We start from the raw sequence: 113,486 nt of genomic DNA, 5'->3' as shown, positions 1-113,486 counted from the left end.
GCCGCAGCGGCGCGGGCGGCAGCGGCTTGGCGTTCCTTCGCTTCTTTGCTGATCTCACTCCCTGACTCTCGTAAGGCAGAACCATGCGACACCTTTACAACATTCTGGGCGCCGATGGCGCCATCCTGAACACCGTGGTGGCCGACGATGCGTTTGTCACCGAACACCATGCGGGGCGCTTCGAGTTGCTCGGGCCCGCACCCGATGACCCGGTGGTGGCTGTGCCCCGGCATGTGGCGGTGGGCAGCTTCTTCGATCGCTTCGGCCCCGCCAAATGGGCCATCCTGGCCGACCCGAGCCCTGCGGTGCAGGCCCTGGTCAAGGACTGCTCGGTGCGGGGCTTCATTGATCTTGACCGTGCTGACCTTCCCGCGGCTCTTGCCCTGCTGGTGCAAGCAGGCCACGCGGTCGACGTGGAGAAGATCCTGGGTGCCCCGGTGCAAGCAGGGGAGCGGCCATGAACCAAAAGGCGTCTCAACGGGTGTACCTCCTCATGCTGCTGCCCGTGGTGGCCCTGGCGCCATTGGCGGCCCTGGTGCGTTACCTCTGGGCCGTGGCCACGAACCCGGGCCGGGCCTGGGGCATTGCGCGGGCATTTGATCGGGTGTTCAACGTCGCGGCCAATGGCGATGAGCGCGAGACCGTGAGCAGCCGGGCGGCCCGGGCACGGGATGAGGGCAGGGCGTGGGGCTGCGTGCTGTGCCGGCTGCTGGACCGGCTCGATGCGGGCCACTGCGACCAGGCCAAGGGGGTGTGATGCTGGACGAGCAAACCTTACCTGCACCGGTCGCTTCCCCAGCCACCGAAGCCGAGCGCCTGGCAGCCGTCGAGGCCGAGCTCCAAACCATCCGCGTTCGCCTGGCCACCGGGGACGAGACCATGGCCAGCCTTCGGGCTGACCTGGCGGAGAACACCAGCGCCACGATCCGCACCGAGTCCAACACCGCCGAAATCGTGGAGTTCTTCGGGGCCATGAAGGGCGCCTTCAAGGTGCTGAACTGGATCGGCGCCCTGGCCAAGCCCATCACCGCGCTGGTGGCGCTCGCTGCCGTCACCTGGGGCGCCTTCCTGACCATCAAAACAGGGGCTCCTCCCAAATGAACGACCTTCTCAAGAAACGCCTGATCCAAGCCGCCAGTGGCGGCGCCATTGCCCTGGCTGGTGTGCTGGCCACCTGGTACGAGGGCCGCCGCTTCACGCCGTACCGCGACCCGGTGGGCATCCTGACGGTGTGCGAGGGCATCACGGGCAAGGACGTGGTGCTGGGCAAGACCTACACGCCGGCCGAGTGCGACGCGCTGCGCGACAAGCACCTGCGCATCGCAGATGCTGCCGTGTCCCGCCAGATCCGGGTGCCGCTCACGCCCTGGCAGCGGGCCGCCCTGATTGACTTCACCTACAACCTGGGCGAAGAGGCGCTCGCCGGGTCGACCCTGGCTCGCCTCTTCAATGCGGGGCAGGCCCAGGCCGGGTGCGAGCAGCTCTCGCGTTGGGTCAAGGCCCGGGTGCAGGGCGAGTTGGTGACCCTGCGCGGCCTGGTGGACCGGCGCGGGGCGGAGCTGGAGGTGTGCCTCGGCCAACTGCAGGAGGTCGCCCATGCTCGATAGCGTCAAAAGGGCCTCTCTGCAGGTCCTGGTGCTTGCGTTGGCCAGCACTGCGGCTGTTCAAACCTGGCGCCTTCGTGGGGCGCAGCTCGAGGTGGCTGAGGCTCGGACCCAGCAAGCCACCCAGCAGGCTGAAAACGAACGCCTGGCCCGTGTGGCCTCAGAAACCAACCGTCAACTGGAGCGGCAATACCGTGATCAAGTCTCTGAAATCGAAACCCGGGCCCAGGCCGATCTGGCGCAGTCCCGCGTGGCTGTGGACCGTGCCCGTGATGCTGGCCAGCGGCTGCAGCGCGAGCTTGCCGCCTACGTCGAGCGTCAGCGTGCCAGCGCCTCAGCGGCCGCCGCTGCCGGCCAGTGCCAGGCAGACGCAAGCCCCGCCGTCGATTTGCTTGCCGAGCTGTTCAGACGCGCTGATGAAAGAGCGGGAGAGCTGGCGGCAGTGGCTGATGAAGCCCGAGTGAGGGGGCTGGCCTGTGAGGCCGCATATGACATGCTGAATTCCCCTGGAGGATAGCCCTTGACGGCGCTCGCCTTTTTCTGAGCTCCAGAAGTACAAATCGGGCGAATGTTGTGGGAAGACCAGAACCGAGGGCGTGATAGCTTCACCTAGGCAGGTCGACAGCCAGTGTCTCGTAGTAGTTGTTGGCTAGTTCGATGTGATCACCGGGATAAACCGTCATGCCCTCTAAATACCCCAATTGAGTGGGATGTCGCCAAGTTAAATTCACTGTACGTCGATTGACAGATCCCAAGGCCCCACTGGTAACAGTCAGGGTGGCGGGCACATCTTGTTTCACGGTCGTATTGATGACCAGTACATAGCCGGGCCCTGTTGCTGCCTTACGAAACGCCACTGTAGCGGGAAATGCTTCAGCCATGGCGTTTGAAACGGTACCGAACGAAATTGCCGCGATGGCGGCAGTCAAGAAAGCTCTCTTCATTGTCTTGATACATCCAAGATACGGAGCTCAAACCATACCAGGATGCGATACCGATGCGGTGCTGTTTGTCGATGTTTTTTCCTCTCCCATGCCTTTGGAGAAGGGTTGAGAGTCTGTCAACATCGTATGCATGTCACCTGACTGACGGTTGACCCAAAGATTGCTTGCGCCTTCTGTGGTAGGTGGTCAGAACTCGGCCGAGAACGATTTGAATCTGGCGGAAAAGAAGCCCAGGATCAGTCCGACAACCTTGACGGTAGATAGCGACGATTGCGGTCGCTCCACTGCGCACACTCAAGCCACGCCGTCCCTGTGTCATCGAGGGCTACTGGGTGATTTTTATTGCCTTCAGTTTTGTTGCTGCCTTTTCTATCCTCTTTTTTTTGCGCCTCTTACCCTCTTGAATCATCTGACTCTCACCATAACGTCCATTGATTATGTAGTATGTTTCCGTGAGGGATCGATATTCTGAGAGGAAGGAATCGAAAGCGGCGTGCAGCTCTTTGGCCCACTCCAGTCTTTCTCCATCGTCTGAGAAGAAGCGGGTGATGGCGTCGTTATCATTTTTAAGGTGAAAGGTGTCGTTACGCAGTTTTCGTAAGTCGTCGGCATGCCGCTTTACTAACTTCCCTATTTTTCCGCACTTAGTAGTTAGTTCATGGAATATTGTGGGTCGCTTGTGTTTAAGAAGAAGCCAGATATTAATAGTTTCAAATCCTTCAATTGTTGTGTTTAAATAGCTGAGCCAAGAAAGGAGGTAAACCCTAAACTTGAGTGAATTAGAACTATTGAGTTCACCATTTTTTGTCCAGAGAGCATCAATTGATCTGTAGTGATCGAGCATTAGGTCTGCTGATGTAAAACATTGCGAGGACAGCATCTGTATGCTGTCATGGTTCCAATGGGGTAAGCCACAACCTGTTGTCAAGGTGGCTGCCACTTTTGAACCCAGTAGTTTCACTGAGTCAACTACGTGGCAGAAGGTGGGCGTTGACGCAACAAGCGTACCTTTCTCGAGAGCATTCAAAAAGCATTCGGCGAGAGCTTGCTTTGTTTCGAATCCATAAGATTTCAATCTTTTTTGTGAAAAGTCCCATAGCCGCCATTCATCGATTCCGTCAATCTCACCTCTTTTGCCAAAATCAAAATCTACCTCGCCTTCTGGTAGGTAAATTCGACAACCGAATCCATGTTTAAAGTATCTGATGCCATCTTTCAACTCTCCATGAGCAGGAATTTTGAGCTCAAGCCATTCGGTGTTGCTGGATGGTATCTCTATTCCAGACTTCGACATCTGAAGGACGGAGAAATTGACTGCTGCTTGATAATCTGAAATCAGCTGCGCAAGTTGACTGTTCATTGTTGCTGGCTTTTTTGGGTAGGCGACGGCTTGGAGGTGAGGTGAATGGCGATGTCAAAAGATTCTAGGATCATTTGGGTGGGCCTGTGAAGAATTATCGTAAATTCATCGGGGGTGGCCTGTGATTTTAATATTTGAATTATGATATCGAGGGTTATGCTGAAAATGATGTTCTGGTTTGTGTGATTGCATGCGCTAGCATTTGAAATTTTGATCCCGACGTTCCAGTGCGTACATGCAGTTGCAACCATCGGTATAGGCATATGTTGCTTGTGAATTGGAGTTGAACTGCTGTTGGCGGAGGTTGCACTCATGCTTACGGGGACCTGCTTTTGAATGTGGTACCTTCTGGTGAGTGCGCCCAACTACTGGTAGGGGTTGGCATGAACGAGTCGATCGTTTCGATTCCTTTAGAACTGGTCGGGAATTTAACAAAGGGGAAAGCAATTGGTATTGCCTGATGTGGCACGAGTGGTGCTGGAAGATGCTTTGCGGTTGTTTGATGCCAATCTGCGGCCATTGCCTCAGTGGAGCGGCTGGGAATCTAGTGCAAGTCAAAAGTTTGCTCTTGTGCATCTCGGGCTTCGGTACCCGCCGAAGAAAATCATCTCGATGGCGACCAGTGTACCGGTAGGCAGTTTTTCGGGGGGGCGCCAATCAAACGAATACCTCAAGGCTCGCGGCTTCGAAGTTGTGGCTATTGAGCATGCGGTAGTTGGTCCGCTGGAGGCCCCAAGATTTGTAGTCGGAAGGGTCTATGACCGCCTACCTGACATCAACGTGCCATATGGTGGCAGTCGTCAGAGTGGCATTTCTCCGTCTAGTCGAACGCCGGCAATATTCTTGTTCACTGGCGACTCGGGTGAGCAGTACGGCTATCGCGATGCGTTTGATGCCGACGGCGTGTTCTCCTACACCGGCGAAGGGCAGGTCGGTGATATGCAAATCACTAAAGGCAACCTCTCGATCACCAATCATGCCCGGGATGGTCGCGCGCTGCATGTGTTTGAGTCCCTCGGGAAGGGTAAGGGGCAGAAATACGTCGGAGAATTCACCTACGTGAACCACAACTTTCAACGTGGCCTAGATCGAGAGGGGAACGATCGACGGACCATCGTGTTCCATTTGGTCCCGGTAGGTAGGGAGATCGATGAAGTGCCACTTGATGTAGTCGACGAAATTCCCTTGAGTTCACCGATGCCGGATCTAACGGACGCCCGGAAGCGAGCTCTATCGGCGTTTGGTGCCAATGAGGGAGGTGGTGGCAAAGAGGCAAAGAAGAAGCTGTATGTTCGCAGCAGAGCTGTTCGTGACTATGTCCTGCTCCGCTCGCGCGGCGAGTGTGAGTCCTGTCACGAACCTGCGCCATTCAAGCGCGTCGATGGCTGCCCTTACCTTGAGCCGCACCATACGACGCGCGTTTCTGATGGGGGGCTGGACCATCCCCGGTTTGTTGGTGCGATCTGTCCGACCTGCCATCGAGAGATTCACCATGGCCTCGATGGCAACCGACGCAACGCCGAGTTGACGGAGTACTTGGCCGAGATCGAGCCCCTCAATTGAGGCCCTAGGGTATTCATGGGGCAACTCGGTCGAGCCATTTCCAGCCAGCGTACCTGTCCCCGGCTTGTCTCAAATGGGTATATCGCTTCAAGCTGCTCCACGACCGATGCCCCGACACACTCGCTACCCGAGGAATGGTCCAGCCCATCTCAAACAGCCTGCTGACTCCCTCATGTCGCAGATCATGAAAATGCAGATCCTCAATTCCGAGCAGGGCGCAAGCCCGGGTGAATGAGGCGCTGACCGATTCGGCGTTGTAAGGCCAGATGACGCCATCGGTCTTGGGTTGCAGCTCGATCAATTTCAAGGCCTCGGGTGTGAGGGTGACGCGCACGTCATTGCCGATCTTCTCTCCGGGGTTCTTCATGTCTCGCACGATGATTTCCAAGTTGGCCCGATCAAGGTCCTTGCCCTGCAGGCGGGTGATCTCCTCCTGGCGCCGGGTGCTGAAGATTGCGAAGGGGATCAGCCGGGTCATGGGGATGATGTCCTTGCGCTTCAACTCGGCGGCTTGGTAGTGGGTCATCAATCGGTCGAGTTCGTCGAGGGTAGGGCGGCGGGTGCGTTGTCTTGACCTTCCGGTCACTCCCAGCTTGGTGAGTACGGTGCGAGCGTCATCAATGGCCTGCTTTTCCAGGGGGTAGCCCCAGGCCGGCTTGGCCACGCTTATGACGGCGGCCAGGTGGGAGAGGTAGTTGCCGCGGGTTGAGGGCTGGGCCTCGATCGACTGGGCGAATCTGACCAGTTCCTGGCTGGTGATCTCGGAGCATCGCAGTTCGCCAATTGGGGCATTGCGGATAGTGCGTAGCACCTGATCCTTTGTCTTGCCATGGGGCCGCAGGGTGTCGGCGCAGTATTGGTCGATCACATCCTTAAGCATCGGGTCGCTGGGCTTGACGAGTGCCCCAGGTACCGCCAGCTCGGTTTCACGCTTCTTCAGCCAAGCTTGAGCTGCAGGTTTGCGGTCAAAGGTCTGGGCCTCGGTGTAGATGACCTTGCCGCCGTCTTTCAGCCGGATCTGGGCTGTGTGACCCACCGAACCGTCTTTTCTCTTGCGTGAGACAATTGAGCCCATTGTCAGTGCTACATGAAGTTTTTGTAGCACTAAATGTAGCACTGGCAGCCCAAAAAGACCCCAAAAACAGGTAATTCAACGTGAATCAGACAGGCACCCCAGGTGACGTTTTCAGAGGAGAACAGCCCTCCCACAGCATGCACCGGCTGAGTGTCGCGCCGATGATGGATTGGACCGACCGCCATTGCCGTGTCCTGCACCGCCTGATCACCCGCCACACCTTGCTCTACACCGAGATGGTGACCACGGGCGCCTTGATCCATGGCGATGTGGCGCGGCATCTGCGCTACCACGCTGAAGAGCACCCGGTGGCCTTGCAGTTGGGCGGCAGTGAGCCGGCGGATCTGGCGCACTGTGCCCGCTTGGGCGAGCAGTGGGGCTATGACGAGATCAACCTGAACTGCGGTTGCCCCAGCGAGCGGGTGCAGCGCGGGGCTTTTGGGGCCTGTTTGATGGCCGAGGCCGGTCTGGTGGCTGATGGAGTGAAGGCCATGCTGGATGCTGTGCAGCGTGTGCCGGTCACGGTCAAGCACCGCATCGGCATTGACCGCATCGAAAGCTATGAGTTTGTGCGCGACTTTGTAGGCACAGTGAGCGAGGCGGGGTGCAAGGTGTTCATCGTGCATGCGCGCAACGCCTGGTTGAAGGGGCTGAGCCCCAAAGAGAACCGCGAGATTCCGCCGCTGCGCTATGAGATGGTCTACCGGCTGAAGCAGGAGTTTCCGGGCCTGACGATTGCGGTCAATGGGGGCATCACGCTCAACGAGCAGGTGCAGGCCCATCTGGAGCAGGTGGACGGTGTGATGGTGGGGCGTGAGGCCTACCACAACCCCTGGGTGATGGCCGATTGGGACGAGCGCTTTTGGGGGGCCGAGCCCAACGCGCAGACCCGCGAAGATGTGGAGCGCCTGATGTGCGACCACATGGCGCGCGAGCAGGCCGAGCACGGCACGCCGTGGCACACCATGGCCCGGCACATGCTGGGCCTGCGCAATGGCCTGCCGGGGGCGCGGCGCTGGCGCCAGGTCTGGAGCGACCACCGTCTGCGCGTCCACACGCCCCATGAGGTGATGGCGTTGGCTCACGCGGGCGCCGAGGCGGCCAGCCCGGTCTGATCCGGGTCCTGTCAAATCAAAGGATCGACCCCGTCTAGAGGGGGGAGTGGCCCGGCCCTGGCGCAAGGGGCGGGCGGCCGCATCAGGCCACGTCAGGCTGCGGCTTCGAGCCCGTTGCTGAAGTGGGCGCGCATGCGCTGGGCGGCGGCATGGCCGTCGCGGCCCGTGATGGCGGCGGTGATGTCGCGGTGCTCTTGCAGTGATTCGGCAATGCGGCCGCGCTTGAGCAGCGAGTTGTGGCGGTTCAGCTTCATGACCTTGCGCAGGTCGGTCACCATCTGCAGGCGCCAGCGGTTGTCTGCGATCTCCAGGATGCGCAGGTGGATGCGCTCGTTGAGCTGAAAGAAGCGCTCGCGGTCGTCCGCGGCTTTTTCAAGTTCGTCGTGCAGGGCCTGGATCTCTTGCATCTGGGCGGGCGTGGCGTGGTCGGCCACCTCGCCGGCCGCATCGCTTTCGAGCAGGCTCAGCAGGTGGTAGACGTCGCGCAGGTCTTTTTCATTCACCTCGGTCACATAGGCGCCACGGCGCACCTTCATGGTCACCAGGCCTTCGGCGGCCAGCACCTTGATGGCCTCGCGCAGCGGCGTGCGGCTGATGCCGAATTCTTGCGCGATCTTCAGCTCGTCGATCCAGCTGCCGGGTTCGAGCTCGCGCTGGAAGATGCGCTGGCGAAGGAGCTCGGCCACTTCTTCGTACAGGGCTTTGGGCGTGAGGGTGAGGGCGGACATGGCGCAGATTGTAAGGTGCGTGGAATATTTTGAATCAATAATTATGAATGATGTAAACTGCTGGATTAAGCAGGGATACCCTGAGCCAACACCCCAAGCCCCTTCGGAGAAGCTTTCGTCATGAGTGATTCCCAGTCTGCCAAGCCGTCCCACCCTGAATTTGCCGCCAGCTCGCTGGAAGCCTGGGCCAAGGCTGCCGCCAAGTCGGCCCCCGGGGGTGACGTGAATGCCTTGAACTGGATGACGCCCGACGGTATCAGTGTGAAGCCGTTGTACACGGCGGCCGACACGGCCGACCTGCCGTACGCCAACACCTTGCCGGGTTTTGAGCCTTTCCTGCGCGGCCCGCAGGCCACGATGTACGCGGTGCGCCCCTGGACGATCCGCCAGTACGCTGGCTTTTCGACCGCCGAAGAGTCGAACGCCTTCTACCGCAAGGCCTTGGCCGCTGGCGGCCAAGGCGTGTCCGTGGCCTTTGACCTGGCCACCCACCGCGGCTACGACAGCGATCACCCCCGTGTCACGGGCGACGTGGGCAAGGCCGGCGTGGCGATCGATTCGGTCGAGGACATGAAGATCCTGTTCGACCAGATCCCGCTCGACAAGGTGTCGGTCTCCATGACCATGAACGGCGCCGTGCTGCCGGTGCTGGCCGGCTATGTGGTGGCTGCCGAAGAGCAGGGCGTGAGCCAGGACAAGCTGTCCGGAACCATTCAGAACGACATTCTGAAAGAGTTCATGGTGCGCAACACCTACATCTACCCGCCGCAGCCGTCGATGAAGATCATCGGCGACATCATCGAGTACACGGCCCAGAACATGCCGAAGTTCAACTCGATCAGCATCTCGGGCTACCACATGCAAGAGGCCGGTGCCAACCAGGCGCTGGAGTTGGCCTTCACCCTGGCCGACGGCAAGGAGTATGTGAAGACCGCCATCGCCAAGGGCATGGATGTGGACGGGTTTGCCGGCCGCCTGAGCTTCTTCTGGGCCATCGGCATGAACTTCTACCTCGAAGTGGCCAAGATGCGGGCGGCCCGCCTGCTGTGGTGCCGCATCATGAAGGGCTTTGACGCCAAGAACCCCAAGAGCCTGATGCTGCGCACCCACTGCCAGACCTCGGGCTGGTCGCTGACCGAGCAAGACCCCTACAACAACGTGGTGCGCACCACCATCGAGGCCATGGCCGCGGTGTTTGGCGGCACGCAAAGCCTGCACACCAACAGCTTTGACGAGGCGATTGCACTGCCCACCGAGTTCAGCGCCCGCATTGCGCGCAACACCCAGCTGATCATCCAGGAAGAAACCCACATCACCAACGTGATCGACCCCTGGGCCGGCAGCTACATGATGGAAAAGCTGACCCAGGACATGGCCGATGCCGCCTGGAAGATCATCGAAGAGGTCGAGGCCATGGGCGGCATGACCAAGGCCGTGGACAGCGGCTGGGCCAAGCTCAAGATCGAGGCGGCCGCCGCCGAGAAGCAGGCCCGCATCGATTCGGGCAAAGATGTGATCGTGGGCGTCAACAAGTACAAGCTCAAGACCGAAGACGCGATCGACATCCTGGAGGTGGACAACGTCAAGGTGCGTGACGGCCAGATCGAGCGCCTCAAGCAGATCCGCGCCACCCGCGACAGTGCGGCCGTGCAGGCTGCGCTGGACGCCCTGACGGCCGCGGCCGAAAGCGGCAACGGCAACCTGCTGGAGCTGGCCATCCAGGCCATCCGCCTGCGCGCCACGGTGGGTGAGGTGTCGGATGCGCTCGAAAAGATCTACGGCCGCCACCGTGCCGACACGCAGAAGGTGACCGGCGTCTACGCCGCCGCCTACGACTCGGCCGAAGGCTGGGACAAGCTCAAGAGCGAGATCGCCGCCTTTGCCGACGAGCAGGGTCGCCGCCCGCGCGTGATGATCGCCAAGCTGGGCCAGGACGGCCACGACCGCGGCGCCAAGGTGGTGGCCACGGCCTTTGCCGACCTGGGCTTTGACGTGGACATGGGCCCGCTGTTCCAGACCCCCGAAGAATGCGCCCGCCAGGCCATCGAAAACGACGTGCACGCCGTGGGCGTGTCCACCCTGGCCGCCGGCCACAAGACGCTGGTGCCGGCCATCATCCAGTCGCTCAAGGACCAGGGCGCCGACGACATCATCGTGTTCGTGGGCGGCGTGATCCCCAAGCAGGATTACGACTTCTTGTACGAGGCCGGTGTCAAGGGCGTGTATGGCCCGGGCACCCCCATCCCGGCCAGCGCCAAGGACGTGCTGGAGCAGATCCGCAAGGCACAGCAGGGCTGAAGCGCATGAGCCATGTCGCAGTTCGCATGGACCCGGCGCTGGAGCGCGAGGTCGATGAAGCGGCCCGCAGACTGGGCCTGTCGAAGTCGCAGTACATCGTGATGGCCGTCGAGCGCTCGCTGGGGCGCCGACCGGCCCACCCGGTGCGGCACCAGGCCGCGGATGCCTTGGCCTCCCTGCGCCTGAGCGCGCAGCGTGGCGTCAAGCTCGGTGCCGAGGGTTCGCCGCTGCAGAAGAAGCTGCAAGCCCTGCTGCGCGCCCGCCTGTTGACCGACAGCGCCCAGGGCACGCCCCGGCCTGCCGACCCCGGTGCGGCCCAGGACTGAGCCCTTTGTGGCTGCCCGCGTTTGAAGCGCCCCTTTTTCACCTTTGACCCCCACCATGCAGACCCCTTTGCTTGAAGGCATCCTGAGCGGCTCCCCTGCGGTGCAGCGGCGTGCCATGGCCAAGGCCATCACGCTGCTGGAATCCACCCGGGCCGACCACCGGGCCCAGGCCGATGAGTTGCTGACGGCCATGCTGCCGCACACCGGGCGCTCGTTTCGCCTGGGCATCAGCGGCGTGCCCGGCGTGGGCAAAAGCACGTTCATCGAGGCGCTGGGCCTGTACCTGATCGGCCAGGGCCACCGCGTGGCCGTGCTGGCGGTCGACCCCTCCAGCACCGTCTCGGGCGGCTCCATCCTGGGTGACAAGACCCGCATGGAGCACCTGTCGGTGCACGAGCGCGCCTACATCCGCCCCAGCCCCAGCAGCGGCACCCTGGGCGGCGTGGCCGAAAAAACCCGCGAGGCCATGCTGGTGTGCGAGGCGGCCGGCTATGACGTGGTCATCGTCGAGACCGTGGGCGTGGGCCAGAGCGAGATCGCCGTGGCCGGCATGACCGACATGTTCGTGCTGATGCAACTGCCCAATGCCGGCGACGACCTGCAGGCCATCAAGAAAGGCGTGATGGAGATCGCCGACCTGGTGGTCATCAACAAGGCCGACATCGACGTGCATGCGGCCACCCGGGCCCAGGCCCAGATCACCTCATCGCTGCGCCTGCTGGGCCTGCACGGCAACCCCGAGCACGCCCACCATGACGAGGCCTTGTGGCACCCGCAGGTGGTGCAGCTCAGTGCCTTGCTGGGGCAGGGCGTGGATGCCTTCTGGGCCGCGGTGAGCGAGTTCCGCCGCTTGCAGGGTGCCAATGGGCGCCTGCAGTCGCGCCGCCAGAGCCAGTCGCTGGCCTGGATGTGGGAGCGCATCGACGCCGGCCTCAAGCAGGCCTTCCGTGCCCACCCGCAGGTGCAGGCTCTGCTGCCCCGCTTCACCGACGAGGTGGCCCAGGGGCTGTTGCCCGCCTCCACCGCGGCGCGTCAACTGCTGGCGGCCAGCCGCCACAGTGGCTGAGCCCCTGCAGGCTTTCCAGTTCAACTGATCCAACCGATCCAACCCCCTCATTTCCAGAATCCATCCGGAGCAAAGAGAGAAGACACCATGCAAGACATCCTGGCGCAACTCGAAAGCAAGCGCGCAGCCGCCCGACTCGGCGGCGGGCAAAAGCGCATCGACTCGCAACATGCCAAAGGCAAGCTGACCGCGCGCGAGCGCATCGAGCTGCTGCTGGACGAGGGCACGTTTGAAGAGTGGGACATGTTTGTCGAACACCGCTGCGCCGATTTCGGCATGGCCGACAACAAGATCCCGGGTGACGGCGTGGTCACGGGCTACGGCATGATCAATGGCCGCCTGGTCTTCGTCTTCAGCCAGGACTTCACAGTCTTCGGCGGTGCCTTGTCCGAGGCCCATGCCGAGAAGATCTGCAAGATCATGGACCAGGCCATGAAGGTGGGTGCCCCGGTGATCGGCCTCAACGACTCGGGTGGTGCGCGCATTCAAGAGGGTGTGGCCTCGCTGGGCGGCTATGCCGACGTGTTCCAGAAGAACGTGCTGGCCAGCGGCGTGATCCCGCAGATCAGCATGATCATGGGCCCCTCGGCCGGTGGCGCGGTGTATTCGCCCGCCATGACCGATTTCATCTTCATGGTGAAAGACAGCTCGTACATGTTCGTGACCGGCCCCGAAGTGGTGAAGACCGTGACCCACGAAGAGGTGACGGCCGAAGAGCTGGGCGGTGCCGTGACCCACACCACCAAGAGCGGTGTGGCCGACATGGCCTTCGAGAACGATGTGGAGGCCCTGCTGATGCTGCGCCGCCTCTACAACTACCTGCCGCTGAACAACCGTGAGAAAGCCCCCGTGCGCAAGAGCGGCGACCCGGTGGACCGCCAGGACAAGAGCCTGGACACCCTGGTGCCCGACAACCCGAACAAGCCCTATGACATGAAGGAGCTGATCGTCAAGACCGTGGACGATGGCGACTTCTTCGAACTGCAGCCCGAGTACGCCAAGAACATCATCATCGGCTTTGCCCGCATGGATGGGCAGACCGTGGGCATCGTGGCCAACCAGCCCCTGGTGCTGGCCGGCTGCCTGGACATCAAGAGCTCGATCAAGGCCGCGCGCTTTGTGCGCTTCTGCGACGCCTTCAACATCCCGGTGGTGACCTTTGTCGACGTACCCGGCTTCATGCCCGGCACCAGCCAGGAGTACGGCGGCATCATCAAGCACGGCGCCAAGCTGCTGTACGCGTACGCCGAGTGCACCGTGCCCAAGATCACCGTGATCACCCGCAAGGCCTATGGCGGCGCTTACGACGTGATGGCCTCCAAGCACCTGCGTGGCGACGTCAACTTTGCCTGGCCGAATGCCGAGATCGCCGTGATGGGCGCCAAGGGCGCGGTGGAGATCATCTTCCGCGAAGACAAGGGCGACCCGGTCAAGCTGGCCGCCAAAGAGGCCGAGTACAAAGCCCGTTTCGCCAACCCCTTTGTGGCAGGTGCCCGTGGCTTCATCGATGACGTGATCCTGCCCTCCGAGACCCGCAAGCGCATCTGCCGTTCGCTGGTCATGCTGAAGGACAAGAAGCTTGAGAACCCGTGGCGCAAGCACGGGAACATCCCGCTCTGATCACCGCCACGACGAAGAAGGAATCCGAACATGTTTAAAAAAATCCTGATTGCGAACCGGGGCGAAAACGGTTGCGCAGCAAACGTTTCTGCAAATTGCTTGACGCACGCAGTGCGTGCAGGCGAATTCACCACGAAGGGAGCTGCCCGTGTTTAAGAAAATCCTCATTGCCAATCGTGGTGAAATCGCCTGCCGTGTGATTGCCACCGCCAAGAAGATGGGCATCGCCACCGTGGCGGTGTACTCCGAAGCCGACAAGGAAGCCCGCCACGTGGCGCTGGCCGACGAGGCCGTGCTGCTGGGCCCGGCGCCCAGCCGCGAGAGCTACCTGGTGGCCGACAAGATCATTGCCACAGCCAAGGCCACGGGCGCCGAGGCCATCCACCCCGGCTACGGCTTTCTGAGCGAGAACGAGGCCTTTGCCAAGCGCGTGGAAGACGAGGGCATGGCCTTCATCGGCCCGCGCCATTTCTCGATCGCCGCCATGGGCGACAAGATCGCCTCCAAGAAGCTGGCCAATGAGGCCAAGGTCAACACCATCCCGGGCTACAACGACGCCATCAGCGGCCCCGAGCAGGCGGTTGAGATCGCCAAGGGCATCGGCTACCCCGTCATGATCAAGGCCTCGGCCGGTGGGGGGGGCAAGGGCTTGCGCGTGGCCTTCAATGACAAGGAAGCCTTTGAGGGCTTTGCCAGCTGCCAGAACGAAGCCCGCAACAGCTTTGGCGATGACCGCGTGTTCATCGAGAAGTTTGTCGAAGAGCCGCGCCACATCGAAATCCAGGTGCTGGGCGACTCGCACGGCAACGTGATCTATCTGAACGAGCGCGAGTGCTCCATCCAGCGCCGGCACCAGAAGGTGATCGAAGAGGCCCCGAGCCCCTTCATCAGCGACGAAACCCGCAAGGCCATGGGCGAGCAGGCCGTGGCCCTGGCCAAGGCCGTGAAGTACCAGAGCGCGGGCACGGTCGAGTTCGTGGTGGGCAAAGACCAGAGCTTCTACTTCCTCGAGATGAATACCCGCCTCCAGGTGGAGCACCCGGTGACCGAGTGCATCACCGGGCTGGACCTGGTGGAGCTGATGATCCGCGTGGCCGCCGGCGAGAAGCTGCCCCTGACCCAGGCCGAGGTGAAGCGCGACGGCTGGGCCATCGAGTGCCGCATCAACGCCGAAGACCCGTTCCGCAACTTCCTGCCCTCCACGGGCCGCCTGGTGCGCTTCCAGACCCCGCCGGAGACCATGTTCCAGAGCAACACCGACAAGCTGTTCGGCGTGCGCGTGGATACCGGGGTGACCGATGGTGGCGAGATCCCGATGTTCTATGACTCGATGATCGCCAAGCTCATCGTGCATGGGCGCGACCGCAACGACGCGATCGCCAAGATGCGTGAAGCCCTGAACGGCTTTGTGATCCGCGGCATCAGCAGCAACATCCCCTTCCAGGCCGCCTTGCTGGCGCACCCGAAATTCGTGTCGGGCGACTTCAACACCGGCTTCATCGCCGAGAACTACGGCAAGGGTTTCTTCGCCGAAGACGTGCCGCACAGCGACCCGGCCTTCCTGGTGGCCCTGGCCGCCTTCCAGAACCGCCGCTACCGCCAGCGCGCCTCGGGCATCACCGGGCAGATGGAAGGCCATGGCGCCAAGCTGGGTGAAGACTTCGTGGTGGTGGTGCTGGACAAGGCCGGCCAGCACGTGCACTACCCCGTGCAGGTGACCGAACTGGATGCGCTGACCAGCACCGTGAACGTGGACGGCAAGGGCTACCAGTTCAGCAGCGGTGCCCGTCTGGGCGCGATCCGCATCGAGGGCCTGGTGAACGGTGCCGCCTTCACCGCCCAGGTGGAGCGCGGTTCGGGCAAGAACCCGCTGGCGCTGCGTGTGTCGCACAACGGCACCCAGATCGAAGCCCTGGTGCTGTCGCCGCGTTCGGCCGAGCTGCACAAGCTGATGCCTTACAAGGCGCCGCCCGATCTGAGCAAGTTCCTGCTCTCGCCCATGCCCGGCTTGCTGGTGGATGTGGCCGTGCAGCCCGGCCAGACCGTGCAGGCCGGTGAGAAGCTGGCGGTGATCGAGGCCATGAAGATGGAGAACATCCTGTTTGCCACGCAAGACGGCGTGGTGGGCAAGATTGCGGCCACCAAGGGCGAGTCGCTGGCGGTGGACCAGATCATTCTTGAGTTTGTCTGAGCGGAGGCTTGAGCCATGAACCGACCCTTCAAAGTGCTGGGCATCCAGCAGATCGCCATCGGCGGGCCTGACAAGACCCGGCTGCAAAAGCTCTGGGTGGACATGCTGGGCCTGACCCTGACCGGCACCTTCAAGAGCGAGCGCGAGAACGTGGATGAAGACATCTGCGCCATCGGCGAGGGGCCGTTCAAGGTCGAGGTCGACCTGATGCAGCCCATGGACCCGGACAAGAAGCCGGCCGTTCATGCCACACCGCTGAACCACGTGGGCTTGTGGATCGATGACCTGCCGGCGGCGGTGGATTGGTTGAGCGCCCAAGGCGTGCGCTTTGCCCCCGGCGGTATCCGTCGCGGCGCGGCCGGCTTCGACATCACCTTTTTGCACCCCAAGGGCAACGAGGAGTTTCCGATCTCGGGCGAGGGCGTGCTGATCGAACTGGTGCAGGCCCCGCAGGAGGTGGTGAAGGCCTTTGCAGCGCTGGCGGCATCACCCTCGGTCTGATCGCGCGTAGCGCCTGCAGGCGCAGAGTTCAAAAGCCATCCACCTGCGTGGGTGGCTTTTTTTTACACCGAAGCAGCACCTCAGATTCCATAGAAACAGATTTAATTGATAAAAAAACACTTGAATTTCATTTGAGATCGCAATTTAATCACTGAACGCGGGTTTGTCCTGAGAGTTTGGCTCAGGTTCTGTCAGTTTGGACACAGGCTCGCATTACAAAATCCGACCATCTAAAAAGTGACAGCACACCAAGGGGACACATTGCAATGAGAACGCTTTCTTTCTGGGGACCCGGTGTGGCCTTGATGTCGCGCATGCGCCTGCCGGCCAAGTTGCTGTTGCTCTCCGCCATGCTGCTGGTGCCCTTGTTGCTGGTGTGCGTGCAGTTGTTGCAGCGCTTTCATGACGATATCCAGTTCATTCAGGGGGAGCAGGCCGGTGTTCAGGTGCTGGCGCCTGTGGTGCGACTGGTGACTTTGACGCAGACCCACCGGGGGCAGATGAACATCCTGCTGTCGGGCAATGCGTCGGTCACCCCTGCGTTGGAGCAGACGGCCGAACGTTTGAAGCAGGCCATGGCCGAGGTGCATGCCGCCGTGCAAAGCCAGGGTGCCTTGAACATGAACAGCACCTGGAGCCGCATCCAGCCTCGTCTTGAGCGACTGCCTCAGTTGCGCCAAGGTGCCGCAGCGGCGAGCTTTGCGGAGCATTCGGCGGTGATCGACGACTTGCGCCGCATGGCCTATGAGACGGCCGAACACTCCGGCCTGCTGTTTGACCCCGACCCGGTGACCTACCTGCTGATCGACATGAGCGTGTCGCGCGTCATCCCCTGGACAGAGCGACTGGGTCTGGTTCGCGGCAGCGGTGCGGGCCTGCTGACCCAGGCACAGCCCTCTGCGCTGAGCATCGGGCGCATGCACATGATGCTGGACAACCTGGGAGGGGAGCTGCGGGATGTCGAGTTTGCCCTGCAGACCCTGCAACGGCGCCAGGCTGATCTGGGCCCGGTGGGCGAAACGCTGGCCAGCAGCAATGATTTTGCACGCCTGGCCCGGCAGGCTTTCCCGGCCTCGGGTGAACTGAGCGAGCCACGCCTGCAGGCCAGCGATTTCTTTGCCAGTGGTACCAAGGCCATTGGTGACGCCCAGGCCCTGGGCAACAAGGTCTTGGGCACCATTGGCAGCCTGCTCCAGGATCGCGTGAGTACCCTGACCCTGCAGCGCAACACGGCGCTTGGGGTCACGGTGCTCGGCATTGCCTTGTTGTTGTACCTGCTGGTGTCGTTCTACCGCAGCTTTGTGCTGAGTTTCCGCGCCATGATCGATGTGATGCACCACTTGGCCGAGGGCAATCTGCAGGTCAAGCTGGCCGTGCAGGGGCGCGATGAGTTGGGTGAGCTGGCCCAGTTGATGCGGGCCATGTCGCAGACCCTGTCGGGCATGGTGGCCGATGTGCGCAGCAACTCGGCCCTGGTGTCCCATGCCGGCGGCAGCCTGGCGGTCAGCAGCAAGGACTTGTCGGACCGCACCGAGCAGCAGGCCGCCAACCTCGAACAGACGGCGGCCAGCGTCGAAGAGCTGGCCAGCACGGTGGAGCACAACGCGGGCATTGCCCAGCAGGCCAACGCCCGCGCGGCGCAGGTGCGTGACGATGCCGAGTCGGGGGCCTCGGCCATGTCGCGTGCCGTGGCCTCTGTCGAGGGCATGCAGCAAAGCGCCCACAAGATGAGCGAGATCATCGGTGTGATCGACAGCCTGGCCTTTCAGACCAACATCCTGGCGCTCAATGCGGCCGTGGAGGCGGCTCGGGCGGGTGAGCAAGGTCGCGGCTTTGCCGTGGTGGCGGCCGAGGTGCGGTCGCTGGCCCAACGCTCGGCCGCTTCGGCGCGCGAGATCCGGCAATTGATCAGTGCGTCGTCCGAGCAGGTGGAGGGCAGTGTTTCGCTCATTCGCGCCGCGGGCGCCAGCATCGGCAACATCACCGAAGGCATTCGCTCGGTGGCCAGCAGCATGGCCGAAATCTCGGCCCTGAGTACCGAACAAAGTGCCAGCCTGAGCGAGATCACCCTGGCCATTCAGCAACTGGACCAGATCACCCAGCGCAATGCCCAGATGGTGGAGTCCTCGGTGCAGGAGACCTCTTTGCTGGAGCACCGGGCTGCCACCTTGTCGGCCTCGGTGGCCTCTTTCGCCCTGCAGCAGGGCACTGCCGAAGAGGCCGAGGCCTTGGTGCAGCGTGCTGTGCAGTTGGGGCAGGGGATGTCGGTGGATCAACTGATGCGCCAGATCACCGATCCGGCCCAGCCCTTCCATGACCGTGACATGTACGTGTTTGTGCTGGACGAGGCGGGGGCCTACCGGGCCTTTGGCGGCAATCCGGCCAAGGTGGGTAGCAACGTGAAAGACATCCCGGGCATCCAGGGCGAAGTGCTGCTCAACAACATCATCGACCGGGCGCGGGCGGCGCCGGGTTGGGTCGAGTACGACATCACCAACCCCGCCACAGGGCGCATGCAGACCAAGATGTCTTTTGTGCAGGCTTTGCCGCAGCCCGGGCTTTACATCGGGTGCGGGGTCTACAAATCACTGGCCGCTGCCTGAGCCTGCGGGCTCAGTGGCGAAGGGGGCTCATTCTTCGCCGCTGCTGCCTGGGTTGCGGCGGGCGCGCGCCTTTTGCAAGGCGGCTTCGATCAGCGCGCGTTTGCGTTCCAGCTGCGTGGGGTCGCTCAGGCGCGAGTGGGCACTGATGTCCTGGAGCTTGGCCTGGGCTTCGGCCTGCAGGCGGGCATCGTTCTCGGCTTTTTCGCGGGCCTGCCGGGTTTGATGCTGGCGGTACCGTTGCAGGGCGACTTGCGCCTCGGCCTCTGACCAGGCGGCCCAGCCGGTGCGTTCGCCGCTGACCACCTCGAGCTCGATGCAGTCCACCGGGCAGACCGGAATGCACAGTTCACACCCGGTGCACCAGGGCTCGATCACGGTGTGCATCTGCTTGTTGCTGCCCAGGATGGCGTCGGTGGGGCAGGCCTTCAGGCACAGGGTGCAGCCTATGCACCAGGCCTCGTCGATGAAGGCGACGGTGCGCGGCCCCTCGGTGCCGTGTTCGGCGCTCAGGGGCAACATCGGCCGGGCCGTGATGGCGGCAAGCCGGGCCACGCCTTCAGCACCGCCGGGCGGGCATTGGTTGATGCCCGCCTCACCTTGCGCCACAGCGGTGGCATAGGCCTCGCAATCAGGGTAGCCGCAGCGGGTGCACTGGGTCTGGGGCAGCGCCGCATGTAGGCGCGAGATCAGATCCTGCACCGTGCAATCAACCCTTGGCAGAAGGCCCGCGTGCGGCCTTGCTGGACGACGGCTTGGCGCTGCCACCGGTCGTTTTGGCACGCGCCGTGGGTTTGGCGCTGGCTTCTGCCACAGCCTTGGCGGGCGTGCTGACCTTGGCCGGCGCACTGACCACAACCGCTTTGCTGACCGGCTGCGCGGCGGCCGTTGCGGCGCTTTGGTGGTCGAGGATGAAACGCTTCACGGTGGGGTACACCACCTCGCGCCAGCGGCGGCCACTGAAGATGCCGTAGTGGCCCGCGCCCTTGGCTTCCAGGTGCTTGCGGTGGGTGGATTCGATGCCGCTGCACAGGTCGTGGGCGGCGGCGGTCTGGCCCGAGCCCGAAATATCGTCCAGCTCGCCTTCGACGGTCAGCAGAGCGGTGTTGCGGATGTCTTGCGGACGCACGCGTTCAACCACACCCTGTTCATTGCGCACATCCCAGGTGCCCTTGACCAGCTTGAAGTCCTGGAAGACGGTCTGGATGGTTTCCAGGTAGTAATCGGCATCCATGTCGAGCACGGCGTTGTACTCGTCATAGAACTTGCGGTGGGCTTCGACGCTGGCGTCGTCGCCCTTGATCAGGTCCTTGAAGTAGTCGTAATGGCTGGTGGCGTGGCGGTCGGGGTTCATGGCCACAAAACCCGTGTGCTGCAAAAAGCCCGGGTAGACGCGTCGGCCAGCCCCTGGGAAGTTGTGCGGCACGCGGTAGATCACATTGTTCTCGAACCACTCAAAGCTCTTGTTGGTGGCGAGGTTGTTCACCGAGGTGGGCGACTTGCTGGCATCGATGGGGCCACCCATCATGGTCATCGACAGCGGGATCTGTTCCTTGCGCGAGGCCATCAGCGACACGGCGGCCAGCACGGGCACGGTGGGTTGGCACACGCTGATCACATGGCAGTTGCCATAGGTGGTCTGCAGGTGGCGGATGAACTCCTGCACGTAGTTGATGTAATCGTCGAGGTGGAATTCACCTTCGCTCAGGGGCACCAGGCGGGCGTTCTTCCAGTCGGTGATGTAGACCTTGTGGTCTTTGAGCATGGTGCGCACGGTGTCGCGCAGCAAGGTGGCGTAGTGGCCCGACAAAGGCGCCACGATCAGCACCACGGGCTGGCCCTTGAGCTTGGTCAGGGTGGCCGGGTCGTCCGAGAAGCGCTTGAAGCGGCGCAGTTCGCAAAACGGCTTGTCGATCTCGACGCGCTCATGGATGGCCACACCCACGCCATCCACATCCACGGTGGTGATGCCGAACACCGGCTTTTCGTAGTCTTTGCCCAGGCGGAACAGCAGGTCGTAGCCTGCAGACACGCGCTGGGCCATGGGGGCCTGGCTCAAGGGCGACAGCGGGTTGCTGTAGAGCTTGGAGGCAGCCTGGGCGAAATCGGCAAACGGCTCCATCAAGGAGCGTTGGGTTTCATAGAGCTGATAAAGCATGGGGCGACCTGAGATCGTTATGTTGCACTGCAGCAAATATACCAGCGATCGGGTAGTCTTGTCTGGAGTGAAAACACCAATATTGCGTCAAATTTCTCTGTAGGGAACTGTTCTGTTGGTCTCGAATCTGCTCCAGATGAACTGCCCATTGAGCGCGCCATGAAGCGCAGAACCTGTTTGTCGGCCTTTGCTGGCCTGAGCGCCTCGGCGCCCTTGTTGTCATGGTCGGCCGCGGCTTCGGCATGGTCGGCCCTGCCCGCGACGCCCCGGATGCCCGTGCTCTTTCTAGGCCACGGCAGCCCCATGAACGCCTTGGGCGACAACGCCTACAGCCGTGCCTGGGCTCAGCTGGGGGCGGAGTTCGGGCGCCGTTACCCGAAGCCGAACTTGATCCTATGCATCTCGGCCCATTGGCTGACCGATGGCTTTTGGCTGACCGCCATGAGCCGGCCACGCACGATCCACGACTTCGGTGGCTTTCCGCAGGCCTTGTTCGATCAGCAGTATCCGGCGCCCGGTGCTCCCGCCTTGGCCAAGGTGCTGCGCGATGGAATTTTGACACCGGAGTTGCAACTTGATCCGGATCGTTGGGGCTTTGACCATGGCACCTGGTCCGTTCTCAAATCCATGTTTCCGCGGGCGGACATCCCGGTCATTCAATTGAGCATGGACTACGGGCGTCCCGCATCCGAGCACTTTGCCTTGGGTCGGCAACTGAGTGCCTTGCGTGAGCGTGGCGTGTTGATCGTGGGCAGCGGCAACGTGGTGCACAACCTGCGTGCCACCCGACGCGATGCGCCGGCCACCCAGGCTTACGATTGGGCGCGTGAGTTCGATGCCTGGGTGCAGGGCCATCTGCAGCGCGGCGAACTGGATGCCTTGGTTGACTTCCAGGGGCAGGGAGAGGTGGCCCGTCTCGCGCATCCCACCCATGAGCATTACCTGCCATTGCTGTATGCCGCAGGGGCGGCCAAGCGCAGCGAGATGCCGCGTGTGTTCAATGCCGATTTCCAATCGGCTTCGATTTCGATGCGCTCGGTCGTCTGGGGCTGATTCAGCCAAGAAAAAACCGCCCGAAGGCGGTTTTTTAGAAGGGGCAGGGGCTTGGCGGAGAGCTCGGCCCCTGCAGATTCAGCGTCTTCAGATCACCTTGGCAATCGCCTGGCAGACGTAGTCGATGTTCTTGCTGTTGAGCGCTGCCACGCACATGCGGCCGGTGTCGGTGCCGTACACACCGAATTCGCTGCGCAGGCGCACCATCTGGTCCTTGTTCAGGCCGGAGTAGCTGAACATGCCGATCTGGGTGGTGATGAAGCTCATGTCTTGCTGTACACCGGCGGCCTTCAGGCCGTCCACCAGCTTTTGGCGCATGGCCTTGATGCGAACACGCATCTCGCCCAGTTCCTTTTCCCACAGGGCGCGCAGTTCAGGGTTGCCCAGCACGGCAGCCACCACAGCACCGCCGTGGATGGGCGGGTTGGAGTAGTTGGTGCGGATCACGATCTTCAGCTGCGACAACACGCGCGAGGCCTCTTCCTTGTCGGAGCACAGCACCGACAGGGCGCCCACGCGCTCGCCGTACAGGCTGAAGCTCTTGGAGAACGAGGTGGAGACGAAGAAGCTCAGGCCGGCGGCCACGAACTTGCCGATCACAGCGCCGTCTTCGGCAATGCCGTGACCGAAGCCTTGGTAGGCCATGTCCAGGAAGGGGGTCAGGTTCTTGGCCTTGACAACGGCAATCACCTGGTCCCATTGGGCGGCGGTGATGTCGTAACCCGTGGGGTTGTGGCAGCAGGCGTGCAGCACCACGATGGTGCCGGGGGCGGCGGCGTTCAGCGAAGCCAGCATGCCTTCAAAGTTCACGCCACGCTTTTCAGCGTCGTAGTAGGCGTAGCTCTCGACCGTGAAGCCGGCGTTGGTGAACAGCGCGCGGTGGTTCTCCCAGCTCGGGTCGGAGATCAGCACCTTGGCATCGGGGCTGACCTTCTTCAGGAAGTCGGCGCCGATCTTCAGGCCGCCGGTGCCGCCAATGCCTTGCACGGTGGCCACGCGGCCCGAGGTGACGGGCTCGCTGTCGGCGCCGAACACCAGGCTCTTCACGGCGGCGTCGTAGGCTGCGATGCCGTCGATGGGCAGGTAGCCGCGCGCTGCCGGCTTTTCCATCATGGCCTTTTCAGCCGCTTGCACGCATTGCAGCAGGGGCAGCTTGCCGTTGTCATCGAAATAGACGCCCACGCCGAGGTTGACCTTGTTGGGGTTGGTGTCGGCTGCGAATTGCTCGTTGAGGCCCAGGATCGGATCGCGAGGAGCCATCTCGACGGCAGTGAAGAGAGACATGAAAGAAGTCCTTGAAGGTTGTCAGTAGCGTCAATCGGCCGCCTCGGTTAGGCTGGCGGATTGGTTTGAATTTTAGCCGCAGGCCGCCACCTGGGTTGTCCAGGGCGGCTTGGCAGCTGTCACGACGGCCTTTTCCACTTTTCAAGCATGCCCATGTCTGAACCCACCGAAGTTGATCATCCCGATACCGCGCCGGCACACCAGGGCGAGTTTGTGTCTTTCCCCGGCTCGCCCTTTGAGCTGTTCCAGCCCTACCCGCCAGCGGGTGATCAGCCCACCGCCATCAACCAGTTGGTTGATGGCGTGCTAGACGGCGAGGTGTTCCAGACCTTGCTGGGGGTCACAGGGTCGGGCAAGACCTTCACGATGGCCAATGTGATCGCTCGCCTGGGGCGGCCGGCCATCGTGTTTGCGCCCAACAAAACCCTGGCGGCGCAGTTGTACAGCGAGTTCCGCGAATTCTTTCCGAAGAACGCGGTGGAGTACTTCGTCAGCTACTACGACTACTACCAGCCTGAGGCCTATGTGCCGCAGCGCGACCTGTTCATCGAAAAAGACTCGGCCATCAACGAGCACATCGAGCAGATGCGGCTGTCGTGTACCAAAAGCATCATCGAGCGGCGTGATGTGGTGATCGTGGCCACGGTGTCGGCCATCTACGGCATCGGCGAGCCTGAGAGCTACCACCGCATGGTGATGACGCTGCGTGTGGGCGACAAACTCGGCCAGCGTGACATCATTGCGCAGCTGATCCGCATGCAGTACCAGCGCAACGAGATGGAGTTCTCGCGCGGCAAGTTCCGTGTGCGGGGCGACACCATCGACATCTTTCCGGCCGAGCACAGCGAGTTGGCGATCCGCATCGAGTTGTTTGATGACGAGATCGAGACACTGCAGTTGTTCGACCCCTTGACGGGACGCATTCGGCAGAAGATCCCGCGTTTCACTGTCTACCCGTCCAGCCACTATGTGACCCCGCGGGATCGGGTGCTGGCCGCGGTGGAGACCATCAAGGAAGAACTCTCCAGCCGCCTCAAGGAGCTGGTGGGCATGGGCAAGCTGGTCGAAGCTCAGCGGCTGGAGCAGCGCACTCGTTTCGACTTGGAAATGCTCAGCGAGGTGGGGCATTGCAAGGGCATCGAGAACTACACCCGGCATCTGTCGGGCGCCGCGCCGGGCGAGCCGCCTTCCACACTGACGGACTACCTGCCCAAGGACGCCATCATGTTCCTGGACGAAAGCCACGTGCTGATCGGCCAGTTGGGCGGCATGTACAACGGCGACCGGGCACGCAAGACCACGTTGGTCGAATACGGTTTTCGCCTGCCCTCGGCGCTGGACAACCGGCCCCTGAAGTTCGAGGAATTCGAAAAGCGCATGCGCCAGATCATCTTCGTGTCGGCCACCCCGGCCAACTACGAGATCGAGCATGCCGGCCAGGTGGTGGAGCAGGTGGTGCGCCCCACGGGCCTGGTCGACCCCGTGGTCGAGGTGCGCCCTGCCACCCATCAGGTGGACGATGTGTTGCAGGAGATCCGCATCCGGGTCGAGAAGAACGAGCGGGTGCTGATCACCACCCTCACCAAGCGCATGGCCGAGCAGTTGACCGATTACCTGTCGGACAACGGCGTCAAGGTGCGCTACCTACACAGTGATGTGGACACCGTTGAGCGTGTCGAGATCCTGCGGGATCTGCGCCTGGGCGTGTTCGATGTGCTGGTGGGCATCAACCTGCTGCGCGAGGGGCTGGACATCCCGGAAGTGTCTCTGGTGGCCATTCTGGATGCCGACAAGGAAGGCTTCCTGCGTGCCGAACGCTCGCTGATCCAGACCATCGGCCGTGCCGCTCGCAATCTGAATGGGCGCGCCATCCTGTATGCCGACCGCATCACAGAGTCCATGCGCAAAGCCATGGGCGAGACCGAACGCCGGCGCCTCAAGCAGATCGCCTACAACGAAGCGCACGGCATCACACCGCGAAGCATTGTCAAGCAGGTCAAAGACCTGATTGACGGCGTTTACAGCGAAAAAAGCGGGCGTGAAGCCGAGAAGCTGGAACAGTCTGCCTTGCAAAAAGCCCGCGTCGAAGAGATGGGCGAGAAGGATATTGCGCGCGAAATCAAGCGCCTCGAGAAGGAAATGCTGGAACACGCCCGCAACCTCGAGTTCGAGAAGGCGGCCCAGGCGCGAGACCAGTTGGCATTGCTGCGGGAGAGGGCTTTCGGGGCGGCAGGCTCAGACAACGTGGTCGTTCTGCCTTTGCGAAAGTAGTCAGGAACTCTGTGGGGGCAAGCCCGTTCAAACATCGAGTCTGCCCTTTGCCTGGGCGTAAGAAACCGGTGGTCAGGAGCCCGATTTGTTTGTACTATTGACCCAATTGATTGAATTGTGACTGATCGGTATTTTTACCTGACTGTTTAATTTGGCCTTAGTGATATACTTGACGCAAACAGTCAAGAACCCAGAACGATGAAGGGCCGGCCCCAAGAGCCGGATAACGGGGTGAGGACGGAGCCTGCGGCATACCCTGCCACGAGGTATTTGAAACAAGACCAAGCCTGACGAAGGAGCTTGATATGCGTCTCACAACCAAAGGCCGCTTTGCGGTAACCGCGATGATCGACCTGGCATTGCGCCAGAACAATGGCCCGGTCACCCTGGCCGCCATCAGCCAGCGTCAGCAGATTTCGCTGTCCTACCTTGAGCAGTTGTTTGGCAAGCTGCGCCGGCATGAACTGGTCGAGTCCACCCGTGGGCCGGGCGGTGGTTACACCCTGGGTCGCAAGGCGGCCGACATCACGGTGGCCGATATCATTGTGTCGGTGGATGAACCCATTGATGCCACCCAGTGTGGCGGCAAGGAAAACTGCCTGGGTGAAGCCGGCCGTTGCATGACCCACGAACTGTGGTCGGCCCTCAACCAGCGCATGGTCGAATTTCTGGATTCGGTCACGCTGCAAAAGCTGGTCGAAGAACAGATTGCCAAGGGCGTTCAGGTCGAAGACAAGCCTGTGTTGCGCCGTGCGATTTCGAGCACCCCCGTGGTCAAGCCGATCCGTGTCAACGCACCGAATTCGGTGTTCGCCCTGGGCAACGCCTTCGCCAAGTCGTGATGTTTTGAACGCTGGCACGCCCCACGGGCGTTGCCGGTCTACCCGATTGCTGTTGCGTTTCAGCAAGCCAGTTTTGATTGAGCCAGCCATGGACATGACCCCTCATTTCCCCATTTACCTCGATTACGGTGCCACCACGCCCGTCGACCCGCGCGTCGTTGACGCCATGATCCCCTGGTTGCGTGAACATTTCGGTAATGCAGCCTCCCGCAGCCATGCCTGGGGTTGGGAAGCTGAAGAAGCGATTGAAAAAGCCCGTGGTCAGGTCGCCGACCTGATCGGTGCCGATCCGCGTGAAATCGTCTGGACCAGTGGCGCCACCGAATCCATCAACCTGGCCCTCAAGGGTGCGGCCCAGTTCTACAAGGGCAAGGGCAAGCACCTGATCACCCTGAAGACCGAGCACAAAGCGGTGCTCGACACCATGCGCGAGCTGGAGCGCCAGGGCTTTGATGTGACCTACATGGACGTCCAGGAAGACGGCTTGCTCGATCTGGAAGCCCTCAAGGCGGCGATTCGCCCCGACACCATCCTGATCAGCGTGCTGTTCGTCAACAACGAGATCGGTGTCATCCAGGACATCCCCGCGATTGGCGCCCTGTGCCGTGAAAAAGGCATCCTGCTGCACGTGGACGCGGCGCAGGCCACCGGCCGGGTCGAGATTGACATGAACCAGTTGCCCATCGACCTGATGAGCATGACGGCCCACAAGACCTACGGCCCCAAGGGCGTGGGTGCCTTGTATGTGCGCCGCAAGCCCCGGGTTCGCCTGGAAGCCCAGATCCATGGCGGTGGCCACGAGCGCGGCATGCGTTCGGGCACCTTGCCCACGCACCAGATCGTGGGCATGGGCGAGGCCTTCCGGATTGCCAAGGCCGAGATGGCTGAAGGCAACGCCAAGGCCTATGCCTTGCAACAGCGCCTGCTCAACGGTTTGAAGGACATCGAACAGGTGTTCATCAATGGCAGCCTCGAGCGCCGCGTGCCGCAGAACCTGAACATGAGCTTCAACTTCGTGGAAGGCGAGTCGCTGATCATGGGCATCAAGGGCCTGGCCGTGTCGTCGGGCTCGGCCTGCACGTCGGCCAGCCTGGAGCCCAGCTACGTGCTGCGCGCCCTGGGCCGCAGCGATGAACTCGCGCACAGCAGCCTGCGCATGACCATCGGCCGTTTCACGACCGAAGAAGAAATCGATTACGCCATCGGCACCATCCGCGAAAACGTCAACCGCCTGCGCGAGCTCAGCCCGCTGTGGGAGATGTACAAGGACGGCGTCGATCTGAGCACCATCCAATGGGCTGCGCACTGAGCGCACACCCAACCAAGAACTGAGGACCTGGCCATGGCTTATTCTGAAAAAGTGGTAGACCACTACGAGAACCCGCGTAACGTGGGCTCTTTTGACAAGGGTGACGAATCGGTGGGCACCGGCATGGTGGGCGCACCGGCTTGCGGCGACGTGATGAAGCTGCAGATCAAGGTGAACCCGCAGACCGGCGTGATCGAAGATGCACGCTTCAAGACCTATGGCTGCGGCTCGGCCATTGCATCGAGCTCGCTGGTGACCGAGTGGGTCAAGGGCAAGACGCTCGATGAAGCGGCTGCGCTCAAGAACAGCCAGATCGCCGAAGAGCTGGCCCTGCCGCCCGTGAAGATCCACTGCTCCATCCTGGCTGAAGACGCCATCAAGGCCGCAGTGAACGACTACCGACAAAAGCACACGCAGTAAACCATGGCTGTGACCCTGACTGAAGCGGCCGCCCGGCATGTGAGCCGATACCTGTCCCGACGGGGCAAGGGCATCGGCGTGCGACTGGGCGTCAAGACCACTGGCTGCTCTGGCCTGGCCTACAAGCTGGAGTACGTCGACGACCTGGCCCCTGAAGACATCGTCTTCGAAGGCCATGGTGTCAAGGTGCTGATCGACCCCAAGAGCCTGGCCTACATTGACGGCACCGAGCTCGACTTTGTCCGCGAGGGCCTGAACGAAGGTTTCCGCTTCAACAACCCCAACGAGCGCGATCGTTGCGGCTGCGGCGAAAGCTTCCGGGTCTGACACCGGCCTGTGCCGGCCGGCATTGGCCGGCCTCTTGCTTGATGAAACCGCCTTCACCTGCGTGCTGGCGGTTTTTTTACTGAATGCCATGAACCTGCAATCCAATGATTTCGAGCTGTTCGGCGTGCCCGAGCGCTTTGCCCAGGACCGCGCTGCGCTCGATCAGCGCTGGAAAGACCTGCAGCGCGAGGCCCACCCTGACCGTTTTGCCGCACAAGGCGGCGCGGCTCAACGGGTGGCCATGCAATGGTCGGTGCGCATCAACGAGGCCTACCAGCGCCTGAAAGACCCTTTGCGCCGGGCCGCCTACCTGTGCGAACTGCGCGGTGCGCCCATCGAGGCAGAGAACAACACCGCCATGCCTGCGGCCTTCCTGATGCAGCAGATGGAGTGGCGTGAAGCGCTCGATGATGCGACCAGCGCCGCTGCCCTGAATGGACTGGACGCCGAAGTGAGGGCCGCCCGGGCCCAGGCCATCGAGGCCTGCCGGCGCCTGCTGGACGACGAACAGCAGTTCGCCGCAGCAGCCCAACAGGTCAGAGCCCTCATGTTCATTGCGCGATTTGAGCGCGACATTGAGTCCCGGCTGGATCAACTGGGACAATAAGCGTTTGTCGCATTTGTGGCGTTTGCCACATCCCCCGAACCCGAAAAGAATTCCATGGCGCTTCTCCAGATTTCCGAGCCCGGTCAGTCCCCCGATCCCCACCAGCGTCGCATTGCCGTGGGCATCGACCTGGGCACCACCCATTCGCTGGTGGCTGCCATGCGCAATGGCGTGGCTGAATGCCTGCCCGATGAGCAGGGCCGGGTGATCCTGCCTTCGGCCGTGCGCTACCTGGAGGGCGGTGGGCGCCAGATCGGTTTTGACGCGCTGCCGGCCCAGTCCACCGACCCCCAGAACACCATCGTTTCGGTGAAGCGTTTCATGGGGCGGGGCCTGAACGACCTCAAGGACGTGTCGCGCCTGCCGTACCGCTTTGTGGGCGAGCCGGAGCAGGGCATGGTCAGCCTGCAGACGGTGGCCGGCGTCAAGTCGCCGGTTGAGATCAGTGCCGAGATTTTGGCCACGCTGCGCTACCGGGCCGAAGACAGCTTCAACGACGACCTGTACGGCGCGGTCATCACCGTGCCCGCCTATTTCGACGACGCCCAACGCCAGGCCACCAAGGATGCAGCCCAGCTCGCCGGTATCAAGCTGCTGCGCCTGATCAACGAGCCCACCGCTGCCGCCATCGCCTATGGGCTGGACAACGCCAGCGAAGGCATTTACGCGGTGTACGACCTGGGCGGCGGCACGTTCGATATCTCCATCCTGCGTCTGACCCGGGGTGTGTTCGAAGTGATTGCCACGGGGGGCGATTCGGCCCTGGGCGGTGATGACTACGACCAGGCCTTGGCCGCCTGGGTGCTGGCCCAGACGGGCGTCCAGGCTGCCGATGCGCACGACCTGGCCCGCTTGCGGGTGGCTGCCCGGGCCTGCAAGGAAGCCCTCACGGATGCCGAGACGGTTGATTTCGTGGCCGATCTGAGCACCGGCCCCTTGCGCCACCCGGTGCGCCGCGGCGATTTTCACGCCGCCACCGAGGCCCTGACCGCCCGCACCCTGAGCGCGGTGCGCAAGGCCTTGCGCGATGCGCAACTCGAGCGTGACGAAGTGCAGGGTGTGGTCATGGTCGGGGGCTCCACACGCATGCCTCAGGTGCAGCAGGCCGTGCACGATTACTTTGGCAAGGCCCCGCTCAACAACCTCAACCCCGACGAGGTCGTGGCCCTGGGGGCCGCCATCCAGGCCAATCAACTGGCCGGTAACGATCAGACCGGCGACCTGTTATTGCTGGATGTGATCCCGCTGTCGCTGGGCTTGGAGACCATGGGCGGTCTGGTGGAGCGCATCGTGCCGCGCAACCAGACCATCCCCACCGCCATGGCGCAAGACTTCACCACCTATCAGGACGGCCAGACCGCCCTGGCCTTGCACGTGGTGCAGGGCGAGCGCGACCTGGTGGCCGACTGCCGCAGCCTGGCGCGCTTTGAGTTGCGTGGCATTCCGCCCATGGCCGCAGGTGCCGCGCGCATCCGGGTCACCTTCACCGTGGATGCGGATGGCCTGCTGCAAGTGGCTGCGCGCGAGATGATCAGCGGTGTGGAGGCAGCCATCGAAGTCAAGCCCTCGTACGGCCTGTCGGACGACCAGATTGCCCGCATGCTGCAAGACAGCTTCAGCACCGCCCAGCAAGACATGCAGGCCCGTGCGCTGGCCGAAGCCCGACTCGAAGCTGACCGCATGGTGCTGGCCACGCGCAGCGCCCTGAAGGCCGATGGCGACCTGTTGTCAGATGCCGAACGCGCCACCCTGGACACCCTGATCGACGCCGCCTTGGCGGCCAAGTCGCTCGATGAGGCCAAGTCCATCGAAGCCGCCACCGAAGCGCTGGCCAAGGGCACCGAAGCCTTTGCTGCCAGCCGCATGAATCGCGGCATCCAGCAGGCTTTGGCCGGCCGCCAGGTCGACTCGCTCTGACACTCGAATCTGACGCCCCCATCCAAGGCCAACCCCCTTACCGATCCATTGCCATGCCCGTCATCAAAATCCTGCCTCACCCCGAGTACTGCCCCGAGGGCACCGAAATCAAAGTGGCCACCGGCACCAACATCTGTGAGGCGCTGCTCGACAACCACATCAACATCGAGCACGCCTGCGACATGAGCTGTGCCTGCACCACCTGCCACGTGATCGTGCGCGAAGGCTTCAACTCGCTCAACGAGCCTGAGGAAACCGAAGAAGACCTGCTCGATCGCGCCTGGGGGCTGGAGCCGCAGTCACGCCTGAGCTGCCAAGCCATCGTGGCCCGCGACAACCTCACGATCGAGATTCCCAAGTACACGATCAACCACGCCAAAGAGAACCACTGATGTCGCGCCAGATCGTCTTTGACACCGAGACCACCGGCCTGTCTGCCGAGAACGGCGACCGGGTGATCGAAATCGGCTGCGTCGAGCTCGTCAACCGCAAGCTGACCGGCCGCAACCTGCATTACTACCTGAACCCAGAGCGCGACAGCCATGAAGATGCTTTGCGCATCCACGGGCTGACCACCGAGTTCCTGCGCGACAAGCCCAAGTTCGTGGCCGTGGTCGATGAGTTCCTGGACTACATCCAGGGCGCCGAGTTGATCATCCACAACGCGCCCTTCGACGTCGGCTTTCTCAACAAAGAGTTGGAGCTGCTGGGCCGCCCCCCGTTGAAGAGCTACGTCTCGGGCATTCTCGACACCCTGGCTCTCGCCAAGGAGATGTATCCCGGCAAGCGCAATTCGCTGAATGGCTTGTGCGAACGTCTGGGTGTCGACAACACGGGCCGCACACTGCACGGCGCCTTGCTGGATGCCGAGTTGCTGGCCGATGTCTATGTGTACATGACGCGAGGCCAGGATGCCTTGCTGATCGATGCCGGCTCCGAGGAAGAGACCCAGACCCAGGTGGTCGCTTTCGACCTGAGCGGCATCGAGCTGCCGGTGCTGGAGGCCAGCGAGCAAGAGCTGGCCGCGCACGCCGATGTCATGACCCAGCTCGATAAATCGAGTGGCGGCAAAACAATTTGGCGAACTTTCGAAAACAGCTAAAAAACTGTGCCATAATAGAGTTCTTGACGCAGTGAAGCACTAAACGATAAGTAAAGCGCAACACGATAAGCGGCAAGGGCGATTAGCTCAGCGGTAGAGCACTGCATTCACACTGCAGGGGTCACATGTTCGATCCATGTATCGCCCACCAAAATTGCTGATGGCATGCCGATGCCCTCAGCGCAAAAACCCCGAAAGTCTAAACGACTTCTCGGGGTTTTTTGTTTTCTGCCCCATTTTCCTGCACGGGCGCTGCATTGGGGTTGTGCCGGGCTGTTGCCCTTTGTCAGGCCACCTATCATCTACTTGCCGCCACTTGGCAGCACACAGTCTTCCGGTGTGCTTGGTCGCCAGGAGATTGTTTTCACTTGTTTGGGCCTGGGCCCATGTCATGGAACGGTGCAATGGCTCACGAAGAAGCTTGGATGTTCGATGCCGATGCAGCCATGGATTTGTTGCGTGCGGACCTGGCAAAGCGCCATTTGCAACGCCTGGCCTGGCTGGTGGCCTGCAGCGCGCTGCTGATGGGCCTGAGCCAGTGGATCGCACAGGTACCCCCATCGTCGGGCATGCCGGGCCTGATCGCCGCGCTGATCGGTTCAGCCGCGACCCTGCTGTGTCTGCGCCGTGCCGCGTGGCGCGCGGCCGCCTGGTGTCTGTGGCTCGGTGTCATGGCCTGGGTGAGTTGTTCCGCGGCATTCACGGCACTGGACCGTTCTCTGCTGGCGGGTGCCTACATCTTGATCGGTGCCCTCAGTGGATGGATGCTGGGTCGGCGCACCATGTTGCTGTCGATGTTGCTCTCGCTGGGTGCCATGCTGGCGCTCGAGTTGCAAGGCATGGGTTCTTTTGCGGAATTGCCGGTGCTCGCCTTGCAACGCACCGTGGCGGGTTGGGTGCTGGCATTTGGCTTGAGCGCCTACCTGTTCTATCAGGTGTTTCGCGATGGTGAGCAGCAATTGATCGGGCTGGCCCTGGCTCGGCAGCGCTATGAGGCCCGCAGCCGCCATTTCGAGAACATCGCCGAGCATGTGCCCTCCATGCTCTCGCATTGGGGCCAGGACAGGCGTTGTCTCTGGGTCAACCAACGCTATGCCCGTGCCCTGGGCATGGACTTGGCGCAATTGGTGGGGCGCAGCATCGAAGACCTTTGGGACGAGTCCATCAACACCACCATGCGGCCCTTGATTGACCGCGTCTTGCAGGGCGAAGAGGTGCGTGAAGAGATTCCGATGCGCTGGGGTGGGGGGCAGCACAGGATGATCCTGTTGCACTTGGTCCCCGAGCGCGCCGTTGCAACCTGGCAGGCCGTATCCAGTGCAGACGAGGGTCAGCAGCAGGGTGAGGTGATTGGCTGGTTTGGGCAGATGCGCGATGTCACTCGCCAGCATCAACAGGCCCAGTTGATGCGTGAGAGCCGTCAGCGCTGGCGTCTGGCGGTCGAAGTCGCAGGCCTGATCTACTGGGAGCTTGACCGCGCCACCGACCTGGTGCGTTGGGGGGGTGACGACGATGAAGATGCACCCGCCCGCCCGTCCTCCAGCCCCTTGGCCAGCCTGGTATCGCCCTGGAGCTGGTCGGATTTTTCACGTCAGTTCATCCACCCTGACGACCGCGATGGGGTTGCACTGGCGGTGCAAGAGGCTTGGCGCAGCGGGCTATTGAATACCCAGTACCGGCTTCTCGCGCCAACGGGTGAACTCCAGTGGGCCCTGGTCAGGGCCCAGGTGTCGCATGACCGCGGCGGAGAGCGCATGGTCGGGGTGTGGCAGAACGTCACAGCCGCTGAACTGGCTCGAGAAGCCCTGGTCCTCAGCGAAACCCGCTTGCAGGCTTTGCTGGACAACACCCCATCCGTGGCGGTGCAGCAATACGACTTGCAAGGGCGGGTGCTCTATTGGAACAATGCCTCCGAGCAGCTGTTTGGCATTGCCAGTGCACAGGCCCTGGGCCAGACCCTGCCGGCGCTGGTGCCGGGTTGGGCCGATGACAGTTCTGCTGGCCGCGCCCAATGGCAGCAGGCCTTTGAGCAACTGTGTCGCGAGGGCCCGGCGCAAAGTTTTGAGTTGGGCATCAACACCCCGGTGGGCGAGCCTCGCTGGCAGTTGTGTTCCCTGTTTCGCCTGCCAGAGTTCGATGGGCAGGTGCGCCTGGTGTGCATGGGCATCGACATCACCGAGCGTCACCGGGCCGAAGAAGCCTTGCGTGCGCTGCAGCAAGGTTTCGAGTCGGCCTTCTACGGCAGCCCCACACCGGCACGCATCTTCTCCACCCACGATTTCGGGCACACGCTGGCCTGCAATGATGCCTTGTGCCGGCTGGTGGGGCACACCCGCGAACAATTGCTCAACCACAACATCCGCGATCTGAACCTGCATGCCGACACCCAGGCGCGGGATCGCCTGCTGCAGCGCCTGCAGAGTGACGGGCGCATCGAAGGCATGGAGATGGATCTGCGCCACCCTTCCGGCGAGATCCGCACGGTGTTGACCTACATGCTGCCGGTGTCCTGGCAGGGGCAGGCCGCGTGGCAAAGCCAGTTGGTGGACATCACCGAGCGCAAGCGGGTCGAGGAGGAGTTGCGCAACAGCCGGCGCCTGTTGGAGCGCGTGGTTGACGCCATACCCATGGGTATCTTCGTCAAGGACACCGCGTCCAATTACCTGCTGGTCAACCAGTGGATGGCCAGCTTCATGGGGGCTACCAAGCAGCAATTGCTGCAGCACACCAACGCATTGCCGGTGGGCGAACGGGTCCGCAGCAAATCACTCGACGACGATGAATGGGTCTACAAGAACCGACAGACCCTGGTGCAGCCTGAGGCCAAACTGACCGGCCCCGATGGCAGCCTGGTGCCGTTTCACAGCGTTAAGATTCCGCTCTTTGATGAGGCTGGTGAACTCACCGGCCTGCTGGGCGTCAACCGAAGCATCGTGGAAGAGAAGAGGGCCCAGGCCACCTTGCAGGCCAGCGAGCGGCGCCTGGCCCTGTTGTTCCAGGATTCCCCGGCTGCCCTGGCCGTGATCGGCGACGATGGCCTCTACTACGACGTCAACCGCAGCTGGTTGCGCTTGTTCGGTTACGCGCCTGAAGAGGTGTTGGGTCATGGCTCCAACGAGTTCGGCCTGTTTGCCTCAGCCCTTGACCGTGATCGCCTGTACGAAACCCTGCGCCGCGACGGCGCCGTCGACGAACTGGAGATCGCGCTCAGGCGCTCCGATGGCGCGGTGCTCGACTGTGTGGCTTCAGGCCGCACCCTGGATCTGGAAGGCCAGCGCAGCTATTTGTTCGGCATCGTGGACATCAGCGACCAACGACGCGCCCGCCAGCAGATGGAGCAGATGAACCACATGCTGGAGGCTGCGGTGGCACAACGCACCCAGGCCCTCACCCAAGCCAACCATGAACTCACCGAGGCCATGGCGTCGCTGCACAGCACCCAGGACGAACTGCTGCGCTCAGAAAAACACGCGGCCCTGGGGCGCATGGTGGCGGGCGTGGCCCACGAACTCAACACCCCCATCGGCAACAGCGTGCTGGTGGCCACCACGCTGCGCTCCGAGGTGGAGCAGTTCGGGCGCGTGGCCAGCCAGGGCCTCACCCGCAGCGGGCTCGCCTTGCACGTCAGCCAGACTGCTGAGGCTGTGTCCATGCTGCTCAAGAACCTCAGCCGCGCCGCCGATCTGATCTCCACCTTCAAACAGGTGGCGGCCGATCAGACCAGCCTGCAGCGGCGCGATTTCATGCTCGACGAAGTGGTGCGCGAAATCCTGCAGATGCACCAGCCCACGCTGCGCCGCGGCAGCCTGCAGGTGGTGGCACAGGTGCCTGAGGGTTTGCACTTCGACAGCTACCCTGGGCCCTTGGGCCAGGTGCTGCTCAATCTGCTCAGCAACGCCCTTGAGCACGCCTATGAAGACCTGCCACCGGGGCAGGTGCTGATCAGTGCGTGGGGCTTGTCGCAGGGCCGGGTGCGGCTGGAGGTGCGTGACCAGGGGCGGGGCATGTCGGCCGACACCCTGCGGCGCATCTTCGATCCGTTTTACACCACCCGCCTGGGGCGCGGCGGCACCGGCCTGGGCCTGTCCATTTGCCAGACCCTGGTCACCCGCGTGCTGGGGGGAAGCATCTCGGTGCAGAGCGAGCCAGGGCAGGGCACCTGCTTCAGCATCGAGCTGCCGTTGGAGGCACCGGTGGTCGGCACACCGGGGCTGGTGGATCTGCCTGAGCCCACCCCGCCGGCCGGCGACCTCAGGGCAGGTCTTTGACCTCGCGGCTGATCAGGCCAAAAAAGCGGTCGTAGAAGGTGGGGGCCAGGATCGTCTCAGAACCCACTTTCACCATCGAGTCCTGGGTGGACGACAGCGGCAGCGATATGGAGCCGATGGCACTCACCCCCACGCTGGTGGCCGAACTGCTTTTCTTCACGGCATAGCGGTCCTGCTGCGCCGTCACGTAGGCCGTGGCGATGTTCTTGTCGCGCCCATCGGGCACACACACGATGGTGAACGTGATCTCCAGGTGGGTGTCCCCATCGGGCTGAAAGCTTTTCTGCCCATTGATGCTGGCGGGCTTGGCCTGGGTGATCACATAGCCCTGGCTCAGCAAGGCCCGGCGGGCGGCTTCGCAGGTGGTTTCCGGGCTGGCGTCGAACAGGCGCGAAAAATTCTCGTTCGGCTGGAACTGCTCGGCCTGGTAGGCCGAGTGGCCCGGTGCGGGCTTGCTGCTCAACAGACTGCAGCCCGACAAGGTCAGCAGCAGAACCAGGGGCAGGGCGGCCCGGCGGGCCAGATGCACAGACGGCAACGAAAACAGGGTCATGGGAACGGTGAAGCCGACGGGTTGTGGAGGGCTGAGCCCCATCCTGCATTATTGCGCCATCTCACCGTCCGTCCGCCTTGCGGGCGCCAATCCCGGCACCCGCCCACTGGCGTTCACGCAGGCTTGACGCCAATGTGGTACAGGCCCCAGGGGCACTTGGCAAAGCCTTCGTTCAAAGGCTTGCCCTTGAGCGAGGGGATGTGTTCCGGGTCGTACACCGCCCACTGGGGGCCCAGGCCGCCCAGGCCCATGGGTTTGCCGTCCAGGTGGGTGGCCACGATCATCTGGCGGTCGCGGATCTCGGCCACCGTCAACGTCACGTTGTAGCCATCCACGGCCCGCAACTCGATCGGGCGCGTGGGCTGCAGCGTCACGCCAGCCGCTTCCAGCACCGTGGTCAGCAGTGGGCCGCTCAGTTCGTGGGGCTTGCTGTCGTATTCCAGCTTGGGTCGGATGCTGATCGCAGGCAGCTTGGCCAGGCTGCTGGCCGTGAAGGTGGTGGCCTGTTTGAACTCGATCCCTTGCTTGGCCATCATCTGGTCGAGCGCGTGGTCCAGCGCACCGCGGTTGGGCTTGCCCACCGCGCCGGTCACCGTCAGCAGCACAGGCTCTGCACTGGCCGCCGGCTGGGTCTGGGCCCGGGCCGGTGCGTTCAGGGTGCTCAGGGCCAAGCCGGTCAGGCCGGCCAGGGTCATGAAGTCTCTTTTTTCCATGGTGTTCTCCACTCCCGATGGGGGCGCGCCATTTTGCCTGCCGTTCGTGTCGGCTTCAACGTGATGGGGGCTCAGGGGCCTCCATCGCCCTCTCGCGCAAACACGGTGTGCCGCTTCTGGGCACGTTCATACAGCCGCGCAATGTTGCCGCACACCAGATCGCACAACTGGTAGACCGATTCATCCGCGATGCGGTAGTACACGCTGGTGCCGCGGGCCTCACGGCTGACCAGGCCGTGCTTGGTCAGGTGGCTCAGGTGGCGCGAGATGTTGGCCGGCGTGAAGCCGCAGGCCTGGGCCAGATCGCCCACATTGCGCTCGCCATCGCGCAGCAGGTTCAGCAGTTGCAGCCGGGTCGGTTCCGACAGCACCTGAAAGTAGGCGGCCACCTCTTCCAGGGCCTCTTGCGGCATGTTTTCCATCGTCTGCACTTCCATGGCTAGCGGCCGGCCATGGTGGCCAGCTTTACGGCTTTGAATGGTATCACTTGCTTATTTAACTGAATAGCTAAATAATGAATTAAGCAAATAGCGATATCTCTCTGTCGAAAGCCTTTGTCCATGAAACTCCAACCCCTTGCCACCTTGGCGCTCTCCCTGGGCATGGTTGCCAGCCTTCCGCTTTGGGCTGCCGCTCCCGCCAATTTGCGGTCGGCTCCGGTGACGGTGGTGACCGGCGCAGCGCAGGGCCTCGCTCTGGACGCGGTGGTCGAGGCCGGGCGGCAGACCGTGATCGCGGCCCAGGTTCAGGGCGCCATCGTGGCCCTGCCGGTGAAAGCAGGTGACACAGTCAAGGCCGGGCAGTTGTTGATGCGTCTGGATGCGCGGGCGGCCCAATCAGGGGTTGACGTGAGCCAGGCCCAACTGGAGGCGGCCCGGGCCCTGGCGGCCCAGGCCCAGCGCGAACACCAGCGTCAGCAGGCCTTGTTCGAGCAGCAGTACGTCAGCCAGGCCGCGCTGGAGCGCAGCTTGGCGGCCTTGCAGACGGCCCAGGCCCAGGTGCGCGCCACGGCCGCGCAAACCACGGCCGCGCACACCCAGTCGGGCTACTACAGCGTGAGTGCGCCGTATGCGGGGGTGATCAGCGAGCTGCCCGTGTCCCTGGGCGATCTGGCCTCGCCCGGGCGGCCCTTGCTCACCCTGTTCGACCCGGCTTCGCTGCGCCTCAGCGTCCAGGTGCCCGAATCGCAGGCCTCCCAGCAGGGGCAGGTCCGCGTGCAGGTGGACGGCCTGCCGGCCTTCGTGGCGCCGCAGGGGCAGTGGCTGCCCGCCGTCGACCCCGTCAGCCATACCCGCACGCTGCGCCTGACGCTGCCCGCCGACGTGTCTGCGGCACTGGCCCCGGGCCGCTTTGCCCGGGTGTGGCTGCCAGGGCGCGTGCTCAGTGGTGCACCCGCCAGGCTGTTGGTGCCGCAAGCCGCCGTGTTGCGGCGGGCCGAGTTGCAGGCGGTGTATGTCATGGCGGCCGAGGGCCGCCCGGTGCTGCGCCAGGTGCGCCTGGGCGAAACCCGCGGCGATCAGGTGGAGGTGCTGACCGGCCTGCGCGAGGGCGAGTCCGTGGTCCTCGACCCCCAGGCTGCTGCTGCCCAGGTGCGCTGACATGAACCGCCCCACCCACGACACCCCCCGCCTGGGTCTGGCAGGCCGCACCGCCGCGCTGTTCCAGAGCGCCCAGATCACGCCCCTGCTGGCCCTGGTGGCGCTGCTGCTGGGCTTGTTCGCCGTGCTTGTCACCCCGCGTGAGGAAGAGCCCCAGATCAACGTCACCATGGCCAATGTGCTGATTCCCTTCCCGGGTGCCAGCGTGGCCGATGTCGAGCAGATGGTGGCCACGCCGGCTGAGCAGGTGCTGGCCCAGATGGCGGGCACCGAGCATGTCACCTCGGTGTCGCGCCCCGGCCTGGCCGTGGTCACGGTGCAGTTCAAGGTGGGCGTGTCGCGCACCGAGGCCCTGGTGCGCCTGCACGACACCGTGCGCAGCCACAGCGACTGGCTGCCCCCGGGCCTGGGCGTGCTCGAACCCCTGATCAAACCCAAGGGCATCGATGATGTGCCCATCGTCAGCCTGACCTTGTACAGCCCCGACCCCGCCATCGGCGCCTACGACCTCGAGCGCGTGGCCCACAGCCTGGAGCTGGAGCTCAAGCGCGTGCCCGGCACGCGCGAGGTGCGCACCGTGGGCGGCCCGGGGCATGCCGTGCAGGTGCAGCTGGATGGGGCCCGCCTGGCCGCCCTGGGCGTCACCGTGGACGACCTGCGCCGCGCCCTGCAAGGCGCCAACCAGGGCGCGCCCCTGGGCGATCTGCTGCAGGGCAATCGGGCCCTGGCGCTCGAAGCCGGCCCTTATCTGGGCAGTGCCCGCGAGGTGGCCGAGGTGGTGGTGGCGGTGCGTGAAGGGCGCCCGGTCTTTTTGCGCGACGTGGCCGAGCTGCGCGATGGCGCGCCTGCGGCCAACAGCCTGGTGTGGCACGGCGTGGTCGGGCAGGGCGCAGGCCCCCAGGCGGCCCCTGCAGGCGAGTACCCCGCCGTCACCCTGGCCATCACCAAGAAGCCTGGCGAGAACGCCATCGACGTGGCCAACGGCGTCATGGCCCGTGTGGCCCAGTTGCACAACACCCTCATCCCCGAGGCCGTGCACGTGGCCGAAACCCGCAACTACGGGGCCACTGCCAACGACAAGGCGCAAAAGCTCATCCAGAAGCTGCTGTTCGCCACCGCCTCGGTGGTCGCCCTGGTCTTCATCGCGCTGGGCCGGCGCGAGGCCGCCATCGTCGGCAGTGCCGTGATCCTGACCCTCACCGTCACCCTGTTTGCCTCCTGGGCCTGGGGCTTCACCCTCAACCGGGTGTCGCTGTTCGCGCTCATCTTCTCCATCGGCATCCTGGTCGACGATGCCATCGTGGTGGTCGAGAACATCCACCGCCACCAGTTGCTGTACCCCGGCAAGACCCTGGCTGAACTCATTCCCGGCGCGGTGGACGAAGTGGGCGGCCCCACCATCCTGGCCACCTTCACCGTGATCGCGGCCCTGCTGCCCATGGCCTTTGTCAGCGGCCTGATGGGGCCCTACATGAGCCCCATCCCCATCAATGCGAGCATGGGCATGCTGCTGTCGCTGTTGATCGCCTTCATCGTCACGCCGTGGTTGTCGCGCCTGTGGATGAAGCCCCAGGCTCCAGGCGCCGGGGCCACCGCACATGGCTCGGCCACCGGTCTTGCCGCGCGGCTGGAGCAGGGCTTCCAGCGCATCTTCACCCCTTTGCTTGATGAGCAGCGGGGCACCCGCAATCGCCGGCTGCTGGGCCTGGCCGTGGCGGGGCTGATCGCCTTGTCGGTGGCTTTGCCGGTGGCGGGTCTGGTGGTGCTCAAGATGCTGCCCTTCGACAACAAATCGGAGTTCCAGGTGGTGGTCGATCTGCCCGCCGGCAGCCCGGTCGAACAGACCGCCGCCGTGTTGCACGAACTCGGCGCCTACCTGGCCCGGCAGCCCGAGGTCACCGACTACCAGGCCTATGCCGGCACGGCGGCCCCGATCAATTTCAACGGCCTGGTGCGGCAGTACGACCTGCGCGCCAGCAGCGAACTGGGTGACCTGCAGGTCAACCTGGTCGACAAGCATCACCGCAGCGAGCAAAGCCACGCCATTGCCACCCGCCTGCGCCCGGCGCTGCAGCAGATCGGCCAGCGCTTCGGTGCCAACGTCAAAGTGGTCGAAGTGCCCCCCGGCCCACCCGTGCTGGCCCCGCTGGTGGCCGAGATCTACGGCCCCACGGCCGAAGGCCGGCTCAGCCTGGCCCGGCAGGTGCGCGCCATCTTCGAGAAGACCGATTCGGTGGTCGATGTGGACGACTCCTCCATCGCCGCAGCCCCGCGCAAGCTGGTGCTGATCGATCGTCAAAAGGCCGCTGCCGCAGGCGTCCCGCAGGCCGCCATCGTGGCCACCCTGCGCGCCGGCCTCAGCGGTGAGGCCGCCACCTACCTGCACGATGCCAGCAAGTACCCCACACCGGTGTTGCTGCGCCTGCCCCCAGAGCGCCAGGGCGATCTGGACGCCTTGCTGCAGTTGCAGGTGCGCGGACCTTCGGGCCGCACGGTGGCCATCCGCGAGCTGGTCCGCCTCAGTGACAGCCTGCGCGAGCAGCCGGTCTACCACAAGGATTTGCAGCCCGTGAACTTCGTCACCGGCGACATGGCCGGCCGCATCGACAGCCCGCTGTATGGCCTGTTCAAGATGCGTGGCGACATCCAGGCCCTGGTGCCGCCGGGCGGCGGGGCTTTGCAGGCGTATTTCTTCCAGGCGCCCGCCGAGTCTCAGCGCGCCTACGCCCTCAAGTGGGACGGTGAGTGGCAGATCACCTACGAAACCTTCCGCGACATGGGCGCCGCCTATGGCGTGGGCCTGATCCTGATCTACCTGCTGGTGGTGGCCCAGTTCGGCTCCTACCTCACGCCCCTGATCATCATGGCCCCGATCCCGCTCACGATCATCGGCGTGATGCCTGGCCACGCCCTGCTGGGGGCGCAGTACACCGCCACCAGCATGATCGGCATGATCGCGCTGGCCGGCATCATCGTGCGCAACTCCATCCTGCTGGTCGATTTCATCCACCTGCAACTGCGCGAAGGCGTGCCCTTCAAGCAGGCCATCGTCCACTCGGCCGTCACCCGGGCCCAGCCCATTTTGTTGACCGGCCTGGCGGCCATGCTGGGCGCCTTCTTCATCCTGGACGACCCCATCTTCAATGGCCTGGCCATCTCGCTGATCTTCGGCATCGGCGTCTCCACGCTGCTCACCCTGGTGCTCATTCCCACGCTGTATTACGCGGCCTACCGGCGCCGTCATGCGCCGCCTTCCTCCACCTGAATCCCAAGGAGTCTTTTCATGAAATCGTGGCAAATCGTGCGCCTGGTCGCCGGCACCTTCATCTTGCTGTCACTGGCCCTGGGCGTGCCCGGCAGCCCTTTGTTCCTCAGCACCTGGTGGCTGGCGTTCACGGCCTTTGTCGGCCTCAACCTGCTGCAAAGCGCCATCACCCACTGGTGCCTGATGGAAAGCATCCTGCGCAAGCTGGGTGTGCCGGGCGGCTGCTGAGCCATGCGAGTCGCCAAGACCCTGCTGGCGGCCGCGGCCCTGCTGGCCTCGCTGTCCGCCCCGGCAGCCGACCTGATGGAGGTCTGGCGCGCCGCCGGCCAGAACGACCCCGAAGCCACCCGGGCCCAGGCCCAGGCGGGGCAGGCGGCCCCGCGGCGTGAGCAGGCGCGTGCCTTGTGGCGCCCCGGCGTCGAAGTCACAGGCAGTGCCGGCCTGACGACGGCCAGTTCATCCATGACGGGCGCGGGCTTTTCGGCCCCTGGGTTTGGCCAGTCCACCGGGGTCTGGTTCGGTACCTCGATCGACAGTGGGCGGGCCAGCCAATGGACCCTGGGCCTGCGGCAGCCCCTGATCAATGGCGAGCGCCGTGCCCGCAGCGCCCAGCTGGAGCAGGCCGCCGAGGCCGCCGAACTGGAGGCCCGCCTCACGCGCCAGAACCTGATGCTGCACACCAGCCAGCGCTACTTCGCAGCGGTGCTGGCGGCCCGGCGGCTGAGCCTGCTGCAAAGCCAGTCGCGGGCCGTCCAGCGCATGCTGGTCGAGGCCCGCGACCGCTTTCGGCTGGGCGATGCCCCGGTCACCGACATCCATGAGGCCGAAGCCCGGGCCCAGGCGCTGCAGGCCCAGGTGCTGGAGGCCGACAACGCCTTGCAAATGGCGCTCACCGCCTTGCGTGAATCCAGCGGGCTGCCCGGGCTTCAACTGCCCCTGGCCCCACCCTCGGCCGCCGATGCGCCGCCCCCGCCAGCCCCGCTGGAGCAGGTTCGCGAGCAGGCCCTGGCCGATCACCCCGGCCTGGCCTTGTTGCAGGCCCGGGTGGCCGTGGCCGAGGCTGAGGTGCGCAGCCTCGGTGCCGCCGCCTCGGCCTCGCTGGACCTGGTGGCCCAGGCCTCACGCCAGCATCTGACAGGGTCGGGCGACTATGGCCAGGCCAGCAACGATGCCCGCCAACAGATGATCGGCCTGCAATGGCGCCTGCCCCTGTACACCGGGGGCTGGCGTGATGCGCGCCAGCAAGAGGCCGTGCAGGCCGTGGAACAGGCGCGCGCTGAACTGGACCAGGCCCGGCTGCAGATCAGCCAGCAAAGCCGCTCCGCCTGGTTGAGCTTGAACACCGCGCCCGCGCGTCTTGCCGCCCTGCAAGCCGGCTTGCAGGCCGCCCGGGCCCGCCTGGCGGCCACCCGGCTGGGGCGCAGCGTGGGAGACCGCACCACCCTGGATCTGCTGAATGCCGAAAATGACAGCACTGCGGCCGAACTGGCCTTGATGCAAGGGCGCATCGAGGTGCTGCAGCAGAGCCTGGGCCTGGAGGCCCTGTTGGGCCGCCTTGACGAAAGCAGCCTGGCCCGGGTCAATGCCCGCCTGGCCCTCAACCCCGATCTTTGATGTGTTGGAGAGCTCCGCCATGAACTGGTTTTCGAAATTCCTCGGCGCGGGTGGCAGCGCCGCCGCCGAGCCCTGGCCCGAGGGGGCGCTGATTGTCGATGTGCGCAGCCCCGGCGAGTACCAGGCAGGCCATGTCGAAGGGGCCTTGAACCTGCCTTTGTCCGAGCTGGCGGTGTTGGCGCCCCGGCACTTGCCTGACAAAGACCAGGCCCTCGTTCTGTACTGTCAATCCGGCATGCGTTCGGGCAGTGCGCAGCAGTGGCTGCAAGCCAGCGGATACCGCAGTCTGTTCAATGGCCGCAGCCCCGGTGCCGTGGCCCTTCGGCTGCACAGGCCCATCGTGCGGGCTTGAGCCCCCTCTTTTTTGGCGAGTTCATATGTCTGACAACACCTTGACCACCGTCGAATTGCAGCAGCAAAGCGACTACCAGTTCCAGATCCATTTCGGGGCCGCTATACCGCCGCTGCTCGGTGACGAACCGCCCCCGCTGGGGCAGGGTGCGGGCCCGACACCGGCTCAGTTGCTGGCCGCTGCCGTCGGCAATTGCCTGAGCGATTCGCTGCTGTTTGCGCTGCGCAAGTTCAAACAGGCGCCGGAACCCATCCGCTGCCAGGTTCAGGCTGAAGTGGGGCGCTCAGCCGAGGGGCGCATGCGTGTACTGCACATGCAGGCCACCTTGCACCTGGGGGTTCCCCAGTCGCAACTGCAGCACCTGGACCGGGTCCTTGACCAGTTCGAATCGTTCTGTACCGTCACCCAGAGTGTGCGGGCCGCCATCCCGATCACCGTGCAGGTGTTTGACGCCGACGGCGCGCGCCTCAAGTAATTCCTGTCTGTCTTTTTCAACGGAGTTCCCCATGAAAACCCCTCTGGATCTGGTCCAGGCCGCCAAGGCCCGCATCACCGAAGTCAGTCTGGATGCGGCCGAGCAGGCCCTGCGTGACGCCGATGTGCTGATCGATGTGCGCGAGGCCGACGAGTTTGCCGCCGGCCACATTCCGGGCGCCCTGCATTTTTCGCGCGGCATGCTCGAGTTCAAGCTGGCGGCCGACCCTTCGCTGCAGCGGCGTGACCTGCAGATCGTGCTCTATTGCAAGACCAGTGGCCGCGCCGCGCTGGCCGCCACCTCGCTGCTGGACATGGGCTATGTCCACGTCAAGTCGATTGCCGGCGGCTTTGACGCCTGGGCTGCGGCCGGCAAGCCGGTCAACAAGCCCGCTGCCCCTGTGTTTGGCTGAGTCACGGCCTGAAGGCACCTGCAGGTGCCTTTTTTGATGTCTTTATTTAACCAATCAAGCAAATAGGTACATACGCAATCAGAGAGAAGCCGGGATGAACAGCCGCAGAGCTGAAGCCCAGTCAGCGCACAGACCTGTGCAACCACCACCAGGAGACAAACCATGGCCCATATCGTGATTCTTGGCGCAGGGACCGGCGGCATGCCGGCTGCCTACGAGCTGCGTGAGAAACTTCCGGCAGATCACCGCATCACGGTGGTCAATGCCCTGGACTATTTCCAGTTCGTGCCCTCCAACCCCTGGGTGGCGGTGGGCTGGCGCGAGCGTGATGCGATCACCTTTCCCATCCGGCCCTACCTCGAAAAGAAGGGCATTGATTTTGTGGCCCAGCGGGTCACCCGCATCGATGCAGAGGGCAACAGTCTGACGCTGGCAGATGGCTCATGCCTGGCCTATGACTACCTGGTGATCACCACCGGCCCCAAACTCTCATTTGACGAGGTACCCGGCGCCGGACCTGAAGGCCACACCCGCTCCATTTGCAGCATCGACCACGCCGAACAGACCTGGGGCGACTACCAGCGCTTTCTCGAAGCCCCGGGGCCGGTGGTGGTCGGTGCCATGCCGGGCGCCTCGTGTTTCGGGCCGGCCTATGAGTTCGCTTTCATCTTGAACCGCGACCTGCGCAAGCGCCGCCAGCGCCACAAAGTGCCCATGACCTACGTCACCAGCGAGCCCTACATCGGCCACATGGGCCTGGGGGGCGTGGGCGATTCCAAGTCGATGCTCGAAAGCGAACTGCGCAACAACGACATCAAATGGATCACGAACGCCAAGGTCACCAAGGTCGACGCCGGGCGCATGTTTGTCAGCGAGCTTGACGATGCGGGGCAGCTCAAGAAAGAGCACGAATTGCCATTCGCATTCAGCATGATGCTGCCTGCCTTCAAGGGCGTTGATGCGGTGGCCGCCGTCGAAGGCCTGTGCAACCCGCGCGGCTTCGTCCTGATCGATGAACACCAGCGCAGCAAGAAGTACCGCAATATTTTCTCGGCCGGCGTGTGCGTGGCCATTCCACCGGTCGAGGTCACGCCGGTGCCCACTGGCGCGCCCAAGACCGGCTACATGATCGAGACCATGGTGACCGCCATCGTGCACAACATCGCTGCCGACCTGTCGGGCCAGGCTGCCAATGCCAAAGGCAGCTGGAACGCCATCTGTCTGGCCGACATGGGCGATACCGGGGCCGCCTTTGTGGCCCTGCCGCAGATTCCACCGCGCAACGTCAATTGGTTCAAGAAGGGCAAGTGGGTGCACCTGGCCAAGATCGCCTTCGAGAAGTACTTCCTGTACAAGATGAAAACCGGCAGTTCCGAGCCGGTGTACGAGAAGTACATGCTCAAAGCCCTGGGCATCGAGCGCCTGGGGCCCTGACCAGCCTGCCAGACGCATCCGTGCGCTCAACCCGAGCGGGCGCGGCTCAAGCCCGTGGCCAGGTGCCCCAGCGTGCGCAGCGCGCCGTCAAAGCGCGCATCGCCCGGGTGGCCGATGTTCAGCCGCAGGTGGTGGTTGAAGCGGCGGTCGGCTGAGAACAGCACGCCTGGCGCGCAACTGATGCCCTGCAGGCGGGCCAGTTCGTGCAGGCGCAAGGCATCGACCTGGGCCGGCAGTTCCAGCCACAGAAAATAGCCTCCGGCCGGCCGGGTGACCCGCGTGCCGGCCGGAAAGCTCTGGTCGATCAAGGCCAGGGCGTGTTCATGCTGGTCGGCCAGGGCCGTGCGCAGGTGGCGCAGGTGCCGGTCGTAGCCGCCTTGCGCCAGGTACTCAGCCAGGGCGCGCTGCGGTGGCAGCGAGGTGGCCAGCGAACTCATCATCTTCAGCCGCTGCACTGCGGCGCCATGGCGGCCAGCGGCGGCCCAGCCCACCCGGTAGCCCGGGGCCAGGCACTTCGAGAACGAGGAACAGTGCAGCACCAGCCCGTGGCGGTCAAAGGCCTTGGCCGGCAGCGGGCGCTGCACCCCGGTGTACAGCTCGCCATACACATCGTCTTCGATCAGGGCCACGTTGTGGCGCGCCAGCAGCTCCACCAGGGCCTGTTTGCGCTCGGTGGGCATCAGGGCCCCCAGCGGGTTCTGAAAGTTGGGCATGAACCAGCAGGCCGCCACCTTCTGGCGCTGCAGCAGTTCGTCCAGCGCGGCCAGGTCCACGCCCTGCTGCGGGTCGGTCGCCACCTCCACGGCACGCAGGTTCAGCCGCTCCAGCGCCTGCAGGGCGGCGTAAAAGGTGGGGGACTCCACCACCACCACGTCGCCCGGACGGGTCACGGCCTGCAGGCACAGGTTCAGCGCTTCCATGGCGCCGTTGGTGATCACCAGTTCTTCGTCGGCCAGCGCAATGCCTTGCAGGGTGTAGCGGCGCAACAGGGCCTGGCGCAGGTCTTCGTCGCCGGCGGTCAGGGCATTGGTGATCTGCACCGGCTTGACCCGGCGCATCGCCCGCGCACCACAGCGCGCCAGGCTGTCAAACGGAAACAGGTGCGGCGCCGGAAAGGCCGAACCCAGGGGCACCACCTCGGCGTCCCGCGTGCTGCCCAGCAGGGCAAAGGCCAGCTCGCTCACCGCCACCGGCTGGGCTTCGGCCTGGGGCGTGGCCGCCAGGGGCATGGCCCGGGCGGCGCGGGCCTGGGCTCGCACGTAAAAGCCTGAACGGGGGCGGGTCTCCACCAGGCCCCGCGACTCCAGCAGCGCATAGGCCTGGAACACGGTGGAGGGGCTCACACCCCGGCGCTGGCAGGTTTCGCGCACCGAGGGCAGGCGTTCGCCGGCGCGCAGCACGCCGCTGCGCATGCCTTCGGCCAGTTCTTCGGCCAGTTGTTCGTAACGGTGCAGCTCGCGCATGGGTGTCTCGCAATCTGATCTTGTTGATTTTCAATAAAACTGCATCTTAAAGATCAGATGAGGCCGTCGCACCATCAGGGGCATGTCTGATCTCACTCATCTGCCCGCCCAAACCCTGCACCTGGCCCGCTCTGCCGGCCCAGGCCTGCCTCCTGAAATCCCCGGCCTGGCCGAGGGCCTGCGCATCCAGGCGCGTTCGGTCCAGGGGGCCTTCACGCGCTGGCGCTGGGCCTTTGTCTGGGCCACCCAGATTCTGTTCTATGGCCTGCCCTGGGTCACCTGGGAGGGGCTGCCCGCGGTCTGGTTCGATCTGGACGCTCGGCGCTTCCATCTGCTGGGCGCCGTGCTGTTTCCGCAAGACCTGATCTACCTCACCGGCCTGCTGGTCTTCAGTGCCTTGCTGCTGTTCTTTGCCACCACCCTGGCCGGGCGGGTGTGGTGTGGCTTCAGTTGTCCGCAGACGGTGTACACCGAGATCTTCCAATGGGTCGAGCACCACACCGAGGGTGACCGCCAGGCCCGTCTGCGGCTGGATGCCGCGGCCTGGGGCCCGCGCAAGCTGCTGCGCCGCGGCGGCAAGCACATGGTCTGGGCGCTGATCGGCCTGTGGACGGGCCTCACCCTGGTGAGCTACTTCACACCCATCCGCAGCCTGTTGCCGGCGGTGGCCCAGGGCGCGCTGGGCCCCTGGGAGGCCTTCTGGGTGCTGTTCTATGGCGCAGCCACCTACCTGCATGCCGGCGTGCTGCGCGAAAAGGTATGCCAGCACATGTGCCCCTACGGCCGATTCCAGGCCGCCCTGATGGACCGTGACACCCTGATCGTGGCCTACGACAGCCGCCGTGGCGAACCCCGTGGCTCGCGCCCGCGCGGCAGTGATGCCCGGGTGCTGAACCAGGGCGCCTGCGTGGACTGCACCCTGTGCGTGCAGGTCTGCCCGGTGGGCATCGACATCCGCCAGGGCCTGCAGGCCGCCTGCATTGCCTGCGGCGCCTGCATCGATGCCTGCAACCGGGTGATGGACCAGTTGAAGGCGCCGCGCGGGCTGATCCGACTCAGCACGCCACGCGGGCTCGAGGGCGGGGCTGGCCAGCAGGCCCCAGGGTGGCAATCGCTGGCCCGCCCCCGTGTCTGGCTGTATGGCAGCCTGCTGAGCCTGGTGGGGCTGGCCCTGCTGGTGGGCTGGCTGCAGCGCCCGACCCTGCGCCTGAACGCCATGCGCGACCGCAGCGTGATGGCGCGCCAGGTGGGGCAGGGCGAGGCGGAAAACCTGTACCGACTGCAACTCATGAACGCCAGTGGCCGGCCGCACCGCGTGGTGCTGAACGTCAGCGGTGCCGAGGGCTTGAGCCTGCTCGATGCTGAACCGGTGCTGCTGGCGCCTGCTGGCGCCCAGACCGTGTCGGTGCGGGTGCGCATGGCGTCGGCGCCCGCCCAGTCACTGGCCGGGCAGATCGTGCCGATCCGCTTCGAGCTGCAAGGCCTGCCTGATCAAGGCGAGGCCGTGCTGCACGCCGACACGGCCTCCACCCTGGTGCTGCCGCACTGAGGCCTTCGCACAAACACCGGGCGGGTGAGGTGCGCCCGGTGCGGGACCCGCGGCGTTCACAAGGGCGCTGCCAACACCACCTGGTTACGCCCCTGGTGCTTGGCCTGGTACAAAGCGCTGTCGGCCTGGGCCAGCACGTGGGCCGAATCCTGCTGCAGCAGGGTCAGCCCAATGCTCACCGTCAGCCGCACCGGGACGGCCGAGCCCACGTCGATCAGACTGTCGGCCACCGCAGCGCGCAGGCGCTCGGCGATGGCCAGGCCCTGCTCGGCGGTGGTGTGGGGCAGCAGCACACCGAACTCCTCACCCCCGAGCCGACCGGGCAGATCACCTTCGCGCAGCAGGTTGTGCTGCAGCAGGCGGGCAAAGTGGATCAGCACCGCATCCCCTGCGGCATGGCCTCGGCTGTCGTTGATCAGCTTGAAATGGTCCAGGTCCAGCATCAGGAAGCAGCCCCCATGGCCCCCTTGGGCCACGTCGGTCACGGCGCGTTCCACCTGCTCGATGAAGTTGCCCCGGTTGCTCAGTCCGGTCAGGGAGTCCGTGGCAGCGAGCCGGCGCAGATCCCGCTCTCGGCGGCGGTGTCGGGTGATGTCGTGAACAATCCACAGCCAGCCTTGTTCTGAGCCTTCGTCGCCCAGGCGAATCTGTTCAATGCTCATCGTGCGCCCATCGGGCAATTCCAGCTCCTGCCCGTTGAGCGAGCCCTCCAGCGTCTGCCGCAGCGGCCGGCTGCGCAGCACGCAGCGCCCGACGCGTCGGCGCACATCCACCCGAGACAGCCCGATCAGCTCCTCCGGCGTGCAGCCATCCCCGATCAATTCGCACAAGGCGGGGTTGACCGTCAGCACCGAACCGTCCGAATCCTGCACCAGCACGCCTCCGGGAAAGTGCCGGATCACCTCCAGCAGGTGTGTGCGCGCCGCCCCCAGGGCCTGCTCGGCCTGGCGCTGCTCGGTGGTGTCCACCAGCGTCCAGATCAGCGCCCCCTGGGGCTGCTGCGGGTTCAGCAAGGTGCCGCGGATCGAGAACCAGCGCAAGGCGCCACCGGCCACACGCAGCAGGCTGTCCAGGCGCGACTCCTGGCCGGCGCGAACCGCTGGGTATTGCTGGCCGAAAGCCTCATACGAGGCCTCATCGGGATGGATAAAGCGAATGTCGCGCCCGACCAGGGGCAGGCAGCCATCCGAGAAGGTGTCCACGGCCCGTTGGTTGCACAGTTGCACGTGCCGATCCGGGCCCACGATGAACAGGATCGCCCCGGCGTTGTCGAGCAGTGCCTGGCGCAGCTGGGCCTCGGCCATGCGCTGACTGATGTCGCTCAGGGTGCCGATCACCTGCGTGGTCGGCTGGCGGCCGCCTTGCGCCACCCGACCACGCAACTCCACCCAACGCCAGTCTCCGGCTGAAGTGCGCATGCGCAACTCCAGTCCGAAAACCTCCCCCAGGGCCAATTGGCGCTGCAGTTCCTCGATCACGCGCTCGCGTTCGTCCGGATGCAACTGATCTGCCCAGGCATCGAAACGAATCCGGTGGCCCTGGGCCGGGTGGTCCAGAATTTCCAGGCAACGGGCATCGAGCTCGATGTGGTTCTTCACGCTGTCCCAGCGCCACAGGCCATCGCGCACGGCGGCCACCGTGAGACGCAGGCGTGCCTCGCTCTGGCGCAGGGCATCGAGCACCTCGTGCCGCTCTGTCACGTCCTGGCTGTAGCCGTGCCACAGGGTGCCACCATCGGCCTCGCGCTCGGGGTTGGCGCTGCCGGCCAGCCATCGGATGTCACCGTTGTCCAGCAGCAGCCGGTATTCGCCATGCCAGGGGGTCAGGTCGCGCGCCGACTGGGCAATCGCTTGCGCCAGTGCCTTTTGGTCCGCTGGGTGGATGCGCTTGGCCAACGGGCTGGCGTCGTACAGCACCGACTCTGCACTGAGGCCGAAAAGGCGTTCGATGCCCGGGCTCGCGTAGGGGATGCTGGCGCGTTGCTGTGGGTCCAGCCGGTATTGGTACACCACCCCTGGCACCTGCGCCATCAGCTTGCTGAGGCGTCTTTGCAGTTCGATGCGTGCCGCTTCGGTCTCGCGCTGGAGGGTGATGTCCTGCAACGTGCCATGCAGTTTCCGTGGGGTTCCGTCTGCATCCCACTGCGTGCATCGGCCACGCCACTGGATCCAGCAGGCCACGCCATGCCTGCCACGCATGCGGATCACGTGTTCGAAGCGTTCGCTGGCGCCGCTCAGGTGGGCCTCCAGGGCGGTGCGCAAGCGGCTCCAGTCGAGTGGGTCGGCCTGCCGCGACAGGCCTTGCAGGCTGGGCTCCAACTCGCCCGAGCCCAGGCCAAGGGCGTCGCTCAGGCGGGCATCCAGGTTCAGCATGCCGGTCTTCACGTCCAGCGCCCAGGCCCCCAGGGCACCACCTTCCAGGGCCAGTTCATAGCGCTGGTGTTGCAGCTGCAGCGCGTGCCGCTCACGCTGAACCCGGGTAAACAACCAGGCGATCCAAGCGGCACTGGCTAGAAGCAAGACCGTGGACAGGCCGTTGCGCAAACGGCTGTCGCGGATGTTGCGGTGCACCCCGGCCAGCGCGCTGGCACGTTCCAGCCCCACACTCACCAGCACCGGGTAGTCACGCAGCCGCTGCCAGGCATAGAAGCGCTCGATACCGTCGATGCCCGAGGTGATCAGGTACTCGCCATGGTTGAGCTCAGGCCTTGTCATGAACTCGCGATCTGGGGGCACCCGGCGTGTCATGCTTTGCTCTTCCTGGCGCGAGCGGGCCAGATAGGCGCCGTCCTGATGGGCCAGCAGGGCAACGTCATGGCCGCCGGTCAGGGTTTCTCGCAGCTTGCCAGACAGATAGCTTGGCGGCACGGACAGCACCACCACACCGCTGAATTCCCCCCCACGCAGCACCGGGTAGGTGAACTGCAGGGTCCAACGTCCCGAGATGCGGCCCAACACCGGGTGACTGATGAACAGGGTGGGGGGCTCACCGTGGGTGTGGGCGCGAAAGTGCTCACGATCCGCGATCGACACGGCGGGGCGTGGAGCACCCTGACTTTGGGTGGAATACACCACCTGGCCCGTGGCGTCTGCCACCGCGATCTGTACCAGGCTGCCTTCAGGGTAACTCTGCATGGCCGAGCGCACGGCCTGCATGCGGCGGGCGTGGCCGGGGTCGGGTTCGCCCTCCAGCTGGGCCAGGGTGCGCGCCAGGTAGTCCAGGCCTGCCACCTGCGTTCCCACCTGGGATGCCATGGCGCGTGAGAGCTGCGCAGCACGCAAGCGAATCTGGTCTTGCGCACTGTTCAATTGCTCGGACTGTTCGTGCAGCAACTGCACCCAGTACATGGCGCAGGCCAGCAGCAGTACCAGCAAGGCGCCCCAGGTCCTGGCCGGCCCCTGCCAGCGTCTGGCTGGGGGAACCGGCTTGGGGCGCGCCTGGATCTGTGGGCTGTCGGATGCGGTCAAGGTCGTGGGGGCTTTCAGGGCTCGGCCTCTTCGCAAATTGTAATTAGACGTTACTAGCATCCTACACTGTGCTGTGCGGCTTCCGCTCGAAGCCGGGCCCTGGGGCGCGCCGGATTGGCGCAGACCCTTTGTTAAGATCCCGCGGTGCCGGCCCAGGCGGCGGGCCATCCCTTCCCAGCCCACCGAAGCCCCCAAGATGAATGAGCAATTGGCCCTCTTTCCGCTGACCCTGCGCTGGTTGCTGCTGGCCTGTGTGGTGGGTTTGTTGGCGGGCTCGGCCTCAGCCCTGTTTCTGGTCATGCTCGATGCGGCCACCCAATGGCGCGAGGCCCACCGCTGGATCGTCTGGGGCTTGCCCCTGGCCGGTTTTGCCGTGGGCTGGGTCTACCTGCGCGTGGGGCAACCCGTGGAGGCGGGAAACAACCTGCTGATCGACGAGATCCATGACCCGCGCCACGTGGTGCCGCTGCGCATGGCCCCCCTGATTCTCCTGAGTACGGTGATTTCGCACCTGTTTGGTGCCTCGGTCGGGCGCGAGGGCACGGCTGTGCAGATGGGGGGCTCGCTGGCCGACCAGCTCACCCGGCTGCTGAAGCTGGAGGCCGCCGAGCGCCGCATCGTGCTGATGGCGGGCATCAGCGCGGGCTTTGCCTCGGTCTTCGGCACCCCGCTGGCGGGCGCGGTGTTTGCCCTTGAAGTGCTGGCCATCGGTCGCCTGCGCCACGACGCCTTGTTGGCCTGTGCGCTGGCGGCCGTGGTGGGCGATCAGGTCACCACCTTGTGGGGCGTGCACCACACCCACTACGCCGCCGGCTTGATCCCGGCTCTGGGGGGCTGGAACGTGGTGGCCGTGCTGTTGGCCGGGGTGCTGTTCGGCCTGGTGGGCATGGTGTTTGCCAACGGCACGCATGCCTTGTCAGCCTGGTTCCGGCGTCACATTGCTTACGCGCCGCTGCGTCCGCTGCTGGGTGGCTTGCTGGTGGCGGCAGCCCTGTGGGGGCTGGATGCCTGGCGCTATGCCGGCCTGGGCATTCCAGTGATCGTCGAGGCTTTCCAACACCCCCTGGCGCCATGGGATTTCGCCGCCAAGATGGCCTTCACCATCGCTTCGTTGGGCAGCGGCTTCAAGGGTGGCGAGGTGACGCCGCTGTTCTACATCGGGGCCACGCTGGGCAATGCGCTGGCGCCGCTGCTGCACCTACCGCTGGGTTTTCTGGCCGCGCTGGGCTTTGTGGCGGTTTTTGCCGGTGCGGCCAACACCCCGCTGGCCTGCACTTTCATGGCCATGGAACTGTTCGGTGCCGACATCGGTGTCCATGCGCTGCTGGCCTGCGTGGCGGCCTATCTGTTTTCTGGCCACACCGGCATTTACCGCTCACAGCGGGTCGGGCAAGGCAAGTGGCGGCTACCCGTTCTGAAAAGCCTGCCTGAGGGGCTCAAGCTGGGTGATTTCAAGGCCTTGCGCCAGCGTCACAAGGCGCCGGCCGCCCCGGCTGATCCCCCGGCATCGCCGGACTGACCTCGGCGTCGGGTTTCAGCGCAGCAACGCTTGGCGTGATCCTGCCTGGGCCAGGGCCGGTGCCCCCTGGCGCAGTTTGAAGCGGCCCACCGTGTCGGCCAGGCGGGCCGCCTGCTCGCGCAGGCTCTGGGCCGCAGCCGCCGACTCTTCCACCAGCGCCGCGTTCTGCTGGGTCATCTGATCGAGCTGCGTGACCGAGGTGCTGACCTGGCGGATGCCGTTGGATTGCTCCACCGAGGCCGCCGTGATCTCGCCAATGATGTCGCTCACCCGCTGAACGCTGTTGACGATGTCCTGCATGGTGCTGCCCGCCTCTTGCACCAGGCGGGTTCCGTCGCTCACCTTCTCGACCGAGGTGCCGATCAGGCCCTTGATCTCGCGTGCGGCCTGGGCGCTGCGCTGGGCCAGGTTGCGCACCTCACCGGCCACCACGGCAAAGCCGCGACCCTGCTCACCCGCACGGGCGGCCTCGACGGCTGCATTCAAGGCCAGGATGTTGGTCTGGAACGCGATGCCATCGATCACACCGATGATGTCGTTGATCTTGCGCGAGCTCTGGTTGATCTCGTCCATGGTGGTCACCACCTTGGACACCACCTCGCCACCGCGCGCCGCCACCGAGGCAGCGGTGCTGGCCAACTGGTTGGCGGTGCTGGCGGCATCGGCCGACTGGTGCACCGTGGCGCTCAGCTGCTCCATCGCGCTGGCGGTGGACTGCAGGTGCGTGGCCGTGTCTTCGGTGCGGTGGCTCAGATCGGCGTTGCCCGAGGCAATCTCGCCCGTGGCGGTGGCGATGTGGTCGGCCACCTGGCGCACATCGAGCAGCGTGGTTTCCAGGGCGGTGCGCATGCTCGACAAGGCCTGCAGCAACTCGCCGGTCTCGTCGCCGCTGTGCACCTGGATCACGTTGCCAGACAGGTCCATGTTGGCGATCTTGTGGGCCACTTCGCGGGCATCCTGCAGCGGGCGGGTGATGCTCAGCGAGATGCGCCAGGCCAGCAGCGCCGCCAGCAGGATCGAGCCGGCGCACAGCACCGAGAGCAGGGTGGTGGCCTGGGTGCTGGCCGAGCGGATGCGCTCGCCCGCTTCGTCCAGGCGCTGGCGTTGCCGCGACAACAGCTCCTTGATCTTGCCGTCGGTGGCCGTGGACACCGGCATGTACTTGTCGTTGAACATCTGCTCGGCACCCGCGGCGTCGCCTGCGGCCTTGAGCTTGTTGATCTCGTCACGCACGGACAGGAAGACCTTGCGGTGCTCGCCGATCTCGGCAAACAGCTTCTTGTCGCCTTCGTCCACCAGGCGCTCCTTGATCTGCTGCTGCTGCACGCTCGACTGCTTGCTGCCTTCGATGGCGATGGCGCTGAACAGCGTGGCCAGGGCCGGGTCACTGCTTTTCACGGTGGCGGTGGTGCGCTGCACGGCGTTGGTGAAGTTGCGGTACCAGTCGCTGGCGATGCGTTCGACAGCCAGCGACTGGTCGAACATGGTGTTCATCTCCTGTGTGATGGCACGCAGCTTGAAGATGCCGTACAGCCCGCTGCAAAGAAACAGCGCCAGGATGAGGCAGAGCAGGGAGGCCAGCTTTTTGGCGATCGACAGGCGGGTGGTGAACATCGTGCAGGTTTGGGAATTGGAATGAAAAACGACCAGATCGTCCCGAGACGATCTGGCCGCTGCGTGGGGTGACTGGCGCGCACCAGTCCCCTAGGACGGCATGCACCAGGCAAGCAATCACCGTGCCGGGATATCGGTCTCGGTGTGGGCGCCGCGCCGAGGCCTCAGTCGAGCGAGATGCCCTGGTCCTTGATGATGCGGTGCCAGCGCACGGTTTCCTTGCGCAGCAGTTCAGTGTATTCGCGCGGCGTGTTGCCCACCGGTTCCACACCGAAATCGATCAGGCGCTGTTTGACTGCGGGCTGGGCGATGGCTGCCGCGATCTGCTTTTGCAGCGAGTTCACTACCTCGACCGGGGTGCCGGCCGGCGCCACCAGGCCCACCAGGGCTGCAGCCTCGACGTTCTTCAGGCCGATCTCGGCAAAGGTGGGCACATCGGGCAACTGCGGCAGGCGGGTCGGGTTGGCCACGGCCAGCGGGCGAACCTTGCCGGCTTTGATGAAGCCGGCGCCAGCGGCCATGTCAACCATCATGGCCGGAATCTGCCCGCCCACCAGGTCGGCCAGGGCCGGGGCGGCACCGCGGTAGGGGATGTGCACCAGGTGCAGCTTGGCCTCGACCTTGAGCATTTCCATGGCCAGGTGATGCGGGCTGCCGGCGCCGGCCGAGCCATAGTTGATGCTGCCGGGGCGGGCCTTGGCCTTGGCGATGAAGTCTTTGGCATCCTTGGCGTCCGAGCCCGGGCCCACCACCAGAATCATCGGAAAGCGCCCCATCAGCGTCACCGGGGCCAGGTCCTTGACCGGGTCGTACGACAGCTTGGAGTACAGCGCCGGGTTGAACACCATGGTGCCGTTGTCGGCCGACAGGATGGTGTAGCCATCGGGCGCCGAGCGCACCGTTTCGACCGCGCCGATGGCGGTGTTGCCGCCGGGCTTGTTGTCGATCACCACCGTCTGCCCGCTGCTGGTCGCCCAGGCCTGGCTGATGGTGCGGGCCAGAAAGTCAGAGCCACCCCCTGCAGGGTAGGGCACGATCCAGCGCACGGGCTTGTTCGGGTAATTGGCCTGGGCCAGGGTGGGCGCGGCCTGGAGGCCCAGCAGAACAGGCAGGGCCAGCAGGCAGGCACGGACGAATTTTTTCAAGTGGGGGCTCCGAAAGGCAGTTTGTGGGTTCTCAATGGTCAATGCGTAAGAATACTTCGCAATGCGTAATTTTCTGCTAGGGCTTTCACCAGGGGGCCGGAGGCCTCTGGCCGGGGGCTGCGCCTGCCCATAATGGCGTGTTGCCCTCCCACAGCCAGGAACCCATTGATGAGTGAAGACCCGAGCCCACCCCGCACCCCCGAGCGACGCCAGCGCGTGCAGTCGGCCGAAATGGGCATGGGCATCCTGAAGGCGTTGGCCCGCCTGGGGGGCACCGCCAGCCTGACCGCTGTGGCGACGGCCGTGGACGAAAGCACCGCCAAGGTGCACCGCTACCTCGCCAGCCTGATCCAGGAAGACCTGGTGGTGCAGGACAGCAGCAGCCAGCACTACCGCCTGGGGCCTGAGGCCATCCAGATCGGCCTGGCGGCGATGCGCCAGAACGACCCTGTGCGCCGCAGCGAGCCGGCTCTGATCCGCCTGCGCGATGAATTGGGCGTGACCTGCTTCCTGGCCATCATGGGCAATCTGGGCCCCACCATCATGCGGTTCGAAGAGCCGCTGCTGCCCGTCACCATCAATGTGCGTGCGGGCTCGGTGCTGCCCGCCCTGTGGTCGGCCACCGGGCAGGTGTTTCTGAGCACGCTGGACGACGCAGCGCAGTGGCGCCGCCTGCAGGACGAACTGGCCCAGGCCAGCTCTGAGCAGCGTGCCCGCCTGGGCGTGCAGACCCTGGATCAATTGCGCGATCAGGTGCGGCTGCAAGGGTGTGCCATCGCACGCGATTCGCTGCTGCCCGGCATCAGCGCGGTGGCGGCGCCCATCACCGACTACAGCGGCCGGGTGGTGGCGGTGCTGACCGCCCTGGGCGCCACCGGGGGTTTTGACCCCGGCCTGAAGGGCCCGATTGCGCCGCTGGTGCTGCGCGAGGCCCGTGCCATCAGCCTCAGTTTGGGGACGCTGACGGCGGGGTGAATCCTTGCGAGGGGGGCAGAAGGGTCCCTGCCGCGCAGGCCCGGGCCGGGGCCTGTTCGGTCAGAAGCCGCTCAGTTGACGGCGGCGATGCAGGGCCACGCCAGCCACCATCAGGCCGGCCAGGGTCATCATGGCCCATTCGGAGAGGGTGGGGACAGGGGTGTTGCTCACCGGGTCGGCGGTGATGGTCACGGTGAACGTGACCGCACTGAAGCCACTGGCAATGCCGTTGGGCGCGTTGGAAATCTGGGTGCCGCTTTCCACGCCGTCGCCACCGTAGGTCCGGATCGACTTGCCCGCCACATTCACGGTGATGTCTGCACTGGTGATGGCCCCGGTGGCGTCTGTGTTCACGCGATCAAATGTATAGCTTGTGGCATTGGCCTTGGTGATCGTCAGCCCGCCCGATGCACCGTCGCTGAAGCTGAAAGACTGCACCAGGGAGGTGATGTTGGTGTTCGTGAGGTTGGCCTCCAGGGGACTGCTCAGCGTGAAGGACCCCGTCACGAACATCGTATTGTTGTAGAGGAGCGTCGCATAGCTGTTGTAGGTCCCACTGGTCCCGCTGTAAGTCGCTGTGGCCCAGCTTGAAGAAGCCATGCAGCAGGCGATGACCAGGGTCCAAAAATTTTTCAACACGTTGAGCTTTCCTTCAGGCACTCGGCAATTGCAAGGACAGGCCCGGGACGGATGTCCTGGCGCCCGGTTCATTCGCCCAGCGTCCAGCACCCACCGGCGGCCCTCCATCGGGGCCGCCGGCAGCACTTTTCTCCCTGAGCACCACGCCATTGTTCGGATCAAGCGTTGATAAAGCGTTGAAAGCAAAAAGGCCCTTCAACGAAGGGCCTTGGGGAAGGGCGGTGGCGGCTCGGATCGTCAGAGTTCAAGCACCAGCTGCCCGCCGCAGGCGCGCGAGCAGCACACCATCATGCGGTCTTGGGCTTCGCGCTCGCTGCGGGTCAGCACCACGTCGCGGTGGTCGATCTGGCCACCCAGCACCCGCACCTCGCACGAGCCACACAGGCCTTCGCCACAGTCGCTTTGCACGTCGATGTTGGCGGCGCGCAACACCGACAACACGGTCTGGTCGGCGGGCACCGGCAGGGTCAGGCCCGAATCTTTCAGCACCACTTCGAAGGCGTGTTCGCGGCTCGGGTCCAGCTGGGTGGCCTGGGCGTGGAAGTGCTCGGTGTGCAGGCTGTCTTCGGGCCAGTGCGCACCGGCCTCGGCCAAGGCCTGCAGCAGGCGCTCGGGGCCGCAGGCATACAGCTGCGTGCCGGGGGTGGGGCTGCGCAGCAAGGCGCTCAGGTCCAGGCGCTGGCCTTCGTCGCTGGCGTGCACCTGCAATCGCTGGCCATGCTCGGCCTGCATCTCGGCCAGGTAGGCCATGTGCTGGCGTGAACGCCCGCAGTAGTGCACCTGATAGTCCATGCCGAGTGCTGAGGCGCGCCGGGCCATGGCGCGGATCGGGGTGATGCCGATGCCCCCGGCCAGCAGGATCACGCGCTGGGCGCCTTCGTCAAAACGGAAGTGGTTGCGCGGGCCGCGGATCTTCAGACGCTCGCCCACGCGCAGTTGCTCGTGCAGCCAGGCCGAGCCGCCGCGGCTGGCCGGGTCGCGCAGCACCGCGATTTCGTACACCGCGGCCTCGGCCGGGTCGCCGCACAGCGAGTACTGGCGTGACAGGCCGGTGCTGCCGCACGCCACGTCGATGTGGGCGCCGGGCGTCCAGCGCGGCAGGGGCTGGCCATCGACCGAGCGCAGGCGCAGGCGCAGCGTGTCGGCGCTCAGGGGGGTGATGCTCTCCACCTGCACCGGCCGCGCAATGGCGTGGCGCGAGGGCTCACCGATGCGCACCGGCTGCAAGACCTCGTGCACTTCGGGGCGGTGGTGTTCGGGGTTGGCGGCCGGGTCCCATTCCACCCACAGGTGCTCGGGGCCGCGGAACGAGGTGTTGGCCACATAGCTGAAGCGCTGCTCGGCCAGACGCATGTGGGGCAGGCGGCGGGCAAATTCGTCGATGAAGATCTGCAGCTCCATGCGGGCCAGGTTCTTGCCCATGCACTGGTGGGCGCCATAGCCAAAGGTCAGGTGTTCGCTGGCGTCGTCGCGCCGGATGTCGAACAGGTCAGCATCGGCAAAGCGGCGTTCGTCGTGGTTGGCCGAGGCCATCACGATCAGCAGCTTGCTGCCCGCCGGGATGTCGATGCCACCCACCTGAACGTCCCGCGTGGCCAGGCGCCGCCAGGCAGCCACCGAGCCGTTGTGGCGCAGGCATTCTTCCACCGCGCTGGGGATCAGGCTGCGGTCTTCGCACAGCTCGCGCCAGGCGCTGGGGTGCTGCAGCAGCAGCTTCAGCGCGTTGGCCGTGGCGTTGGCCGTGGTCTCGTGGGCCGCCACGATGCCCGCCATCATCATCGAGTGCAGGTACGAGTCGGTCACCACGTCGGGGTACTCGGCCTGCTTGCGGATGCCGTATTTCATCCAGCCCGGGCCGCTGGGGTCTTGCCGCATCTTGTCCAGGATCTTGCCGGCCAACTGCCAGAAGTTGCCCACCGCATGCGCCACCTTCACCTGCTCTTCAGGCCGCGGGCGGCCCCAGGTGTTCACCGTGTGGGCAATGGAGAACTGGCGCAGCTGGTCCATGTCCTCTTCGGGCACACCCAGAAAGTGCAGGGCGATGGTCAGCGGCACCTCCCACAGCATCTGATCGACCAGGTCGGCACGGCCATCGTTGATGAAGCGGTCGATGTATTCACGCGTCACCCGCCGCACCAGGGGCTCGTGGTGCTTCAGGGCCTCGGGCGTGAAGGGCTCCATCAGCACGCGGCGGCGTGCCATGTGGGCGGGTTCGTCTTCGTTCACCAGGGTGCGGTTCATGGCGTAGCCGTACTGGGCCAGCACGGCGTTGGCCTCGTCACCGGTGGGGGTGATCTTCTCCAGCGCGATCGAGGGGCTGAAGGTCAGGTTGTCGCGGAACACCGCTTTGATGTCGTCATAGCGCGTCACCACCCAGTAGCCCAGCTGCGGGCTGAAGAACACCGGCTCCTGCTCGCGCGCCCAGCGCAGGTACTCGGGCGGATCTTGCTGGTAGCCGTCAGAAAAGGGGTCGAAGGCGGCTGCTCCAGGGCTCACCGGGCACGGGGTGGGCGAGCGCTGGCCCAGCAGCGCGGCGTGGTCGATGGGGCAGCGGGCGGCAGGGGCCGCAGTGTCTTGGGGGGTGGTCATGGCGCCGTGGGTGTTTTGAATAGCGTAAATATAGTCCGCAATGCGTAATCAATGAGGCGTGGAAACCCTGAGAGAGCAGTGCCCGTAGCGATGCTGGGGTCTTGTTGGAACCGGTGATTTTTAAAATGTAATATAAATGCATCTTTAAAAGGAAGCCTTCATGCTCGACACCCAGACCCGCACCCTCGTCAAAGCCACCGCCCCCGTGCTCAAGGAGCATGGCGTGGCGCTGACCCGCCACTTTTACGCCCGCATGTTCGAGCACAACCCCGAACTCAAAGCCATCTTCAACCAGGGCCACCAGCGCTCGGGCGCCCAGCAGCAGGCCCTGGCCATGGCGGTGGCGGCCTATGCCGAGCACATCGACAACCCGGGGGTGCTGGCCCCGGTGCTGCAGCTGATCGCGCACAAGCATGTGAGCCTGGGCATCCGCCGCGAGCACTACGCCATCGTCGGCAAACACTTGCTGGCCTCGATCCGCGAGGTGCTGGGCGCCGAGGCCGCCACCGACGAACTGATTGCCGCCTGGGCCGCCGCCTACGGGCAACTGGCCGAGCTGCTGATCGGCATGGAAGAGGGCCTGTACCAGGCCGCCGCCACCCAGCCCGGCGGCTGGACGGGCTGGCGCGGCTTTCGCGTGCAGCGCAAGGTGGCCGAGAGCGAAGAGATCACCTCGTTCTACCTGGTGCCCGCCGATGGCGGCCCGGTGCCCGGCTTTGTGCCGGGCCAGTATGTGAGCGTGCGCGTGCCCGTGCCCGAGCTGGGCCTGCACCAGCCGCGCCAGTACAGCCTGTCGGCCGCGCCGGGCGAGCAGGCCCTGCGCATCTCGGTCAAGCGCGAAGCCGGGCAGGGCGGCGAGGCGGCCACGCCTGCCGGCATGGTGTCGAACGTGCTGCACACCCAGATCCAGCAGGGCGACCTGATCGACGTGGCCCCACCCATGGGCGACTTTGTGCTCGATGATCAGGCCCAGGCGCCTGCGGTACTCATCAGCGCCGGCGTCGGCATCACCCCCATGATGGCGATGCTGGAGCACCTGGTGCAGCGCGCCCCGCAGCGCACCGTGCACTTTCTGCACGCGGCGCGCCACGGGGGTGCCCATGCCTTCGGCGCCCGGGTGCGCGAGCTGGCCGCTCGGCACCGTGCCCTGAAGGCGCGCATCCACTACGAGCACCCACGTGCGCAAGACCAGCTCGGCCAGCATTACGACCAGGCCGGCCGCATCGAGCTGTCGGTCGAGCAGGTCAGTGCCTTGGGCGCCGGCTCGCAGTACTACCTGTGCGGCCCGCGCGGCTTCATGCAGGCGCAGCGCCAGGCCTTGCAGGCGGCGGGTGTGCCGGCAGCCCACATCCATGCCGAGGCCTTTGGCACCGGGGGTGTCTGAACGCGTTATGCTGCCTGGGCCCTCTTACCACGTGCCACCATGCAGCTCACGCACTTCACCGACCTGGGCCTGCGCGTTCTGATGTACCTCACCCATCAGAAGCGCGACACCCCTGCCACCATCACAGAAATCGCCCAGCAGTTCGAGGTGTCACGCCACCACCTGGTCAAGGTGGTGCACTTCATGGGCCAGAACCAATGGCTGGCCACCACCCGGGGCAAGGGGGGCGGGCTGGCCCTGGCCCGGCCATTGCACGAATACCGCCTGGGTGAGGTGATCCAGAGCCTCGAAGGCGTCACCCAGATGATCGATTGCGCCGACCCCCCCTGCGCCCTGGCTGGGCGCTGTCTGCTCAAGGGCATGCTCGACCAGGCCCAGCAGGCTTTCTTTGCCAGCCTCAATCAATACACCCTGGCTGACATGGTGGCCGCACCCACCGGTGAGGCCATCGTGCGCCTGGTGGCGCGCTCGGTGCCGGCCGCGGCCTGATCAAAGATCGCGCGCCCACACCTGGCCCACCAGGTCTTTGCCAAAGCTGTGGTGCTTTTCCTCTTCGATCAACTCAAAGCCGGCGGCCTGGTAGATGCGGCGGGCTGACACCAGGATGTCGTTGGTCCACAGCACCATGCGCCGGTAACCCTGCGCTCGCGCAAAGCGCAGGCATTCATCCACCAGTCTGCGGCCCAGGCCCAGGCCGCGAGCGCTGGCATCCACGTACAGCATGCGCAGCTTGGCGGTGTCATCGTCTTGCTTGACCACGAACACCGAGCCCACCACTTCGCCCTCGCTCTCGGCAATCCAGCAGCGCTCGCGGGTGGCATCGAAGGTCTTCACGTACTGTCCCACGATCTCGGCCAGCAGGCCCTCAAAGGTCCAGTCCCAGCCATATTCGTGCGCGTACAGCTCGGCCTGCTTCTGGATCACGACGCCCAGGTCGCCCGGGCGCGGGTCGCGCAGGATGAAGGCCTTGGGGGCCGCATTCACGTCGCCCAGCAGGCGCCGCACCTGGGCCATGGCGCCCACCAGGCGAGTCTGATCGGCCTCGCTCAGGGGCCGCAGCAGGGCGGCCACCTCGGCGCCCGAGGCCGCTTCCAGCTCGGCAAACACGCGGCGGCCCTCGTCGGTCAGGCGCAAGGCCAGGCGTTTGCCGTGGTCGGGCGACGCCTCCCGCTGCACCAGCCCGCGTTCTTCCAGACTGTTGATGAGTCGGCTCAGGTAGCCCGGGTCCATGCCCAGGTCGCGCCCCAGTTGCGCGGCCGAGGCCGGCGCCTGCGCCGGCGCGTGGGCCATTTCGTACAGCAGGCGCAACTGCGGCAGGCTGTAGTCCGAGTGCAGCACCCGGTCACCCAAGGCCCCCACCAGACGGGTGTGAAAGCGGTTGAACTGACGCACGGCCACGATGCGGTCGGGAAGGATGTTGGGGAGGGTGCTCATGATGGGTGATGCTTAGGGCTTGATCATGTTGCCAAAAGCAACAAATTGAGTCAAGCGCCCCGGCTGGGGCCCACTCATTGTTGGCTGGGCGGGGCGTCGGGCTCGCCATCGGCCCGCGGGGGGGCCGTCAGGGGCAGTCGAAAGCTGAAGCAGGTGCCTTCACCCAAGGTTGAACTCACCTCCACCTGGCCGCCCAGCAGGCCTGAAACCAGTCCAAAGACGATGCTCAGGCCCAGCCCGGAGCCGCCCTGGCCCAGGCGTGTGGTGAAGAAGGGGTCAAAGATCCGGGCCAGGTTCTCCGGCGCCACACCGGCGCCATCGTCGCGCACCTTGAGCAACACCTCGGTGCCTTCCTGCCGGGCCCACAGGGTCAGCAGGCCGCCGCGCTCGCCAAAGGCATGGATCAGGGCGTTCTCGTACAAATTGCCCACGATCTGGCTGATGGCGCCGGGGTGGCTCTCCATGCGGATGCCGTCCGGTATGTCGATGGCGTAGCGGGACGGGCCATGTTTGTGCACCACCGAGATCGTGGTCAGCGTCTCGCTGACCAGCTCTTTCAGATCAAAGCTGCGCCGGCGCAGGCTGGTCTGATCCACCGCCATCTGCTTGAAATCCTGCACCAGTTCGGCCGCACGGTTCAGGCTGCCCAGGGCGATGCCGATGCCTTCGTCCAGATGGCCCACAAACTGATCCAGCTGGGCGCGTGTCAGGCCCTTGGCCAGCGTGCCCTTGAATGCGCGGCTCTGGTCGGCCATGGTGCTCAGCACCAGCACGCCGTTGCCGATCGGGGTGTTGAGCTCGTGGGCCACCCCGGCCACCAGGGCCCCCAGCGAGGCCAGCTTCTCGGTCTGGATCAGCCGCTCTTGCGTTTGGCGCAGGTGGTCCATGGCCCCTTGCAATTCAGCATGGGCCTGGCGCACTTCTGCGGTGCGGGTGTTGACCCGTTCTTCCAGTTTCTCGACCGAATGGGCCAGCGAGGCCCGCATGAAATCGAGCTGCTGGGCCAACCCCCCGAATTCGTCAGGGCGCAGCACCGGCAAGGCGGTCTGCAGGTCACCGGCCGAAATCCCTGCTGCACTGCTGCCCAGGCGCGACAGCGGGCGCAACACCCGCCGGTGCAGCCACAGCCCGATCAGCAGCGACGAGGCCACCAACTGGCAGCCCACCACCCCGGCCAGCACCCAGGCCGAGTTCCAGGCCTCCTCCTGGGCCGAGGTCGTGGCATACGACAGGCTGACCTCTCCCAGGCGTTCACCGTCCTTGTCGATCGTGCGGTTGACCTCGATGCGGCTGCCTTTGGCCGGGTTGGGGTGCTGGAACGACAGCAAAAGCTCGCCATCGGCATCGCGCACCTCGACCGACACGATCGAGGGGTCGGCCACCACCGCCCTCACCAGAGGCCAGCCCGTGTCGATGGCCACGTTCCACAAAGGCAGCACCAGGCCGGCCTTGAGCAGATCGGCAAACTGCTCGGCCCGGGCCCGGGCATTCACCTCGACCGCCTTTTGCAGGTTCAGGCTCAGCAGGATCAAGGTGGCCGCAGCCGCTGGGATCAGCAGGGCCAACAACAACACCACGAACAGGGGCCGACGCAGGCTTTTGCGGGGCGCGGCGGCAGGGGCCTGGGCCGGATCCAGTGTTTGGCGTACGGTCATGGCGACGATGGCCGGATCGGCGTGCGCAGACGCGTCCGCACCAGTCGGTGCGTATCCGGTACCAGAGCCTGTGGTGGAGACATCGGCAAATTGTTGCCCCCCGGCCCAGTGCGGTCAATCGGTGTTGCCAGGGGCTGCCTGCGTCGGGATGATTTTGATCAAACAGGCCGGCCTTGGCGTTTGCCCCTGCTTGTCAAATGGGGCGCCGCGGCGTTGAATGGCAAGGCCATCGGATGCCGTGTTCCACGGTAGGGGCTCTTGCAGATCCTGTCAGCCAGTCAGCAACACCCGATCCAGCCATGAACCTTGTCGCTTCTTCTTTGGCATTGCTGCTCATGCTCGGTGGCATGGGCAAAGCCTTGGCCGCCGGTTTCCTGCTGCGTGTGGCCGTGCAAGAGGGCTCCGCCCCCAAATACCTGGTGGGCCCGCCCGGCAAAGGGGGGGCTTCGGTCGGCGGGCTGTGCCCCGATATCCTGCGCGCCATTGAAGGCGTCGACCCCGAAATCCGCTTCGAGATCGACCCCACCCCCACCCCCCTGCGCCGCATCGAGAAATCCCTCGACGAAGGCCGCCTCGATGTGCTCTGTGCCTTGCTCGAAACCCCCAGGCGCCACCAGATCGCGCACCGCCTCGCCACGCCGGTGTACTCTGTGCGCGAGCGCCTGGTGGCCCTGCGTGACGATGCCAGCAGCCCCAAGGGCTTCGATGAGCTGGCCCGCAGCGGCGGCCTTGTGGCCACCCAGGCCGGGGCCAGCTATGCCGACAAGCTGCGCGAGCATGGCGTGGCGGTGGATGAGACCGACACGGTGGTCGCGCTGCGCAACATCGTGCGGCGCCGGGTGCGCTACTACTATGGCAACGAACTCACCTGCGTCTACTACATCAAGGCCGGGCACATGAGCGCCGAACTGGGCCTGGTGCCAGGGGTGATGGGCGAAACGCCCAGCCACTTCTGGGCCGGCAAGCACCTGGAACCTGCCCTGGTCAAGAGGCTGGACGCAGCCTTGTTCAAGCTCAAGCGCAATGGGTCCCTGGAGCGCATCTACAACCGCTACGCCGAGATGCGTTGAGGGGGCTTGCTTCGACAAGGGAGACCACACATGGAGCACAGTCAGACCCCGCCGGCACCCGGCCCTCGGCACGGCTTTCTCCTCTTCAGCAGGGGCATGCTGCTGCATGCGCTGGCGCTGGCCTTGCTGGCCGCCCCGGTCTTGCTCGCACCCGCCCAGGCGGCCTGCACCCGCCTGCGCATCGGGGCCGACCCGGCCTACCCACCCTTGCACTGGTACGACGGCCACCAGATGCAAGGCGCCAGCGTCGACATTGCCAGGCGCGTGCTCGATGAGCTGCACATCCCCTACGAAGTCCGCTACCAGGGGCCATTCACCCGCATCATGAAGCTGGCCGAGCGCGGCGAAATCGACATGGTCGCCACGCTCAAGAAAACCCCCGAACGCGAGCAGTTCCTGCTGTTTCCCAAGACCGCGGCCTTGTCCAACCCGGTGGCCGTTTTCCAGTCCCGCGAACGCGCCTTCGCCTTTCAGGCCCGGCAAGACCTGATCGGTCACCGCGGCGGCATCACCCGCGGCAACCGCTTCGGTGCCGATGTGGACGACTTTGCCAAGGCATCGCTCGACATCGAGGAGGCCGACACGCCAGAAAGCAATTTCAACAAGCTCAAGGTCGGGCGCATTGACTACTTTCTGACCGGCTACTTTGTGGGCATGGCCTATCTCCTCAAGCGCAGCGATGAGGCCAGTTTCGTGGTCCCCTCCACCTACCTGGCCGACACCCCCAACTACCTCGCGCTCACGCTCAAGGGGGCTTGCGCCGACAAGCTCGAGGCCATCGACGCCAAACTGCTCCAGCTCAAAAAAAGCGGCGTGCTCGACGAGATCATCAAGGCCAACCTGGCGCGCTGGCGCACCAGCTCACTGGCTCGCGAGGCGCCCTGAGCCGGTGGCCCTAGGCCACGGATTGCAGCGTGCCCGCCAGCGCCAGTGGCTCGAACACGTCCAGCGGCACCGGTCGGCTGAACAGATAACCCTGGTAGGCATGGCAGCCGATCTGTTGCAGAAAGCGCTGCTGCGCCAGCGTTTCCACGCCTTCTGCAATCACCGGCAGATCCAGGCTCTGGGCCAGGGTGACGATGGTCTTGGCAATGGCCGCATCGTGCGCGTCGTCAAGCATGTCACGCACAAAAGATTGGTCGATCTTGAGCTGGTTCAGGGGCAGTCGCTTCAGGTAGGTCAGCGATGAGTAGCCGGTGCCGAAATCATCCAGCGAAAAACCGATGCCATGCCCCTGCAGCGTTTGCATGGTGGCGATGATCTCGTCCACGTCATGCACCAGCAGGCTTTCGGTCAGCTCCAGCTTCAGCCGGCGCGGGTCGGCCCCCGTGTGCTGCACCACTTCCAGCACCATGGCCACAAAGCCGGGGTCGCGAAACTGCTTGGCGCTCATGTTCACCGCCAGGCTCAGTTGCCCCAGGCCAGGCCGGCCGGCCCAGCAGGCCAACTGCTCGCAGGCAGCCTGCAGCACCCAGCGCCCCAGCGGCACGATCAGCCCGCTGTCCTCGGCCAGACCGATGAAGTCGCCCGGCGGCACCAGCCCGCGTTCGGGGTGCTGCCAGCGCACCAGCACTTCGGCGCTCAGCAACTCGCTGGCGCTGTTCACCTGGGGCTGGAAATGCAGCACAAACTGCTGTTGTTGCAAGGCCCGGCGCAGGTCGTCCTCGATTTCTGCGCGGTGTTTCACCACCGCTTCCATGGCCGGGTCAAAAAAGCGCACGGCCTGGCGCCCCGCATCCTTGGCGCGGTACATGGCCAGGTCGGCCTGTTTCATCAGCTCGTCCATCGAGGTGCCCTGGCCCAGAAACAGCGTGGCTCCCAGGCTGGCACTGCTGTGGTGCACGAAGCCCCTCAAGGTGTAGGCCCGTGTCAGCGATCTCAGCAGGCGCTCGGCAATCGCCTCGGTGGCGCTGGCCGCGTCGCGTGCGGTCTCGCCCAGGCCGCCCAGCACCATCACAAACTCATCGCCGCCGATGCGGGCCACCGTGTCATCGGGGTGCACCCCTTGCCGCAGGCGGTCGGCCACCTGTTGCAGCAGCAGGTCACCCATGTCGTGGCCCTTGGTGTCGTTCAGCGTCTTGAAGTGGTCCAGGTCGATGAACAGCAAGGCCGCGTACTGGCCGGTGCGTTGGCTGATGGCCTGCGTCTGGCGCAGCCGGTCCAGCAGCAGCACCCGGTTGGGCAGGCCGGTGAGCTGGTCGAAGAACGCCAGGTTGTTGATCTGCGCGGCCGAGCGCCGGTGCTCGGTGTCGGCGGCCAGCAACTGGCGCTGCGTTTCGGCCAGCCAGCCCAGCACGCTGTGCTGCAGGGCCGGCTCCACAGGGATGGGCTCGTCAAAATCTCCCCGTCCCAGGCGTTCGATCTGGCGGTGGATGTCCTCCAGTTTGCCGCCCAGCGTGTGGCGCAGGGCCCGGTAGGTCTGCCACAGCGTGAAGCCCAGCAGCAGGCCCACGCCCGCGAACACCCAACGCACCAGCACCGCAAAGTGCGCGGCCTCCCGCACGGCTTGCGTGGTGCGCAACTCCACCATCTCCTGAAACTCGGCAATCGGCCGCATGATGCGGGCCTTGGCCTCGTGGTAGGCCGCGTCATGCAGCATCGCGATGGCGCGCAAGCGGCGCGCCGCCACATCGCCACCAGACGCTTCAATGAGCACCATCGCTGCCAATTCGGTGCCGGTCAGCGCGTCCGAGTTGGCCTTGGCCTCGGCCAGCTTGGCGAACTCGGCCTGCGTGAAGTGGGCCTGTTCCATCAGGGTCAGCAGGGGCACAGCAGCACCTGCGGCCCGTGGCCGGGGCCCGTCACCCAGAATCAGATCCCAGTAGACATTGCGGTAGTCGAGTGGCCGGGGGCTGTGGCCGTCGCGGATGGCCAGAATCTCCATGTAGTACTTCTGATACACCAGATCGCCCGTCGCCACATAGGTGCGCACCATGCGCGTCAGGTCGTCCGACGATTGCCGCAACTCCGAGGCCAGCCCCAGCGACTCCAGACGCTCTTCGTTGGCCTGGTCGATCGCCTTCTCGGCCTGCACGTAGTACACGAACAGACCCACAAAAAGCAGCGACATCAGCACCGTGATCCACAACGACTGGTGGAGTCGGGTCAGGGCCGGGTGGCCAGTGGCGGCAGAAAGTGGTTTCATGGCGTGGCGGTTACAGAATGTAGCAAGAATGTGACCCGCCACTGAAGACATGGCGCAAGGCCAGGTGCCGCAGTCGTGCAGCGCGCAACAAGGGGTTTTTGCGCGGCATACTCATCTGGCTCGCATTTTGCGTACGGCCTGTACCCTCCCTGCAGGCCCACTCAAGGACTCCGCCCCTCATGCAACGACGTCATCTGCTCACTCTGGCTGCAGCCGCAGCCGCCAGCCAGGCCCCGGCCTTTGCCGACACCCGGCCGCTGCGCCTGGTGGTGCCTTTCCCGCCCGGTGGGGCCACCGACATCACGGGGCGCGCCATCAGCGAGCCGCTGGCGCGGCTGCTGGGGCAGCCCGTGGTGGTCGACAACAAGGGCGGGGCAGGGGGCTCGATCGGCATGGCTGAAGTGGCCCGCGCGGCGCCCGATGGCCTCACCCTGGCCGTGGCCACCGTGTCCACCCACGGTGTCAACCCGGCGGTCTACAAAAAACTGCCCTACGACCCCATCAAAGATTTCGCACCGGTCACCGAACTGGTCAAGGCCCCGGGCGTGCTGGTGGTCAACGCCGGCTTGCCAGTGAAGGACTACGCCGAGTTCCTGCGTTACCTCAAGGCCAATCCCGGCAAGCTTTCGTACGCCACGCCGGGCACCGGCACCATCGGCCACATGTGGGGCGAGCTGTTCAAGAGCGCCACCGGCACCTTCATGCTGCACATCCCCTACCGCGGAGCCGGCCCCGCACTCAACGATGTGGTGGGCGGGCAGGTGATGGTCTACTTCGACCAGGTGGCGGCTTCGCTGCCCCACATCCAGTCGGGCAAGCTGCGTGCGCTGGCGGTGTCGTGGAACAAGCGCCTCGAGGTGCTGCCCAATGTGCCCACCTACGGTGAGTTGGGCCTCAATGTGTGCAACGAACCCTCGTGGTTTGGCCTGGTGGCCCCGGCGGGCACCCCCAAGGCCGCCATTGTTCGCGTGCAAGAGGCCGTGGTGCGGGCCCTCAAAGAGCCTGCGGTGCGCGAGCGCCTGGCCGCCCAGGGCCTGTTTGCCACCGGCACCAGCCCCGAAGAGTTTGGCGCCGAGATCAAGTCCGAGATTGAGAAGATGCAGCGCGTCAGCGCCTACGCCAAGATCACGCTAGACTGAACAAACACCCACGGTGCAGGTTTCAGGGCTGGAGAAGGCTCCAGCCCCCGGAATCCGCCGTGGCACGGGCCCGTTTCTCGCAGACGCGACCGTTCAGTGGCACGTTGTGCCCTCTCATATACTGCGGAATTACCTGCCGCTCCACCATGAACCTCTCCCCAGCCCGGCGCAGTTTGCTTGTTCCCGTCTGCCGTTGGCTGGGGCGGCGTGCCGTGCTGGTCGGTTGGTTGGGCGGTGGGCTGCTGGCCAGTGTTGTGGCGGCCCTGATCGCCTGGGGCGCCTTGCAGGTGCGGGTGCAGACCATCGACCAGGGCCACGCCAAATTGCTGCAGCGCATGCACGCATTGCAAGACAACGTGCGGTTGATGCTGGATGTGCTCAACGCCTCATACAGCCCCGAATGCACGCCCGACAACCTCGGCCTATTGCGGGTGCTGCTGCTCAAGAACCGCGACGTGCGCGAGATCGGCCTGCTCGATGAGCAGGGGCGCCTTTTCTGCAGCACGGTCTCGGGCCTGCTGCCCCAGCCCAGGCCGCACACCACCCAGGGCATCGATGGGTCGGTGGGCCGTTACCTGCTGAACACCCCGCTGCAGCTTTACGCTCCGCAGGCCCCCGCCGACCTGTGCGGCACCGTGATCGAACGTGGGCGCTTCCAGGTGTTGATCGACGACAACCCCACGCACGAGGTGTTCGTCCAATACGCCGACGGCGTGTGGGCCGGCAATGTGCACCAGCGCCGCCGGGCCTATGTGGGTGCGCGTGGCGCCCAGACCGACGCGATGGCCTCGCTGGACACCCCACACGTCAGCTTCGATTGGCCGCAGCGTGTGTGGCGCGTGACCAATTCGGTGCCCGGGGTCAGTCCGATCTCGGTGCAGTCGGTGCTGGGCCTGGGTGATCTGGCCCAGCGCCACCCCTGGATCGGGGCCGGCTATGTGCTGCTGTGCGCCGTGCTCGGCTGGCTGGCCGGGGCGGCCCTGGCCCGGTTGGGGCGTTACCTGAGCTCCATGGAGTTCCTGATCCGCCACCTGTGCCAGCCGGCCAATGTGGTGTGCCACTACCAGCCCATTCTCGAGCTGGCCACCGGGCGCGTGATCGGCTGCGAGGTGCTGGCCCGCCTGCAAGACGGCCAAAGCCTGCTGTACCCCGACCAGTTCATCCCGGCGCTCACCCAGCAGCATCTGGGCTGGCGCTTTGATGCAGCCGTCAGCCGCCATGCCTTGCTTGAGCTGGGCGCAGCCCTGCCGCCGCAGACCCACTTCTCGGTGGCCCTCAATTTCTTTCCGCAGAACCTGCGCCGCGATCTGATCCTGCCGCACCTGACGTCCGCCCTTTACGACAGCGGACGCAGCGACCTGCGCATCGAGCTCGAGGTGACCGAGTACGACTTCTCCAGTGCCCTGGTGCCCGAACTGGCCCGCCTCAAGGCCGACGGTTTTGCCATCTCGATCGACGACTTCGGCACCGGGTACTCCAACCTGGGCATCGTCAAGCGCGTGGCACCCGATTACCTGAAGATCGACAAATCCTTTGTCTTCGAGATGGCCGACGCCACCATCCGCTCCACCCTGATCCCCGAGATCATCGCGATCGCCAAGGCCATCGGCAGCGAAGTGATCGCCGAAGGCATCGAAACCGCAGAGCAGGCCCGGCAACTGTGCGAAATGGGCGCCCGCTACGGGCAGGGCTACCACTTTGCCAAGCCCATGAAGCTCGACGACTTTCTGCTCTACCTGGCGCAACAGCCCGCGCCAGCCTGAGCCGATCAGCGCTGGCTGGCTCCCCGATCTATCCCCGCCTTTTCTGGACAAGCCTGTGGACAAGCCGTGTGCCGTGGCAGGAACAGTGCGTCAAGTGTTTGATTTGCAAAGGCAATTGTTACGCTGCTCAAAAAAGCATCAGCGCTGTTTTGTCTGTTGGGCGCGCTCCCCCAGGCTCAGCACCGCCGCATCCAGCAGCAGCACGGCCAGCAAGGCCCCGCCGGCCAGCGGGAACAGCAGACAGGCCGGCAGCAGCCAGGCCAGCAGGCGCCAGTACCGCGGCGATGTGCCCTCCAGCCGGGGCACGCCCAGGCGCCCGGCCGGCCGGCGCCACCACCACATCAACGGCGCCGCCAGGCACAGCAGTGCCACCACGGCGCACACCAGCAGCAGGCCCCATTGGTTGGCCCAGCCCCACTGCTGCCCCAGGTGCACATTGATGCCCCATTCCATCCAGCGCCCGGCGGCGCCGTAGTCGGGCCAGGCCATGTCCAGCAACACCTCGCCGCTGTAGGCATCGAGGTGCACCACGCGCTGGCGGCTCAGGTCGGCCGGGTACACCGACGCGGTCCACACCCCGTGCGGCCCGTTGGGTGCACTCAGGCTCAGCCCGGGCGCCAGGTTCAGGGCCTGCACCCGGGGCCAGATCTGGGCCAGGCTCAGCATCGGCGGCATCGGGCTTGCCGCTGAGCCCTCTGGCCGTGCAGGGGCTGCTGCCGCACCGTGCCCGGCGTGCTCGCCCCCGGGGGTGGACAGGGGCAGCCGCGCCTGTGTCAGCGACCAGTTGGTGTCTGCCTGGTCGGCCAGGCGCTGGCCCGACATGGGCAGCTGCACCCGCAGCCCGGCTGGGTAGCCCCAGTTGGCGCCGTTGGCCCACTGGTTCACCCAAGCCCCCCACACGCCCGACCAGGGCATGCCGGTGAGCGCCAAAAACAGCAGCACCCCGCCCACCGCCGCCCCGCCCACGGCATGCAGGTCGCGCCAGAACACCCGTTGCCCCGGGTGCCAGCGGCGCAGGCTCCACACGCCTTGCTTGCGGCCCCGTGGCCACCACAGGTACAGGCCGCTCAGCACCAGCAGGCCCGTCCAGCCTGCGGCAATCTCGATCAGGGCCCGGGCCTTCGGCCCCACGATCTTCAGGCTGTGCAGATGCCGCAGCGTCCAGCCCAGCGTGCCGCGTTCGGGCAATTGGCCCAGCACCCGGCCATCGGCCGGGCTCAGGTACACCCACACGCGTTGCCCCGTTGTTGTGAGCAGGTCGATGCGCGCCGAGCGCCCGGGGGCTTCGGGCGGGTTCCAGCGCAGCAGTTGCCCGGGCACCGCCTGTTGCGCTGCCGCCAGCAGCCGCTGCGGCGGCCAGGCCTCGCTGGCCTGGGTTGACGGTGTGGGCACCGTCAGCAGATCGCGGTGCCACCACGTGTCCACCGTGTCGTGAAACAGGTACAGCCCGCCCGTGATCGACAGCAGCAGCACAAACGGCCACACCAGCAGCCCGGCATAGAAATGCCATCGCCACAGCAGCCGGTACAGCCAGCCTGCACGCGGCTCCGCGGCACCTGTCTCAGCCCGGGGCAACGGGGTGGCCGCGCTCATTTGAACTTCCAGGCCAGCGTGGCGTAATAGGCGCGGCCGTCACCCGGCGAATGGCCCCACGAGCCGCTGTCATACCAAACGTACTCATAGGCACGGTTGGCCAGGTTGCGCACCTGCAATTGCAACGTCAGGTCGGGCTGGATGCGCCACTGCGCCGACAGGTTCAGCAGCACGTTGCCGCCAAACTTGCCCAGGGTGTTGCTGCGCTCCACGTAGTAGCTGCCCTGGGCCGTGCCCCAGGCCGAGATCTTCCAGTCGCCGTTGACCTGGTAGTCGGCCCCCAGCGAGGCCACGTAGTGCGGCACGTTCTCGATCTCTTTGCCCAGGGTGGTCGGGGCGCTGGGGTCAGGGGCGGTGATGGTGGCCTGCTGGTGCGAATAGCTCACCCAGCCCGACACCTTGCCCGTGGGCCGCAGGTTCAGCTGCAGGTCGTAGCCCTTGCGCAGCGTGCGGCCGATGTTGCCCTGGCCGCCGGTGTCCACCAGGCCATCCACGCCCAGGGTGCGGGCCACCTCGCCGCTGGCTTTTTGCTCCCAGTAGGCCACGCGCCCGTCCAGCCCTTCGTAGGGCGTGAACTTCAGGCCCAGCTCCCAGCCGTCGTTCAGCGAGGCCGACAGATCGCGCTTTTGCGTGCTGGCGCGGTAGGCGTCGACGCCGGTGCCGATCTGGAAGGTGCGCCCCACGTTGGCATACACGCTGGCCTTCTGCCAGGGCGAGTACACCACGCTCAACTTGGGTTGGGGTACCGTGCCGTAGGCGTTCAGGGGCAGGGTGGTGCCCGCCAGTCGGTCCACCAGATGACCGCTGAAATGGTCCACCCGCAGGGCCGGCACGATCTTCAGCACGGGCACCGGCCGGATCATGGCCTGCACATAGGCGCCCTGGTTGCTGAGCGTGTAGTCCCAGTTGCGGATCTGCGAGGTGCGCACCCGCTCCACCGTGCGGTAGCGCTGGCTCAGGTTGGTCTGGCGCTGGTAGTCCACCCCGCCTTCCAGCACCAGTTCATGCGCCCAGCTCACCTGCGGGCGCCAGGTCAGCGTGCTGATCGCGCCGTCCTGGTTCTCATCCGAGTCGCGCTCTTGCTGCACCCCCGCTTGCGTGAAGCGCACCCAGCGCTGGTTGGTGTAAGTGTTGCGGTACACGCGGGTGCTCCACGACAGGTCGCCCAGTTGCTGGTCATGAAACACGGCCACCTGGTTGGTGTGGCGCGTGCTGCGGTCGGCCGAGGCATAGCTGGGCGACGAGCGCGGTGCGCTGGCCGCAGCGGCGGCGCTCAGGTAGCCCGATTCAAGCGCGTCGTTCTCGAAGTGGCGCACGCTCAGCCCGGTGCGGTAGCGGCCGTCATCGGTGGTGTAAAACCACTTGCCCGCCACGGCCAGCTTGCGGGCGTTGGCGTGGTCGCGCCAGCCGTCCGAATCGCGTGAGGCCAAAAAGTAGTTCTGCGTCCAGTTGGCGGTCTCGATGCCCTTGGCCACCTGCACCTCGCGGGTGTTGAAGCTGCCCAGCGTGGTGTTGATCTGGGTCTCGTTGCCGCCCGTGCGCGTGTTCACATTGGCATTGCCGGCAATGTTGTTCAGGCCATAGCGCGGGTCGTTGGTGCCGCGCACCACCTCGACGCTTTCGATGTTGAGCGGAAACACCGCATCCAGAAACGGCATGCCCCCCGCGTTGTCGTTCGAGGGAATGCCATCGATCAACAGCTTGACCGCATTCACCCGGCCCTCGCCATTGAAGCCACGAAACGAAAAACGCCCGGCATCCGAGCCCTGGCGAAACGGTGTCACCAGCACGCCCGGGGCGCGCTGGAGCAGCTCCCAGCTGTAGTCCACCGAGGTGTCTTGCACCGCGGCGCCGCCCAGCACATCCACCGACGTCAGCACGCTGCGCGCCGTCATTGGGCCCTGGGCCTTGTCGGTGATCTGTACCGTGCCCAGCGTCAGGGTGGATTCGCCGGTGGCCCCGGTGGCGCTGTTCGGGCTGGTCTGGGCCCAGGCGTTCAGGCCAGGGCTCGCACCCAGGGCCAGCAAGACGGCGAGCGCCACCGGGTGGCGCAGGTTTCTGTGTTCAAGAGGAGTCATTTCAAAGCGTTCGCAACAATGCTGCCGCCCATGCTCCAAGGCATGGCCGGCGCAAGACCTGCCGCCGCACAGGCCAGCGCCTTCGGCAAGCAGATCACCCAACAAGACAGCCCCCAGCGCGGCGCAGGCCGCGGCCTTGGGGCAAGAATGAAAACGGGGAGGGGCCCGCAGGGCGCAACAGGGTGTCAAGCCCTGTGCGCCCGGCTCAGGCGTGGGCCGGTGGGCCGCGGGGCGGCAGCGGTGCACCAGCCACCACCGCCAGGTGCGCCACCACGGTGGGCTGCAACTGGGGGGCCAGCGGCGATTCAAACGGCGCAAACACGCTGGCAAACATCAAGGGCACGTCCAGCGCCAGGCACAGCGGGCAGTCCAGCGCGTGGCCACTTTGATTGGCCTGGCCGGTGGCTTGATCGTCGGCATCGGGGCTGCTGGCCAGCAGCTTCATGCCACCATTGGCCGAGCACACCAGCGTCAGCGCCTCGGGCTTGACCAAGGGCGAGGCCACCGCTGCCCCGAAGGCCAGCACAAACCACACCAGTGCCAGGTGGGTCAGTGATCGGGTGGAGCGCAGCCATTGCATGGCCCAAAGTTTAAAGGCAGCTTGGCGTGGCGAAATCAAGAACCTTGTCAGGGCCCCTGGGCAGGGTATCCAGGCATGCGAGACAATCCAGCCATGACTGCAGACCTGATCCGTACCCTGGAGGGCACCAGCGCACTGGTGCTCGATTCGCCCCACAGCGGCACTTTCTACCCGGACGACTTTCAGTACGCCGTGCCTCTGCCCCTGCTGCGGCAGGCCGAAGACACCCATGTCGAAAAGCTGTACGACTTCGCGCCCGCCCTGGGCGTGGCCTGGGTCGAGGCTCTGTTTCCGCGCAGCTACCTCGATGCCAACCGCGACACCACCGAGATCGACACCACCCTGTTCGACACCCCCTGGCCCGGCCCCGTGGCCACCGACCCCAAGGTGCTCAGCAAGGTGCGCCTGGGCAAGGGCCTGATCTGGCGCAGCACCGATGGCGGCCTGCCCATCTACCAGCGCCGCCTGAGCGTGGGCGAGGTGCAAGACCGCATCGAGCGCTGCTGGGTGCCCTACCACGCGGCCGTGGCCCAGGCCATCGATGCCGCCCATGCGCGGCACGGCTACAGCGTGCACATCAATTGCCACTCGATGCCCGCCGTGGCCTCCAGCCACGCCACCGAGTTCCCGGGCGAGGCCCACGCCGATTTTGTGGTGGGCAACCGCGACCACAGCACCAGCAGCCCCGCGCTGGCCGAACTGATCTGCGAGCACCTGCGCGCCCTGGGCTACAGCGTGGCACTGAACCACCCCTACAAGGGTGTGGAACTGGTGCGCCGCTACAGCCACCCGGCCAGCCAGCGCCACAGCGTGCAGCTTGAAATCAACCGCAAGCTCTACATGGACGAAACCACCCTGGCCCCGAACGAGGGCTTTGCCCCGTTGCGCGAACACCTGCAAGGCCTGGTGCAGCGCCTGCTGACGGTCGACCCCCGGGCCCTGTGATGGACCAGGTCGACTGCGTCGTCATTGGCGCCGGTGTGGTGGGCCTGGCCGTGGCCCGTGCCCTGGCGCTGCAGGGGCGCGAGGTGCTGGTGCTCGAAAGCGCCGAAGCCTTTGGCACCGGCACCAGCGCGCGCAACAGCGAGGTCATCCACGCCGGCATCTACTATCCGCAGGGCTCGCTCAAGGCGCGCCTGTGCGTGCGTGGGCGCGAGCTGCTGTACGCCTATTGCCAGCAGCGCGGCATTGCCCACCAGCGCTGCGGCAAGCTGCTGGTGGCCACCCAGCCCGAGCAGCTGGGCCAGTTGCAAGGCATCGTCGACAAGGCCGCCGCCAATGGCGTCACCGACCTGGCCTGGCTCAGCCGCGATCAGGCCCTGGCCCTGGAGCCGCGCCTGCAATGCCTGGCCGCGCTGCACTCGCCCAGCACCGGCATCGTCGACAGCCACGGCCTGATGCTGGCCCTGCTGGGCGATCTGGAAAACGCCGGTGGCGCCCTGGCCGTGCAGTCGGCCCTGCACAGCGCGCAAGTCACGCCCGAGGGGCTGGTGCTGCACGCGGCCGACAGCAGCAGCCCCACCACCCTGTGTGCGCGCAGCGTGGTCAACGCCGCTGGCCTGGCCGCCCCCGATCTGGCGCGCCGCTTCGAAGGCCTGAACCCAGCCCACGTGCCCCAGGCCTACTACGCCAAGGGCAACTACTTCACCCTGGCCGGGCGCGCCCCCTTCAGCCGCCTGATCTACCCCGTGCCCCAGGCCGCCGGCCTGGGCGTGCACCTCACGCTCGACCTGGGCGGCCAGGCCAAGTTCGGCCCCGATGTGCAGTGGGTCGATTCGCCCGACGACCTGGTGGTCGACCCCGCCCGGGGCGAGGCCTTCTACGCCGAAGTGCGCCAGTACTGGCCCGAGCTGCCCGATGGCGCCCTGCAAGCTGGCTATGCCGGCATCCGGCCCAAGATCGCGCCCCCGGGCCACCCCGCGCCCGATTTCGTGATCCAGGGCCCCACGGTTCATGGCGTGCCCGGCCTGGTCAACCTGTTCGGCATCGAGTCGCCCGGCCTGACCAGCTCGCTGGCCATTGCGGAGCACGTGGCCGCCTTGCTGGCCTGAACCGGCTGGCGGGTCTGGCCCGGGCAAGCCGGGCCCCCCAGAGCGCAGCGCGTAAGATGCTGCGCTTTCTCTCCTTGCCTTGGCTTTTGTTTTGTCCTTCCCCGATCCGCACGACCCCACCTCTGAGCCCTCCGACGCATCTGACGCCTCCGACGACACCCTGGTGGTGAAAGAGCCCCGCCTGTGGGCCGACAACGGCTGGACCGCCCGCGTCATCAAGAACGAAGACGACGACGGCTGGGCTGTCGCCATGTACAAGGGTCGCGAGCCCGAACCCGCCCTGGTGGGGCCCTGGACCATGGGGCGCGACAAGAAAAACCCCAAGCCGCTCGACACCAACGCCTTCAACACCCTGGTCAAGACCGCCAGCGAGGTGCTGCGCCGCCACGAACAGCAGCTGCGCGCCCAACTGCACAAGAACGTGGACCTGACCCTGGGCGATGCCCGCTGGCACGTCACCCTCGACATCGTGCCCGACGAGTTCGAGCCCTACGCCACCCTGGCCGCCTACGCCCACCCCGATCTGCCCCCCTACAGCGAGCCCGTGGCCCAGCGCCGCGTGCGGCCCGACTTCAAGCTCAACCAGCGCAGCGCCAGCGCATGGGTCGAGAACGATTTCGGGTCGGTGCCGGGGGGCTGAATCCTTGCGGCCTGGGCCATGTTATAAATTTGTGACAAGGCGTGTCATGGTTTGAGCGGGCTGGTTTCAGGCCCGGCCACGGCAGCCGGCGGCACATCTCTGCACACCTCGGCGCACCTTTGTGATCCGCGCCCGAACAACAACAAAGATCGAACATGGACTTGATGTCAAAAGAGTGGCTGGATGCTTTTTGGTCCATCAGCGAGCTGCGCGCCAACCTCGTCATCTTCTGCAACATCTTCGGGGCGCTGCTTTTGGGCCTGCTCGTGGGTTACGAGCGCTCCTACCACGGCCGTGCCGCGGGCATGCGCACCTACGGCATGGTGTGCATGGCCTCGGCGGCCCTCACCGTGTTTGTGGGCTACCCCGAGTACTGGTTTGCCGGCCATGGCCAGCATGCGGCCAGCATCGACCCCACGCGGGTGGTGCAGGGCATCGTCACCGGCATCGGCTTTCTGGGCGCGGGCGTCATCATGAAAGAAGGGCTCAACATCAGCGGGCTCACCACGGCGGCATCAATCTGGGCCTCGTCGGCCATCGGGGTGCTGGTGGGCATCGGCTTTTATGGGGCGGCCATCTCGCTCACGTTGCTGTCGTCCAGCCTGATGCTCTGGGGCGCCACCCTGGAGGCGCGGCTGCCCTCGCGGCATGCCATCGGCGTCAACCTGCATTTTGCGGCGGGCCGCCAGGCCAGCCAGGCCCAGGTGGCCCAGCTGCTGCTGCAAAGCGGCTACGAGCTGGCCGAAAAATCCATTGCCATCGGCGTTCGCGATCAGCAGTTCGAATGGAATTTCGTGGCGGTGGCCATCAACCGCGACGCTGGGGCTTCTTTGCCCACGCTGGCCAACGCCCTTCAGGCCCACGCCGACATCGAGCGCTTTCAGCTTTCGCACGCCCGCAACTGAGCACGCTCGGCGCCGCCAGCTGCGCGACGGTCGCGGCACCCACAAAGCGTCGCTGATCTTGCACTTCCCCACATCCGCGGGGAGGCCGGGCCGTCCAGCGCCAGGCACGGCCCTTTGGCACTCAAACTGACCAGATCACGCGCTTGCTCGCGCGCTCCGCAGGCTGGCTAGGAGTCTGGGCGGGTGGCCGTGCAGAGTCAACGGTTTCAGGCGAACAGGCCGCGGGCAATGCGCGGTCAAGGTGCAGCCCGCTGGGGCGCCGACACAGGCCAAGCCTTGCCAATAATGCCTGCGGTTTTGTCTCACCCCCCAGCGCAAAGGGCCCCCTGATGTCCCTGGTTCTGCTTCAGCAAGGCTGCACCCACCCCGGCGTGGTGGCACTGCGAGCCACCCTGCACCAGGCCCTGGGCCCGGCTGCCGCTCCCTATGCCGGCCTGGCCACCGGGGGAGAGTTGTTCGATGCCACCCTGGGCGGCGCGCTGCGCTGCTGGCAGGCCGGGCGCGGGCTGGTGGCCGATGGCCTGGTGGGCCCGCGCAACCTGCATGCGCTGGGCCTGGAGCCACCCGATCAGCCCCGGCTTGAGGTCGAACTTCAGGCCACCGCAGCGCAGGCCTTGTTTCCGGGTGCCAAGGCCGCGGCTGTGTCCTGCTTTCTGCCCTATGTGCTGGCGGCCCTGCGGGCCACCGGCTTGTGCTCGCGCACCCTGGTGCTGGCCGCGCTGGGCACCATCCGGGCCGAGACTGCGGGCTTTGTGCCCATTTCTGAGTTTCCGTCCAAGTACAACACCGCCCCGGGCGGTGCACCCTTTGGCCTGTACGACGGGCGCCTGGGCAACCGGCGCGGCGAGGGCGCCCTGTTCAAGGGCCGGGGCTTTGTGCAGCTCACGGGCCGCAGCAACTACGACAGCTACGGCCGCGAGCTGGAGCTTGACCTGCTGGCCCACCCCGATCTGGCCAACGCCCCCGAGGTGGCGGCCTTGTTGCTGGCGCTGTTTCTGCGGCGCCATCGCACGACCCTGGAGCAGGCCCTGGCCCGGGGTGACTACGCCGCCGCCCGGCGTCTGGTCAACGGCGGCACCCATGGGCTGGACCGCTTCAGCAGCGTCTTTGCCTTGGCCCAGGCCAGTGATCTGGGGGCTGGGCAGGGCGGCCCCACAGCGGTGGCTGGTGTTCATGCTGCGGGCATCGCGCCAGCACCTGCACCCGCCGCCTCGGCCCACCACCACCACGCCCGGCGCCGCCTCAATGCCCGCCCCGACACCCCCGACCTCAACGACCGCCCCTACACCCCGCCCCCCGTCAACCTGCTGGCCCAGTGGCCCGCCCAGGCCGAGGTGCAGCGCATGCTGCCCGTGTACGCCCAGGCCGGCCTGATCCTGAACCAGGGCCGCGAGGGCGCCTGCACCGGCTTTGGCCTGGCCAGCGTGGTCAACTACCTGCGCTGGGTGCAGGCCGGCTGCCCCGCGCAGTTTGAGTCGGTCAGCCCCCGCATGCTCTACAACATGGCCCGCCGCTACGACGAAAACAGCGGCGACACCAACCAGGGCGCCAGCTGCCGCAGCGCCATCACCGGCTGGTTCAACCATGGCGTGTGCCTCGACGCGCAGTGGCCCTACCAGGCACTTGACCAGGGCTCGCCCCATTTTGGCTATGCCCAGCAGGCCCAGCAGCACACCCTGGGCGTGTTCTACCGGGTGCAGATCAGCGCCATCACCGACCTGCAGGCGGCCATCCAGACCGTGGGCGCGGTGTATGCGTCGTGCTTTGTGCACGAGGGCTGGGCCCGGCTCGCCGCCGTCACGCAACTGCCCCAGGGCCACCACGACCTGCCCGTGATCGCCTTTGACGGCGTGGTGCGCCGCGACGCCGGCCATGCCTTGGCCCTGGTGGGCTTCAACGAACGCGGTTTTGTGTTGCAAAACTCCTGGGGTGCAGAGTGGGGCGCCCATGGCTTTGCCGTGATCAGCTACGAAGACTGGCTGGCCCATGGCATGGACGCCTGGGTGGTGGCGCTGGGTGTGCCCGGCCTGGTGGCCGGGGGCGCCGCGGCCCTGCACCGGCCCCACCACGCTGCCGATGGCCGACCGGGGCAGGGCGCCGGCACACCGGGCAACACCCCCTGGAACAGCGCCCAACTGGCTGAGCACGCCCTGCTGGTGGGCAACGACGGCCGCATGAGCCGCTACCTCACCCCCGACGAGCGCAGCCGCAGCCTCGCCTACCAGGCCACCGTGCTGCCCGACCGCTGGTTTCGCGCCCAGCCCGCCGACAGCCCCAAACGCCTGCTGATCTACGTGCACGGCGGCCTCAACAGCGAGGCCGATGGCCTCAAGCGCTGCAAGGCCCTGGGCCAGGTGTTCGAGCGCAACGGCTGCTACCCCCTGTTCGTGGTCTGGAAAACCGGCCTGCTCGAAAGCCTGGGCGATCTGTTCAGCCAATGGCGCCAACGCCAGCCCGCCGCCACGGGCTGGGGCCAGGCCGTGCTGGCCCAGACCGATGCCCTGATCGAATCCACCGTGGGCCGCCCCCTGGCACGCCCCATCTGGTCAGAGATCAAAGAAAACGCCCAGCTCGCCTGGCAAGGCCACCGCGCCGGCGACCAACTGGTGCACGCCCTGGCCGACCTGATCCAGCTCTGGGGCGATCAACTGCAGATCCACCTGGTGGGCCACTCGGCCGGCAGCCTGTGGCTGGGCCACCTCATCACGGCTTTGCAAGCCACCCGTGCCGCCACCGGCCGCCCCGCACTCGACGCCGTGCCCAGCGTGCACCTGTACGCCCCGGCCTGCACCGTGGCCTTTGCCAATCAGCACTATGCCGGCACCGACATCCTGCCGCGCACCCACATCGCCCTGTTGAGCGACCCCCTTGAGCGGGCCGACAACACCGCCCTGGTGTACCGCAAATCACTGCTGTACCTGGTGTCGAATGCCCTGGAGGCCGATCGCCGCACCCCCATCCTGGGCCTGCAGCGCGTGTTCGACACCGCACAAGACGAACACGCCTGGGACGGCGCCGCCGCCACCGGCGAAACCCTGCGCGCCTGGCACCGCGCCGTGGCCGATAGCCAACTGGCCAGCCGCCTGCAGGTGCTGCACGACGACAAGGTGCTCACCGCCTTGCCCGACGTGAGGCAGCCCGCCAGCCATGGCTGTTTTGACAACGACATTCCGTTGCTGACCAGCACGCTGCAGACGATTTGTGGGGGCACCTTGGTGCATCGGATTCGGGATTTGAGGGGGTATTGAGGCAGGCTTGCCTTGGAGCCTTGCCATGCAGTGCTTGTCGCTGCGCTCTGTTCGTTCTGCTGGTGGTTTCAGGTCGGAGGCCGGGATTGCGCCCCGGCGGGCGCCTCACTTTTTTTGCTTCGCCAAAAAAAGTAAGCAAAAAAAGGCGACCCGACGTGCACGCCCTGCTGCGCAGGGTGCGCTGCGCTGCTCAACTTGGGCGGGGTCTCGCTAAACTCGCTGCGCTCAAACAGACGCGAGCCCTTAATCCGCCCAAGTCTGCGCTGCTCGCCGTGCCCGACGGGAGGTGGGGAGCGGGAACCGACGGCTGCTGCTGCGCAGCGGCGCCGTGTTGTTTCAATCAGAAGGCGCGGCTGCTTCGCAGCGCGGTGGGGCGTGGGCGCTCTGCCCGACACATCACACAGCTGCCCACCAGCGCTGCTGGATGCCCCGGCGTTGCTGATTTCGTCAGTGCTCTCGCAAGCTCGCCCGCACCCGATCCCGCTTGCCCCGTGGGGCAGGGCCGAGCAGCGGAGTGACAGGTGGATCAGGGCTCGCGTCTGTCTGAGCGCAGCGAGTTTAGCGAGACCCCACCTGGCGCGAGCAGCGCAGGGAACCACGAAGTGGCCCTGACTTCGGGTCGCCTTTCTTTGCTTACTTTCTTTGGCGAAGCAAAGAAAGTGAGGCGGCCGCCGGGCCGCAACCCCGGCCTCCGCCCTCAAACGAAGAACAGAACCACCAGAGCGAAGCGGCAGCAAAGCTCCTTCGCAAGCTCGCCCGATCCCGATCCCGCTTGCCCCGTGGGGCAGGGCCGAGCAGCGGAGTGACAGGTGGATCAGGGCTCGCGTCTGTCTGAGCGCAGCGAGTTTAGCGAGACCCCACCTGGCGCGAGCAGCGCAGGGAACCACGAAGTGGCCCTGACTTCGGGTCGCCTTTCTTTGCTTACTTTCTTTGGCGAAGCAAAGAAAGTGAGGCGGCCGCCGGGCCGCAATCCCGGCCTCTGCCCTTCAACCAAAGAGCAGAACGATCAGAGCGAAGCGGCAATCGCAACCCCCCGCAAGCCCGCCCGATCCCGTACCCGCTTGCCCCGTGGGGCAGCGCAGGGAACCACGAAGTGGCCCTGACTTCAGGTCGCCTTTCTTTTGGGTACTTTGCTTTGGCGAAGCAAAGAAAAGTGCCTCGGCCGCCGGGCCGCAATCCCGGCCTCTGCCCTTCAACCAAAGAGCAGAACGATCAGAGCGAAGCGGCAATCGCAACCCCCCGCAAGCCCGCCCGATCCCGATCCCGCCTGCTTCCCCCCCCCGGCTTCATGCCAAGCGTAAGCCACCCCCCCCAACTGCCAGGCCGGCACATGCCTCTCATGCTCAAAAAAACCGCCTCGTCAGCCCTTCTTCGGGCCCTGTTTTCGATTGCCACGTCGCCACCGCTCAGAAACGTAAATTCTTTACATTTGCGTGCAATATTGCGCGCAAAGAGAACTTTTATTGACGTGTTCGCAACTAGGTTCTAAAATATATAAATGATAATAAGACGCATCACAACAATCATCAGTGATCTTGAGAGCTTGTTTTGTGCATTGAAAGTCATTTATGGATGACATCTCACTGGGGAAGCCCAAGCCACCGTCAAATTTGATTTCTGGGCCCGGGTCGGGTGCCGGTCGCAGCACGGGCGCCGTGGCCAAGGTGGTGCAGCGGCTTCCTGGAGGGGGGCCTCTGATGCATTTCTTTTCGCGCTTCACCCGCCGCGCCGCACCGCCAGCACCGGTGGGTGCCGACCGCGGCACTCATCTGCACACCACTGACAGCGAATTTCCACCCTCCGGGCCTTTCATTGCGGGCGATGTGCCCGAGTCGGAGAAAGAAGTCGCCGAGCGCCTGCTCAAGTACGTCCGCACCCGAAGAAACGCCTATGACGGCTGGATTCTTTTTGACCAACTGGGCCAGGCCACCAAAGTCAATCGGATGTTTTTTTCTCTGTTCGGCCTGAAAGAAGAAGACGTTCGCGGGTGCTCGCCAGAGGAGGTGCTGGCCACCATCAGCCTTGCCTGCGATCTGCAGGGCGATTTTCCGCAGATCAGCTATCTGTCGATGGGCATATTCAACAAACCGACACAGAATAAAAACTACAGTTGTGTTTTTAAAATCAGCATTCCTGAAAAGCGCTTGATGCAAGTGATTCGGTGTGAATTGGGCTCAGTCAAATATGGCAGCCTGCTGCTTTTTAGTGATGTCAGTCATTTGCCCATTGTTGATGTGATGATGGCTCAATCCATTCCGGGGTTGAATGACTTTCAAAAACTATCGCCCGACATTCATCGCCCTGAAGCCAATTCAATGATTCCCGACCTGATCAAAAATAACCAGGCCGTGAGTCGCAAGCACGCTGCGGGCCCCCTGGCGGCCGAGGGGAAGGGGTCATGAGCCGCCAGAATCAAACATCGCTTTTTATCGAATCAGCCTCTTCAAAAAAATGATCACCCCCTGGGCTCGGTGTGCTTCTGTGCACGCCATGCCAGCCTTGAAAGGCCGTGGAACAAGCAAAGTCAATATTCTTCAATTTCCAATCAACGTGAAAGCCTTATGAATTTTGAAAACAGCAGCAAATACCACCTGGTATGCCGTCAATGTGGCAGCGGACTTTCGCGAATGAAGAGACCTTTATGGATGCGATTGATACCGGGTTCCAAACGACATGAATGCGATTACTGCGCAGCGGTCTACTTGCAGGTTGTTGGGTCGGTGTTGAACATCCGGCGCGGAACAGGCAGAAAAAGAATCTTGAAATATTGACCAACAAGCCAGCCCTTCAAAAAGGGTGCGCTATACCCTGGCCGCCGCCCCTGCCGCCGCCCCTGCCGCCGCCCCTGCCGCAGCAATGTGCAGGGCTTGCTGCGGCATGCATGGGCCGCTGTGGGCGTTGGCGTGGCAGCAGGCGCCTGGGGGGGGCTGTCATGAGTGCGATCGACGATGGGCGATCAATGACGGGCGATCGACGGGCGATCGATATTGGGCGATTGATGTTGGGCATTCATGAGGCGCCAGTGGGCGCTTCATGGGCCCTTTCTGGGTGTTGTGCGATGCATGGCATGGCGTCAGTTTGCCTTGCGCAACTCGGCGCCAGGCCGCTTGCGGCTCATTTCGCTGGGTGCCTTTTTGTATCTTGAGGTGTCTGCGCCAACCATGCATGGCGCCCGCTTGCCAAGGCGGCTCGGCATGCTGCGGCGCGCCTGCACCCCGCGTGCGTGCAGCAGTTGCAGCGCATCGGCTGCTTACATCCGTTAACGAACAGTCGGTCGGTAGCGACCTCGCAATTGACCACGCTCAATGTCGTGCCACCGACTGTGCTTAATATGGGAACATGCTCGTCGGTTGGCATATGGCCCAGCCGGAGTCTTGTACCCAGGAGAGAGAACATGTCTTCCAGCACAACCGAATCTGCCGGCAACTCTACCCAGACCGAACTCGAGAACCTGGTCGCTGACCTGCGCAGCCTGATCGGCCGCAAAGAGCTCGATGCCGTGCCCGAAATCCGCGCCCTGCGTGACCGCATGGATGCTGGCATTGAAAGCGTGCGCGTCAGCGCCGTGCGCGCGGCCCAAGAGGCTGCCCGCCAAGCCCGCGAGGCGGCCCGCGTAGCCAACGACTACGCACACGACGAACCCTGGCGCGTGGCCGGTGCTGCTCTGGCTGTGGGCGCCCTGGTGGGCTTTCTGCTGGGCCGCCGCTGATGGCTGAGGCGCAGCCCGGCGCTCGCCCTGCGGGTCGCTTCAGGTGGTTGTCTCTGCTGGGGCTTGAGGCCCCGCTGCAACGCCTGCGCGACACCGTCACCGAGGCCGCCCTGGCGGCCGAAGACCGGGTTGAGCTGCTGAGCATTGAATGGGCCGAAGAAAAGCAGCGCCTGCGCCGCCTGCTGGTGCTGGCGGTGGCTGCGGCGGCACTCACGGTGGTGCTGTTCATTGTGCTGTCGGCCGCCGTGCTGGTGCAGTTTTGGGACACCCCCTGGCGCCTTGGCGCCGCGTGGGGCGTGGCCGCAGCCTGGGCACTGGCCTGGGCCTGGGTGCTGGTGGCGCTGGTGCGGGTGGCCCGCCAAGGCCAACAGTCTTTTGCCCTGACCCGGCGCGAGCTGGGCCGCGACTGGGCCGACCTCAAGGAGGGCCTGTGACCCACCACCGCCCCCACCCTCATCACCCTCACCAGCCTGGCCCCGGTGCACAGGCCGCCGCCTCTGCAGGCGAGGCCGCCAGCGCCATGCCCATCACCGATGTGTCTGACCAATCCCTCAGCCCTGCCGAACGCAAGGCCCAGCTGGTCGAACGCATCGAGCGCCAACGCCTGCTGCGGCAAACCCGCCGCATTCAGGCCGCCATCGCCGAGCTGCAAGCCAAACAGCAGGGCGCAGCGGTACACGACACGGGCTTTCCTCGCAGCAAAACACTGCGCCTGATCACCGGCCAGCCCCTGCTGGCTGCCGGGGCGGTTGGGGTGGTGTTGATGCTGGGCCCATCGCGGCTCATGCGCATGGCCAGCTGGGTACTGCCCATGCTGCTGCGCCGCCGCTGAACCCCTGGCCCAACCTGGGCCTGCCCGCAGGCCCGCTTTGGCGGCCCGGGCGCGTACCGGCGGCCTTGCGGCCGCTGGCTACATCTGCTGCTCGCGCTGCAGCTTGGCCTGCAGCTCTTTCCATAAACGCACCTGGCTTGAGCCACCCCTGCGCGCAGTGCCATTGGGCAGCCACAGGTCGTCATCGTTGAAGCTGTACACCGGCTCCAGGTCGGTGCGCTGCGATGCGGGGCGAATCACGGGGTTCAGGTTGTCCAGAATCAGCGGGTCGGCGTCGGGGGTGGGGTAATAGGCCAGCACCATGTGCGCCTCGTTCAGGCGCAGCGCACGCACGTAGGTGATGCGCAGGCGGTCAATCGGTATGCCCAGCTCTTTCAGCGTCAGGTACTTGGCAATCGCGTAGTCTTCGCAGTCGGCCGCCAGGCTGCCCAGCGATTCAACCGGCGTGGCCCAATAATCGTCCACACCCCAATGCCGCGCATCGGTCATGTACGGTATTTGGTTGAAAAAATCGTTGGAGCGCAGCAGCAACTGCGGCGCTTCAAGCCTATTGGCCGCCACCTGGGCCTGGGCATCGCGCACCATGCGTTGCCAGGTCAGCATGCGGCTTGGGGCCCCAGCGCCCCAGCGCTGCTCGGCCCAACCGAGCAGGTTGCGCGAAAAATCAACCAGATCGGCCTGGCTTTGGCTGGCCAGCAGCACAAGGCCCAGGCACAGCACCCCCAACGCACGCCGGGGCCTGAACAGGGCACGCAGTCGGCCCACCTGCACAAAGGCACCTCGCCCCTGGCTGGCCTGGGCCCGGCGGGGGGTAGGGGTGAAAAAGGGCAGGTGCATCGGGGTGAAATGGTAGCGCCTGCGCTCAGGGGCAGGGTGTTTTGTGTGCAGTGCCGCAAATACCGGCCCCTGCCGCGGCCCGATCGCGGGCAGCCAAGGCAAATTGTGTTGCACTGCGGATACAACTACCCCAGCCGCTTGGGTGCATGGTTTGGGCAGTTTTGGTCGCTGTGCGCACAAGACAACGCTATCAGCCCACCATCAGGCCCCACAGCCCGCAGGGCCACACCCGCAACGCAGAATCGATTTGAAACGGTTTGTAATCATATTTTTCAATTAATCGCCTCTCAATTGATCATATTGATTTTAAATACCCAGCTAAATCGTGAACATCGCTAGAAAGCGCGACCCTCACTCAAATGAGGGAGGGTCGGATGCCCCGTTTGGTGGTACAGATTGAGTAGCCGCAAGTTCGATTGCACAGCACCGGACAAGGCGTTACAAAGTTTCCGAACTCATTATTAGGGTTAGTACTGCAAAAAATAGGGCTCGTGTTAACATCTTCACACATTTGCCATTGACATCGCGCAAGGTGAGTGCGTGCAGGCGAGGCGCGGCATCCCCGCGACATCTATCAACACTTTTTGAAGAGTGCCACGGACATGAACAAACATCACACCCACCCTCTGGCCCTTGCGGTTGCAACCCTTTGCTTCTGCATGTCGGCTCAAGCCCAATCCAGCAACGATGCTGCCACCAAGGCCAGCGGTGCTGCAGACGGCGCCAACACCCCCACGGCCCCCTCGGCCCCGGCAGGTGATGCAGGCTTCATGGGTGGGTTGTTCAGTGCGCCGGGCACGACCGGCAGCATGAGCCAGTTGGCCGCCACGCCCTCGTATGAGTTGACGGGCATTGGCCGTCGTGACAGGGGCTCGGACACCTCTATCTTGACCGCCCCCGTCAATGGCCTGCCGGTTCGTTTTGACAACGGTATTTTTGTTTATGCCTCTGCTCTGGCGGGCTTTGGGCACAACAGTAACGTGAATGGCGTTAGCAGCGGCGGTGTTTCTTCCAATCTGTATTCGCTGCAGCCAGATATTGTGGGTGAATTGAAAACTCGTGGTGATCGCTATACCTTGCGTTATCAAGGTAACTACACCAAGTACACCGCCAGTTCTGCTGATAATTTTAATCACCATAATTTTGATTTGGCGGGTGACAATTATCTCAGCAGCCGTTCCAGCGTGGGTTGGGATGTGGGTTATATTGAAACGTCCGATGCTCGCGGTACTACCAATACTGCTACCACCAGCACCCCAAATCGTTGGAATGCCCCTACGGCCCGCGTTTTGTATGCATACGGTTCCAAAGAAGCGCAAGGTCGTATTGAGGTGGAGGGTAATTACATCTCCAAGCGCTACCAGAACAATCTGTCCGTTACCTCGGCCTTGAATCAAGACAAAACAGGTGTGGCGGGTCGCTTTTTTTATCGCGTGGCCCCTCGCACAAGCATGATGGTTGAGTTGAACCAAGTACATGCCGATTACGTCAACAATACCGGCTACACCAACAATGATCGCCGTATCTATTTGGGTGTGGTGTGGGATGCAACCGCTAAGACCTCGGGTGCCTTCAAGATTGGCTCTGCCCAAAAAACATTCTCTGATGGCGGCTTTGGTAAGGCAACTGGTACCGCTTGGGAGGGTGCTGTGAAATGGTCGCCGTTGACCTACTCCAACTTTGAATTCATCAGCAACCGCACGCTGGCCGATTCAACCGGTTTGGGTAACTACCTGATCAACACCGGCAACTTGGTCAACTGGAACCATAAATGGCGCAGCAACCTGACCAGCACGGCCAGCTTGGGTACGCTCAAAACGGAATACGACGGTGCAGGCCGCACTGACAACGTCGACAATGCCTCTATTGGTGTTTTTTACGAGGTGGGCCGCAATTGGCGTGCTGGTGCACAGTGGGCTTATACCAAGCGCAAGTCGAATCAAGCAAATTTTGAGTTCAACCGCAACTCCACCTTCTTCTCGCTGCAAGGCACTCTGTAATTGCTGAAGGGGCACGGCCTGTGACTTTGTCTAGATTTTTGTGCGCAATCAAAGCGGCTGCGACTGGTGTTTTGCTGCTTGGTTGCGCGGGTTTGGTCGTTGCAGCAGATGCACCTGCTAGCCAAGTGGGTGAATACGCCCTCAACCCGCAAGCTTCTGTCCGAGTATCGGCCTTGTCCAGTTACAAACTGGCCGCGGGCGATGTGATCAGTATTCGTGTGTTGGGAGAAGATGAATTTACCCGTGAAAAAATCAGGCTGACTGATGCGGGTACTGTTAGCTTTCCGGCTATAGGCGAAATTAAAGTGTTAGGTCGAACTGTGGGAGACCTGGAGGCGATTGTCGTTGCAGGGCTGAAGGGCCGTATTTTGGTCAATCCTAAAGTATCGGTGCAGATTGATGAATATCGCCCATTTTATGTGAATGGCATGGTGGATAAGCCGGGAGGCTATCCATTTCAGCCAGGACTGACCGTGCGGAAGGCGGTGTCTTTGGCTGGCGGATTTAAAGAGCGCGCTTCTCCCAGCAAGATTTTTGTAATTCGCGAAGATGATCCCAGTCAAAAGGCTCAAAAGGTTGATCTGAACACCTTTATTGGGCCTGGGGATATTTTGACAGTTGAGGAAAGTTTTTTCTAAAACTGTCGGTATGCGATGTTCTGGGCTTTGGCTAAAGCCCTGCCTGATATTTGTTAGTTATAAATGCAGCCGTATGAAAAATGGGGCTGCTTCATTAGAGTCTGTCACACATGTCATTGACCATCACTCCCAATGCTGAGCCATTGCACAAGCACAAGCAGATTTCGCTACACGACCCTGACGATGCGGCTAGTAAGCTCGATCTAGTGGAGTATTGGCGGAGCATAACAAAGCGTAAGTGGGCTATTTTGGGCTTTGGCCTCGTAGTGGCTTTGTTGGCTGGTGTAATTGTTTTTGTGCTTACCCCTGTGTACCGTGGTACCGCTACTGTTTTGATTGAGGCCAATAAAAGTAAAGTGCTCTCGATTGAGGATGTATATAGTGGTATCAGTCAAAATCGTGAGTATTTTCAGACCCAAGTTGAAATTATTAAATCGCGAGAGGTTGCCATCCGTACCATCGATGCGTTGAAGCTGTGGGATTATCCGGAGTTTGATCCGCGTTCGAAGGAGAAGAGTTTTTTGCAGGAATGGCAAGAAAAGCTGGGAATTAGTGAGGAGCTTGAAGCTAAAGAGTGGACGACCAATAGCTTGGCTGATGCTGTATTTGTAAAATTCAATAAGCAGCTGACTATTGAGCCTGTTCGTTTGAGTCAGTTGGCGAAAATTAGTTTCGAATCAAATAGTCCCGCATTGGCGGCTTTGGTGGCTAATACTGTGGCCAACACCTACATTGAGAACGACTTGGATGCTCGCTACAAAATGACCAAGCAGGCTAGCGGGTGGTTGCAAGAACGGTTGTCCTCACTCAAGACTAAACTCGATGAGTCGGAGCGTAGCCTGCAGAATTACCGTGAAAAAGCAGGAATTGTGGATGTTAAAAGTGCAGCGCAGAGCGGAGCGGGTAAACAAATCGAGGAGGTTACTCAGCGATTGGTGGAAACGCGCTTACGTCGGGCTGAGGCTGAAAATGCTTATAACCAGATTAAATCTGTAGGAAAAAATGGGGACTACAGCAGCTTGCCTGCGGTAGTTCGAAACAGCAACGTCTCCGAAGCATTGAAGGCGCAAGCTGAAGCTGAGCGTACTATGTCGGAAGTAGCTCAGCGATACGGCTTTGAACATCCTAAATATGTGGCTGCTGAGGCTACCCTTAAGAGTGCGCGTGAAAACGTCAAGCGCCAAGTGGAGTCGGTAGTTGGTAGCGTAACTCGCGAGTACGAGGTTGCTTTAGGTACAGAGCGCGCGCTTGAGGGCACTCTGAATAGTGCCCGGGGCAGTATTCAGAATCTGAACCGTAAAGAGTTTGAGCTTGGTGTGTTAGAGCGCGAAGTTGATTCAAACCGCCAGATTTATGACATGTTCATGAAGCGCGCTAAAGAGACAAATGTATCTGGCGATTTACAAAGCGCTGTTGCTCGTGTGGTGGATGCTGCGGTTGTTCCTCATAGAGCTGTCAAGCCGCAAAAGCCGCAGATTATCGCTATTGCTTTTGTGTTTGGGCTATTCGTTGGCATGCTGGTTTCACTGCTGCTCGATAGGCTGGATAACACCATTAAAACGACGGAAGATGTCGAGGCAAAGCTCAAGGCCCCATTGCTGACCACATTGCCGCTGCTGGACAAAGGCGATACCGACCGAGTGGCAAGCGCTCGTTTGTTTTTGGACAACCCCAAATCGATCTACTCCGAAGCGATTCGTACCGCTCGCACGGGTGTGCTGTTGTCGGCCATTGACGTACCTAACCGCATTTTGCTGGTGACATCCAGCTTGCCGGGCGAAGGTAAAACGACCTTCTCGATCAACTTGGCATTGGCCCACGCGCAAACCAAGCGTACCTTGCTGATTGATGCCGACATGCGCCGCCCCGCGATCACCAAGGGGCTGGATTTGGCTCCGGGGGCCAAGGGCTTGTCTGAACTGGTGGCGGGCACCGCGGTACTGGACGATTGCCTGCAGGCCGTGCCTGGCAGCAGCTTGAGTGTGCTGGGCTCGGGCCGCATCCCGCCCAACCCGCTGGAATTGTTGCTGTCGCAAAAGTTCAAGTCCACGCTCGACGAGTTGGCCGCCATTTTCGACATCATCGTGATCGATTCGCCACCGGTGGAGCTGGTGAGTGATGCGCTGGTGATCAGCGGCCATGCCACCGGCGTGATCTACGCAGTTAAGGCGGCAGACACGCCTTACCCGCTGGCACGCAAGGGCTTGCAACGCATTCGGCGTGCCGAGGGCGAGATCATGGGCGTGGTGCTGAACCGCTTCGACTTCAAGCAGGCCGAAAAGTACTACGGCGAATACTCGGGCTATGGCAAATACGGCTACGGCAAGTATGGCTACAAGGCCGGCTATGGCGAAGCCTATGGCAGCGAGCCCGAAGGCAAGACCGGCAAAAAAGCGGCTTGAGCTGCTCGCTGTGAATTAACAGACCCTATTTAGCCCATGACTGCATCCACCGGCATCATCGATCTGCACTGCCATTTTTTGCATGGCATAGACGACGGTGCCCGCAACCTTGCCGAGTCGCTCGAATTGGCCCGGGCCGCGGTGGCCGACGGCATCACGGCCAGCGCCATGACGCCGCACATCCACCCCGGGCGCTACCCCAACCAAAAGTCGGTCATTGCCCTGCATGTTCAGGCCTTTCAACAGGTGTTGAATGAGCAGGGCATTCCGCTGGCGGTGTACCCGGGGGCCGAATTGCGAGCGTCTGATGAATCGCTGCAGCAGTTGTTGGCCCACGAGGTACCCTTTTTGGGCGAGCACAAGGGCATGAAGGTGTTGCTGCTTGAGTTTCCGCACCAGGGCCTGCCGGCCTGGGGCCTGGGCTTTGTGTACAACCTGCTAGAGCAGGGCATTCGCCCCCTGATTGCCCACCCCGAGCGCAACAAGCATGTGATGGCCGATGTGGACCGCATTCAGCCCTACATTGCCGCGGGCTGCTGGCTGCAGGTCACTGGCGGGTCGCTGCTGGGCGATTTTGGCAAAAACTCTGAAAAAGCCGCTTGGGCGCTGATGGAGCAAGATGCCGTGGCCGTGGTGGCCAGCGATGCCCACAACATGGAAAACCGCCCGCCACAACTGTCTGCAGCCCGGCAAGCGGTAGAAGACGAATACGGCGCTCGCCGGGCCGACCGCCTATTTCGGGCCACGCCGGCCAGCATTTTGGGCTTGGGCTGAGCGATGACCAAGCCCCACCCCCGCCAATACCTGCAGTGGGCGCTGTTGCTGGCGGGCCTGGTGCTGCTGGTGGCTGCCGGTAGCACCTTGTGGCCCGCGGCGCTGGCCGACCTGGGCACGGCCCGGGCCCGCGCAGGTATAGAGCAGTGGCGCACACACCCGCGGCCCGTGCCCCTTAAAGAATGGGGCTCCTGGCGTGAGGACCTGGCCAAGGGCTTGGCCCAGACACCCACTGATTCTCAATTGCACGACCAGATGGGTTACTTGTATGGCACCTATGCCTTGCAGGCCAAAGCGGCGCCCGACTTGGCGCGTGAGTTTTACCAGCAGGCCTACACCAGCTTCAGCCAAGCTGCCACCTTGCGGCCCATGTTGCCTGATCTGGCACTGAATGCCGCGTTGGCCGCCGATTTGAGTGGCAAGCCAGCCTTGAAAGGGCCTGGCACAGCATGGGGTTGTCGTGCCTTGCGCTACACAGCCCGGGAGGTAACGCCAAGCCCGTATTTGCAAGCCTTGCCCGGCGGGGCTTGCCCATGACAACCTGGCAATAAGGGAGGGCTTAGGCCCGATATAAAAATGACACCACAAGCATTGACCGGACCCAAGCTCGCAAAACCCTTGCACACACGCCCAAGGCGAATGTGCAAGCCATGCCTTGGCGAAGCCGCCCTGGTATGAGGCCTGCATGAAGATATTGCTATACGGCCTGAATTATTCGCCCGAGGTGATTGGCATTGGCAAATACACCGGCGAGCTGGCCCGCCACCTGGCGGCCCAGGGGCACGATGTGCGGGTGGTGACGGCCCCACCGTATTACCCCAGCTGGCAGGTGGGCGAAGGCTTTTCGGCCAGCCGCTACAGCCGCGCACAGCAAGACGGGGTGGGCGTTTGGCGCTGCCCGTTGTGGGTGCCCAAGCGGATAACGGGGGCCACCCGCATACTGCACCACCTGAGTTTTGCGGCCAGCAGCCTGCCCGTGATGTTGCGCCAGCTTTTTTGGCGGCCCGATGTGGTGTGGGTGGTGGCCCCATCGCTGATGTGCACCCCCACGGCCTGGCTGGTGGCCCGCTTGGCCCGTGCCAAGGCCTGGTTGCATGTGCAAGATTTTGAGTTGGATGCTGCGTTTTCACTGGGCATTCTCAAAAACCCCAGGCTCAAAACCCTGGCCTTGCGGCTGGAGCGCCAGGTGCTGCGCGGCTTTGACGTGGTGTCTACCATTTCGCAAAACATGCGGCGCATGCTGCATGACAAAGGTGTGCCCAGCCGCGCCACCGAAATGCTGCCCAACTGGGTGGACATTTCGCACATTGGCTTGCCGCGCGAGCATGGCAGCGTGGCCCAGCTGCGAAGCACCTTGGGCATTGCGCCCGAAGCCGTTGTTTGTCTTTACTCGGGCAACATGGGCGCCAAGCAAGGCCTGGAGATTTTGGCCGAGGTGGCGCAGCAATGTAGCCAGGCCCTCGATCCGGTGGCGCAACGGCTGGTGTTTGTGTTTTGCGGCAACGGCGCCGGGCGCGATGCCTTGAGCCAGGCCTGCCAGGGGCTGAGCCAGGTGCGTTTTTTGGATCTGCAACCGCTGCAGGTGCTGCCCAGCTTGCTGGCCTTGGCCGACATCCACTTGCTGCCGCAACGGGCCGATGCAGCAGACCTGGTGATGCCCTCTAAATTGACGGGCATGTTGGCCAGTGGCCGCCCCGTGGTGGCCACCGCCCACGCAGGCACCGAACTGGCGTGCGTGGTGGGGGGCGATACCGGGGCAGGCACGGGCGCCAAGCCACTGGGCCTGGTGGTGCCACCCGAACTGGCCCCCGCCATGGCGCAGGCCGTGCTGCAACTGGCTGCAGACCCGGGTTTGCGCCAAGCCATGGGCGCTGCGGCCCGTACCTATGCCGAAACTCATCTGGACCAGGCGGCCGTGCTGACGCGTTTTGCGGGCCACTTGCATGCCCTGGTTCAGGGCCAACCCTTGCAACCCAGTCTGGTGACAGACGATCGCGCTTTGCGCGATGAAAGGGTTTGACATGGCAGTGCCATTGGTGTGTGTTTACAGCGGTCGGTCGTCATGGCCCGGCCTTTTTTTACCTTTATCCTCCTGCCCGGAGGTTTTCAAATGAACGTTACTGTGATCGGTGCAGGCTATGTGGGCCTGGTAAGCGGTGTGTGTTTTGCAGACCTTGGCCACCATGTGATGTGCGTGGATGTGGATGCCACCAAGGTGGCGCTGCTGAACAGCGGCGGTGTGCCCATTTACGAGCCGGGGCTGGACGCCTTGATTGCCCGCAACCGGGCAGCAGGCCGCCTGAAGTTTTCGACCAGCATGGCCGAGGGCGTGGCCCATGCGCCGCTGCAGTTCATTGCCGTGGGCACCCCCCCTGATGAAGACGGGGCCGCAGATTTGCAGTATGTGCTGGCCGCAGGCCGCAGCATTGCCCAACACATGAGTGAGTTCACGGTGATTGTGAACAAATCGACTGTGCCCGTGGGCACAGCCGGCAAGGTGACTGCCGCTGTGGACGAGGTGCTGAAACAGCGCGGTGTGGCAGTTGATTTTGCTGTGGTGTCGAACCCCGAGTTTTTGAAAGAGGGCGCGGCCATTGACGACTTCATGCGGCCCGACCGCATTGTGGTGGGCGCGGCCGAGGGCCCCCTGGGTGACCAGGCCTTTGAGGTGATGCGCAAGCTGTATGCGCCCATCAACCGCAACCACGACCGGTTGATGCGCATGAGCATCCACAGTGCCGAGCTGACCAAATACGCTGCCAACGCCATGCTGGCCACGCGCATCAGCTTCATGAACGAGCTGGCCAACCTGGCCGATGAGGTAGGGGCCGACATTGAGCAGGTGCGCCTGGGCATTGGCAGTGACAGCCGCATTGGCTACAGCTTTTTGTACGCTGGCACGGGCTATGGTGGGTCGTGCTTTCCAAAAGACGTGCAGGCCCTGCGCCGCACTGCCGCCGAGTGGGGCCACCCCATGCGCGTGCTAGAGGCGGTAGAAGAAGCCAACCAGCACCAGTTTGACGTGCTGGTGCGCAAGCTGCGGGCCCGCCTGGGCGACGATTTGCGCGGCAAAACCTTTGCCATCTGGGGCCTGGCCTTCAAGCCCAACACCGACGACATGCGCCAGGCCCCCAGCCGCCACATCATCAAAGAGCTGCTGAGCCGCGGTGCCAGCGTGCGCGCTTACGACCCGGTGGCCAAGGCCGAGGCCCAGCGCAGCATTGCGCTTGATTTTGCGGGGGTGCCCGAGTTGCTGCCTCGCATTGTTTATGTAGACACAGCCGCCGATGCCCTGCAACAGGCCGATGCCCTGCTGCTGGTGACCGAGTGGAAAGAATTCAGAGGCTTTGATTTGCAGCAAGTGCGCCAAAGCCTGCGCCAGCCCTTGGTGTTTGACGGCCGCAACCAATACGACCCCGAGGCCGTGGCCGCAGCCGGCCTGGAGTACCACGGCATTGGCCGGGGCAAGCCGGTGGGTGTGGATTCTGCTAGCAGTGCTCAATAGATATAAACAGCGGAGGAATATTGTGACAACTGTGGTTCAACCCTTGATCTTGTGCGGTGGTTCGGGCACGCGCCTGTGGCCTTTGTCGCGCGAGCAATACCCCAAGCAACTGCTCAAACTGGTGGGCAGCAACAGCCTGCTGCAAGACACGGCCTTGCGCCTGGGCCAGTTGGAGCAGGGCGGGGCGCTGGCCTTGGCCGCCCCGGTGCTGGTGGGCAACGACGAATACCGCTTTTTGCTGGGCGAGCAAGTGCGCCAGGTGGGCATTGAGCCCGCAGCCCTGGTGCTGGAGCCCATGGGCCGCAACACCGCCCCGGCCCTGACCCTGGGGGCGCTGGCCGCCACGGCCAATGGCCAAGACCCGGTGCTGGTGGTGATGCCCGCCGACCACGTGATTCAAGACCAGGTGGCCTTCAAGGCCGCCGTGCTGCAGGGCGTGCCCCTGGCCCAGGCCGGCAAACTGGTGACCTTTGGCATTGAGGCCACGGCCCCCGAAACCGGCTATGGCTACATCCGCAAGGGGGCCGCGCTGGCCGAGAGCGCAGGTGCCTACGCCGTGGCCGAGTTTGTAGAAAAGCCCGATGCCCCTACCGCCCAGCAATACCTGGCCAGCGGCCAGTTTTATTGGAATGGCGGCATTTTTGTGATCAAGGCCTCGGTGTGGCTGGCCAAAATGCAAAGCCTGCAGCTCGCCATGCTGCAAGCCTGCCAGCAAGCCTTTGACGCGCGCAAGGCCGATGCCGACTTTATCCGCCCCGACAAGGCCGCCTTTGCGGCCTGCCCATCCGACTCGATTGACTACGCGGTGATGGAGAAACTGGCCAGTGCCCAGCACAACACCGGCGAGGTGGTGGTGGTGCCCCTGGCCGCCAATTGGTCAGACGTAGGCGCCTGGAACGCGGTGTGGGAGATCAGCGCCAAAGACGCCAATGGCAACGCGCTGCAAGGCGACGCCCTGGCCATTGACACCCGCAACACCCTGGTGATGGCGCAATCGCGCCTGGTGGCCTGTGTGGGTTTGGACGACGCGGTGGTGATTGAAACCCCCGACGCCGTGCTGGTGGCCAGCCGCAGCCACATTCAAAAGGTAAAAGACGTTGTTAACCACCTGAAGGCCACCGGCCGCACCGAGGCCGGCAGCAGCCGCAAGGTGCACCGCCCCTGGGGCTGGTACGACAGTGTGGACGCGGGCGACCGCTTTCAGGTCAAGCGCATTGTGGTCAAACCCGGTGCGGCCTTGTCGCTGCAAATGCACCACCACCGTGCCGAGCACTGGATTGTGGTGCAGGGCACGGCCCAGGTCACCCGGGGCGACCAGGTGTTTTTGGTCAGCGAAAACCAAAGCACCTACATCCCCCTGGGCGAAAAGCACCGGCTAGAGAACCCCGGCAAGCTGCCTCTCGAGATGATCGAGGTGCAAAGCGGCACCTACCTGGGTGAGGACGACATTGTGCGGTTTCAAGACGTTTACGGCCGGCAGGCCTAACACCCGTGCCAAGGCTGCATAGGGGCAGCCTTTTTACTTTTGTAGCGTGAATCTGGTTGCTGGCAACCGAGGGAGGGATTTTTTGGCTACGTTCTCAATGAGAAGTTCAGCTTCGATCATGCGCTTTGCCGTGCATGCGGTCGATTGGTTTGCCTTTGCCGGCGCAGGCCTGGTGGCTTATTTGTGACGCTTTGACGGTGAGGCCGTGTTGCCGCTGCCGCAGGTGTATGCCTTGCTGATCATTCAAATGGCCACCTTGATGACCCTGGTGTCGTCTGCTGTTTACCGCAATTGGCGCGGTGGGCAGTTCAAGGCCATGCTGGGCCGCGTGGGCGTTAGCTGGGCCATCACCTGGGCCCTGCTGATGACCTGGCTGGTGCTGACTAAAAGCAGCACTGATTTTTCTCGCATCTGGCTGCTGACCTGGGCCGGCACATCACTCGGCATCTCGTGGTTGGCCCGCCTGGGCGTGTTTTTGATCATGAGCTACATGCGCGGCCGCCAGGTGAACCACATGCGGGTGCTGCTGGTGGGTGGGGGTGGGCCGGTGGCCGCCATACGCCGCCGCGTTAAAACCAGCACCTGGACGGGTTACGACCTGACAGGTGTGGTGTCGATGGACGATATCGATGCCCTGCATTACTCACTGGGCCAGCTAGACCCCGACGAGGTGTGGATTTGCCCGCCCGCCAACGACATGAGCAGCATCCAGCCCGTGTTGAACGAACTGCGCCACAGCACGGCCAATATCCGCCTGGTGCCCGACATGGGCGCCTTTCAGATGGTGAACAACGGCCTGAGTGTGGTGCTGGGCATGCCCATGCTCGACATCTCTAGCTCGCCCATGTCGGGCTTCAACATGATCGTGAAGTGGCTGGAAGACAAGATTGTGGCCAGCCTGATTTTGATCTTGATATCACCCATTTTGGCGGTGATTGCCATCGCCGTGAAAGTAACCTCGCCCGGCCCGGTGATCTTCAAACAAAAGCGCCATGGCTGGAACGGCGAAGAAATTGAGGTTTACAAGTTCAGAAGCATGGTGGTGCACAACGAGCACACAGGCCATGTAACACAAGCCAAAAAGGGCGATTCGCGCATTACCCCTTTAGGGGCCTTTTTAAGGCGTAGCAGCCTCGATGAGCTGCCCCAGTTTGTGAACGTGCTACAAGGCCGCATGAGCATCGTGGGGCCACGTCCCCATGCGGTGGCGCACAACATGCAGTACCGAGAACTGATTCCACGCTACATGTTGCGGCATAAAGTTAAGCCAGGAATCACAGGCTGGGCCCAAGTGAATGGGTTGAGGGGTGAAACAAATACTATTGAAAAGATGGAAGCGCGTATACAAGCTGATCTTTACTATATAGAAAATTGGTCGCTTTGGTTGGATTTAAAAATAATTTTCCTTACTGTATTTAAGGGATTTATTGATGAGAATGCCTATTAATTAAACTGAGAATAAGGTTTGTGATAAAGATTAAAGTAAATCTTGGCGCGGCGGGTCACCCTATATGGCCAATGATTCAATATTTCAACGCGAAGATATTTTTGTTAGTAAAATTCTTCGTTTGTGCTCGATTGCTTGGGCCTGAATCAATTGGAATACTTGGGATCGGCTTGCTTATAGTGAGCATTCTTGAGTCGATTACGGAAACTGGCGTTGTACCGGCAATGATTCAAAGGGAGAAGAACCTTCTAAATGCTGAGTTTCGCGCAGTGATGACATTGCAGATTTTACGCGGTGGCGCAATGTTTTCTTTAATAGTCATTGGGGTTTCGATCTCTAACTATTTTTACTCTATTACCCAGGAGGTAGTGGATGTTGTGTTGCTTTCGGCATTTATTCCATTGTTTCGAGGGTTTTATTGTCTTGGATATATTGATGTTATCCGTGATGGAAACTTTAGAAAGATATCTCTTCTGGATTCGATCTATGCGGTCATCGATTTTTCTCTAACGATCGCATTGATTTATTTTTACCCAAGTCCGATATCATTTATTGCATCGTTGATATTTGTCGAGTTATTTAGAGGTGCTATTTCTTGGATTCTTTTTCGTCGCCCATTCAGGCCGCTATTTAATTTTAAAATGATCGATGATATACGTAGGTATGGAAGGTGGATTTGGGCGACTAGTGTATTTTCCGCTGTTCTTAATCAATTTGATAAAATATTTGTGGGCAATTTATTAGGTGCAAAGAGTTTTGGCTTGTATCAGACGGGATCCAGGATTTCCCAAATGGCAATTTCGGATGTTGCTGTCGCTTATTGCCAATATCTATTTCCCAGTTTTGTCGCTAAACTCAAAAATTCAAATTCTTTAATCAGAGACTTCAGAATTGTTTTATTGAAGATAGCCATACTGTGCGGGATTCTGGTTTTGCTAACTTGGATCCTTATAGAGCATGCGGTTAGAATTATTCTGGGTGGAGAGTGGAGCGCCCTTGTTGAAATTGTCAAAATTCAAGTCGTGGGTATGTGGTTTGGCGCTTTGATATCTGTTTGTGTTGCATATTTAAAGGCTGTTGGGGCACCGCGAATAATAACCATGGCGACAATAGTTCAGTTGATCGCAACTATATTTTTGGTTTTTCTTTTGATCGAAAAGTATGGAATGCTTGGGGTTGCATTTTCAGTTGATACGGCGTTAGCCCTTTCATTTTTGGTGATGTATATTTTTATTGAGAGGAAAATGGCATGAGAGTTCTGCATGTTATTCACACTCCAAGATTTTCTGGGGCCGAGATGTTGGTCTGCTCGTTGACAATTGCTCACAACAAGCAATCCATTGACAGTAGAGTCGTTGCCATCGCCCCACCCGACAAGAATTTTTTATCGACAATAGCTCTTCAAGAGAAATTGGGGATCAATTGGATATTTCCATCGGAGAAAACTCGAAAACTGAGCAGATTAATTTTTTTATATAATGTAATTAAGGAGTATCAACCTAGTGTGATTGTTGCACACAGCTTGATTCCTGCATTGTATGCTCGGTTGCTCTTTATTAGAACGCCTAAGGTCTTTGTGCTTCATGATGCAAATCAAAATGATCATAAAAGCTCCTTGTATTATTTTTTGGAATTAGGGTTGCAGTTTCTGTGTAGAGCAGTTGTTGGGGTCAGTTCTAAAGCAATATCAAACTACACCAAGAGATTTGGTTTTCCCATTGCAAAAATAATTCCAAATGGTGTCGACTTGGAGTTGTTTTCTAAAAGGCCAACTTTAAACCAAGACTTTAGAAAGCGCCATGGCCTAAAAAAAGATGCCCGCTTGATGGTGCAAATTGGTAGGTTTACGAAAATAAAAAGGCAAGATCTTTCCTTGCGCGCGTCAATTGATATTCTAAGAAAAAATCCAGATTTGATGCTGGTTTTTGTCGGTGAGCTAGAGGATATCGAGATCTACGATCGGCTTAACAAGATGATCGTTGAAAATAATATTTCGGATCAGGTGGCAATACTTAAGCCTTTACCACGAGATGAAATCGCAGATCTATTGGGTATTGCATCTCTTTATTTAATGCCTTCGGCTATGGAGGCACACAGTGTTGCGATGATCGAAGCATTGGCATCCGGTATCGGCATTGTGTGCTCTGACATCGATTCATTGCAATTTTCCGCAGCGTACGCGGGAGTTATTCTTGTTGATCCATGCAAGACAGATGAATATACTAAATCAATTGAAACGCTGCTCGATATCACTCATCGATATGAGAGGGATTTATCTAGATTCGATATAGAGAAAACAGCCGAACATTATCTTGAGCTTTTTGGCACTTTGAATCTTCAATGACATCAGCTACCAAATCTAACATGATCGGAATGCAGCACTTTCTTGTGTATGGAATACTGCTGTTTTCTGGTATCTCTAATATATTATTTGAGGTTGGAGGCTTATATATATTTGAGCTCGCATTGGTTTGTGCTGCTATATATTCTGTTTTGTTTCCAAATTCACTTTACTATTTGTTTGTTGAATGCCTGCGTGAAAACTCACATGAGTTATTCATGCTTGCATTGTGCTTGACTTTTTTCATGCTTGTTGGTTGGGCTACGGGCGGAAGTTTGGCGAATGCATATACCGATTTCCGCTCAAATTTCGTTGTGATTTTTGGATATTTCTTTGCATCTTATTGTTTGAGAAATGAACGAGGTTCGTACTTATCCTCTTTGGGGGTCGCTACAGGGGTTTGTTCACTAATTTATTGGGCCTACATGTATAAATATGGCCTGATTGAAACTAAATTCGCCGTGCCAGTTATTTCTTGTGTTATCGCCGCACTCATATACAGAGAGAACTTTAACTATAAGATGGCGGTTGCTTCAATTCTTCTTCTTGTTTTGATGTCGGCTGTTGCATTTTATCGGCAATACTGGTTATATGTCGTAGTTGTTATGGTGTTACTGTTTAAGAATTCATCCAAACTTAAGGTTGGTAGGTTTAATCTATTCCCAGTTCTTTTGCTAAGTATGATTCCTATTTTGCTGATAGGCTATGAATTTTTCTTTAATGTTGTAGCAGGAAGTGAGTCTTTATATATTCAATCATTCGGGAAAACTCAAGATTTATTGAATTATATTGATGGATATTCAGGCTTGTCTGAGAGTGATGCCATTCGGGCTGGGTATTTTGAATATATGGCGCAGTTCTGGTACAAGATATTATTGCCACACGGGCTTGGATATAAGTCTTATTTCGATGCTATTGACCCATGGTTTGGTCAATACTTAATCGAGGCAAATACCATTGACTCTTTGTTTTTTTATATTAATTTTCATTATGGCCTGGTGGTGGGTTTGCCACTAATCCTGTATTTTCTATACTCTTTGATTACGAATCCATCTTATAATATTTTTGAAAAAATATCCTTGCTAGGTATATTTTCGGTGATCATGCTTTTTGACGGTGCTCAGGCCACCGTTATTCCTCGTTCATTTTGGCTGGGCGCCTATGTTGCTTTTATCTCGACGCGTCGTAAAATACGTAATTAGCATAATATTTTCATTGTGCTTATTAAACTGTTTTGCTTGCGAAAGTGCCTTCTATAATCGTGGGGCAGTAGGTCTCATGGTCCACTATCTCCCTGCACGAGATTTTCAAAAAAAAATAGATTCATTTGATACGAATTTATTTTTAAAGGATGTTGAGGATAGCGGTGCGGATTATGTAATTTTTACGCTAGGCCAAAACTCAGGGTATCTGAACTCGCCAAATGCCGCATACGACAATATTGTTTCTGATGGAGTTCGCGCCTACACTCCATCGCGCGACATAGTCAAAGAAATTGCAGATGGACTTCATCGAACCGGGAAAAGTCTCTTTTTATATTTGCCGACGCGTGGACCTCAGGCTAATTATGGTGTGTTAGGCGCATTGGGCGATACAGATGAGCGACAACCAATTAATTTGGAATTTGCTAGAAATTGGGGTGGCGTGATTTCTGAATATGCTCAGAGATTTGGATGTCAGATTGCTGGTTGGTGGTTCGACGGTGCTTACAACCTCAAGAACTTCGAGTCATCTGGTGCGTCCAAATTCTATTTGGATGCGATAAGCCGTGGTAATAATGCTGCGTTGATAGCATTCAATCCAGGTGTAAATTCTCATGCATTTGAGTTGCTTGTTTCTGGTCAGAATATGACTGCTGGTGAGCAAAATAAGCTGGATATAGCTGCATTACCTTTTCAAAGTAATGGGGGGCGTTTGCATGTCGTCTCTTTTATTTCGTCTGGATGGATGCGCTCAGATCCTGTCGCTTATAGCCCGGAGTTTCTTGAGAATTACATGAAAAAAGTGCTTGAGGTTAACGGCTTATTTACCATCGAGGTCGGTATTGATCCCGATACCGGTAAGATATATCCAGGGCATCTTGAATTTTTAAAAAAAGTGCTCCTAAGAAGGTGATTTATTATGTGTGCAATATTGGGTTGGGTTGGTGTCAACTTGAACACATCAAGTTTGAATATTTTTTCAAAGGCGCTTGATTCGATGAAGCACAGGGGCCCTGATGGTGATGGATTTTATTCTGATGGCTCAGTAAATATCGCTCATGCTCGCTTGTCGATCATTGATTTGAGTGATGATGGTAAACAGCCGATGCGGGACGATAGGACGGGTTGTGTATTGGTTTTTAATGGTGAAATATACAATTATATTGAGCTGCGGAATGATTTGATTAAATTAGGGCATCAATTTAAATCACAATCTGACACGGAAGTCTTGTTAAAGGCTTGGGGTGAATGGGGCGAACTATGTCTTGGTAAGTTAAATGGGATGTTTGCATTTTCTATTTATGATCCGAAAGTAAAAAAGATATTTTGCGTCAGAGATCGTTTTGGCGTTAAGCCTCTCTATTATTTTTTAAAAAATCAAGAGTTTGGATTTGCATCGGAGCCTAAAGCGCTCCTTCAGTTAAACAAAGCACTCGAAATTGTGAATGATCAGGTTCTATTCCAATTTCTTGCGCTAGGGCGCTTGCATGCTTCTTCCAATTCATTCTACGAAAATGTTAAGGTTTTACAGCCAGGGCAGCAATTAATATATGATATCGAAAAAAATAGTATCAGTATTAAATCATACTGGACATATCCAACTAATTTATTGGATTTGAATGCAAATGAAGCATATGAGAAATTTGAGGAATTGTTTGATGATGCCGTGAAGATACGCATGCGTAGCGATGTTCCAGTCGGATTATCATTATCTGGTGGCTTGGATTCCTCGGCAATCTTGTGTTCTATCGCAAAATTGTCGAACTTTTCAGATTACTCGAACCACTTATTTACATCAGTATACGGTGAAAGTAGTGGCGACGAATCTGCATGGGCCCGATGTGCATCTGATAGATTTAATCTGGCATTACATGAGGTTACTGCACTAAAGAAAGACTGGATACCATCTCTCTCCCGAATTGTTCAGTGCATGGATGGACCAGGTTATTCGCCTGCTGTCTTTCCATTATGGCAATTACTCAAGTACTCCCGTTCAACAGGTGTAAAGGTTGTTCTTGATGGGCAGGGTGCTGATGAAATATTTGGGGGCTATGCGCAATATAGTGCGGATTTTCTAATAGATCTTATTTTTAAACTGGGTACCACTCCAAAGAACTATTCGCAATTTTTTGAATATTTGCGCGAAGCTTCAGCGACTCATGGGACAAAGAATATTTCATTGTTCATGTTACGAGAGAGTATGCCATTTCTATTGAGTATTTATAGGAAAAAAAATGGTATTTCCGGAATACTGAATAAAGACTTTTTAAGTAAAGTAACACCAAGAGATGTAGATTTTCCAGCCGTTCCCCCAAACTATGATCGGACATCTCGACGGATGTTCTTCGATCATTCCGTTGCAATATTACCCGGGCTTTTACAATACGGTGATGCTGTTGGAATGGGTAATGGAGTTGAGTGCAGGAATCCATTTATGGATTTTCGTTTGGTGAATTTTGCATTCCAATTGGGAACAAATATAAAAATGTTTGGCGGAAAAACTAAATGGTTAATCCGCCAGTATTTGAGAAAAAATGGCCTGCCTCTAATTGCTGAGAGAAGAGATAAAAAAGGTTATCCAACCCCTATATATGAATGGATGCTAGAGAATGATGCTGAAATTTTGCGGGACTACTTGCTAAGTTCGAATAGCAAGATGCAAGATTATTGCAGCGCGATTGGCATTGTAAAGTTAATAAATAATCACAAGCGCGGTAACTTTTCTGCTGGAAATGCGCTCTATCGTTTGATTTCGACGGAGTTCTGGCTGAGATCGATAGGGAGTGATTTTCAGGGGGGTATATGAAGAAGGTTTTGATTATTGAGCCCGTACTGACGGGTCATCATTATAACTATTTGCTGAATATTGCAAAAGGATTGAATGGTGGTGATATAAAGCTAACTATTTTGACGCGGTCTGGAATAGTTGTTGATGGCTTTCGCAATGAATTAGGGTCGGATATTGATATTAATGTTGTTGAGTATTCGAGATTTGATCGTCTTTCTAGTTCGGTTGAATCTTATTGGCGCATATTGTTGAGATATTTTGAGTTCTATTATTTTTATCGTGCTGCTTTTCTGTGTTATGTAAAAGAGGGTTTTGATTTGGTGTTTTTGCCGTATGGGGATACGATTTTGTATTTTGCGGCATTGTTTGGAAGTCCATTTGCTCGTACGCCCTGGGCCGTCATAACCATGAGAAGTTCATTTCATTGGAGTATGAGTAGGGGGAATTTCAAGTCAAAATTCACCAATTTTCTAAAGTTGGCTCTTTTTAAAAGATTTTTAAAATGCAAAACGTTGACTAACGTTTATTCGATTGATCCTTTATTAATTGAATTTTCTCAAAGGAACATTAATTCGGATTTTCATCGTAAGTTGCGATATTTGGCCGATCCTGTTGAGGATATAAAACTGCTGTCGCGTGAAAAGTCTAGACTTGATTTGAATGAAAGTGTTACTGATTCGGATTTCCTGATACTTGTATATGGCGCACTGGCTATGAGGAAAGGGATCGCGAAGTTGCTTAATTTTCTCGTTAATCCACTTTGCGATAAAAACATAAAATTGGTGTTGGTTGGTGTGCCAGATACTGAATTTTTGCAATTTACAGAAAATTCAGAATATGTGGCTCTAAGAAAATCAGGTCGTATTTTGGAGTTTTTTGGGCGTGCATCAATTGATTTTCAAGATATAGTATTTTCTGCATCTGATGCGTCTTGGGTCGGATATGAGGGGCATTTAGGAATGAGTGGTGTACTTCTTTTAGCAGAAAAGTATGGGGTACCTAGCCTTGTATCGCCAGACGGATTGATGGGGTGGTTTAATTCTCAGTATGGTTTTGGTGCATCTGTTGATCACTTACTAAATGAGGATTTTTGTTCTGTATTCTCAATCAAAGAATTGTTGAATGCGCAGAGATTTCAAAATAGGTCTGAAAGACGAAATCTAATCGAGAGTCATAGTTGGAGTAAGTTTGTGAATGTTGTCAAGGCTGATATATCAAAGGTTTAGCATGATTAAAGTAATTTATCTCACTGCGCTTGGTGATTATAGGCTTGGCGTTGTTCAGCAACTTTTGCAATCTGATTCCAATATTAAGATATACGCTGGTGAAGAGGCTTTTGATCCGAGCATAAAAGTTCTTCGAAGTGAAACTAATTTATTTTATCCTTTAAAGAATAAATATCTCTGGAAGCGCCGATTTTTACTTCAGATTGGTTCGGCGTTGGATGCTATTAGGGCTGATGTTCTTATTTTGGATTTAAATCCAAGAGTTATCAATGTTTGGTTCTTTTTGCTGATTAGAAAAATATTGGCTAAGCGGACCATATTATGGGGGCACGCTTGGTCAAGGATCGGCGGTTCGGGAGTTCTCCTGCGTAAATTAATATCTAGGCTGGCCAGTGGATTGATTGTATATACTGAGACTCAGCGGCAAGAGGCTCTTGAGGCCAATCTAAATAGGCTTATATGGGCTGCGCCCAATTCTTTGTATCGGGAAAAAGATATTTTGATGCAATCAAATTCTGGCTTTCCCCGGAATAACTTTATTTACGTTGGGCGTTTGGTTGAGGATAAGAAACCAGAGTTGATGATTCGTGCATTTTCTAAATTCAAGGAGAATGTAACGAGTAGTTGCTCCTTGTCGGTGGTCGGGGCTGGTCCCCAAATGCCGTATCTAAAGAATTTAGTGCGCGAACTCAATCTGAGTGCGGATGTCAATTTTTTCGGTCACATTTCAGGAATGGATGAATTGCGTGTGCACTATGAAAGGGCTATAGCTTCAATTTCACCAGGATATGTTGGGTTATCAATTACTCAGAGCTTGGCTTTTGGTGTTCCTATGATTATCGCTCGTGAGGAAAATCACGCTCCAGAAATTGAGGCTGCCCGTGAAAATTTTAATTCAATGTTTTTTAAGTCTGATTCAATTGAAGATCTTTCGCGTGTAATTGAGGAGTTTTATCGGGATAGGCTTCGATGGAATGATTCTAATAGATTAATTCGAGAGGATTGTTCTGTTCGCTATTCTGTTGAAGCGATGGCTCAAGGTATTTTGGAGGCGCTTCATTGATATGAGAACTCTTTTTGTCTTGTCTAATATGACATTCCCTCCGAGGGAGGGTGCGCATGCGCAAACACTTAATTTGATTAAGGTTCTTCAGGGAAAGGGTGTTGAAATAAGCCTGATTTTGTTCCTTAAGAATCGCTCGTCATTTGATTTGGATGGATTTAACGGAAGCTATCATGGTGTGAATGTAATCTCTGTTTTTTTGGATGCTAGATCTTATTCATACCGGTTTTTGGTTTTTTCTTTCTTAAGGCTTTTTCGCCTTCATCGATTGATTTACTTTAAGTTCTTTAAGGTAATTGATCGCGTGTCGAATGACGTTGATTTAATCCACGCCGAAGGCGTACCATTGGTGCCGCTTTTATGCGGGTCCGTTAAAAAGCCGTTAGTGATGAGCGTTGTTGATGCATGGTCACTTCGGCAAAATAGACTGGCCAAGTTTTCTTTCGGTATATCGAAGATTCAAAGGCGATTCTCTGCAACTATGAGTAGATATGCTGAGAAATTTTATTTGCCGAAGGCGAACGTAGTGCATTTGGTTTCCCCGGATGATAGTTCTTATTTGAGAGGTGTATCCTCTCGTATTAATCTGATCGACATTCCTGTTATGCGGGAAATTCCCAATTTTAAAAGGGATGCATTGCCCAGAGAGGGGAAATCTATTTTGATTTTGGGGGATATATCGCTTCCATTTATACGTGATGGTATTTTGGAATTTTTTGCTAATTTGTCTGATGATCAAAGTGCCTTTTTGGGGGGGATTAGATTCTATGTTTTAGGTCGGGTTGAGCCTGATTCGGAACTCGTTTCTTCAATTCCGAGTTATTTGAATTTTACATTTTTGAGATGGGTGCCTAATATAGATGAGGAAATAATTAAACATTCTGCTATTTTGTTGTTGGATAAGTCTGGGACTGGACTTAAGAATAGAGTGATTGATGCGATGATTTGCAAAATTCCCCTGATAGCTTCTGTTGCTGCAGTGGAAGGGATTGGGGTAGTGAATAATATTCATTGTTGCATTTTTAATGACTACGGATCAATTGTTGATGCCATGAAGAGGGTCGTTAGTGATTGTTCCTTCTCTGAAAATCTGAGAATTTCTGCTTACAATCTATTTTTGTCGAATTATTCGTCGAATGTCGTTGGAGATCGTTGGGTAAAGCTGTATTTGAATTTGAAGGGGTGATTATTGCGATAATGATTGCTTATGAATTCTCTGCTTTGTAAGGCTATTGAGATGGTTGGCGGTATTCTTGTTGCACATTGAGGTCGTGTATCGTGTCGTTCGAGAGTAAGCGCCGCATGAAAAGAGCCCCCTGATGGAAGACAACATCAAGCGGTTGACGGCCAAGAGAAAGGCGGCCCAGGTCCTAGACGTGATTCATGGCAATGACCACGGTCGCCGAGGTCAGCTGCGCCTTCGAGCTCATCCATTCTTAGGTTGCGCATTTGCTCGATGAAGGCAAGTGCGGCATGGATAACGCACTGTGCAGCATACCCCTATAGATCAAAGAGCAATATGAACGTAAGCAGCAGGCCAAGTCCGCTATCGAGAGCCTTAGCTATGGCGTATTCATGTCCACGCCAACCCATCGCGGACACAAGTCTGTATCGACCCAGTGATTTCCTGCTCAGGTGTTATCGTTGAAAGGAAACACAGATGAGCACCCTGATGGAAGACGACATCAAGCGTTGGACGGCCAAGAGAAAGACGGCTTTGGTCCTAGACATCATTCAAGGCAAGACCACGGTCTCTGAGGCCAGCCGGGCCTACGACCTCAACCCTTCTGAGGTTGAACAGTGGGTCGATGAAGGCAAGCGCGGCATGGAGAACGCGCTGCGCAGCAAGCCTCTGGAAATCAAAGAGCAGTACGAACGGCAACTCAGTGATTTGCAGCAAGCCTACGGCGAAGCAATGTTGGAGCTGCGCGCTCGAAAAAGCTGGCCTCCCTGCTGGGCAACGAGGACGAGAAATGATCCTCAGCCTTCAGCAGGGATTGGCTGAAGACGGGATTGTGGTCAGCCTCGTGAAGCTTTGCCAGTGGTTCCAGATCCCACGGCGCACGGTGTATTACCGCAGCACCAAATCGGCCCCAAAGGTCCAGGAACACTTGGTTCAGCCCATCAAGGCCATGATCGAAGAGAACCCGTCCTTTGGATATCGGACGGTGGCACATCTGCTTGGCTTCAACAAGAACACCGTGCAGCGCATCTTCCAGATCAGGGGCTGGCAGGTACGCAAGCGCCCGGTGGGCTTCAGGCCCAGAATCCAGGCCTTGCCGTCGGTGGCCAAGGCCCCAGATCAACGCTGGGCGACCGATCTGTGCCGGGTGTGGACGGGGCGCGATGGGTGGGCCTCTTTGGCCCTGGTGATCGACTGCTACAGCCGTGAATTGCTGGGTTGGCACCTGAGCCGCAGCGGCCGATCAAAGACGGCCGAATCGGCCCTAGAGCAAGCCCTGATCGCGCGTTATGGATGCCTGGGCAAGGTGAAGCACCCGTTCTTGCTGAGGTCGGACAACGGCCTGGTTTTTACCAGCCGCAGCTACACGGCCCTGGTCAAAAGCTACGGCCTGCAGCAGGAGTTCATCACGCCTTACAGCCCTGAGCAGAATGGCATGGTTGA

General features: G+C 61.9%; 92 protein-coding genes, 1 tRNA gene and 1 pseudogene. 71 read left to right on the top strand and 23 right to left on the bottom strand.

The genetic code is table 11. The features are described 5' to 3' along the window. The first annotated feature begins 83 nt into the window (after window positions 1–83). From F624_RS0124790 to F624_RS0124770, 5 genes are read left to right on the top strand one after another with little or no spacing between them, the layout of a single operon-like run. Window positions 84–461, top strand: coding sequence for a hypothetical protein (locus F624_RS0124790; protein ID WP_019577076.1), 378 nt, complete (start codon window positions 84–86; stop codon window positions 459–461). Continuing rightward, window positions 458–757 (top strand): hypothetical protein, encoded by a 300-nt coding sequence (locus tag F624_RS0124785; protein ID WP_043426653.1) that lies wholly within the window; start codon window positions 458–460, stop codon window positions 755–757. The genes F624_RS0124790 and F624_RS0124785 overlap by 4 nt, the downstream gene beginning before the upstream one ends. Then, a complete protein-coding gene (locus F624_RS0124780; RefSeq protein ID WP_019577074.1) occupies window positions 757–1,101 on the top strand; it encodes a hypothetical protein in 345 nt (114 codons plus the stop codon). The genes F624_RS0124785 and F624_RS0124780 overlap by 1 nt, the downstream gene beginning before the upstream one ends. Then, on the top strand, window positions 1,098–1,607 hold the full coding sequence (locus F624_RS0124775) for a lysozyme (RefSeq protein ID WP_019577073.1): 510 nt from the start codon (window positions 1,098–1,100) through the stop codon (window positions 1,605–1,607). Before F624_RS0124780 ends, F624_RS0124775 begins: the two co-directional genes overlap by 4 nt. Beyond that, window positions 1,597–2,121 (top strand): DUF2514 family protein, encoded by a 525-nt coding sequence (locus F624_RS0124770; protein WP_019577072.1) that lies wholly within the window; start codon window positions 1,597–1,599, stop codon window positions 2,119–2,121. Before F624_RS0124775 ends, F624_RS0124770 begins: the two co-directional genes overlap by 11 nt. 88 nt (window positions 2,122–2,209) lie before the next feature. Here F624_RS0124770 and F624_RS35085 read toward each other — a convergent pair whose 3' ends face one another. Next, window positions 2,210–2,533, bottom strand: coding sequence for a hypothetical protein (locus tag F624_RS35085; protein WP_157443629.1), 324 nt, complete (start codon window positions 2,531–2,533; stop codon window positions 2,210–2,212). A gap of 340 nt (window positions 2,534–2,873) precedes the next feature. Next, entirely contained in the window at window positions 2,874–3,908 is a 1,035-nt protein-coding gene (locus F624_RS35560) for a DUF6896 domain-containing protein (protein WP_211224176.1), read from the bottom strand. Between the two features lie 447 nt (window positions 3,909–4,355). Here F624_RS35560 and F624_RS36025 point away from each other — a divergent pair, with 447 nt between their 5' ends. Beyond that, the gene (locus F624_RS36025; protein WP_031256183.1) at window positions 4,356–5,471 is read left to right on the top strand and encodes an HNH endonuclease; all 1,116 of its coding nucleotides are present in this window, start codon (window positions 4,356–4,358) and stop codon (window positions 5,469–5,471) included. A gap of 13 nt (window positions 5,472–5,484) precedes the next feature. Here F624_RS36025 and F624_RS0124760 read toward each other — a convergent pair whose 3' ends face one another. Continuing rightward, a complete protein-coding gene (locus F624_RS0124760) occupies window positions 5,485–6,546 on the bottom strand; it encodes a site-specific integrase (RefSeq protein WP_019577070.1) in 1,062 nt (353 codons plus the stop codon). An 80-nt stretch (window positions 6,547–6,626) separates the two neighbouring features. Between F624_RS0124760 and dusA the strand changes: the two genes are divergently transcribed. Next, window positions 6,627–7,661 carry a tRNA dihydrouridine(20/20a) synthase DusA gene (gene dusA / locus F624_RS0124755; RefSeq protein WP_281170953.1) on the top strand — a complete coding sequence of 345 codons (1,035 nt, stop codon included), beginning with the start codon at window positions 6,627–6,629 and terminating at the stop codon, window positions 7,659–7,661. Between the two features lie 92 nt (window positions 7,662–7,753). Here dusA and F624_RS0124750 read toward each other — a convergent pair whose 3' ends face one another. Further along, window positions 7,754–8,389 carry a GntR family transcriptional regulator gene (locus F624_RS0124750; RefSeq protein WP_019577068.1) on the bottom strand — a complete coding sequence of 212 codons (636 nt, stop codon included), beginning with the start codon at window positions 8,387–8,389 and terminating at the stop codon, window positions 7,754–7,756. A 120-nt stretch (window positions 8,390–8,509) separates the two neighbouring features. Between F624_RS0124750 and scpA the strand changes: the two genes are divergently transcribed. The 7 genes from scpA (at window position 8,510) to F624_RS36415 (ending at window position 18,994) form a co-directional block, all read left to right on the top strand. After that, complete coding sequence (gene scpA / locus F624_RS0124745; protein ID WP_019577067.1) at window positions 8,510–10,687, top strand: methylmalonyl-CoA mutase; 2,178 nt, start codon at window positions 8,510–8,512, stop codon at window positions 10,685–10,687. A gap of 5 nt (window positions 10,688–10,692) precedes the next feature. Beyond that, a complete protein-coding gene (locus F624_RS0124740; RefSeq protein ID WP_157443628.1) occupies window positions 10,693–11,013 on the top strand; it encodes a hypothetical protein in 321 nt (106 codons plus the stop codon). A gap of 55 nt (window positions 11,014–11,068) precedes the next feature. Continuing rightward, complete coding sequence (gene meaB / locus F624_RS0124735; protein WP_019577065.1) at window positions 11,069–12,079, top strand: methylmalonyl Co-A mutase-associated GTPase MeaB; 1,011 nt, start codon at window positions 11,069–11,071, stop codon at window positions 12,077–12,079. A gap of 87 nt (window positions 12,080–12,166) precedes the next feature. Next, window positions 12,167–13,699: an acyl-CoA carboxylase subunit beta gene (locus F624_RS0124730; protein ID WP_019577064.1), complete on the top strand. Its 1,533-nt coding sequence runs from the start codon at window positions 12,167–12,169 to the stop codon at window positions 13,697–13,699. Between the two features lie 148 nt (window positions 13,700–13,847). After that, on the top strand, window positions 13,848–15,890 hold the full coding sequence (locus F624_RS0124725) for an acetyl-CoA carboxylase biotin carboxylase subunit (RefSeq protein ID WP_019577063.1): 2,043 nt from the start codon (window positions 13,848–13,850) through the stop codon (window positions 15,888–15,890). A gap of 15 nt (window positions 15,891–15,905) precedes the next feature. Continuing rightward, the gene (locus F624_RS0124720) at window positions 15,906–16,391 is read left to right on the top strand and encodes a VOC family protein (protein ID WP_019577062.1); all 486 of its coding nucleotides are present in this window, start codon (window positions 15,906–15,908) and stop codon (window positions 16,389–16,391) included. 266 nt (window positions 16,392–16,657) lie between these two features. Then, a complete protein-coding gene (locus tag F624_RS36415) occupies window positions 16,658–18,994 on the top strand; it encodes a methyl-accepting chemotaxis protein (RefSeq protein WP_337955958.1) in 2,337 nt (778 codons plus the stop codon). A 27-nt stretch (window positions 18,995–19,021) separates the two neighbouring features. Here F624_RS36415 and rsxB read toward each other — a convergent pair whose 3' ends face one another. Beyond that, the gene (rsxB, locus tag F624_RS0124710; protein ID WP_019577060.1) at window positions 19,022–19,693 is read right to left on the bottom strand and encodes an electron transport complex subunit RsxB; all 672 of its coding nucleotides are present in this window, start codon (window positions 19,691–19,693) and stop codon (window positions 19,022–19,024) included. Window positions 19,694–19,700: 7 nt separating this feature from the next. Beyond that, a complete protein-coding gene (locus F624_RS0124705) occupies window positions 19,701–21,149 on the bottom strand; it encodes a polyhydroxyalkanoate depolymerase (protein WP_019577059.1) in 1,449 nt (482 codons plus the stop codon). Between the two features lie 159 nt (window positions 21,150–21,308). On the opposite strand from F624_RS0124705, the gene ygiD reads away from it, so the two are divergent. Next, window positions 21,309–22,202 carry a 4,5-DOPA-extradiol-dioxygenase gene (gene ygiD, locus F624_RS0124700; protein WP_031256181.1) on the top strand — a complete coding sequence of 298 codons (894 nt, stop codon included), beginning with the start codon at window positions 21,309–21,311 and terminating at the stop codon, window positions 22,200–22,202. 87 nt (window positions 22,203–22,289) lie between these two features. Here ygiD and F624_RS0124695 read toward each other — a convergent pair whose 3' ends face one another. Continuing rightward, window positions 22,290–23,486, bottom strand: coding sequence for an amino acid aminotransferase (locus F624_RS0124695; RefSeq protein ID WP_031256180.1), 1,197 nt, complete (start codon window positions 23,484–23,486; stop codon window positions 22,290–22,292). Window positions 23,487–23,639: 153 nt separating this feature from the next. Between F624_RS0124695 and uvrB the strand changes: the two genes are divergently transcribed. The 11 genes from uvrB to F624_RS33655 all read left to right on the top strand — a co-directional run bounded on the left by uvrB (window position 23,640) and on the right by F624_RS33655 (window position 36,549). Further along, a complete protein-coding gene (gene uvrB, locus F624_RS0124690) occupies window positions 23,640–25,757 on the top strand; it encodes an excinuclease ABC subunit UvrB (RefSeq protein WP_043426650.1) in 2,118 nt (705 codons plus the stop codon). A gap of 305 nt (window positions 25,758–26,062) precedes the next feature. Beyond that, complete coding sequence (gene iscR / locus F624_RS0124685) at window positions 26,063–26,599, top strand: Fe-S cluster assembly transcriptional regulator IscR (RefSeq protein ID WP_027478580.1); 537 nt, start codon at window positions 26,063–26,065, stop codon at window positions 26,597–26,599. 88 nt (window positions 26,600–26,687) lie between these two features. After that, the gene (locus tag F624_RS0124680) at window positions 26,688–27,908 is read left to right on the top strand and encodes an IscS subfamily cysteine desulfurase (RefSeq protein ID WP_019577054.1); all 1,221 of its coding nucleotides are present in this window, start codon (window positions 26,688–26,690) and stop codon (window positions 27,906–27,908) included. Between the two features lie 33 nt (window positions 27,909–27,941). Next, window positions 27,942–28,328, top strand: coding sequence for a Fe-S cluster assembly scaffold IscU (gene iscU / locus F624_RS0124675; RefSeq protein WP_019577053.1), 387 nt, complete (start codon window positions 27,942–27,944; stop codon window positions 28,326–28,328). Window positions 28,329–28,331: 3 nt separating this feature from the next. After that, window positions 28,332–28,655 (top strand): iron-sulfur cluster assembly protein IscA, encoded by a 324-nt coding sequence (iscA, locus tag F624_RS0124670; RefSeq protein WP_019577052.1) that lies wholly within the window; start codon window positions 28,332–28,334, stop codon window positions 28,653–28,655. An 88-nt stretch (window positions 28,656–28,743) separates the two neighbouring features. After that, the gene (gene hscB, locus F624_RS0124665) at window positions 28,744–29,262 is read left to right on the top strand and encodes a Fe-S protein assembly co-chaperone HscB (RefSeq protein ID WP_031256179.1); all 519 of its coding nucleotides are present in this window, start codon (window positions 28,744–28,746) and stop codon (window positions 29,260–29,262) included. Between the two features lie 54 nt (window positions 29,263–29,316). Then, window positions 29,317–31,179 (top strand): Fe-S protein assembly chaperone HscA, encoded by a 1,863-nt coding sequence (gene hscA, locus F624_RS0124660; RefSeq protein ID WP_019577050.1) that lies wholly within the window; start codon window positions 29,317–29,319, stop codon window positions 31,177–31,179. A gap of 53 nt (window positions 31,180–31,232) precedes the next feature. Continuing rightward, window positions 31,233–31,571, top strand: coding sequence for an ISC system 2Fe-2S type ferredoxin (gene fdx / locus F624_RS0124655; protein ID WP_019577049.1), 339 nt, complete (start codon window positions 31,233–31,235; stop codon window positions 31,569–31,571). Then, on the top strand, window positions 31,571–32,281 hold the full coding sequence (dnaQ, locus tag F624_RS0124650; RefSeq protein ID WP_019577048.1) for a DNA polymerase III subunit epsilon: 711 nt from the start codon (window positions 31,571–31,573) through the stop codon (window positions 32,279–32,281). The genes fdx and dnaQ overlap by 1 nt, the downstream gene beginning before the upstream one ends. 76 nt (window positions 32,282–32,357) lie before the next feature. Then, window positions 32,358–32,432, top strand: a tRNA-Val gene (locus F624_RS0124645). A 253-nt stretch (window positions 32,433–32,685) separates the two neighbouring features. Then, window positions 32,686–36,549 carry a PAS domain-containing sensor histidine kinase gene (locus F624_RS33655; protein WP_019577047.1) on the top strand — a complete coding sequence of 1,288 codons (3,864 nt, stop codon included), beginning with the start codon at window positions 32,686–32,688 and terminating at the stop codon, window positions 36,547–36,549. Here the strand turns inward: F624_RS33655 and F624_RS0124635 are convergent. The 3 genes from F624_RS0124635 to F624_RS0124625 form a co-directional block, all read right to left on the bottom strand. Beyond that, the gene (locus F624_RS0124635) at window positions 36,533–37,102 is read right to left on the bottom strand and encodes a DUF2242 domain-containing protein (protein ID WP_019577046.1); all 570 of its coding nucleotides are present in this window, start codon (window positions 37,100–37,102) and stop codon (window positions 36,533–36,535) included. The two genes, F624_RS33655 and F624_RS0124635, sit on opposite strands and share 17 nt — an antisense overlap. Window positions 37,103–37,215: 113 nt before the next feature. Then, entirely contained in the window at window positions 37,216–37,815 is a 600-nt protein-coding gene (locus F624_RS0124630; protein WP_031256177.1) for a putative pterin-binding protein, read from the bottom strand. Window positions 37,816–37,886: 71 nt separating this feature from the next. Beyond that, window positions 37,887–38,237, bottom strand: a complete 351-nt coding sequence (locus F624_RS0124625) for an ArsR/SmtB family transcription factor (protein WP_031256176.1) — start codon at window positions 38,235–38,237, stop codon at window positions 37,887–37,889. Between the two features lie 138 nt (window positions 38,238–38,375). Between F624_RS0124625 and F624_RS0124620 the strand changes: the two genes are divergently transcribed. The 8 genes from F624_RS0124620 (at window position 38,376) to F624_RS0124585 (ending at window position 46,965) form a co-directional block, all read left to right on the top strand. Then, window positions 38,376–39,413, top strand: coding sequence for an efflux RND transporter periplasmic adaptor subunit (locus tag F624_RS0124620; protein ID WP_019577043.1), 1,038 nt, complete (start codon window positions 38,376–38,378; stop codon window positions 39,411–39,413). A 1-nt stretch (window position 39,414) separates the two neighbouring features. Then, the gene (locus tag F624_RS0124615) at window positions 39,415–42,678 is read left to right on the top strand and encodes an efflux RND transporter permease subunit (RefSeq protein ID WP_019577042.1); all 3,264 of its coding nucleotides are present in this window, start codon (window positions 39,415–39,417) and stop codon (window positions 42,676–42,678) included. Window positions 42,679–42,696: 18 nt separating this feature from the next. Next, the gene (locus tag F624_RS0124610; RefSeq protein ID WP_019577041.1) at window positions 42,697–42,906 is read left to right on the top strand and encodes a YgaP family membrane protein; all 210 of its coding nucleotides are present in this window, start codon (window positions 42,697–42,699) and stop codon (window positions 42,904–42,906) included. 3 nt (window positions 42,907–42,909) lie between these two features. Further along, on the top strand, window positions 42,910–44,292 hold the full coding sequence (locus F624_RS0124605; protein ID WP_019577040.1) for a TolC family outer membrane protein: 1,383 nt from the start codon (window positions 42,910–42,912) through the stop codon (window positions 44,290–44,292). A gap of 19 nt (window positions 44,293–44,311) precedes the next feature. Beyond that, complete coding sequence (locus F624_RS0124600) at window positions 44,312–44,644, top strand: rhodanese-like domain-containing protein (RefSeq protein ID WP_084679652.1); 333 nt, start codon at window positions 44,312–44,314, stop codon at window positions 44,642–44,644. A 25-nt stretch (window positions 44,645–44,669) separates the two neighbouring features. Then, a complete protein-coding gene (locus F624_RS0124595; protein WP_019577038.1) occupies window positions 44,670–45,119 on the top strand; it encodes an OsmC family protein in 450 nt (149 codons plus the stop codon). A 31-nt stretch (window positions 45,120–45,150) separates the two neighbouring features. After that, on the top strand, window positions 45,151–45,531 hold the full coding sequence (locus tag F624_RS0124590; RefSeq protein ID WP_019577037.1) for a rhodanese-like domain-containing protein: 381 nt from the start codon (window positions 45,151–45,153) through the stop codon (window positions 45,529–45,531). Between the two features lie 162 nt (window positions 45,532–45,693). Beyond that, on the top strand, window positions 45,694–46,965 hold the full coding sequence (locus tag F624_RS0124585) for an NAD(P)/FAD-dependent oxidoreductase (protein ID WP_031256171.1): 1,272 nt from the start codon (window positions 45,694–45,696) through the stop codon (window positions 46,963–46,965). A gap of 26 nt (window positions 46,966–46,991) precedes the next feature. Here F624_RS0124585 and F624_RS0124580 read toward each other — a convergent pair whose 3' ends face one another. Beyond that, a complete protein-coding gene (locus tag F624_RS0124580) occupies window positions 46,992–48,428 on the bottom strand; it encodes an aminotransferase-like domain-containing protein (RefSeq protein WP_019577035.1) in 1,437 nt (478 codons plus the stop codon). 82 nt (window positions 48,429–48,510) lie between these two features. Here F624_RS0124580 and ccoG point away from each other — a divergent pair, with 82 nt between their 5' ends. Beyond that, window positions 48,511–49,977: a cytochrome c oxidase accessory protein CcoG gene (gene ccoG, locus F624_RS0124575; protein WP_019577034.1), complete on the top strand. Its 1,467-nt coding sequence runs from the start codon at window positions 48,511–48,513 to the stop codon at window positions 49,975–49,977. Window positions 49,978–50,033: 56 nt separating this feature from the next. Here ccoG and F624_RS32825 read toward each other — a convergent pair whose 3' ends face one another. Then, window positions 50,034–53,351, bottom strand: coding sequence for a PAS domain-containing protein (locus F624_RS32825; RefSeq protein WP_043426649.1), 3,318 nt, complete (start codon window positions 53,349–53,351; stop codon window positions 50,034–50,036). A 289-nt stretch (window positions 53,352–53,640) separates the two neighbouring features. Between F624_RS32825 and F624_RS0124565 the strand changes: the two genes are divergently transcribed. Then, window positions 53,641–54,963 carry a voltage-gated chloride channel family protein gene (locus F624_RS0124565; protein ID WP_019577032.1) on the top strand — a complete coding sequence of 441 codons (1,323 nt, stop codon included), beginning with the start codon at window positions 53,641–53,643 and terminating at the stop codon, window positions 54,961–54,963. A gap of 15 nt (window positions 54,964–54,978) precedes the next feature. On the opposite strand, the gene F624_RS0124560 is transcribed toward F624_RS0124565, so the two are convergent. Both F624_RS0124560 and F624_RS0124555 read right to left on the bottom strand, forming a co-directional pair. After that, window positions 54,979–56,577: a methyl-accepting chemotaxis protein gene (locus tag F624_RS0124560; RefSeq protein WP_019577031.1), complete on the bottom strand. Its 1,599-nt coding sequence runs from the start codon at window positions 56,575–56,577 to the stop codon at window positions 54,979–54,981. 164 nt (window positions 56,578–56,741) lie between these two features. Continuing rightward, window positions 56,742–57,722: a Bug family tripartite tricarboxylate transporter substrate binding protein gene (locus tag F624_RS0124555; RefSeq protein WP_019577030.1), complete on the bottom strand. Its 981-nt coding sequence runs from the start codon at window positions 57,720–57,722 to the stop codon at window positions 56,742–56,744. A gap of 168 nt (window positions 57,723–57,890) precedes the next feature. Here F624_RS0124555 and F624_RS0124550 point away from each other — a divergent pair, with 168 nt between their 5' ends. Continuing rightward, window positions 57,891–58,697: an IclR family transcriptional regulator gene (locus F624_RS0124550; protein WP_019577029.1), complete on the top strand. Its 807-nt coding sequence runs from the start codon at window positions 57,891–57,893 to the stop codon at window positions 58,695–58,697. Window positions 58,698–58,757: 60 nt separating this feature from the next. Here F624_RS0124550 and F624_RS34370 read toward each other — a convergent pair whose 3' ends face one another. Continuing rightward, window positions 58,758–59,336: an IPTL-CTERM sorting domain-containing protein gene (locus tag F624_RS34370; protein ID WP_169426695.1), complete on the bottom strand. Its 579-nt coding sequence runs from the start codon at window positions 59,334–59,336 to the stop codon at window positions 58,758–58,760. A gap of 237 nt (window positions 59,337–59,573) precedes the next feature. After that, window positions 59,574–61,925 (bottom strand): cytochrome P450/oxidoreductase, encoded by a 2,352-nt coding sequence (locus F624_RS0124540; RefSeq protein ID WP_019577027.1) that lies wholly within the window; start codon window positions 61,923–61,925, stop codon window positions 59,574–59,576. Between the two features lie 160 nt (window positions 61,926–62,085). Between F624_RS0124540 and hmpA the strand changes: the two genes are divergently transcribed. Further along, window positions 62,086–63,309, top strand: coding sequence for an NO-inducible flavohemoprotein (gene hmpA, locus F624_RS0124535; RefSeq protein ID WP_019577026.1), 1,224 nt, complete (start codon window positions 62,086–62,088; stop codon window positions 63,307–63,309). A 39-nt stretch (window positions 63,310–63,348) separates the two neighbouring features. Next, complete coding sequence (locus F624_RS0124530; protein WP_019577025.1) at window positions 63,349–63,798, top strand: RrF2 family transcriptional regulator; 450 nt, start codon at window positions 63,349–63,351, stop codon at window positions 63,796–63,798. On the opposite strand, the gene F624_RS0124525 is transcribed toward F624_RS0124530, so the two are convergent. Further along, complete coding sequence (locus tag F624_RS0124525) at window positions 63,799–64,743, bottom strand: bifunctional helix-turn-helix transcriptional regulator/GNAT family N-acetyltransferase (RefSeq protein WP_019577024.1); 945 nt, start codon at window positions 64,741–64,743, stop codon at window positions 63,799–63,801. It abuts the gene before it with no gap. Between the two features lie 74 nt (window positions 64,744–64,817). Further along, the gene (locus F624_RS0124520) at window positions 64,818–66,398 is read right to left on the bottom strand and encodes a sensor histidine kinase (RefSeq protein WP_019577023.1); all 1,581 of its coding nucleotides are present in this window, start codon (window positions 66,396–66,398) and stop codon (window positions 64,818–64,820) included. Window positions 66,399–66,697: 299 nt separating this feature from the next. Between F624_RS0124520 and F624_RS0124515 the strand changes: the two genes are divergently transcribed. Together F624_RS0124515 and F624_RS0124510 are read left to right on the top strand one after the other, a co-directional pair. Continuing rightward, complete coding sequence (locus F624_RS0124515; RefSeq protein ID WP_169426693.1) at window positions 66,698–67,468, top strand: substrate-binding periplasmic protein; 771 nt, start codon at window positions 66,698–66,700, stop codon at window positions 67,466–67,468. Between the two features lie 96 nt (window positions 67,469–67,564). Beyond that, window positions 67,565–68,353: a substrate-binding periplasmic protein gene (locus tag F624_RS0124510; RefSeq protein WP_019577021.1), complete on the top strand. Its 789-nt coding sequence runs from the start codon at window positions 67,565–67,567 to the stop codon at window positions 68,351–68,353. 10 nt (window positions 68,354–68,363) lie between these two features. Here the strand turns inward: F624_RS0124510 and F624_RS36410 are convergent, their stop codons facing one another. After that, window positions 68,364–70,613, bottom strand: a complete 2,250-nt coding sequence (locus F624_RS36410; protein WP_019577020.1) for an EAL domain-containing protein — start codon at window positions 70,611–70,613, stop codon at window positions 68,364–68,366. Window positions 70,614–70,792: 179 nt separating this feature from the next. Between F624_RS36410 and F624_RS0124500 the strand changes: the two genes are divergently transcribed. Both F624_RS0124500 and F624_RS33650 read left to right on the top strand, forming a co-directional pair. Continuing rightward, window positions 70,793–71,752: a tripartite tricarboxylate transporter substrate binding protein BugE gene (locus F624_RS0124500; protein WP_019577019.1), complete on the top strand. Its 960-nt coding sequence runs from the start codon at window positions 70,793–70,795 to the stop codon at window positions 71,750–71,752. Between the two features lie 146 nt (window positions 71,753–71,898). Next, on the top strand, window positions 71,899–73,515 hold the full coding sequence (locus F624_RS33650) for an EAL domain-containing protein (RefSeq protein ID WP_084679645.1): 1,617 nt from the start codon (window positions 71,899–71,901) through the stop codon (window positions 73,513–73,515). A gap of 138 nt (window positions 73,516–73,653) precedes the next feature. Here the strand turns inward: F624_RS33650 and F624_RS0124490 are convergent, their stop codons facing one another. The 3 genes from F624_RS0124490 to F624_RS0124480 form a co-directional block, all read right to left on the bottom strand. After that, window positions 73,654–75,108, bottom strand: coding sequence for a PepSY-associated TM helix domain-containing protein (locus F624_RS0124490; protein ID WP_019577017.1), 1,455 nt, complete (start codon window positions 75,106–75,108; stop codon window positions 73,654–73,656). Further along, on the bottom strand, window positions 75,105–77,186 hold the full coding sequence (locus F624_RS0124485) for a TonB-dependent receptor (protein ID WP_031256160.1): 2,082 nt from the start codon (window positions 77,184–77,186) through the stop codon (window positions 75,105–75,107). The genes F624_RS0124490 and F624_RS0124485 overlap by 4 nt, the downstream gene beginning before the upstream one ends. Window positions 77,187–77,391: 205 nt before the next feature. Beyond that, window positions 77,392–77,766: a DUF2946 family protein gene (locus F624_RS0124480; RefSeq protein ID WP_019577015.1), complete on the bottom strand. Its 375-nt coding sequence runs from the start codon at window positions 77,764–77,766 to the stop codon at window positions 77,392–77,394. 93 nt (window positions 77,767–77,859) lie between these two features. Between F624_RS0124480 and F624_RS0124475 the strand changes: the two genes are divergently transcribed. The 9 genes from F624_RS0124475 (at window position 77,860) to F624_RS0124430 (ending at window position 89,151) form a co-directional block, all read left to right on the top strand. Continuing rightward, on the top strand, window positions 77,860–78,711 hold the full coding sequence (locus F624_RS0124475; RefSeq protein WP_019577014.1) for an N-formylglutamate amidohydrolase: 852 nt from the start codon (window positions 77,860–77,862) through the stop codon (window positions 78,709–78,711). Then, window positions 78,711–79,817, top strand: coding sequence for an NAD(P)/FAD-dependent oxidoreductase (locus F624_RS0124470; RefSeq protein ID WP_019577013.1), 1,107 nt, complete (start codon window positions 78,711–78,713; stop codon window positions 79,815–79,817). The genes F624_RS0124475 and F624_RS0124470 overlap by 1 nt, the downstream gene beginning before the upstream one ends. Window positions 79,818–79,908: 91 nt before the next feature. Next, on the top strand, window positions 79,909–80,457 hold the full coding sequence (locus F624_RS0124465; RefSeq protein ID WP_019577012.1) for a hypothetical protein: 549 nt from the start codon (window positions 79,909–79,911) through the stop codon (window positions 80,455–80,457). Between the two features lie 155 nt (window positions 80,458–80,612). Then, window positions 80,613–81,362, top strand: coding sequence for an MgtC/SapB family protein (locus F624_RS0124460; protein WP_019577011.1), 750 nt, complete (start codon window positions 80,613–80,615; stop codon window positions 81,360–81,362). 329 nt (window positions 81,363–81,691) lie between these two features. Then, on the top strand, window positions 81,692–84,610 hold the full coding sequence (locus F624_RS0124455; RefSeq protein ID WP_019577010.1) for a C1 family peptidase: 2,919 nt from the start codon (window positions 81,692–81,694) through the stop codon (window positions 84,608–84,610). Window positions 84,611–86,178: 1,568 nt separating this feature from the next. Continuing rightward, complete coding sequence (locus tag F624_RS0124450; RefSeq protein WP_031256153.1) at window positions 86,179–87,012, top strand: PAS domain S-box protein; 834 nt, start codon at window positions 86,179–86,181, stop codon at window positions 87,010–87,012. A gap of 992 nt (window positions 87,013–88,004) precedes the next feature. Beyond that, window positions 88,005–88,319 (top strand): glycine zipper domain-containing protein, encoded by a 315-nt coding sequence (locus F624_RS0124440; RefSeq protein WP_019577008.1) that lies wholly within the window; start codon window positions 88,005–88,007, stop codon window positions 88,317–88,319. Beyond that, window positions 88,319–88,753, top strand: a complete 435-nt coding sequence (locus F624_RS0124435; protein ID WP_051107510.1) for a phage holin family protein — start codon at window positions 88,319–88,321, stop codon at window positions 88,751–88,753. The genes F624_RS0124440 and F624_RS0124435 overlap by 1 nt, the downstream gene beginning before the upstream one ends. After that, window positions 88,750–89,151, top strand: a complete 402-nt coding sequence (locus F624_RS0124430) for a hypothetical protein (RefSeq protein ID WP_019577006.1) — start codon at window positions 88,750–88,752, stop codon at window positions 89,149–89,151. Before F624_RS0124435 ends, F624_RS0124430 begins: the two co-directional genes overlap by 4 nt. Before the next feature lie 78 nt (window positions 89,152–89,229). Here the strand turns inward: F624_RS0124430 and F624_RS0124425 are convergent, their stop codons facing one another. Next, window positions 89,230–89,988, bottom strand: coding sequence for a transglutaminase-like cysteine peptidase (locus tag F624_RS0124425; RefSeq protein WP_019577005.1), 759 nt, complete (start codon window positions 89,986–89,988; stop codon window positions 89,230–89,232). Window positions 89,989–90,590: 602 nt separating this feature from the next. Between F624_RS0124425 and F624_RS34365 the strand changes: the two genes are divergently transcribed. From F624_RS34365 to F624_RS0124360, 19 genes and pseudogenes are all read left to right on the top strand, one after another. Beyond that, complete coding sequence (locus tag F624_RS34365; protein WP_084679644.1) at window positions 90,591–91,988, top strand: outer membrane beta-barrel protein; 1,398 nt, start codon at window positions 90,591–90,593, stop codon at window positions 91,986–91,988. A gap of 20 nt (window positions 91,989–92,008) precedes the next feature. After that, a complete protein-coding gene (locus F624_RS34360; RefSeq protein ID WP_211224175.1) occupies window positions 92,009–92,626 on the top strand; it encodes a polysaccharide biosynthesis/export family protein in 618 nt (205 codons plus the stop codon). 110 nt (window positions 92,627–92,736) lie between these two features. Continuing rightward, window positions 92,737–95,028 carry a GumC family protein gene (locus tag F624_RS34355; protein ID WP_084679642.1) on the top strand — a complete coding sequence of 764 codons (2,292 nt, stop codon included), beginning with the start codon at window positions 92,737–92,739 and terminating at the stop codon, window positions 95,026–95,028. A 36-nt stretch (window positions 95,029–95,064) separates the two neighbouring features. Continuing rightward, entirely contained in the window at window positions 95,065–95,802 is a 738-nt protein-coding gene (locus F624_RS0124405; protein WP_019577001.1) for a tyrosine-protein phosphatase, read from the top strand. A 3-nt stretch (window positions 95,803–95,805) separates the two neighbouring features. Next, window positions 95,806–96,339, top strand: coding sequence for a hypothetical protein (locus F624_RS0124400; RefSeq protein WP_019577000.1), 534 nt, complete (start codon window positions 95,806–95,808; stop codon window positions 96,337–96,339). A gap of 148 nt (window positions 96,340–96,487) precedes the next feature. Further along, entirely contained in the window at window positions 96,488–97,822 is a 1,335-nt protein-coding gene (locus F624_RS0124395) for a glycosyltransferase WbuB (protein WP_019576999.1), read from the top strand. Between the two features lie 90 nt (window positions 97,823–97,912). Beyond that, window positions 97,913–99,307, top strand: a complete 1,395-nt coding sequence (locus F624_RS0124390) for a UDP-glucose dehydrogenase family protein (protein WP_031256146.1) — start codon at window positions 97,913–97,915, stop codon at window positions 99,305–99,307. 22 nt (window positions 99,308–99,329) lie between these two features. Beyond that, window positions 99,330–100,793: a mannose-1-phosphate guanylyltransferase/mannose-6-phosphate isomerase gene (locus tag F624_RS0124385; protein ID WP_169426691.1), complete on the top strand. Its 1,464-nt coding sequence runs from the start codon at window positions 99,330–99,332 to the stop codon at window positions 100,791–100,793. A gap of 205 nt (window positions 100,794–100,998) precedes the next feature. Beyond that, window positions 100,999–102,240, top strand: coding sequence for an undecaprenyl-phosphate glucose phosphotransferase (locus tag F624_RS0124375; RefSeq protein WP_157443623.1), 1,242 nt, complete (start codon window positions 100,999–101,001; stop codon window positions 102,238–102,240). A 20-nt stretch (window positions 102,241–102,260) separates the two neighbouring features. Then, on the top strand, window positions 102,261–103,493 hold the full coding sequence (locus F624_RS34350; RefSeq protein ID WP_157443622.1) for an oligosaccharide flippase family protein: 1,233 nt from the start codon (window positions 102,261–102,263) through the stop codon (window positions 103,491–103,493). Beyond that, entirely contained in the window at window positions 103,490–104,584 is a 1,095-nt protein-coding gene (locus F624_RS34345; RefSeq protein WP_084679640.1) for a glycosyltransferase family 4 protein, read from the top strand. Before F624_RS34350 ends, F624_RS34345 begins: the two co-directional genes overlap by 4 nt. Further along, window positions 104,581–105,783: a hypothetical protein gene (locus F624_RS35075; protein ID WP_157443621.1), complete on the top strand. Its 1,203-nt coding sequence runs from the start codon at window positions 104,581–104,583 to the stop codon at window positions 105,781–105,783. The genes F624_RS34345 and F624_RS35075 overlap by 4 nt, the downstream gene beginning before the upstream one ends. 76 nt (window positions 105,784–105,859) lie before the next feature. Further along, complete coding sequence (locus F624_RS35070) at window positions 105,860–106,696, top strand: alpha-L-fucosidase (RefSeq protein WP_157443620.1); 837 nt, start codon at window positions 105,860–105,862, stop codon at window positions 106,694–106,696. Between the two features lie 6 nt (window positions 106,697–106,702). Then, window positions 106,703–108,589 (top strand): asparagine synthase (glutamine-hydrolyzing), encoded by a 1,887-nt coding sequence (gene asnB, locus F624_RS34340; RefSeq protein WP_043426643.1) that lies wholly within the window; start codon window positions 106,703–106,705, stop codon window positions 108,587–108,589. Continuing rightward, the gene (locus F624_RS35065) at window positions 108,586–109,797 is read left to right on the top strand and encodes a glycosyltransferase family protein (protein ID WP_157443619.1); all 1,212 of its coding nucleotides are present in this window, start codon (window positions 108,586–108,588) and stop codon (window positions 109,795–109,797) included. Before asnB ends, F624_RS35065 begins: the two co-directional genes overlap by 4 nt. 1 nt (window position 109,798) lies before the next feature. Beyond that, window positions 109,799–110,860, top strand: a complete 1,062-nt coding sequence (locus F624_RS34335; RefSeq protein ID WP_043426642.1) for a glycosyltransferase — start codon at window positions 109,799–109,801, stop codon at window positions 110,858–110,860. Between the two features lies 1 nt (window position 110,861). Further along, complete coding sequence (locus F624_RS35060) at window positions 110,862–112,046, top strand: glycosyltransferase family protein (protein ID WP_157443618.1); 1,185 nt, start codon at window positions 110,862–110,864, stop codon at window positions 112,044–112,046. 474 nt (window positions 112,047–112,520) lie between these two features. Then, window positions 112,521–112,837 (top strand): annotated as a pseudogene (locus tag F624_RS32810) (transposase). After that, window positions 112,834–113,486: DDE-type integrase/transposase/recombinase (locus F624_RS0124360; RefSeq protein WP_043426656.1), on the top strand; the 653-nt coding region annotated here is incomplete at its 3' end. The pseudogene F624_RS32810 and the gene F624_RS0124360, both read left to right, overlap by 4 nt.

It is taken from the genome of Curvibacter lanceolatus ATCC 14669, assembly GCF_000381265.1.
In the GTDB taxonomy this organism is placed as follows: domain Bacteria; phylum Pseudomonadota; class Gammaproteobacteria; order Burkholderiales; family Burkholderiaceae_C; genus Curvibacter; species Curvibacter lanceolatus.
This window is presented reverse-complemented; position numbering and strand designations above follow the sequence as displayed.

Bases quoted from the DNA above. Each gene is read 5' to 3' on its own strand.
- F624_RS0124790 (WP_019577076.1), top strand. From the start codon at position 84: ATGCGACACCTTTACAACATTCTGGGCGCCGATGGCGCCATCCTGAAC.
- F624_RS0124785 (WP_043426653.1), top strand. From the start codon at position 458: ATGAACCAAAAGGCGTCTCAACGGGTGTACCTCCTCATGCTGCTGCCC.
- F624_RS0124780 (WP_019577074.1), top strand. From the start codon at position 757: ATGCTGGACGAGCAAACCTTACCTGCACCGGTCGCTTCCCCAGCCACC.
- F624_RS0124775 (WP_019577073.1), top strand. From the start codon at position 1,098: ATGAACGACCTTCTCAAGAAACGCCTGATCCAAGCCGCCAGTGGCGGC.
- F624_RS0124770 (WP_019577072.1), top strand. From the start codon at position 1,597: ATGCTCGATAGCGTCAAAAGGGCCTCTCTGCAGGTCCTGGTGCTTGCG.
- F624_RS35560 (WP_211224176.1), bottom strand. From the start codon at position 3,908: ATGAACAGTCAACTTGCGCAGCTGATTTCAGATTATCAAGCAGCAGTC.
- F624_RS0124760 (WP_019577070.1), bottom strand. From the start codon at position 6,546: ATGGGCTCAATTGTCTCACGCAAGAGAAAAGACGGTTCGGTGGGTCAC.
- F624_RS0124750 (WP_019577068.1), bottom strand. From the start codon at position 8,389: ATGTCCGCCCTCACCCTCACGCCCAAAGCCCTGTACGAAGAAGTGGCC.
- scpA (WP_019577067.1), top strand. From the start codon at position 8,510: ATGAGTGATTCCCAGTCTGCCAAGCCGTCCCACCCTGAATTTGCCGCC.
- F624_RS0124740 (WP_157443628.1), top strand. From the start codon at position 10,693: ATGAGCCATGTCGCAGTTCGCATGGACCCGGCGCTGGAGCGCGAGGTC.
- meaB (WP_019577065.1), top strand. From the start codon at position 11,069: ATGCAGACCCCTTTGCTTGAAGGCATCCTGAGCGGCTCCCCTGCGGTG.
- F624_RS0124730 (WP_019577064.1), top strand. From the start codon at position 12,167: ATGCAAGACATCCTGGCGCAACTCGAAAGCAAGCGCGCAGCCGCCCGA.
- F624_RS0124720 (WP_019577062.1), top strand. From the start codon at position 15,906: ATGAACCGACCCTTCAAAGTGCTGGGCATCCAGCAGATCGCCATCGGC.
- F624_RS36415 (WP_337955958.1), top strand. From the start codon at position 16,658: ATGAGAACGCTTTCTTTCTGGGGACCCGGTGTGGCCTTGATGTCGCGC.
- F624_RS0124705 (WP_019577059.1), bottom strand. From the start codon at position 21,149: ATGCTTTATCAGCTCTATGAAACCCAACGCTCCTTGATGGAGCCGTTT.
- ygiD (WP_031256181.1), top strand. From the start codon at position 21,309: ATGAAGCGCAGAACCTGTTTGTCGGCCTTTGCTGGCCTGAGCGCCTCG.
- F624_RS0124695 (WP_031256180.1), bottom strand. From the start codon at position 23,486: ATGTCTCTCTTCACTGCCGTCGAGATGGCTCCTCGCGATCCGATCCTG.
- uvrB (WP_043426650.1), top strand. From the start codon at position 23,640: ATGTCTGAACCCACCGAAGTTGATCATCCCGATACCGCGCCGGCACAC.
- iscR (WP_027478580.1), top strand. From the start codon at position 26,063: ATGCGTCTCACAACCAAAGGCCGCTTTGCGGTAACCGCGATGATCGAC.
- F624_RS0124680 (WP_019577054.1), top strand. From the start codon at position 26,688: ATGGACATGACCCCTCATTTCCCCATTTACCTCGATTACGGTGCCACC.
- iscU (WP_019577053.1), top strand. From the start codon at position 27,942: ATGGCTTATTCTGAAAAAGTGGTAGACCACTACGAGAACCCGCGTAAC.
- iscA (WP_019577052.1), top strand. From the start codon at position 28,332: ATGGCTGTGACCCTGACTGAAGCGGCCGCCCGGCATGTGAGCCGATAC.
- hscB (WP_031256179.1), top strand. From the start codon at position 28,744: ATGAACCTGCAATCCAATGATTTCGAGCTGTTCGGCGTGCCCGAGCGC.
- hscA (WP_019577050.1), top strand. From the start codon at position 29,317: ATGGCGCTTCTCCAGATTTCCGAGCCCGGTCAGTCCCCCGATCCCCAC.
- fdx (WP_019577049.1), top strand. From the start codon at position 31,233: ATGCCCGTCATCAAAATCCTGCCTCACCCCGAGTACTGCCCCGAGGGC.
- dnaQ (WP_019577048.1), top strand. From the start codon at position 31,571: ATGTCGCGCCAGATCGTCTTTGACACCGAGACCACCGGCCTGTCTGCC.
- F624_RS33655 (WP_019577047.1), top strand. From the start codon at position 32,686: ATGGCTCACGAAGAAGCTTGGATGTTCGATGCCGATGCAGCCATGGAT.
- F624_RS0124635 (WP_019577046.1), bottom strand. From the start codon at position 37,102: ATGACCCTGTTTTCGTTGCCGTCTGTGCATCTGGCCCGCCGGGCCGCC.
- F624_RS0124630 (WP_031256177.1), bottom strand. From the start codon at position 37,815: ATGGAAAAAAGAGACTTCATGACCCTGGCCGGCCTGACCGGCTTGGCC.
- F624_RS0124625 (WP_031256176.1), bottom strand. From the start codon at position 38,237: ATGGAAAACATGCCGCAAGAGGCCCTGGAAGAGGTGGCCGCCTACTTT.
- F624_RS0124620 (WP_019577043.1), top strand. From the start codon at position 38,376: ATGAAACTCCAACCCCTTGCCACCTTGGCGCTCTCCCTGGGCATGGTT.
- F624_RS0124615 (WP_019577042.1), top strand. From the start codon at position 39,415: ATGAACCGCCCCACCCACGACACCCCCCGCCTGGGTCTGGCAGGCCGC.
- F624_RS0124610 (WP_019577041.1), top strand. From the start codon at position 42,697: ATGAAATCGTGGCAAATCGTGCGCCTGGTCGCCGGCACCTTCATCTTG.
- F624_RS0124605 (WP_019577040.1), top strand. From the start codon at position 42,910: ATGCGAGTCGCCAAGACCCTGCTGGCGGCCGCGGCCCTGCTGGCCTCG.
- F624_RS0124600 (WP_084679652.1), top strand. From the start codon at position 44,312: ATGAACTGGTTTTCGAAATTCCTCGGCGCGGGTGGCAGCGCCGCCGCC.
- F624_RS0124595 (WP_019577038.1), top strand. From the start codon at position 44,670: ATGTCTGACAACACCTTGACCACCGTCGAATTGCAGCAGCAAAGCGAC.
- F624_RS0124590 (WP_019577037.1), top strand. From the start codon at position 45,151: ATGAAAACCCCTCTGGATCTGGTCCAGGCCGCCAAGGCCCGCATCACC.
- F624_RS0124585 (WP_031256171.1), top strand. From the start codon at position 45,694: ATGGCCCATATCGTGATTCTTGGCGCAGGGACCGGCGGCATGCCGGCT.
- F624_RS0124580 (WP_019577035.1), bottom strand. From the start codon at position 48,428: ATGCGCGAGCTGCACCGTTACGAACAACTGGCCGAAGAACTGGCCGAA.
- ccoG (WP_019577034.1), top strand. From the start codon at position 48,511: ATGTCTGATCTCACTCATCTGCCCGCCCAAACCCTGCACCTGGCCCGC.
- F624_RS0124565 (WP_019577032.1), top strand. From the start codon at position 53,641: ATGAATGAGCAATTGGCCCTCTTTCCGCTGACCCTGCGCTGGTTGCTG.
- F624_RS0124560 (WP_019577031.1), bottom strand. From the start codon at position 56,577: ATGTTCACCACCCGCCTGTCGATCGCCAAAAAGCTGGCCTCCCTGCTC.
- F624_RS0124550 (WP_019577029.1), top strand. From the start codon at position 57,891: ATGAGTGAAGACCCGAGCCCACCCCGCACCCCCGAGCGACGCCAGCGC.
- F624_RS0124540 (WP_019577027.1), bottom strand. From the start codon at position 61,925: ATGACCACCCCCCAAGACACTGCGGCCCCTGCCGCCCGCTGCCCCATC.
- hmpA (WP_019577026.1), top strand. From the start codon at position 62,086: ATGCTCGACACCCAGACCCGCACCCTCGTCAAAGCCACCGCCCCCGTG.
- F624_RS0124530 (WP_019577025.1), top strand. From the start codon at position 63,349: ATGCAGCTCACGCACTTCACCGACCTGGGCCTGCGCGTTCTGATGTAC.
- F624_RS0124525 (WP_019577024.1), bottom strand. From the start codon at position 64,743: ATGAGCACCCTCCCCAACATCCTTCCCGACCGCATCGTGGCCGTGCGT.
- F624_RS0124520 (WP_019577023.1), bottom strand. From the start codon at position 66,398: ATGACCGTACGCCAAACACTGGATCCGGCCCAGGCCCCTGCCGCCGCG.
- F624_RS0124515 (WP_169426693.1), top strand. From the start codon at position 66,698: ATGAACCTTGTCGCTTCTTCTTTGGCATTGCTGCTCATGCTCGGTGGC.
- F624_RS0124510 (WP_019577021.1), top strand. From the start codon at position 67,565: ATGCTGCTGCATGCGCTGGCGCTGGCCTTGCTGGCCGCCCCGGTCTTG.
- F624_RS36410 (WP_019577020.1), bottom strand. From the start codon at position 70,613: ATGAAACCACTTTCTGCCGCCACTGGCCACCCGGCCCTGACCCGACTC.
- F624_RS0124500 (WP_019577019.1), top strand. From the start codon at position 70,793: ATGCAACGACGTCATCTGCTCACTCTGGCTGCAGCCGCAGCCGCCAGC.
- F624_RS33650 (WP_084679645.1), top strand. From the start codon at position 71,899: ATGAACCTCTCCCCAGCCCGGCGCAGTTTGCTTGTTCCCGTCTGCCGT.
- F624_RS0124490 (WP_019577017.1), bottom strand. From the start codon at position 75,108: ATGAGCGCGGCCACCCCGTTGCCCCGGGCTGAGACAGGTGCCGCGGAG.
- F624_RS0124485 (WP_031256160.1), bottom strand. From the start codon at position 77,186: ATGACTCCTCTTGAACACAGAAACCTGCGCCACCCGGTGGCGCTCGCC.
- F624_RS0124480 (WP_019577015.1), bottom strand. From the start codon at position 77,766: ATGCAATGGCTGCGCTCCACCCGATCACTGACCCACCTGGCACTGGTG.
- F624_RS0124475 (WP_019577014.1), top strand. From the start codon at position 77,860: ATGACTGCAGACCTGATCCGTACCCTGGAGGGCACCAGCGCACTGGTG.
- F624_RS0124470 (WP_019577013.1), top strand. From the start codon at position 78,711: ATGGACCAGGTCGACTGCGTCGTCATTGGCGCCGGTGTGGTGGGCCTG.
- F624_RS0124460 (WP_019577011.1), top strand. From the start codon at position 80,613: ATGGACTTGATGTCAAAAGAGTGGCTGGATGCTTTTTGGTCCATCAGC.
- F624_RS0124455 (WP_019577010.1), top strand. From the start codon at position 81,692: ATGTCCCTGGTTCTGCTTCAGCAAGGCTGCACCCACCCCGGCGTGGTG.
- F624_RS0124450 (WP_031256153.1), top strand. From the start codon at position 86,179: ATGGATGACATCTCACTGGGGAAGCCCAAGCCACCGTCAAATTTGATT.
- F624_RS0124440 (WP_019577008.1), top strand. From the start codon at position 88,005: ATGTCTTCCAGCACAACCGAATCTGCCGGCAACTCTACCCAGACCGAA.
- F624_RS0124435 (WP_051107510.1), top strand. From the start codon at position 88,319: ATGGCTGAGGCGCAGCCCGGCGCTCGCCCTGCGGGTCGCTTCAGGTGG.
- F624_RS0124425 (WP_019577005.1), bottom strand. From the start codon at position 89,988: ATGCACCTGCCCTTTTTCACCCCTACCCCCCGCCGGGCCCAGGCCAGC.
- F624_RS34365 (WP_084679644.1), top strand. From the start codon at position 90,591: ATGAACAAACATCACACCCACCCTCTGGCCCTTGCGGTTGCAACCCTT.
- F624_RS34355 (WP_084679642.1), top strand. From the start codon at position 92,737: ATGTCATTGACCATCACTCCCAATGCTGAGCCATTGCACAAGCACAAG.
- F624_RS0124405 (WP_019577001.1), top strand. From the start codon at position 95,065: ATGACTGCATCCACCGGCATCATCGATCTGCACTGCCATTTTTTGCAT.
- F624_RS0124400 (WP_019577000.1), top strand. From the start codon at position 95,806: ATGACCAAGCCCCACCCCCGCCAATACCTGCAGTGGGCGCTGTTGCTG.
- F624_RS0124395 (WP_019576999.1), top strand. From the start codon at position 96,488: ATGAAGATATTGCTATACGGCCTGAATTATTCGCCCGAGGTGATTGGC.
- F624_RS0124390 (WP_031256146.1), top strand. From the start codon at position 97,913: ATGAACGTTACTGTGATCGGTGCAGGCTATGTGGGCCTGGTAAGCGGT.
- F624_RS34345 (WP_084679640.1), top strand. From the start codon at position 103,490: ATGAGAGTTCTGCATGTTATTCACACTCCAAGATTTTCTGGGGCCGAG.
- F624_RS35075 (WP_157443621.1), top strand. From the start codon at position 104,581: ATGACATCAGCTACCAAATCTAACATGATCGGAATGCAGCACTTTCTT.
- F624_RS35070 (WP_157443620.1), top strand. From the start codon at position 105,860: ATGGTCCACTATCTCCCTGCACGAGATTTTCAAAAAAAAATAGATTCA.
- asnB (WP_043426643.1), top strand. From the start codon at position 106,703: ATGTGTGCAATATTGGGTTGGGTTGGTGTCAACTTGAACACATCAAGT.
- F624_RS35065 (WP_157443619.1), top strand. From the start codon at position 108,586: ATGAAGAAGGTTTTGATTATTGAGCCCGTACTGACGGGTCATCATTAT.
- F624_RS34335 (WP_043426642.1), top strand. From the start codon at position 109,799: ATGATTAAAGTAATTTATCTCACTGCGCTTGGTGATTATAGGCTTGGC.
- F624_RS35060 (WP_157443618.1), top strand. From the start codon at position 110,862: ATGAGAACTCTTTTTGTCTTGTCTAATATGACATTCCCTCCGAGGGAG.